The sequence below is a fragment of the Mesorhizobium qingshengii genome (assembly GCF_900103325.1).
Taxonomy (GTDB): Bacteria; Pseudomonadota; Alphaproteobacteria; order Rhizobiales; family Rhizobiaceae; genus Mesorhizobium; species Mesorhizobium qingshengii.
The window spans coordinates 1-112,721 of sequence record NZ_FMXM01000018.1; the positions used below are offsets into that span (position 1 = coordinate 1).

The 112,721-nt window shown below is 63.4% G+C and carries 108 protein-coding genes (1 of these 108 running past the window's edge); 53 read left to right on the forward strand and 55 right to left on the reverse strand.

The window, feature by feature from the left end; all coding sequences use genetic code 11:
• The coding region (locus BLS48_RS24300) for an ISAs1 family transposase (protein WP_143019501.1) at positions 1-297 on the forward strand (297 nt) is incomplete at its 5' end.
• 29 nt (positions 298-326) lie between these two features.
• Here BLS48_RS24300 and BLS48_RS24305 read toward each other — a convergent pair.
• A complete protein-coding gene (locus BLS48_RS24305; RefSeq protein ID WP_091583218.1) occupies positions 327-1,268 on the reverse strand; it encodes a nucleoside hydrolase in 942 nt (313 codons plus the stop codon).
• A 315-nt stretch (positions 1,269-1,583) separates the two neighbouring features.
• Here BLS48_RS24305 and BLS48_RS24310 point away from each other — a divergent pair, with 315 nt between their 5' ends.
• Positions 1,584-2,009 carry an Hsp20 family protein gene (locus BLS48_RS24310; protein ID WP_023760739.1) on the forward strand — a complete coding sequence of 142 codons (426 nt, stop codon included), beginning with the start codon at positions 1,584-1,586 and terminating at the stop codon, positions 2,007-2,009.
• A gap of 63 nt (positions 2,010-2,072) precedes the next feature.
• Entirely contained in the window at positions 2,073-2,327 is a 255-nt protein-coding gene (locus BLS48_RS24315) for a BQ00720 family protein (protein ID WP_013529590.1), read from the forward strand.
• Positions 2,328-2,392: 65 nt separating this feature from the next.
• On the opposite strand, the gene ptsN is transcribed toward BLS48_RS24315, so the two are convergent.
• The 6 genes from ptsN to lptC form a co-directional block, all read right to left on the reverse strand.
• On the reverse strand, positions 2,393-2,857 hold the full coding sequence (gene ptsN, locus BLS48_RS24320; RefSeq protein WP_091583220.1) for a PTS IIA-like nitrogen regulatory protein PtsN: 465 nt from the start codon (positions 2,855-2,857) through the stop codon (positions 2,393-2,395).
• A gap of 60 nt (positions 2,858-2,917) precedes the next feature.
• Positions 2,918-3,502 (reverse strand): ribosome hibernation-promoting factor, HPF/YfiA family, encoded by a 585-nt coding sequence (gene hpf / locus BLS48_RS24325; protein ID WP_091583223.1) that lies wholly within the window; start codon positions 3,500-3,502, stop codon positions 2,918-2,920.
• Positions 3,503-3,770: 268 nt separating this feature from the next.
• Positions 3,771-5,297 (reverse strand): RNA polymerase factor sigma-54, encoded by a 1,527-nt coding sequence (rpoN, locus tag BLS48_RS24330; protein ID WP_091583225.1) that lies wholly within the window; start codon positions 5,295-5,297, stop codon positions 3,771-3,773.
• A 300-nt stretch (positions 5,298-5,597) separates the two neighbouring features.
• Positions 5,598-6,416, reverse strand: a complete 819-nt coding sequence (lptB, locus tag BLS48_RS24335) for an LPS export ABC transporter ATP-binding protein (protein ID WP_091583228.1) — start codon at positions 6,414-6,416, stop codon at positions 5,598-5,600.
• Positions 6,416-6,997, reverse strand: coding sequence for an LptA/OstA family protein (locus tag BLS48_RS24340; protein WP_091583230.1), 582 nt, complete (start codon positions 6,995-6,997; stop codon positions 6,416-6,418). Before BLS48_RS24340 ends, lptB begins: the two co-directional genes overlap by 1 nt.
• On the reverse strand, positions 6,984-7,697 hold the full coding sequence (lptC, locus tag BLS48_RS24345; protein ID WP_091583233.1) for an LPS export ABC transporter periplasmic protein LptC: 714 nt from the start codon (positions 7,695-7,697) through the stop codon (positions 6,984-6,986). Before lptC ends, BLS48_RS24340 begins: the two co-directional genes overlap by 14 nt.
• A gap of 399 nt (positions 7,698-8,096) precedes the next feature.
• On the opposite strand from lptC, the gene sppA reads away from it, so the two are divergent.
• The 4 genes from sppA (at position 8,097) to lhpI (ending at position 10,828) form a co-directional block, all read left to right on the forward strand.
• Positions 8,097-9,053, forward strand: coding sequence for a signal peptide peptidase SppA (gene sppA, locus BLS48_RS24350; protein ID WP_091583236.1), 957 nt, complete (start codon positions 8,097-8,099; stop codon positions 9,051-9,053).
• A 72-nt stretch (positions 9,054-9,125) separates the two neighbouring features.
• The gene (locus tag BLS48_RS24355) at positions 9,126-9,410 is read left to right on the forward strand and encodes an integration host factor subunit beta (protein WP_006200394.1); all 285 of its coding nucleotides are present in this window, start codon (positions 9,126-9,128) and stop codon (positions 9,408-9,410) included.
• A gap of 58 nt (positions 9,411-9,468) precedes the next feature.
• Complete coding sequence (locus tag BLS48_RS24360) at positions 9,469-9,825, forward strand: LapA family protein (protein WP_091583238.1); 357 nt, start codon at positions 9,469-9,471, stop codon at positions 9,823-9,825.
• A 37-nt stretch (positions 9,826-9,862) separates the two neighbouring features.
• Positions 9,863-10,828: a bifunctional Delta(1)-pyrroline-2-carboxylate/Delta(1)-piperideine-2-carboxylate reductase gene (lhpI, locus tag BLS48_RS24365; RefSeq protein WP_091583241.1), complete on the forward strand. Its 966-nt coding sequence runs from the start codon at positions 9,863-9,865 to the stop codon at positions 10,826-10,828.
• Here lhpI and BLS48_RS24370 read toward each other — a convergent pair.
• The 3 genes from BLS48_RS24370 to BLS48_RS24380 form a co-directional block, all read right to left on the reverse strand.
• A complete protein-coding gene (locus BLS48_RS24370) occupies positions 10,825-11,262 on the reverse strand; it encodes an EVE domain-containing protein (RefSeq protein ID WP_091583243.1) in 438 nt (145 codons plus the stop codon). The two genes, lhpI and BLS48_RS24370, sit on opposite strands and share 4 nt — an antisense overlap.
• Entirely contained in the window at positions 11,259-11,654 is a 396-nt protein-coding gene (locus tag BLS48_RS24375; protein WP_091583245.1) for a VOC family protein, read from the reverse strand. The genes BLS48_RS24370 and BLS48_RS24375 overlap by 4 nt, the downstream gene beginning before the upstream one ends.
• A 75-nt stretch (positions 11,655-11,729) precedes the next feature.
• Positions 11,730-12,419, reverse strand: coding sequence for a helix-turn-helix transcriptional regulator (locus tag BLS48_RS24380; protein ID WP_091583247.1), 690 nt, complete (start codon positions 12,417-12,419; stop codon positions 11,730-11,732).
• Positions 12,420-12,555: 136 nt separating this feature from the next.
• Here BLS48_RS24380 and BLS48_RS24385 point away from each other — a divergent pair, with 136 nt between their 5' ends.
• The 6 genes from BLS48_RS24385 (at position 12,556) to olsB (ending at position 19,531) form a co-directional block, all read left to right on the forward strand.
• Complete coding sequence (locus BLS48_RS24385; protein ID WP_091583250.1) at positions 12,556-13,638, forward strand: RsmD family RNA methyltransferase; 1,083 nt, start codon at positions 12,556-12,558, stop codon at positions 13,636-13,638.
• Complete coding sequence (locus BLS48_RS24390; protein WP_091583252.1) at positions 13,639-14,496, forward strand: TrmH family RNA methyltransferase; 858 nt, start codon at positions 13,639-13,641, stop codon at positions 14,494-14,496.
• A 13-nt stretch (positions 14,497-14,509) separates the two neighbouring features.
• A complete protein-coding gene (lspA, locus tag BLS48_RS24395) occupies positions 14,510-14,992 on the forward strand; it encodes a signal peptidase II (protein WP_091583255.1) in 483 nt (160 codons plus the stop codon).
• Between the two features lie 56 nt (positions 14,993-15,048).
• Complete coding sequence (gene acuI / locus BLS48_RS24400; RefSeq protein ID WP_091583562.1) at positions 15,049-16,038, forward strand: acrylyl-CoA reductase (NADPH); 990 nt, start codon at positions 15,049-15,051, stop codon at positions 16,036-16,038.
• Between the two features lie 143 nt (positions 16,039-16,181).
• Complete coding sequence (locus BLS48_RS24405; protein ID WP_091583258.1) at positions 16,182-18,470, forward strand: hybrid sensor histidine kinase/response regulator; 2,289 nt, start codon at positions 16,182-16,184, stop codon at positions 18,468-18,470.
• A 185-nt stretch (positions 18,471-18,655) separates the two neighbouring features.
• Positions 18,656-19,531, forward strand: a complete 876-nt coding sequence (gene olsB, locus BLS48_RS24410; protein ID WP_167365238.1) for a l-ornithine N(alpha)-acyltransferase — start codon at positions 18,656-18,658, stop codon at positions 19,529-19,531.
• A gap of 85 nt (positions 19,532-19,616) precedes the next feature.
• On the opposite strand, the gene BLS48_RS24415 is transcribed toward olsB, so the two are convergent.
• The gene (locus tag BLS48_RS24415) at positions 19,617-20,249 is read right to left on the reverse strand and encodes a trimeric intracellular cation channel family protein (RefSeq protein ID WP_091583262.1); all 633 of its coding nucleotides are present in this window, start codon (positions 20,247-20,249) and stop codon (positions 19,617-19,619) included.
• Between the two features lie 103 nt (positions 20,250-20,352).
• Complete coding sequence (grpE, locus tag BLS48_RS24420) at positions 20,353-20,988, reverse strand: nucleotide exchange factor GrpE (RefSeq protein ID WP_091583265.1); 636 nt, start codon at positions 20,986-20,988, stop codon at positions 20,353-20,355.
• Between the two features lie 239 nt (positions 20,989-21,227).
• Between grpE and BLS48_RS24425 the strand changes: the two genes are divergently transcribed.
• The 3 genes from BLS48_RS24425 to BLS48_RS24435 all read left to right on the forward strand — a co-directional run bounded on the left by BLS48_RS24425 (position 21,228) and on the right by BLS48_RS24435 (position 23,609).
• Positions 21,228-21,425, forward strand: a complete 198-nt coding sequence (locus tag BLS48_RS24425; RefSeq protein WP_091583268.1) for a hypothetical protein — start codon at positions 21,228-21,230, stop codon at positions 21,423-21,425.
• A 132-nt stretch (positions 21,426-21,557) separates the two neighbouring features.
• Positions 21,558-22,580, forward strand: coding sequence for a fatty acid desaturase (locus BLS48_RS24430; protein ID WP_091583271.1), 1,023 nt, complete (start codon positions 21,558-21,560; stop codon positions 22,578-22,580).
• A gap of 75 nt (positions 22,581-22,655) precedes the next feature.
• Complete coding sequence (locus tag BLS48_RS24435) at positions 22,656-23,609, forward strand: phosphoribosylaminoimidazolesuccinocarboxamide synthase (RefSeq protein WP_091583273.1); 954 nt, start codon at positions 22,656-22,658, stop codon at positions 23,607-23,609.
• A 45-nt stretch (positions 23,610-23,654) separates the two neighbouring features.
• Here BLS48_RS24435 and BLS48_RS24440 read toward each other — a convergent pair whose 3' ends face one another.
• The 7 genes from BLS48_RS24440 to cysG all read right to left on the reverse strand — a co-directional run bounded on the left by BLS48_RS24440 (position 23,655) and on the right by cysG (position 31,095).
• Positions 23,655-24,275, reverse strand: coding sequence for a DJ-1/PfpI family protein (locus BLS48_RS24440; RefSeq protein ID WP_091583276.1), 621 nt, complete (start codon positions 24,273-24,275; stop codon positions 23,655-23,657).
• Between the two features lie 192 nt (positions 24,276-24,467).
• Positions 24,468-26,075, reverse strand: a complete 1,608-nt coding sequence (locus tag BLS48_RS24445) for a GMC family oxidoreductase (protein ID WP_091583279.1) — start codon at positions 26,073-26,075, stop codon at positions 24,468-24,470.
• A gap of 117 nt (positions 26,076-26,192) precedes the next feature.
• Positions 26,193-26,726 (reverse strand): DUF934 domain-containing protein, encoded by a 534-nt coding sequence (locus BLS48_RS24450; RefSeq protein ID WP_091583281.1) that lies wholly within the window; start codon positions 26,724-26,726, stop codon positions 26,193-26,195.
• Between the two features lie 170 nt (positions 26,727-26,896).
• Positions 26,897-27,661, reverse strand: coding sequence for a phosphoadenylyl-sulfate reductase (locus BLS48_RS24455; protein ID WP_091583284.1), 765 nt, complete (start codon positions 27,659-27,661; stop codon positions 26,897-26,899).
• Positions 27,636-29,306 (reverse strand): nitrite/sulfite reductase, encoded by a 1,671-nt coding sequence (locus BLS48_RS24460; protein WP_091583286.1) that lies wholly within the window; start codon positions 29,304-29,306, stop codon positions 27,636-27,638. Before BLS48_RS24460 ends, BLS48_RS24455 begins: the two co-directional genes overlap by 26 nt.
• A gap of 47 nt (positions 29,307-29,353) precedes the next feature.
• On the reverse strand, positions 29,354-29,647 hold the full coding sequence (locus BLS48_RS24465) for a DUF2849 domain-containing protein (protein ID WP_091583289.1): 294 nt from the start codon (positions 29,645-29,647) through the stop codon (positions 29,354-29,356).
• Positions 29,644-31,095 carry a siroheme synthase CysG gene (gene cysG / locus BLS48_RS24470; RefSeq protein WP_091583292.1) on the reverse strand — a complete coding sequence of 484 codons (1,452 nt, stop codon included), beginning with the start codon at positions 31,093-31,095 and terminating at the stop codon, positions 29,644-29,646. Before cysG ends, BLS48_RS24465 begins: the two co-directional genes overlap by 4 nt.
• A 428-nt stretch (positions 31,096-31,523) precedes the next feature.
• On the opposite strand from cysG, the gene BLS48_RS24475 reads away from it, so the two are divergent.
• Both BLS48_RS24475 and BLS48_RS24480 read left to right on the forward strand, forming a co-directional pair.
• Positions 31,524-31,973 carry a baeRF12 domain-containing protein gene (locus BLS48_RS24475; RefSeq protein WP_091583295.1) on the forward strand — a complete coding sequence of 150 codons (450 nt, stop codon included), beginning with the start codon at positions 31,524-31,526 and terminating at the stop codon, positions 31,971-31,973.
• Positions 31,974-32,164: 191 nt separating this feature from the next.
• Positions 32,165-33,961 carry a cation:proton antiporter domain-containing protein gene (locus tag BLS48_RS24480; protein ID WP_091583297.1) on the forward strand — a complete coding sequence of 599 codons (1,797 nt, stop codon included), beginning with the start codon at positions 32,165-32,167 and terminating at the stop codon, positions 33,959-33,961.
• Positions 33,962-34,027: 66 nt separating this feature from the next.
• On the opposite strand, the gene BLS48_RS24485 is transcribed toward BLS48_RS24480, so the two are convergent.
• Positions 34,028-34,837, reverse strand: a complete 810-nt coding sequence (locus BLS48_RS24485; RefSeq protein ID WP_091583300.1) for an AraC family transcriptional regulator — start codon at positions 34,835-34,837, stop codon at positions 34,028-34,030.
• A 92-nt stretch (positions 34,838-34,929) separates the two neighbouring features.
• Between BLS48_RS24485 and BLS48_RS24490 the strand changes: the two genes are divergently transcribed.
• A complete protein-coding gene (locus BLS48_RS24490) occupies positions 34,930-35,850 on the forward strand; it encodes a zinc-binding dehydrogenase (RefSeq protein WP_091583304.1) in 921 nt (306 codons plus the stop codon).
• An 87-nt stretch (positions 35,851-35,937) separates the two neighbouring features.
• On the forward strand, positions 35,938-37,122 hold the full coding sequence (locus BLS48_RS24495; RefSeq protein WP_091583307.1) for an MFS transporter: 1,185 nt from the start codon (positions 35,938-35,940) through the stop codon (positions 37,120-37,122).
• An 87-nt stretch (positions 37,123-37,209) separates the two neighbouring features.
• Here BLS48_RS24495 and BLS48_RS24500 read toward each other — a convergent pair whose 3' ends face one another.
• The 11 genes from BLS48_RS24500 to BLS48_RS24550 form a co-directional block, all read right to left on the reverse strand.
• Positions 37,210-37,962 carry an SDR family NAD(P)-dependent oxidoreductase gene (locus tag BLS48_RS24500; RefSeq protein WP_091583310.1) on the reverse strand — a complete coding sequence of 251 codons (753 nt, stop codon included), beginning with the start codon at positions 37,960-37,962 and terminating at the stop codon, positions 37,210-37,212.
• A 56-nt stretch (positions 37,963-38,018) separates the two neighbouring features.
• Positions 38,019-40,286 (reverse strand): transglycosylase domain-containing protein, encoded by a 2,268-nt coding sequence (locus BLS48_RS24505; protein ID WP_091583313.1) that lies wholly within the window; start codon positions 40,284-40,286, stop codon positions 38,019-38,021.
• Positions 40,287-40,661: 375 nt separating this feature from the next.
• Complete coding sequence (locus BLS48_RS24510; RefSeq protein ID WP_091583316.1) at positions 40,662-41,045, reverse strand: hypothetical protein; 384 nt, start codon at positions 41,043-41,045, stop codon at positions 40,662-40,664.
• A gap of 115 nt (positions 41,046-41,160) precedes the next feature.
• Positions 41,161-42,174 (reverse strand): SMP-30/gluconolactonase/LRE family protein, encoded by a 1,014-nt coding sequence (locus BLS48_RS24515; RefSeq protein ID WP_244529843.1) that lies wholly within the window; start codon positions 42,172-42,174, stop codon positions 41,161-41,163.
• Positions 42,175-42,181: 7 nt separating this feature from the next.
• The gene (locus BLS48_RS24520) at positions 42,182-44,143 is read right to left on the reverse strand and encodes an acyltransferase family protein (protein WP_167365234.1); all 1,962 of its coding nucleotides are present in this window, start codon (positions 44,141-44,143) and stop codon (positions 42,182-42,184) included.
• Between the two features lie 72 nt (positions 44,144-44,215).
• Entirely contained in the window at positions 44,216-44,362 is a 147-nt protein-coding gene (locus BLS48_RS24525) for a hypothetical protein (RefSeq protein WP_091583322.1), read from the reverse strand.
• A gap of 25 nt (positions 44,363-44,387) precedes the next feature.
• A complete protein-coding gene (locus tag BLS48_RS24530; RefSeq protein ID WP_091583325.1) occupies positions 44,388-44,642 on the reverse strand; it encodes a GlsB/YeaQ/YmgE family stress response membrane protein in 255 nt (84 codons plus the stop codon).
• A gap of 110 nt (positions 44,643-44,752) precedes the next feature.
• Positions 44,753-44,956, reverse strand: coding sequence for a hypothetical protein (locus BLS48_RS24535; protein WP_091583328.1), 204 nt, complete (start codon positions 44,954-44,956; stop codon positions 44,753-44,755).
• Between the two features lie 84 nt (positions 44,957-45,040).
• A complete protein-coding gene (locus BLS48_RS24540) occupies positions 45,041-45,661 on the reverse strand; it encodes a ribonuclease D (protein WP_091583329.1) in 621 nt (206 codons plus the stop codon).
• A gap of 123 nt (positions 45,662-45,784) precedes the next feature.
• Positions 45,785-47,170 carry a M20/M25/M40 family metallo-hydrolase gene (locus tag BLS48_RS24545; protein WP_091583332.1) on the reverse strand — a complete coding sequence of 462 codons (1,386 nt, stop codon included), beginning with the start codon at positions 47,168-47,170 and terminating at the stop codon, positions 45,785-45,787.
• Positions 47,171-47,499: 329 nt separating this feature from the next.
• Positions 47,500-47,964: a DUF2231 domain-containing protein gene (locus tag BLS48_RS24550; RefSeq protein ID WP_091583334.1), complete on the reverse strand. Its 465-nt coding sequence runs from the start codon at positions 47,962-47,964 to the stop codon at positions 47,500-47,502.
• A gap of 181 nt (positions 47,965-48,145) precedes the next feature.
• Here BLS48_RS24550 and polA point away from each other — a divergent pair, with 181 nt between their 5' ends.
• Complete coding sequence (gene polA / locus BLS48_RS24555) at positions 48,146-51,109, forward strand: DNA polymerase I (RefSeq protein ID WP_091583337.1); 2,964 nt, start codon at positions 48,146-48,148, stop codon at positions 51,107-51,109.
• A 151-nt stretch (positions 51,110-51,260) separates the two neighbouring features.
• Here polA and BLS48_RS24560 read toward each other — a convergent pair whose 3' ends face one another.
• On the reverse strand, positions 51,261-51,665 hold the full coding sequence (locus BLS48_RS24560; RefSeq protein WP_027023631.1) for a Fur family transcriptional regulator: 405 nt from the start codon (positions 51,663-51,665) through the stop codon (positions 51,261-51,263).
• A gap of 75 nt (positions 51,666-51,740) precedes the next feature.
• Positions 51,741-54,008, reverse strand: a complete 2,268-nt coding sequence (locus BLS48_RS24565) for a caspase family protein (protein WP_167365235.1) — start codon at positions 54,006-54,008, stop codon at positions 51,741-51,743.
• A gap of 170 nt (positions 54,009-54,178) precedes the next feature.
• Between BLS48_RS24565 and BLS48_RS24570 the strand changes: the two genes are divergently transcribed.
• The 5 genes from BLS48_RS24570 (at position 54,179) to amrB (ending at position 62,285) form a co-directional block, all read left to right on the forward strand.
• On the forward strand, positions 54,179-56,380 hold the full coding sequence (locus BLS48_RS24570; protein WP_208604668.1) for a caspase family protein: 2,202 nt from the start codon (positions 54,179-54,181) through the stop codon (positions 56,378-56,380).
• A gap of 163 nt (positions 56,381-56,543) precedes the next feature.
• On the forward strand, positions 56,544-56,867 hold the full coding sequence (locus BLS48_RS24575; protein ID WP_244529846.1) for a hypothetical protein: 324 nt from the start codon (positions 56,544-56,546) through the stop codon (positions 56,865-56,867).
• Positions 56,864-57,568: a DUF4760 domain-containing protein gene (locus BLS48_RS24580; protein ID WP_091583345.1), complete on the forward strand. Its 705-nt coding sequence runs from the start codon at positions 56,864-56,866 to the stop codon at positions 57,566-57,568. The genes BLS48_RS24575 and BLS48_RS24580 overlap by 4 nt, the downstream gene beginning before the upstream one ends.
• Positions 57,569-57,570: 2 nt before the next feature.
• Positions 57,571-60,603, forward strand: a complete 3,033-nt coding sequence (locus BLS48_RS24585; protein WP_244529850.1) for a caspase family protein — start codon at positions 57,571-57,573, stop codon at positions 60,601-60,603.
• Positions 60,600-62,285, forward strand: coding sequence for an AmmeMemoRadiSam system protein B (gene amrB, locus BLS48_RS24590; RefSeq protein ID WP_091583347.1), 1,686 nt, complete (start codon positions 60,600-60,602; stop codon positions 62,283-62,285). The genes BLS48_RS24585 and amrB overlap by 4 nt, the downstream gene beginning before the upstream one ends.
• A gap of 35 nt (positions 62,286-62,320) precedes the next feature.
• On the opposite strand, the gene BLS48_RS24595 is transcribed toward amrB, so the two are convergent.
• Positions 62,321-64,153, reverse strand: coding sequence for an MORN repeat-containing protein (locus BLS48_RS24595; RefSeq protein ID WP_091583350.1), 1,833 nt, complete (start codon positions 64,151-64,153; stop codon positions 62,321-62,323).
• A 151-nt stretch (positions 64,154-64,304) separates the two neighbouring features.
• Complete coding sequence (locus tag BLS48_RS24600) at positions 64,305-65,399, reverse strand: trypsin-like serine peptidase (protein WP_091583574.1); 1,095 nt, start codon at positions 65,397-65,399, stop codon at positions 64,305-64,307.
• 399 nt (positions 65,400-65,798) lie between these two features.
• On the opposite strand from BLS48_RS24600, the gene BLS48_RS24605 reads away from it, so the two are divergent.
• Positions 65,799-66,893 (forward strand): S1 family serine peptidase, encoded by a 1,095-nt coding sequence (locus BLS48_RS24605; protein ID WP_091583352.1) that lies wholly within the window; start codon positions 65,799-65,801, stop codon positions 66,891-66,893.
• A gap of 80 nt (positions 66,894-66,973) precedes the next feature.
• Here the strand turns inward: BLS48_RS24605 and mgrA are convergent, their stop codons facing one another.
• From mgrA to BLS48_RS24640, 7 genes are all read right to left on the reverse strand, one after another.
• Positions 66,974-68,020 (reverse strand): L-glyceraldehyde 3-phosphate reductase, encoded by a 1,047-nt coding sequence (gene mgrA, locus BLS48_RS24610; RefSeq protein WP_091583355.1) that lies wholly within the window; start codon positions 68,018-68,020, stop codon positions 66,974-66,976.
• Positions 68,021-68,140: 120 nt separating this feature from the next.
• Positions 68,141-69,283, reverse strand: coding sequence for a Gfo/Idh/MocA family protein (locus BLS48_RS24615; protein WP_091583357.1), 1,143 nt, complete (start codon positions 69,281-69,283; stop codon positions 68,141-68,143).
• An 11-nt stretch (positions 69,284-69,294) separates the two neighbouring features.
• A complete protein-coding gene (locus BLS48_RS24620) occupies positions 69,295-70,041 on the reverse strand; it encodes a sugar phosphate isomerase/epimerase family protein (protein WP_091583360.1) in 747 nt (248 codons plus the stop codon).
• 40 nt (positions 70,042-70,081) lie between these two features.
• Positions 70,082-71,176: an ABC transporter ATP-binding protein gene (locus BLS48_RS24625; protein ID WP_091583577.1), complete on the reverse strand. Its 1,095-nt coding sequence runs from the start codon at positions 71,174-71,176 to the stop codon at positions 70,082-70,084.
• Between the two features lie 5 nt (positions 71,177-71,181).
• The gene (locus BLS48_RS24630) at positions 71,182-72,114 is read right to left on the reverse strand and encodes a carbohydrate ABC transporter permease (RefSeq protein WP_091583362.1); all 933 of its coding nucleotides are present in this window, start codon (positions 72,112-72,114) and stop codon (positions 71,182-71,184) included.
• Positions 72,111-72,998, reverse strand: coding sequence for a carbohydrate ABC transporter permease (locus BLS48_RS24635; RefSeq protein WP_091583365.1), 888 nt, complete (start codon positions 72,996-72,998; stop codon positions 72,111-72,113). Before BLS48_RS24635 ends, BLS48_RS24630 begins: the two co-directional genes overlap by 4 nt.
• A gap of 81 nt (positions 72,999-73,079) precedes the next feature.
• Positions 73,080-74,318: an ABC transporter substrate-binding protein gene (locus BLS48_RS24640; RefSeq protein WP_091583368.1), complete on the reverse strand. Its 1,239-nt coding sequence runs from the start codon at positions 74,316-74,318 to the stop codon at positions 73,080-73,082.
• A gap of 394 nt (positions 74,319-74,712) precedes the next feature.
• On the opposite strand from BLS48_RS24640, the gene BLS48_RS24645 reads away from it, so the two are divergent.
• Complete coding sequence (locus tag BLS48_RS24645; RefSeq protein ID WP_091583371.1) at positions 74,713-75,765, forward strand: LacI family transcriptional regulator; 1,053 nt, start codon at positions 74,713-74,715, stop codon at positions 75,763-75,765.
• Between the two features lie 18 nt (positions 75,766-75,783).
• Here the strand turns inward: BLS48_RS24645 and gndA are convergent, their stop codons facing one another.
• From gndA to BLS48_RS24680, 7 genes are all read right to left on the reverse strand, one after another.
• Complete coding sequence (gene gndA, locus BLS48_RS24650; protein ID WP_091583580.1) at positions 75,784-77,211, reverse strand: NADP-dependent phosphogluconate dehydrogenase; 1,428 nt, start codon at positions 77,209-77,211, stop codon at positions 75,784-75,786.
• 166 nt (positions 77,212-77,377) lie between these two features.
• Entirely contained in the window at positions 77,378-79,015 is a 1,638-nt protein-coding gene (locus BLS48_RS24655; protein WP_091583583.1) for a copper resistance CopC/CopD family protein, read from the reverse strand.
• 53 nt (positions 79,016-79,068) lie between these two features.
• Entirely contained in the window at positions 79,069-79,587 is a 519-nt protein-coding gene (locus tag BLS48_RS24660) for a YcnI family copper-binding membrane protein (protein WP_091583374.1), read from the reverse strand.
• Between the two features lie 29 nt (positions 79,588-79,616).
• Entirely contained in the window at positions 79,617-80,168 is a 552-nt protein-coding gene (locus BLS48_RS24665) for a copper chaperone PCu(A)C (RefSeq protein WP_091583377.1), read from the reverse strand.
• A gap of 97 nt (positions 80,169-80,265) precedes the next feature.
• Positions 80,266-80,622 carry a hypothetical protein gene (locus tag BLS48_RS24670; protein WP_091583380.1) on the reverse strand — a complete coding sequence of 119 codons (357 nt, stop codon included), beginning with the start codon at positions 80,620-80,622 and terminating at the stop codon, positions 80,266-80,268.
• Positions 80,623-80,739: 117 nt separating this feature from the next.
• Positions 80,740-81,642 (reverse strand): GntR family transcriptional regulator, encoded by a 903-nt coding sequence (locus BLS48_RS24675; RefSeq protein ID WP_091583383.1) that lies wholly within the window; start codon positions 81,640-81,642, stop codon positions 80,740-80,742.
• 59 nt (positions 81,643-81,701) lie between these two features.
• Positions 81,702-81,929 carry a hypothetical protein gene (locus tag BLS48_RS24680; protein WP_091583385.1) on the reverse strand — a complete coding sequence of 76 codons (228 nt, stop codon included), beginning with the start codon at positions 81,927-81,929 and terminating at the stop codon, positions 81,702-81,704.
• On the opposite strand from BLS48_RS24680, the gene BLS48_RS24685 reads away from it, so the two are divergent.
• From BLS48_RS24685 to BLS48_RS24710, 6 genes are all read left to right on the forward strand, one after another.
• Complete coding sequence (locus tag BLS48_RS24685) at positions 81,910-83,415, forward strand: UxaA family hydrolase (protein WP_091583388.1); 1,506 nt, start codon at positions 81,910-81,912, stop codon at positions 83,413-83,415. The genes BLS48_RS24680 and BLS48_RS24685 overlap by 20 nt on opposite strands.
• 59 nt (positions 83,416-83,474) lie before the next feature.
• Positions 83,475-84,473, forward strand: coding sequence for an aldo/keto reductase (locus BLS48_RS24690; RefSeq protein WP_091583391.1), 999 nt, complete (start codon positions 83,475-83,477; stop codon positions 84,471-84,473).
• Between the two features lie 351 nt (positions 84,474-84,824).
• On the forward strand, positions 84,825-85,817 hold the full coding sequence (locus tag BLS48_RS24695; protein ID WP_091583393.1) for an ABC transporter substrate-binding protein: 993 nt from the start codon (positions 84,825-84,827) through the stop codon (positions 85,815-85,817).
• A gap of 157 nt (positions 85,818-85,974) precedes the next feature.
• Positions 85,975-87,528, forward strand: a complete 1,554-nt coding sequence (locus BLS48_RS24700; protein WP_091583396.1) for a sugar ABC transporter ATP-binding protein — start codon at positions 85,975-85,977, stop codon at positions 87,526-87,528.
• Positions 87,525-88,490 (forward strand): ABC transporter permease, encoded by a 966-nt coding sequence (locus tag BLS48_RS24705; protein ID WP_091583398.1) that lies wholly within the window; start codon positions 87,525-87,527, stop codon positions 88,488-88,490. Before BLS48_RS24700 ends, BLS48_RS24705 begins: the two co-directional genes overlap by 4 nt.
• A gap of 71 nt (positions 88,491-88,561) precedes the next feature.
• Positions 88,562-89,581, forward strand: coding sequence for a zinc-binding alcohol dehydrogenase family protein (locus BLS48_RS24710; protein WP_091583401.1), 1,020 nt, complete (start codon positions 88,562-88,564; stop codon positions 89,579-89,581).
• A gap of 155 nt (positions 89,582-89,736) precedes the next feature.
• On the opposite strand, the gene phnF is transcribed toward BLS48_RS24710, so the two are convergent.
• The gene (gene phnF / locus BLS48_RS24715) at positions 89,737-90,486 is read right to left on the reverse strand and encodes a phosphonate metabolism transcriptional regulator PhnF (protein WP_167365239.1); all 750 of its coding nucleotides are present in this window, start codon (positions 90,484-90,486) and stop codon (positions 89,737-89,739) included.
• A gap of 121 nt (positions 90,487-90,607) precedes the next feature.
• On the opposite strand from phnF, the gene phnG reads away from it, so the two are divergent.
• The 13 genes from phnG to phnE (BLS48_RS24780) all read left to right on the forward strand — a co-directional run bounded on the left by phnG (position 90,608) and on the right by phnE (BLS48_RS24780) (position 101,439).
• The gene (phnG, locus tag BLS48_RS24720; RefSeq protein ID WP_091583586.1) at positions 90,608-91,069 is read left to right on the forward strand and encodes a phosphonate C-P lyase system protein PhnG; all 462 of its coding nucleotides are present in this window, start codon (positions 90,608-90,610) and stop codon (positions 91,067-91,069) included.
• Positions 91,069-91,680 carry a phosphonate C-P lyase system protein PhnH gene (phnH, locus tag BLS48_RS24725; protein WP_091583406.1) on the forward strand — a complete coding sequence of 204 codons (612 nt, stop codon included), beginning with the start codon at positions 91,069-91,071 and terminating at the stop codon, positions 91,678-91,680. Before phnG ends, phnH begins: the two co-directional genes overlap by 1 nt.
• Position 91,681: 1 nt before the next feature.
• Positions 91,682-92,794, forward strand: coding sequence for a carbon-phosphorus lyase complex subunit (locus BLS48_RS24730; RefSeq protein ID WP_091583408.1), 1,113 nt, complete (start codon positions 91,682-91,684; stop codon positions 92,792-92,794).
• Between the two features lie 5 nt (positions 92,795-92,799).
• Positions 92,800-93,033, forward strand: a complete 234-nt coding sequence (locus BLS48_RS24735) for a hypothetical protein (protein WP_091583411.1) — start codon at positions 92,800-92,802, stop codon at positions 93,031-93,033.
• A 5-nt stretch (positions 93,034-93,038) separates the two neighbouring features.
• Positions 93,039-93,938, forward strand: coding sequence for an alpha-D-ribose 1-methylphosphonate 5-phosphate C-P-lyase PhnJ (locus BLS48_RS24740; protein ID WP_091583589.1), 900 nt, complete (start codon positions 93,039-93,041; stop codon positions 93,936-93,938).
• Entirely contained in the window at positions 93,935-94,711 is a 777-nt protein-coding gene (phnK, locus tag BLS48_RS24745) for a phosphonate C-P lyase system protein PhnK (protein WP_091583414.1), read from the forward strand. Before BLS48_RS24740 ends, phnK begins: the two co-directional genes overlap by 4 nt.
• Before the next feature lie 68 nt (positions 94,712-94,779).
• Complete coding sequence (phnL, locus tag BLS48_RS24750; protein WP_091583416.1) at positions 94,780-95,487, forward strand: phosphonate C-P lyase system protein PhnL; 708 nt, start codon at positions 94,780-94,782, stop codon at positions 95,485-95,487.
• On the forward strand, positions 95,484-96,101 hold the full coding sequence (locus BLS48_RS24755) for a DapH/DapD/GlmU-related protein (RefSeq protein ID WP_091583419.1): 618 nt from the start codon (positions 95,484-95,486) through the stop codon (positions 96,099-96,101). The genes phnL and BLS48_RS24755 overlap by 4 nt, the downstream gene beginning before the upstream one ends.
• An 87-nt stretch (positions 96,102-96,188) precedes the next feature.
• A complete protein-coding gene (locus BLS48_RS24760) occupies positions 96,189-96,905 on the forward strand; it encodes a DUF1868 domain-containing protein (protein ID WP_091583421.1) in 717 nt (238 codons plus the stop codon).
• A 111-nt stretch (positions 96,906-97,016) separates the two neighbouring features.
• Positions 97,017-97,874, forward strand: coding sequence for a phosphonate ABC transporter ATP-binding protein (phnC, locus tag BLS48_RS24765; RefSeq protein ID WP_091583424.1), 858 nt, complete (start codon positions 97,017-97,019; stop codon positions 97,872-97,874).
• Positions 97,875-98,043: 169 nt separating this feature from the next.
• Positions 98,044-98,952: a phosphonate ABC transporter substrate-binding protein gene (gene phnD, locus BLS48_RS24770; protein WP_091583426.1), complete on the forward strand. Its 909-nt coding sequence runs from the start codon at positions 98,044-98,046 to the stop codon at positions 98,950-98,952.
• Between the two features lie 159 nt (positions 98,953-99,111).
• Positions 99,112-100,068 carry a phosphonate ABC transporter, permease protein PhnE gene (phnE, locus tag BLS48_RS24775; protein ID WP_091583429.1) on the forward strand — a complete coding sequence of 319 codons (957 nt, stop codon included), beginning with the start codon at positions 99,112-99,114 and terminating at the stop codon, positions 100,066-100,068.
• 3 nt (positions 100,069-100,071) lie between these two features.
• Complete coding sequence (gene phnE / locus BLS48_RS24780; RefSeq protein ID WP_091583432.1) at positions 100,072-101,439, forward strand: phosphonate ABC transporter, permease protein PhnE; 1,368 nt, start codon at positions 100,072-100,074, stop codon at positions 101,437-101,439.
• Between the two features lie 115 nt (positions 101,440-101,554).
• Here phnE (BLS48_RS24780) and BLS48_RS24785 read toward each other — a convergent pair whose 3' ends face one another.
• From BLS48_RS24785 to BLS48_RS24795, 3 genes are all read right to left on the reverse strand, one after another.
• On the reverse strand, positions 101,555-102,406 hold the full coding sequence (locus BLS48_RS24785; RefSeq protein WP_091583435.1) for a sugar phosphate isomerase/epimerase family protein: 852 nt from the start codon (positions 102,404-102,406) through the stop codon (positions 101,555-101,557).
• Between the two features lie 175 nt (positions 102,407-102,581).
• On the reverse strand, positions 102,582-103,769 hold the full coding sequence (locus BLS48_RS24790) for a Gfo/Idh/MocA family protein (RefSeq protein WP_091583438.1): 1,188 nt from the start codon (positions 103,767-103,769) through the stop codon (positions 102,582-102,584).
• Between the two features lie 158 nt (positions 103,770-103,927).
• Positions 103,928-104,983: a sugar phosphate isomerase/epimerase family protein gene (locus tag BLS48_RS24795; protein ID WP_091583592.1), complete on the reverse strand. Its 1,056-nt coding sequence runs from the start codon at positions 104,981-104,983 to the stop codon at positions 103,928-103,930.
• 401 nt (positions 104,984-105,384) lie between these two features.
• On the opposite strand from BLS48_RS24795, the gene BLS48_RS24800 reads away from it, so the two are divergent.
• The 5 genes from BLS48_RS24800 (at position 105,385) to BLS48_RS24820 (ending at position 109,638) form a co-directional block, all read left to right on the forward strand.
• Complete coding sequence (locus BLS48_RS24800; RefSeq protein WP_091583440.1) at positions 105,385-106,272, forward strand: sugar phosphate isomerase/epimerase family protein; 888 nt, start codon at positions 105,385-105,387, stop codon at positions 106,270-106,272.
• Between the two features lie 60 nt (positions 106,273-106,332).
• Positions 106,333-107,502, forward strand: a complete 1,170-nt coding sequence (locus BLS48_RS24805; protein ID WP_091583443.1) for a mandelate racemase/muconate lactonizing enzyme family protein — start codon at positions 106,333-106,335, stop codon at positions 107,500-107,502.
• A 2-nt stretch (positions 107,503-107,504) separates the two neighbouring features.
• Positions 107,505-108,224: a FadR/GntR family transcriptional regulator gene (locus BLS48_RS24810; RefSeq protein ID WP_091583445.1), complete on the forward strand. Its 720-nt coding sequence runs from the start codon at positions 107,505-107,507 to the stop codon at positions 108,222-108,224.
• A gap of 2 nt (positions 108,225-108,226) precedes the next feature.
• Positions 108,227-109,207: a hydroxyacid dehydrogenase gene (locus tag BLS48_RS24815; RefSeq protein ID WP_091583448.1), complete on the forward strand. Its 981-nt coding sequence runs from the start codon at positions 108,227-108,229 to the stop codon at positions 109,205-109,207.
• Positions 109,208-109,293: 86 nt separating this feature from the next.
• Positions 109,294-109,638 carry a hypothetical protein gene (locus BLS48_RS24820; protein ID WP_244529851.1) on the forward strand — a complete coding sequence of 115 codons (345 nt, stop codon included), beginning with the start codon at positions 109,294-109,296 and terminating at the stop codon, positions 109,636-109,638.
• A 25-nt stretch (positions 109,639-109,663) separates the two neighbouring features.
• On the opposite strand, the gene BLS48_RS24825 is transcribed toward BLS48_RS24820, so the two are convergent.
• Entirely contained in the window at positions 109,664-110,959 is a 1,296-nt protein-coding gene (locus tag BLS48_RS24825) for an amidase (protein ID WP_091583453.1), read from the reverse strand.
• Positions 110,960-111,079: 120 nt separating this feature from the next.
• Here BLS48_RS24825 and BLS48_RS24830 point away from each other — a divergent pair, with 120 nt between their 5' ends.
• A complete protein-coding gene (locus tag BLS48_RS24830; protein WP_091583456.1) occupies positions 111,080-111,427 on the forward strand; it encodes a GFA family protein in 348 nt (115 codons plus the stop codon).
• 93 nt (positions 111,428-111,520) lie between these two features.
• On the opposite strand, the gene BLS48_RS24835 is transcribed toward BLS48_RS24830, so the two are convergent.
• A protein-coding gene (locus BLS48_RS24835) for an MFS transporter (protein WP_091583459.1) crosses the window boundary here: on the reverse strand, positions 111,521-112,721 show its 3' portion. 14 nt of this gene lie beyond the right edge of the window; only the last 1,201 of its 1,215 coding nucleotides appear in the window; its start codon lies off the right edge, out of view; the stop codon is at positions 111,521-111,523.

Sequence of the window (112,721 nt, forward strand, 5' to 3'; positions counted from 1 at the left end):
CCGCTGACGCGCCTGTTCATGGCCTCAACGCTGCTGTCGCCGCAGCAGGCGATCGACTTCACCAGGGCCCATTGGCAGATCGAGAACGGACTGCACTGGATGCTCGACGTTCATCTGCGCGAGGACCTCAGCCGTGCCCGCAAGGACAACGCCCCCGCAAACACCGCGCTCCTAAACCGCCTCGCCAGAAATATCCTTCAGGCCGCCGACACCGACAAAGTCCCCATTAGCCACCGCATCAAGAAATGCGCTTGGAATGATGACTATCTCATCCAGGCTATCGCTCATATGCGATAGCCCTGCCATGAGCGGGGAGAAGAGAGTTTTCACAGCCGTCCCAGCCGCTCCACCAGCAGGGCGAAGAAGCCATCATGGTCGATATCGCGCATCACCATGGCGTTCTTCGGCCGCTTGGTCACGCCCCACCAGTCGATCACGGTCATGCCCATGGTGAGTTCCGAGGCGGTTTCCACGCTGACGTTGCAGTTGCGGCCCTTGAACAGCTTCGGCTTCAACAGATAGGCGATGACGCAGGGGTCGTGCAGCGGCCCGCCGTCGGTGCCGTATTTCTCCTCGTCGAAGCGCTCGAAGAATTCCAGCATCTCGGCGGTCGCGGTGCCAACCTTGGTGCCAAGTGCTCGGAAGGCCTGCGTGCGCTTGGCGGTGGTCAGCGCCTTGTGGGTGACATCCAGCGGCATCATCACGATCGGAATGCCGGATTTGAGCACGATATCGGCGGCATGCGGATCGACATAGATGTTGAATTCGGCCGCCGGCGTCACATTGCCGCCCTCGAAGAAGCCGCCGCCCATCAGCACGATTTCCTTGATACGCGGCGCGATGCGCGGTTCGCGGATCAGCGCCAGCGCGATGTTGGTCAGCGGGCCGAGCGGGCAAAGCGTGATGGTGCCGCTCTCTTCCTTCATCAGCGTCTCGACGATGAAATCGACCGCGTACTGGTCTTGCAGCTTCATCGTCGGTTCGGGCAATTGCGGCCCGTTGAGGCCGGTCTTGCCATGCACTTCCTCGGCGGTGACCAGTTCGCGCAGCAACGGCCGGATGGCGCCGGCATAGACCTTGACGTCCGGCCGGCCAGCCAGCTCGCAGACCTTGCGGGCATTCTTTTCGGTAAGCTTCAGCGGCACGTTGCCGGCAACGGCGGTGATGCCGACGATCTCCAGCTCGGAGCTGCCGAGCGCCAGCAAAATGGCGACGGCATCATCCTGGCCGGGATCCGTGTCGATGATGATCTTTCGTGATTGCGGCATTTCAATTCCTTGTTTGGCTAGGCCATGCACTTGAATGAATCCGGTCGAAACATCCGAAGGGCGCCGCAGCGACCGCGAGCTGCCACGTCGAACCGCTCGACCGGGGGAGATAATCCCGACCGTCGCGCTTCTCGTTGCATCTGCTTGCCGTTTCAAGCGCCATGTCGATCATTCTTGTGAGTCCACGACGTGGTCTTTTTGGGCGGGCTTTTTGATGGCTTGAACTTGGCCCCGGGGCGGACCATATCAAGACCATCGGGAAAAATGCCATCCGGGTTTTTCCACTTTATGTCGCTCTTGAGAGGACAGTGTAACATGAGCCGAATGACGCCTTTTTCCAGCCCGCTTCTCCTTGGCTTCGATGCCATGGAAAAGACGCTGGAACGCCTGGCGAAATCCGGTGACAGCTACCCTCCCTACAACATCGAACGCCTCAGCGGCGCCGACGGCAAGACCGAGAGGTTGCGTATCACATTGGCCGTCGCCGGTTTCGCCGAAAGCGATCTCGATGTCACAACGGAGGAAAACCAGCTGGTCGTGCGCGGCCGTCAGACCGACGACACCGAGCGCGAATTCCTTCATCGCGGCATCGCCGCGCGCCAGTTCCAGCGTTGTTTCGTGCTGGCCGACGGCATGCGGGTTATCGCGGCGGAGCTGAAGAACGGCCTTTTGTCGATCGATCTCGATCGGCCGGAGTCCGAACGGCTGGTACGGAAAATAAACATATCGGTGAAAGACTGATCTTTACCGATGGCTCTCATGCGGGATGGCCTTGAGCGGCGTCTCGCGCCAAGGAGGCTTGAAATGACCAGAACTGAAACTATCACCATGACCAATGGCGAATTCGCCCATCTCGGCGAGGGCTCGGTCGCTTATCTGCGCAAGGTCTCGAGCGACGAATTGCTCGGCCGCTTCCCGAATCTCGGCGAAATCGCACCCGGCATGGAACTGTGGGCGCTGTTTGCCGCCAATGGCCAGCCGATCCTGCTTTCGGATGCGCGTGACCGTGCTTTGGCCGGCGCGATGGAAAACGACCTGACCACGGTCGCCATTCACTGAAAGCAGCCTGCTGAAACGGACAGGGCCGCCCATGGCGGCCCGTATGGCGGTTTCTTCCGGAAAGTTCAGGCCGCGTGGGAGGCCTGGGTGTCCGACAACAGCGCGTGGATCGCAACAGCGTCGCGCGTGCCTCTGATCTTGGCCACCGTATCGGCGTCGCGCAGCACCCGCGCGATGCGCGACAACGCCTTGAGATGGTCGGCGCCCGCGCCTTCAGGCGCCAGCAGCAGAAACACCAGATCGACGGGCTGATCGTCCAGTGCCTCGAAATCGACCGGGGTCTCCAGCCGCGCGAAAACCCCGGCGATGCGCTTCACGCCGGCCAGCTTGCCGTGCGGAATGGCGATGCCGTTGCCGACTCCGGTCGAGCCCAGCCGCTCACGCTGCAAGATGGTGTCGAACACTTCCCGCTCCGGAATGCCCGAAATCGCCGCTGCCCGCTCGGATAGCAACTGCAGAAGCTGCTTCTTGGAGTTCGCCTTCAACGCCGGCATTATCGCCGGAACGTTGATAAGATCGCTCAGACCCATGCTTGAAAATCCCTTGTTCGCCTGCCGTCACCAGTCCCCACCCCTCGTGCGGCCGGCTTTTTATTCCTGTGCGACCTTGGTCGTGGACGGGTCGATCCAGCCGATGTTTCCGTCGGGCCGGCGATAGACGATGTTGAGATGGTCGTTTCCGGCGTTACGGAAGACGAAGACCGGGGTGTCCTTGGTATCGAGTTCGATAACCGCCGACGCCACCGACATGGTCTTCAGCGTCATGGTCGATTCGGCGACGATGGCCGGCGCGAAATTCTCCGGGATGTCCTCGTCATCATCGGCAAGCGGCGCCATCACAGTGTAGGCAATGTCGGTCGGTTCGCCGTTGGCGGCGCCCGAATTGTGCGATTTCAGCCGGCGCTTGTAGCGCCGCAGACGGGTTTCGAGACGATCCGCCGCCGCCTCGAAGGCGAGCGTCGGGTCCTGGGCATCGCCCGTGGCCTGCAGCGAAGCGCCGGAATCCAGCCGGATCATGCAATCCGCCGAGTAGCGCGAGCCCGATTTGATGACTGTGACGTGTCCGGCAAAGCCGCGGTCGAAATATTTTCCGATCGCCTCACCGACGCGATCGTTGATGCGTGTCCGGAACGCATCGCCGATATCCATATGTTTTCCCGATATGCGCAGATTCATCTGAAAACTGACCTTCCTTGCTCAGGCTTCAAACTGGCCCGAGTTTATACTCGTGGTCCGCGCGCACAAGCTTTGCGGCGTCACTCGCGCCGATTTTAAATCCGAACTTTCCGATTGATCACGAGCCGCCCTTTTGGGCCGTCCCGAGGCCAACGTCGTGACGGACCATCCGCATGCGGGCATCTAGCCCGTCTCATGCGGGCGGGCTTCTAGCCACTTCGCCGCGGCTTGTCAATGAAGCTCAGAAGCTGTGGAAAATCGGGCGACCCTAACGCCCGGCGCTGGCGAGTGCGCGTTTTTCACGCCGGCGCTGCACCGACGAAGGAATATTCATACCCTCCCGGTACTTGGCGACCGTGCGCCTGGCAATATCGACACCGTTCTCGCGTAGCATGTCGACGATCGCGTCGTCGGAAAGCACATCGACGGGTTTTTCCTCATCGATCAGTTGCTTGATGCGGTCACGCACCGCTTCCGAGGAATGTGCGTCGCCGCCGCCCGACGCGGCGATAGACGCCGTGAAAAAGTACCGAAGCTCGAACACGCCGCGCGGCGTCAGCATGTACTTGTTCGCGGTGACCCGGCTGACCGTCGATTCGTGCATGCCGATGGCGTCGGCCACCGTGCGCAGGTTGAGCGGCCTCAGCTGGCGCACGCCATGGACCAGGAAGGCGTCCTGCTGGCGAACGATCTCCGAGGCGACCTTGAGGATGGTCTTTGCCCGCTGGTCGAGGCTTCGCGTCAGCCAGTTGGCGTTTTGCAGGCATTCGGCCAGGAAATCCTTTTCCGCCTGGTTTTTCGCGTGCGGCGAGACCTGGGCGAAATAGACATGGTCGACCAGAACGCGCGGCAGCGTTTCGGCGTTGAGCTCGACCGTCCAGCTGCCATCATTGGCCGCGCGCACCTCGACATCGGCAACGATGGCGTCGCTGGCGCCACCTGAAAACACCATGCCCGGTCGAGGATCGAGTGCCCGGATCTCGGCCAGCATGTCGAGCAGGTCCTCGTCGTCGACGCCGCAGATCCGCTTCAGCGCATGGAAATCGCGCCGCGCCAGGAGCTCAAGATTGGCGACCAGGGCCTTCATCGCCGGATCGAGCCGGTCGCGCACGGCCAGTTGCAGCGACAGGCATTCGGCAAGGTCGCGTGCAAAAAGGCCGGTCGGCTCGAAGGTCTGGCACACCGCCAGGACCTTGCCCACGGTGGCGGCGTCCGTGCCGAGGCGCGCGGCGATCTCGGCCATGTCGGCGCGCAGGTAGCCGGTTTCGTCGAGGCCATCCGCCAGGTCGCGGGCGATCAGCCGCTCCGCCGGGTCGGCGAAGGCGAGCGCGATCTGCTCGCCGACATGGTCGCGCAACGTAATCGCCGCGGCGGCCATATCGCCGGCGTCAAAACCTTCGGACAAGGAGCCGCCGCCATTGCTCGAAGCCGACTTCCATTGCGCCGTCAGGTCGGGGCCGAGCCGCTCGCTCGTCCCTGGATCGTCGGGAAACAGGTTTTCCAGCGATGTATCGAGCTTTTCCGAGATCGCCTCGGCGCTCCACTGCGTCTCGTTCTCGAACCAGTCGCCATCGGCGGCCGCTTCGGGCACGGCCTCGATCTTCTGCGCCTGGTCGCCGGTCGCGTCGTCCTGCGGCTCGGCGCGCTCCAGCAGCGGATTACGCTCGATCTCCTCGTCGATGAAGTGCTCGAGCTCGACATGGGTGAACTGCAGCAGCCGAATCGACTGCATCAGCTGCGGCGTCATCACCAGCGACTGCGATTGTCGTAGCTGTAATTTAGCCGCCAACGCCATGGTTCGGATTCAAACGCCTCGTCTACGCATCCGGACTTCCGGAAGAAATTTCAGAGCCGACCATAGAAACTGGCCCGGCTTTTGCTTGTCAAGGCAAAGGCTAGCAAAACTCGCTTACCGGAGCGTTATTCGGCGACAAAATCGAAGAAAAAGGCCCCGCGAGGCGCCAAAAATCGTGTCAGGAAACAAATTTCACGCCTAAGAGCAATTCCAGGAAAAGGGTGAGACGGTTTTACGTCCGGAATTGCGTGAAGACAAAAAGATAGAGCGGTTTGGCGTTTCCGTGAAACGGTGAACCGCTCAGAGCGTGAATCCCTCGCCGAGATAAAGCCGCCGCACGTCAGGGTTTGCCACCACTTCGTCGGCCCTGCCATGAGTTAGCACCTGGCCGGCATGGATGATGTAGGCGCGGTCGATCAGGCCGAGCGTTTCGCGCACATTGTGGTCGGTGATGAGGACGCCGATGCCGCGCGCCGTCAGGTGGCGCACCAGTTGCTGGATATCGGCGACGGCGATCGGATCGATGCCGGCAAAAGGCTCGTCGAGCAGCATGTAGGCCGGGCGCGTCGCCAGCGCGCGTGCGATTTCCAGGCGCCGTCGCTCACCGCCGGAAAGCGACATGGACGGCGCCTTGCGCAAATGGCTGATGTGGAATTCCTCGAGCAGTTCGTCGAGAATGCGGTCGCGTTCCTTGCGGCTCTTTTCGACCACTTCCAGCACCGCGCGGATGTTCTGCTCGACGCTCAAGCCGCGAAAGATCGAGGCCTCCTGCGGCAGATAGCCGATGCCGAGGCGCGCACGACGATACATCGGCATCGAGGTGACGTCGAAGCCGTCGATTTCGATCGTGCCTTCATCCACCGGCACCAGGCCGGTGACCATGTAGAAGCAGGTCGTCTTGCCGGCGCCATTGGGGCCGAGCAGTCCGACCGCCTCGCCGGCGCGCACGCCGATGGTGACGCCGCTGACGACCTTGCGGCCCTTGTAGCTCTTGGTCAGCCCCTTGGCGATCAGGGTTCCCTTGAACTTTCCCGCATCGACGGTCACCGTGGACGGCGCCGAAATCTTGCCAGCGGCCCGCCCCGGAAGACGCGCCGTCAGCGACGACAGGCTGGCCATCAGGGGTTCGTCGCTCCCGATTTCGGCGGCGGGGTGATCGACATCTGGACGCGCTGGCCGGCGCATGGATCAACCTGAGCCAGCCCGCTTTTCATCTGCACGGTGAGCTTGCAGCCCACCAGGACGTTGTCGTTTTGCGACAGAACGACCTTTTTGCCCGACAGCACCAGCACCTGGCTCTTCATATCGAAGCTGCCTTGATCGCCGGTCGCGATCTGCGCATCGGACTTGATGTAAACCTTGTCGGAAATCTCCAGGTGATCGATGTTGGCCGAGCCGGTCATCGCCGCTCCGGTGGCTTCCGTGCCCTTGGCCGCGGCATTGGGATCCTTCACGTAATACACCGTCATCTTGCCGGCCTTGAGCAGGGTCGGCCCCTGCACGACGCTGACATTGCCCGTGAACACGGCGACACTCTCCGCCTGCCGGACCTCGAGCTTGTCGCTCTCGATCTGTATGGGCTTGTCGCCGGACAGTTTGAGACCTGACTGGCTGGTGGACTGCGCCGATGACGGCACCAGCCCGAGCAGCAGCAACGCCGAAGTTGCAGCCGCAAGCCGCGTCGAACTACTGAGCCGCATTGGTTTCTCCGCTGTTTCCCTCTGCCGTCTTCAAGGCGGCGGAATCGATGTTGACGCGCACTTTGTTCTCGAACACCAGAACCCTGCCATTGTCCCGGACCGACATCGAATCCGCCGTGATCCGCGACCCGCCACGGCTGACATCGACAGGATCTGCGGTCTTCATAGTGCCTTTGCCCATGTCGAGGAAGACCGATTTGAACTTGGCCTGCATGCCGTCGGTTGTGGTGATGGTCACGTCGCTGGTCAGGTTCATCGTATTGCCGTCGCGATCATAGGTGCCGTGCGAGGCCTTGACCGCGGCCACATTGTCAGGCGCGATCGGCACCTTGGCGTCGATGCCCTCGAGTTCGATGATGCCTTGCGTGCTGACGTCCTGAATGGCGCGGAGCGCCGTCATCGAATAGGGCTGCTTCTGCTTGGTGAAACCGTTGAGCTTGGGGTTGGCCATCACCAGCTTGCCGTTGGAAAAAGCGGTGCCTTCCGCCTGGACCGAGACGGAGACGGGCGCGGCGAGATAGGAATAGATCGGGAAAGCGACGGCGATCAACGCCGCTGCCAGCGGCACGGCGAACTTGAGAACGCGCACGCGGCGCGAATGACGCTGCGCGAGGTCGAACGCATCGCCCCGCGTCCGGCCGTCCGCCGGGGGAGCCAACTCCGTCTCGGCGCTGGTCGGTTCAATCGGTCGCGCTAACATGACTGCTTTCTTCTAAACCCTGCCCGCCGGGCAGCACCGCCTATAGGTGGGACGCTGGCGCCTTCAAGCAAGCACAAGCCGACGAAAACTGCAAAAATGTGACAGCCGCATTTGTACAGACGAAAACCCGATCAGCACAACTGCCCGTGCTTCATAGCAGAAACACACGCACAACGTAAAATTATCGGCTGTCGGTCTCGCCACCCGAGCGCGTATCGATCGCACGAATTCGTGAGGAGAGATGGTCGGACTCCGATCAATCGGGGAACGGGATGGCTATCTGATGGCCATATATTGATCCTCGGCGCGGCTTGCCTCGTCCAACAGAAAAGAGATTTGCTTCCAGATGGGAGGATCATGGTCTAAAAGCGTCTCCTCCCGCCGACTGAAAGGCTGACCATGGCACTGAGAGCCGACGACCTCATCGACCGCCGCCGCTTGCGGCGCAAAGTGACATTCTGGCGCGTTGTCGCCATCGGCATCGTAGCACTCGGGGTGATTGCGCTTTCATCCTGGTTCTACGGCAACGATTTCAGCGGCTCGGCCGTCAATCATATTGCCAAGGTCAGGATCGAAGGCACCATCACCGAGGACGAGGAACTGATCAAGCGGCTGGAAACCATCCGCCTGTCGTCGAAGGTGAAGGGCGTGATCCTGTCCATCGATTCGCCTGGCGGCACCACGGTCGGCGGTGAATCGATCTATGACGAGGTGCGCAAGCTGGCCGCCGACAAGCCGGTGGTGGCGGAAGTCGGCACGCTCGCCGCATCGGCGGGCTACATGATCGCCAGCGCCGCCGATCACATCGTTGCCCGCAAGACCTCGATTGTCGGCTCGATCGGCGTGCTGATCCAGTATCCCGACGTCAGCGGCCTGATGGACAAGCTCGGCGTCAAGCTGGAGGAGGTGAAATCCTCGCCGCTGAAAGCCTCGCCCTCGCCTTTCAAGCCGACCAATGACGACGAGCGCGCCATGGTCCGCAAGCTCATCCTCGACAGCTATGACTGGTTTGTCGGCATCGTCGCCGAGCGCCGCAAGATGACCCGCGAGCAGGCGCTGGCGCTTGCCGACGGTTCGATCTTCACCGGCCGCCAGGGCGTCGCCAACGGGCTGATCGACGCTGTCGGAGGCGAGACCGAGGCGATCGACTGGCTGGCGACCAAGGGCGTCGATGCCAAGCTCAAGGTGGTCGAATGGAAGAATACGGAACGGCGAGGCGGTTTCCTGTTCTCGAAGGCGATGGCGCAAACGATCGGCAGCGCACTCGGTCTGCCTGCCTTCAGCGGCGACGTCATTCGCGAACTCGGCGCCGACCGCTTGTTTCTTGACGGTCTCGTTTCCGTCTGGCACCCTTGAGATGCGAGTGAAAAAAGCAAATAAAATCATCCTCATAATTTTGACCGCACTGCTTTCACGGGGACACGTCTCATGATCAAGTCCGAACTTGTGCAGATTATTGCCACGCGCAATCCGCATCTTTTCCTGCGCGACGTCGAAAACATCGTCGGCGCGATCTTCGACGAGATCACCGACGCTCTCGCCGAGGGCAACCGGGTCGAGTTGCGTGGCTTCGGCGCTTTTTCGGTGAAAAACCGCCCCGCCCGCACCGGCCGCAATCCGCGCACCGGCGAATCCGTCGAGGTCGAGGAGAAATGGGTGCCGTTCTTCAAGACCGGCAAGGAGTTGCGTGAAAGGCTGAACGGCGGCAAGTAGGCGCGGCGTCAGCGCCAGACGGCCTTATCGGACAGGCCAGCTTCCGACGGAAAACATCATGTTCAATCGCTTCATGCTCATCGTGGTCTTCGTGCCCCTGGCGATCATCCTGATCGCGCTCGCCGTCGCCAACCGCGACCTGGTCGCCTTCACCCTGGACCCGTTCAATCCCGGCAATCCGAAGCTGACGCTGACCCTGCCGCTGTTCATCTTCCTGTTCCTGGCTCTCGCCATCGGCATGATCGTCGGCAGCCTGGCGACCTGGGTCAAGCAGGGCCGCTACCGCAAGCTGGCGCGCCAGCGCGGCGTCGAAGCCGAAAACCTGCGTCAGGCGGTCAGCCGCACGCCCTCGGCACCGCAAGGCCCGGCCCCGGGATCGGCCCAAGGACCCGCATTGCCGAAGCCGACCACTTGAACCGCTGGTCGGCGGTTTTCTTTCCACGGAGTTTTCCATGCTGACCATTTCGGCCGCCGAGGTCGATCATGCGCTGACCTTTCCCGGACTGGTCGAGACGCTGCGCACGGCGTTTCGCGAGGGTGCGGTGCAGCCGGTCAGGCATCATCATACGGTAGAGCGGCCCGACGGCGCCGCCTCGACCTTGCTCCTGATGCCAGCCTGGACCGATTTCCACGCGGCCGGCAGTTCGGCCGGTGGTCACGTCGGCGTCAAGATCGTCACCGTCTCGCCCGACAACAACGCCATCGGCAAGCCGGCGGTGATGGGACTCTACCTCTTGCTCAATGGCGCCACCGGCGAACCCGAAGCCTTGATCGACGGACAACGGCTGACACAGTGGCGCACGGCATGTGCCTCGGCGCTCGCGGCGTCGTATCTCGCCCGCGACGATGCCTCGCGGCTGCTTGTGGTCGGCGCAGGCGCGCTGTCGCCGTTCCTCGCCAAGGCGCATTGCGCCGTGCGGCCGATCAAGACCGTCCGCATCTGGAACCGCACCCAGGCCAATGCCGAGAAGGTCGCGGCCGACCTGCGCGCCGAGGGCTTCGCGGCCAGCGCCGCGAGTGACCTCGATGCCGAACTTGGGCAGGCCGACATCGTCTCCTCGGCGACGATCACGACGACGCCATTGATCAAGGGCGCGCTGTTGCGCCCGGGAACCCATGTCGACCTAGTCGGCGGCTTTACCCCGACGATGCGCGAAAGCGATGACGACGCGATCAGGCGCGCGCGCGTCTATGTCGACACCCGCGCCGGCGCCACCAAGGAAGCCGGCGACATCGTCCAGCCGCTGGCCTCCGGCGTGCTGAAGCCGGAAGCCATCGTCGCCGACCTGCATGAACTGGCGCGCGGCCAGAAGAAGGGCCGTGAGAGCACAAGTGAGATCACGCTGTTCAAGTCGGTCGGCGCGGCGCTCGAGGACCTTGCCGCCGGCATTGCCGTCTACAAGGCGCTCAAGGCCTAGTTCACCGCCGCAACCTTTTGGGCGCCCATCGCCTCTGCGGTCAGGGCGAAATCAGCCGCGCTGATCGAAAACAGGCCAAAGCGAAGCTGATACCCCCAGTTCGACCGGCCGGCGGTGAATTCCAGCCTGTCAAGCAGCGGCTTGATCGATGTTTCCTCAGCCCTCGCCCACTCGACATCACGGCGGAACGGCGTGAAGCCGCCGCCCATGTCGCCCTCATAGGGCTCGCCTTCCCGCACGGTGCCGATTGCCGTGAAGGCCTGCAGGCCGTCTTTCTCGCCCATAATGGTGGTTGGCGAATAATAGATGATGCCATCGCCGGGCTTGACGCGACGCAGGGGTGCCGCCTTGCCGTGATTGACCTGCATGAAGCCGGCGGCGCGGCCGCGCCGGACATGTTCGGCCGACGCCACCGCGATCCAGTAGGCGCTCATTTCTGCTCCCCATCGGCCTGTGCCCCATCGGACAGCCAGTAGACGCGCAGGCGGTGGTTGTCGGGATCGAGCGCAACGAAAGTACGGCCGAAATCCAGGTTGGTCGGGGTCTGCAGGATCTTCAGCCCGCGCCCGGCCCAATCGGCATGGGCGGCATCGACCGCGTCAGGCGTATTCACCGCAAACACGATCTCGGCGCCGCCACCCGCGGCCGACGCTGCCGGCTCCACCGTGTGGCGCGACCAAAGGCCGAGCTTGAAGCCGTTGTCGAGCACGAACAGGACGAAGGTGGCTGAGCTTTCGACCGGCTCACGACCGAGCAGCCCGCCGTAGAAGGCGCCGCTCCGCTGCGGCTGGTCGACATAGAGGATGACGAAATTCGGGGATGTCATGAATTGCTCTCCAAGGTTCAACGTTTCGACTTGGCGAACTTAGGACAGGCTACTGTCAGATTCTGGCAGTAGCCATCATGAGCCGCGCGGCTTGTCGAGCGTTGCCCGCCATTCCTTGAGCAGCGCCTGGCGACGGCGCGGATAGCGCATGTCGGTGGCTTCGAGTTGCGCGATGCGGTCGGCGCGAAAATGGCGAAAATCCTGCCGCATCTCGCACCACGCCACCACCACCCGCACCTTGTCGAAGAAGGCCAGTGCGAACGGCCAGACCACGCGTTCGGAGGCGGCGCCGCCGGCATCGCGGTAGAGAAAGCCAAGCTTGCGTTCCTTGCGGATAGCCTGCCGCACCAGGCCGAGATCGATGCCTTCGACAGCCTTGGCGGGCGGCCCGACCAGCAGCGTCGATGCATCGAGGTCCTCGCGCAGATCGTCCGGCAGCACGGCGGCAATCTTGGCCAGCGCGTTGGTGGCGGCGGCCGAAAGACGCTGGTCCGGTTGCTTGGCGACCCAGCGCGAGCCGAGCACGATGGCTTCGATCTCCTCGTCGCTGAACATCAGCGGCGGCAGCATGAAGCCGGGCTTGAGCACATAGCCCAGCCCCGGCTCACCCTCGATCGGCGCGCCCTGTCCCTGCAGCGTGGCGATGTCGCGGTAGAGCGTCCTGATCGAAATCCCGAGCTCATCGGCCAGCGCCTGCCCGCTCACCGGCCGGCGGTGCCGGCGCAGGCACTGGATCAGGTCGAGCAGGCGTTCTGAGCGGGACATCTGGTAGATTTGCCTGTTTCTTTGACATTGGTCCATCACCAGACGACATGAACCGGAGAGGCTGGCGCGGCGGACTTGGTTGCGAAGCCGGTTGCCCTATGCCAAAAGCGGCCACGCCGCTCGGAGATGGTCCTGCTTGAAGTCTTTTCGCGACAAACGCCGCGACAATCGCCCGCCCGCCAAGGGCGGAGCCGGAGAGGTGCGTCCGCATGAAGAGCGCGCAACGGCACGGCCGGACACCAGGCCGCGCGAACGGGAGGCCAGAGCCGATGACCGCTCCGAGCCGAAATCCGCACCGCGCATCCTTGCCCGCCGCGACGGCGCCCTGCCTGCCGAACACCTTCCGCTGATCCTCGAAGTGGCGCCGAATGCCGACTATGCGCTGCTCGACAGCGGCGCCGGGCAGAAACTCGAGCAGTACGGCCCCTACCGCATCGTGCGGCCCGAGGGCCAGGCGATCTGGCAAAAGGCCTTGCCGGCAAGGGACTGGGAGCGCGCCGACGCGATCTTCACCGGCGACACCGACGAGGAAGGAATCGGCCGCTGGCGCTTCCCCCGGACGCCGTTGGGCGAGACCTGGCCGATGAGGCATGACGGCATCGACTATCTCGGCCGTTTCACCTCGTTTCGCCATGTCGGCGTGTTTCCCGAGCAGGCCTCGCACTGGGACCACATGGCCGGGCTGATCGCGGCGGCGAAGCGGCCGGTCAAGGTCCTGAACCTGTTCGGCTACACCGGTCTTGCCTCGCTGGTGGCGGCTCGCGCCGGCGCCGAGGTCACCCATGTCGATGCTTCGAAGAAGGCGATCGGCTGGGCCCGTGAAAACCAGGAAATGGCCGGGCTCGGCAGCAAGCCGATCCGCTGGATCGTCGACGACGCGGTGAAATTCGCCGAGCGCGAGGAGCGCCGCGGCAGCCGCTACGACATCATCCTGTTCGATCCGCCGGCTTATGGCCGCGGTCCCAAGGGCGAGGTCTGGCAACTGTTCGAGGACCTGCCGGGGCTGACCGACCTTTGCCGCTCGATCCTGACGCCGAAGCCGCTTGCCGTGGTGCTGACCGCCTATTCGATCCGCGCCTCGTTCTTCGCCATCCATGCCTTGATGCGCGACACCTTTGCCGGCATGGGCGGCAAGGTCGAATCGGGAGAGTTGATCATTCGCGAGAAATCCGCCGGCCGCGCGCTTTCCACGTCGCTTTTCTCGCGCTGGGTGGCCTGAATGAACGAGCGGCACGCAGGCGCACCCGGCCAGGTGAAGGAAGTCACCAGCCTCGCCAACCCCCTGGTCAAGGACATCAAGGCGCTGGCGCTGAAGAAATTCCGCGACCAGCAGAACGCCTTCATGGCCGAGGGACTGAAGCTGGTCATCGACGCGCTCGATCTCGGCTGGCAGATCAGAACATTGGTTTTCGCCAAGGCCGGACGCGGCAACGCGGCGGTTGAGAAGGTCGCGGCGCGCACCGTTGCCGCCGGCGGCACGGTGCTCGAAGTGTCGGAAAAAGTGCTTGTCGCCATCACGCGCCGCGACAATCCGCAAATGGTGGTCGGCGTCTTTTCGCAAAAGTTCTTGGCCCTGAAGGACATCCGTGCCCAGAGCGACGATGTCTGGGTGGCGCTCGACCGGGTGCGCGATCCCGGTAATCTCGGCACCGTCATCCGCACCGTCGATGCCGTCGGCGCCAGGGGCGTCATCCTGGTCGGCGACACCACCGATCCTTTTTCCGTGGAGACGGTGCGCGCCACCATGGGTTCGATCTTTGCCGTGCCGGTGGTCAAGGCGACGACCGAGGCTTTCCTTGCCTGGCGAGGGGGGTTTTCAGGGCTCGTCGCCGGCACTCACCTCAAAGGCGCCGTCGACTACCGCTCGGTCGATTTTTCCCGCGGCCCAGTGCTGCTGATGATGGGCAACGAGCAGCAGGGACTGCCCGAAAGCCTGGCGGCAAGTTGCGATAGGCTGCTGCGGATTCCGCAAGCGGGCCGCGCCGATTCGCTCAATCTTGCGGTCGCCACCGGCATCATGCTGTTCGAGATCCGGCGCGCCGCGCTGAAGCTCGAACCCATCGTGGACCAGCAATGAAGGTTACCCGCCCGTGAGATCATGGTCCCCCTACGCCCTGCTCGTCGTCGCGGCCATAGCGCTCGACCAGTGGGTAAAACACCTGGTCGAGACCGGTCTGCCCTTTCAGGAAAAGCTCGATCTCGTGCCATTCCTGGCATTGTTTCGCACCTACAACACCGGCATCGCCTTCTCGATGTTTTCCTCCTTCGGCGACATCGGGCTGATCGTCATCTCGCTTGCGGTCGTTGCCTTCGTGCTGTTCCTGGCAACGCGGATAGCGCCGTCCCAGATCCTTGCCCGCACCGGCTTTGCGCTGATCGTCGGCGGCGCGCTCGGCAATCTGATCGACCGTGCCATCTACGGCCACGTCATCGACTACATCCTGTTCCACACGCCGGTCTGGTCCTTCGCCGTATTCAACCTCGCTGACGCCTTCATCTCGGTGGGTGCGGTGCTGGTCGTCTTCGACGAACTCTTCGGTTGGCGGCGCGAGCCCAGACCTTCGAATGATTGACCCCGCGCGGCCATCGCCGCACAGTCATGTCGTCAGCCAAGATCGCGGAGAAAAAAGTGCCCGAAACCTTCAAAGCCATCCTCGTTTCGCGTGACGCCGAGAAAAAGCAGTCGGTAGCAGTGACGGACCTCACCGAAGCCGACCTGATGGAAGGCGATGTCACCGTCGCGGTCGAGGCGACGACGGTGAACTACAAGGATGGCCTGGCGATCACAGGCAAGGCGCCGGTGATCCGCCGCTGGCCGCTGGTGCCGGGCATCGACTTCTCCGGGACCGTCATCTCGTCTTCCAATCCAGGCTGGAGCAAGGGCGACAAGGTGATCTTGAATGGCTGGGGCGTTGGCGAAACCCATTTCGGCGCCTATGCCGGGCGCGCGCGCGTCAAGGGCGACTGGTTGGTGCCGCTGCCGCAGGGCATGAGCCCGCATGATGCGATGGCGGTCGGCACCGCGGGCTATACCGCCATGCTCTGCGTCATGGCGCTGGAGCGGCACGGCATCCTGCCCGATCGCGGCCCGGTGGTGGTGACGGGGGCGGCCGGCGGCGTCGGCTCGGTCGCGGTCTCGATCCTGTCCAGCCTCGGCTACCATGTCATTGCCGCCACCGGCCGCAATGCCGAAAGCCCCTATTTGATCAACCTTGGCGCCGCCGAAGTGATATCGCGCGACGAGCTTGCCCAGCCGGCCAAGCCGCTGGCCAAGGAGCGCTGGGCCGGCGGCGTCGACGCGGTCGGCAGCCACACGCTGGCCAATGTCCTGTCGATGACCTCCTATGGCGGCGCGGTTGCCGCCTGCGGCCTGGCCGGCGGCATGGACCTGCCGACGAGCGTCGCCCCCTTCATCTTGCGCGGCGTCTCACTGCTCGGCATCGATTCGGTGATGGCGCCGAAGGCGGTCCGCCTCGAAGCCTGGCGGCGCATCGGCACCGACCTCGATCTGCGGAAGCTCGCCAGCCTGTCGACGACCATCGGTTTCGACGGCATCATCGATGCCGCGCGCGACATCGTCGACGGCAAGATCCGCGGACGCGTCGTCGTCGATATGTGAAGCCGTTCGACGACCTGCGGAACGTGGATGGAACCGCCACTTCGACGGCAAATCCGCGGCCGCCGCGGCGGAAAACGCTCATCCGCTAAAATTCGAACGATCCGCCGCAATCTTCCATAATCTCTGTCTGGCTAGGGTTTCGCATGATCGCGGAATCCGGCAGCCAACAGGCGGACACGGGCGAAGACGTCGATGCGGCGACCCCGCCGGCGCCGACGCGCCGCTTTGTTGCCGCGCCGCCGCTGGTGCCCGAGTCGGAACCCGCCAGGCACGAAGGCCTGCAGTTCCTGACCTTCGTCGCCATCGTCGTGCTGGCCGGCCTGACGCATCTGACCGGGGCACCGATCTTCATCAGCGTCGGATTGCTGGCAACCGGCCTAGCCGGCCTCGCCATGTACCTGCGCACGAGGCGGAGTGAACACCGCACCGCGGCACTTCTCGACGAAACCACCGCCCGCAGCCGCGCCGAGATCGAGACGCTGGCCGACCGCATGTGGGAAATGCAGGAGAGCGAGGAACGCTTTCGCGGCCTGATCGACGCACTTGGCGACCTCGTCATTCATCGCGATCGCGACGGCTACATCGTCTATGCCAACAAGGTCTTCGCGGATCTCGTCGAAACCGATCAACGCCTCCTTGCCGGCAAGACCTTGGCGGAACTCGGCATCGATGTCGGCATCGTTCCCGATGCCGCTTTTTCCGATCATGAATGCCTGAGTTCCACGGATGTCGTCATCCGCACGCCAAGCGGACCGCGCTGGTTTTCATGGATCGAACTGTCGGTGCGCGACAAGGACAGCGGCGCCGTCTCGCATCGCGCCATCGCGCGCGACATCACCGCCCGCAAACGTGCCGAATCCTCGCTGATCACTGCTCGTGAACGGGCCGAATACGCCAGCCAGGCCAAATCGCGCTTCCTCGCCACCGTCAGCCATGAAATCCGCACGCCGATGAACGGCATCATGGGCATGGCAAGGTTGCTGGCCGACACCAGCCTGTCGCCGGAGCAGCAGACCTATGTCGGCGCCATCTCGACCTCGGCCAGCGCCTTGCTCGCCCTGATCGAGGATCTGCTCGACTACTCCAAGATCGAGGCAGGGCGCTTCGACCCGGAGCCGCAGCCGATGTCGGTGCGCGAGATCGCCGACAACATCATCGAGTTACTGGCGGCGCGAGCCTTCGCCAAGAATATCGGCCTCGGCTGCCATGTCGAACCCGACGTGCCGCAATTGATCACCGCCGATCCGGGCAAGGTCAGGCAGGTGCTGCTCAACCTCATCGGCAACGCCATCAAGTTCACCGACAGCGGCGGCGTATTGGTGAGCATCGCGCGCGCCCGCACCCAGACCACCGATCGCATCTGCTTCACCATCGCGGACACCGGTCCGGGTCTGCGCGACGAGGACATGGAGCGCATTTTCGAGGAGTTCGAGCAGGCCGACGGCACGTCGACGCGCGCACATGGCGGAGCCGGGCTCGGTCTTGCCATCTCCAAGCGCCTGGTGATTGCCATGGGCGGTGCGATCTCGGTGTCCAGCCGGCTTGGCCAGGGATCCGAATTCGTCTTCGAAATTCCGGCGATATCAGCCACCGAAGCGCCGCAGAACCGGCAGAACGCGCTCTCGGGCAGGCGTGCGGTGATCCTCTCGAAAAACGCCGTCGAGGCCGATGCCATCGCCCGCACCATCCGTGCCAATGGCGGCGCGGTCGATGTCGCGACCACGGCGGCACAGGCCGCGCCCTTCGCCGCCGGCTGCGACGTGCTTCTGGTCGATGCCGCGATGGAGGAGAGCGATGGAAGGCTGCTCAAGCGCCTGCGCCAGAGCGGCTTCGCCGACTGCGAGGCCATCACGCTGATCGCGCCGACCGACCGCGGCATGCTTGGCGAGTTCCGCGCCAGCGGCTACGCAACCTTTCTTGCCAGGCCAGTGCGCGGCGGAACACTTCTGCGTGTGCTGTTGAGCAGCAATGCCGCTGCCCTCGCCCAGCCACAGCCGGAAACGCACCGCACGCCGGCGCTTCGTGCCGTCGGCAACCGCCAGCAGGGCCTGTCGGTGCTGATCGCCGAGGACAATGACATCAACGCCATGCTGGCCCGCGCCACGCTGCTGAAGGCCGGGCATCGCGTCAAGGTCGTCGGCAACGGCAAGGCCGCCGTGGAGGCTGTCACCGGTGCCGGACGCAAGCACCGCTTCGACGTCGTGCTGATGGATCTGCACATGCCAGTCATGGACGGGCTGGACGCGATTGCCGCCATCCGCCGCCATGAGGAGGAGACCTCCGCGCCGCCTGTGCCGATCATGGTGTTGTCGGCCGACAGCCAAGAAAAGACGCGCCATGCGGTGCTCGCCCATGGTGCCAGCGGCTTCGTCACCAAGCCGCTCGACCCCGATGCGCTGGTCACCGCCGTCGAGGGACAGGTCGCCGCCTGAGCCTCTTTTCCTTCCGCCGCTTCGACCCGTATCCTCACATAACGTAGCCGGTTGACCACCTTCGCCAGCCGACGAAGTATTGCCCGCGACCTCGTATCACGGTACTGTCACAATCCTGTTGCACCTACACCGTATCCCCGTGCCAAGAGGGATGGCTCGAAGGAGAATCACTCGTGCATACAGTTATGCCGGAATGTGACACTCGGCCGAACGCCAGCAGCGCATTGCTTGCCGGCCGTAACGTCGATTCCGTCATAAAAGGCGCGGCACTCGGCCGTATCGGCAATCTCGAAGTGCGGCTCGCCCGCAACGAGGCCGAGATCGCGGCCGCGCAGGAAGTGCGCTACCGCGTGTTCTACGACGAGCTCGGCGCCAGGAAGGAGCTGTTCCAGGCGCATGACCGCCGAGACGCCGACCGGTTCGATCCGCTCTGCGACCATCTGCTTGTCTTCGATACTTCGCTTTCGGGCCCCGAACATCGCCGTATCGTCGGCACCTATCGCCTGCTGCGGCAAGAAATCGCGGCCGCGGCCGGCGGCTTCTATTCCGAAGGCGAATTCGAGCTGACCCAGCTCATCGCCCGTCACCCCGGCCAGCGTTTCCTCGAGCTCGGCCGTTCCTGCGTCTTGCCCGAATACCGCTCGAAGCGCACCATCGAGGCGCTGTGGCAAGGCATCTGGGCCTACATCAACCATTACGAAATCGGTGTGATGACCGGCTGCGCTTCTTTCCACGGCACGGTGCCGGCAGCGCATGCCGAGGCGTTCACCTACCTCGCCCATCACTGCCGGACGAACTCGGCCTGGGACGTGCGCGCGGTCTCCGGGCGCTACTGCTCGATGGATTTGATGCCCATAGAGGCGGTGAACGCCAAGGCGGCGATCGCGGCAATGCCGCCGTTGGTCAAGGGCTATCTGCGCGTCGGCGCGCGCATCGGCGACGGCTGCGTCATCGACCGCGAGTTCTCGACGGTCGACGTGTTCGTGGTGATGCCGGTCAAGGAAATCGGCGCCCGCTACGTCAACTACTACGGTGGGGAAGCCCAGCGCTTCGCTGCCTGACGTTAGCGAATAGCGAAAGCTACGCCGCAATCCTGCGGACCGACATCCCCTATTCGCTACTCCCTACTGGCTATTCACTTCACCTTCACGGAATATCTTCCGGCCGCCGGCCGGGCCGGCTCTTGTAGGACGGAAACGCCCAGCCGAAACGGAGTGCGCCGCCGCGCACGGCGAACGCCGCGGCGAAGCCGGCCAGTCCTGAAACAATCTGCGGCAGGCCGGCGACATCGCCTACGGTAAAGACAGCTGCCCCGACCAGAGCGGCCGTCACATAGATTTCCGGCTTCAGCAGCACCGAAGGCTCCCCCGCCAGGAGATCACGCAGGATGCCGCCGAATGTGGCGGTCAGCATGCCGGTGATCACAGACACCGCCGGCGAGCCGGTGATGGCAAGTCCCTTGGCCGCGCCCATCACTGAAAAGGCGGCAAGGCCGATGGCGTCGAGCCACAAAAGCAGCTTGTAACGGGATTCGACGCGATGTGCGGTGAAGAACACCACCACCGCCACCACCGCGCAGATCAGCACGTAGTCGCGGTTTCCCACCCAGAAGACGGGCACATTGAGGATGAGATCGCGGAAGGTGCCGCCACCGATGCCGGTGACACTGGCCAGGAACAGGAAACCGATAATGTCGAGCTGCTTGCGCGAAGCGGCAAGCGCCCCGGTCGCGGCGAAGACGGCGACACCGGCATAATCGAGAAGGGCGATCGGGTTCATGAAACGGACAATGCAAAGAGTAAGTAGCGAATAGCGAATAGCACGAAGCTGCTATTGCGTATTTCCCTATTCGCTACTCGCTATTCGCTATTCGCTTGTCCGTTCAGGCATCCTTCTCGGCCTCGTCATTGACCGGACCCGGCTCGACCTGCGCTTCGCCGGCGGCAAGCTTCGGACCGCCCTTGGCGACGCCGACCATGGCCGGGCGCAACACCCGCTCGCCGATAGAATAACCCGGCTGCACGACCTGGACCACGGTATTGGCCGGGACATCCGGATTGGGCACTTCGAACATCGCCTGGTGGAAATTGGGATCGAACCTCTCGCCTTCCGGTGTGAGTTTCTTGACCCCGTGCCGTTCCAGCGCCGACAGCATGGCGCGCTCGGTAAGGTCTACGCCTTCGATCAGCGCCTTGAAGCCGGCGTCGCCGGATGCCTTGGCCTCGGCGGGAATCGCGTCCAGCGCGCGGCGCAGATTGTCCGACACCGACAGCATGTCGCGAGCGAAATTGGCAACCGCATAGGTGCGCGCGTCGTGCACGTCGCGCGCGGTGCGGCGGCGCAGGTTTTCCATCTCGGCCGCGACGCGCAGCGCGCGGTCCTTCAGCTCTTCATTTTCCTTCAGCAGCCGCACAAGCGCTTCATAATCGCCGTCGATGCTGCCTTCCGTGCGCTCGGCATTGGCCTCGGTCGCCTCGGCTTCGTCGGGCGCGCGTTCGTCTTTTGCCTGGTCGCTCATCGCCGTTTCCCGTCATCTGGAATGGTGTGGATTTTGTGCCCGATATCGAGGTTTGGCGGTCAAAAATCAAGGGGTAAGCAAGAGTCGAGGCTGTCGGCAGGGTCGAGCGAGGAACGGCAAGACAGTTCAATTTTAATTCAAACTTTACCGTAACCGCCAGCTTGGCTTGCCACAAAGGTGTGATCGGGGAACCATTCCCTTGCTGGAGGAGTTTCGAAGCCGACACAGGATTTTGACAGATGACCCGCAACAAGGGTGAAAAGACAGAAAGATTGGCTGCCGAAGTCAAACGCCAATTCGGCGCCGAGGCGACGACGCGCTTTCTGCGAACCTTGCCGGCCTTCCGTACCGAAGCCGACATTCCCGACCGCTTCAGGAAATTGCTTGACCGCCTGGACGGCGTGGAAAGCAGCCCCGCCGGCGGCGGGCGCCGGTAGCCAGAACCTCCGGAATTTCAACGTTCCAGCACCAGAAGGCCGGCCTCACATGGCTGTCGCGCGACAATTACGCGCAGTAATTTCACGTGAACATCGCCTTGCGGCGCCACCCTCCGGCGTCTATATTCCCTGATGAACATGATTTCCCCTGAGACGGCGGCCAGCAGCAAACGTGCGTGGCTGAAGATTTTGGCGCGCTACAAGAAGCCAGACAGGCGTCGCAGCGCCCTCGAACTCGCCATCACCCTCATTCCTTTCGCCCTGCTCTGGGGCCTCTCCTCCGCAGCCTATGCCTATGGCCATTGGTGGGGGCTGATCCTCATCCTTCCCGCGGCCGGGTTCCTGGTGCGGATATTCATGATCCAGCACGATTGCGGCCATGGCTCTTTCTTCGCCAATCGCTATGCCGACGACTGGATCGGCCGCGCGCTCGGCGTCCTGACGCTGACTCCGTACGACTGCTGGCGGCGCGCCCACGCGACGCATCACGCCAGCGCCGGTAACCTTGACGAGCGCGGCATGGGCGACATCAGGACGCTGACCGTTGCCGAATACCGGCAAATGTCTTGGCGGGGCCGCCTTGCCTATCGTCTCTATCGCCACCCGCTTGTGATGTTCGGCCTTGGACCGATCTGGCTGTTCATCTTCGAGCAAAGGCTGCCAATCGGCATGATGCGGGGCGGCCTGACGCCCTGGCTGTCGTCAATGACCACCAATCTCGCTATCGCGGTTGCGGCGGCCGTTCTCATCTGGTTTGTCGGCCCCGGCGCGTTCCTGGTGGTCCATCTGCCGATCGTCATCCTCGCCGGCTCGGCCGGCATCTGGCTGTTCTACGTCCAGCACCAGTTCGAGGAGACCGAATGGGCAAAGGATTCCGAATGGGAATTCCAGCATGCCGCCCTGCATGGATCATCTTACTACGACCTGCCGCCGGTGCTGAACTGGTTCACTGGCAATATCGGCGTCCACCATGTCCACCACCTCTCCGCCAGGGTACCGGGCTACCGGTTGCAGGAAGTGCTGCGGGATTATCCGGAACTGCGCGGCATCGGACGCGTCACGCTTGTCGAAAGCCTGCGCTGCGTCAAACTGGCGTTGTGGGACGAAAACCGCCGGAAGCTGGTGTCGTTCCGCGAGGCACGGGCGGCGATCTAAAACCAATCGACATTCATCGGTCTAGCATCGAGCTTCGGGCAATTTGCGGCGACCATCGGCAAACGACATGCACCAATGAGCGATCCGCGCGTACTTTCAGATGCCTTCATCCCCGAACTTCCGAACCGCTACAGCGGCAAGGTACGGGAAAATTACGACCTGCCGGACGGGCGGCGCATCATTATCGCCACCGACCGCATCAGTGCCTTCGACACCATCCTGACCTCAATCCCGTTCAAGGGAGAGATCCTGACTCAGATCGCCAGGTACTGGTTTGAAGAGACTGCCGATATCTGCCCGAACCATGTTCTTGAATATCCCGACCCGAACGTCGTCGTGGGGACCCGGCTCGAGATCCTGCCTGTCGAAATTGTTGTTCGTGGCTATCTGGCGGGAACCACCAGCACGTCAATCCTGACCAAATACAAGAATGGCGAGCGGGATATGTATGGAACTGTCCTGCCGGACGGGTTGCGTGCAAACGAAAAGCTTCGCGAGGCGATCATCACCCCGACGAGCAAGGCTTTTGATGGCGGTCATGATGAACCTCTGACCGAAGCCGAAATAATCGAACGAGGCCTTCTCACACCGGCGCAATGGCATATCGTGTCAAGCTACGCCTTGCGGTTGTTCGCCCGGGGCCAGGCGCGCGCCGCCGAACGCGGCCTGATCCTCGCCGACACGAAATACGAGTTCGGCGTCGACAAGGATGGGACGATCGTGCTCGCCGACGAGATCCACACGCCTGACAGCAGTCGGTACTGGATCGCGAAGACGTACGAGCAGGCACTCGAAAACGGCACGAGGCCAGACAGTTTCGACAAGGATTTCATCCGGTCGTGGGTCTCGGCCCGATGCGACCCGTACAAGGAGCCGATCCCGAAGATTCCTGACGAGATCGTCAATCAGGCCTCACGGATCTATGCCCAGGCTTATGAAGCGATCACAGGCAAGGAGTTCTTGCCCGACCTCTCAGGAGACACCGTACTGGATCGCATCCGCGGCAATCTCAAGCGTTACTTCCAATGAATGCCGCCGCACCATGCGGCGCGGCGGCATTGGCAAACTCCCTGATCAAGCCGCCTGGCGCTCATCGCGCATCAGGATCTCGCCATGGCGGATTTCCGTGCCCAGCACCTTCAGGCATTCACGGATGAAGTTGGACAGGCCGGGCCAGCCCTTGGCTGAAACGAGATTGCCGTCGACATGCGCGCCGGTGGGCGCGACGTCGATATAGATGCCGCCGGCGAGCGTCACTTCCGGCTCGCAATAATGCAGCGCCGCGACTTCCCTTCCCCGCACCACGCCGTCGACGGCAATCAGGATCTGCACGCCATGGCAGATGGTGAAGATCGGCTTGCCGGCCTCATGGAAATGCCGCACCAGCGCCTGTACGCGCTTGTCGATGCGGATGTATTCCGGCCCGCGCCCGCCAGCCGCATAGACGGCGTCGTATTTGGCCGGGTCCACTTCGGAAAACGTCTTGTTGAGGATGTAGTCGTGGCCTGGCTTTTCCGTATAGGTCTGGTGGCCTTCGAAGTCGTGCAGCGACGTCTTCAATATATCGCCCGCCTTCTTGTCCGGGCAGACAACATGCACCGTGTGGCCGACGGCGTGCATGGCCTGTTCAAAGACGAAAATCTCGTACTCCTCGCTGAACTCGCCAACGAGCATCAATATCTTCTTGCCAGCCATTCCCGGTTCCTCCCTTGTGGCCATATTTATTTCGGGTCGCGAAATAATAGCTCTATCCTAAGAGCAGGAGGACAAAAGGGAAAGCGAAAATCGCATTGTGGTAAGACCAGATCGAACAAGTTGCGGTCGGCCTTCCAAAAAGGCTCATCACAACAACAACAAATGACGCCACTGGTTCGACCAGAAATCCGGTCAGGCGGCCGTCTTGATCATGTCCGCCGCCTTTTCGGCGATCATGATGGTCGGTGCATTGGTGTTGCCGCCGATCAGCGTCGGCATCACCGAAGCGTCGACGACCCGCAAGGCCTGGATGCCGCGCACACGCAGTTGCGGATCGACCACCGCCATATCGTCGGTACCCATCTTGCAGGTGCCCGCCGGGTGATAGATCGTATCGGCTCGGGCGCGGATATGCGCCATCAACTCCGCGTCGCTCGAAACCCCGGCGGTGTAGATCTCCTTGTCGCGATATTTGGCCAGAGCTGGCGCCTCCAGTATGCCGCGCATCATTCTGACGCCCTTGAGCAACAGGTCGGCGTCGCGTTCGTCGGACAGGAAACGCGGATCGATGCGGGGTGGCGCCAGCGGATTTGGCGTCGACAGACCGACCTCGCCGCGCGAATGCGGCCGAAGCACGCAAACATGGCAGGAAAAGCCATAACCCATATGCAGCTTGCGGCCATGATCATCGACGATGGCGATGCAGAAGTGCAGTTGCAGGTCGGGCCGGTCTATCGCCGGGTCGGATTTGAGAAAGGCGCCACCCTCCGCGTAAGGCGTCGCGATCATGCCGCCGCCGTCCTTGCGCCAGCGCCGCAGATGCCGCAGCAGGCCAGGCAGGCCGCGCAGGCCGATGCCCATCATGTCGGCATCCCTTGACGTCCAGCCCATGATGAAATCGAGATGATCCTGCAGGTTCTTGCCGACGCCGGGCAGTTCATGAACGATCGGAATTCCGTGCGCCGCAAGCTCGACAGCCGGGCCGATCCCCGAAAGCAACAAGAGTTGCGGTGAGCCGAAAGCACCACCGCAGACAATGACCTCACGCCTGGCTTTCACAACGACTTCGTCCTTGCCCGCGCGGTAGCGCACGCCGGTGGCCCGCTTGCCGTCAAGGACGATGCCCGTGGCATGCGCTCCGGTGATCACGGTCAGGTTCGGCCGGTTCATGGCCGGATGCAGATAGGCGGCGGCCGCCGAGCAGCGCTCGCCATTGCGGCGTTCGCCCCAGAATTGCGTCACCTGATAAAGCCCCGCCCCTTCCTGCTCTGGTCCATTGAAATCATCGTTGCGACGGATCTGGTTTTCGCCGCAGGCCTCGACAAACGCCCGGGACAGCGCACGCGGCTCCTGCTGCTCGGCGACCCGCAGCGGCCCGTCGCCGCCGTGCAGGGCGCTGGTGCCGCGCTGGTTGCCTTCCGCGCGCCGGAAATAGGGCAACACCTCGTTCCATGACCAGCCGTCGCAGCCGAGATCGGCCCATTCGTCATAGTCGCCACTGTGCCCGCGTGTGTAGAGCATGGCATTGATGGCGCTGGAGCCGCCCAGCGCCTTGCCGCGCGGCTGGTAGCCCTTGCGGCCGCCAAGCCCCTGCTGCGGCACCGTCTCGAATGCCCAGTTGTTGATCTTCGGCCTGCCTGGCAGCAGGGCAATGATGCCCGCCGGGGCGCGAATGAGCAGGTTCCTGCCCTCGCCGCCGGCTTCGATCAGGCAGACTGTTTTCGATGGATCTTCGGAGAGCCGCGCGGCAAGCGTGCAGCCAGCGGACCCGCCGCCGGCGATGACATAGTCGAAATCCATGGTCTCCTCCTGGCACCCGGCGGATGTTTCCGTCCGGACGACCAAGAGAAGGCCTGATCACCGCTGATGTAAAGGCGCCCGGAACTACCGCTGCGTCAACCCAAGCAGCATTGAGATTCAGCCGGCCCGCACCCGTCGCCAGGAATACTTTGGGCCCTTGGGCTCCGGCACGGCGGCCGGCTGGTAGTATAGCCCCAACCCGCCGGTGCGTCCCTCTTCCAGGCGCTTCAACAGCACCGGATTCGAAATCTCGAACTCATCGAAGCCAAGCCGCAGCATATGCGGCAACTGGTCGACGAGAACCTGCCCGGTGGCGCGCACCGCGCCTTCGAAATGATAGCGCCCGCGCAGCAGTTCACCCTTGGAGAAGGAGCGGCCGTCGCTGAAGGCCGGGAAGGCCAGTGCCACCAGCGACAGCTGGTCGAGCAGGTCGGCTATCTTCTCGAGCTGATCGCCTGGCTGCAGCACGACGCCGAGCCGCTCCTTGGCGGAGCGGCGCACTTGCGGGTCAAGGTCTAGGAACGCCTGCAGCGGCAGGATGAAGCGGCCATTGCCGGCAAGCGCCTCGGCGCTTTCGGCATGAGCCCACTCATCCTCACGAAAACCCGTCGGGGTCCACAGGCGGGTCTCCGGTGTCGTCGGTTCAGTCATCAAAAGTTCCTAAATATTCAAACGGCCAAGGATGTGTTGAGATTCAGGTCAGGCTGCGCCGAAAATGGCGGCTTCCGAGAACCGGAGCGGAGCGTACCTGAAGTACGTGAGCACCGGAAGCGCAGGAAGCTGCCGTTTGCAGGCCAGCCTCACCTGAATATCAGCACATCCTAAAGGGATGCATCGGTCAGCGACACCTCCAACCCCGAAAGGTGGATGCCGCACTCGGTCTTGGCATGGCCTGCCCAGCGGCCGCTGCGCGCGTCCTCGCCCGGCTGCACAGGCTGCGTGCACGGGAAGCAGCCGATCGACAGATAGCCATAGGCGACCAGCGGATTTTCGCGCAGCGCATGCGCGCGCATGTAGTCGGCCTGGTCCGATGTCGTCCAATGCGCCAATGGATTGATGCGCATACGCGCGCCGACCGCCTCGAACACCGGAATCGCCGCCCGCGTCGCGGCCTGGAAGCGCTTGCGCCCGGTGAGCCAGGCACGAAACGGCGCGACACCACGCGCCAGTGGCTCGACCTTGCGCACGTCGCAGCAGGCGTCGGTGTCGCTCTGGTGCAGATTGCCCGTCGGATCGATCCGTTCGAGCGCAGCCTCCTCGGGCTTGATTACCCGGATATTGGTCAGCCCGAAATCGGCGACAAGCGCGTCGCGATAGCCGAGCGTCTCCTCGAAATGCTTGCCGGTGTCGAGGAAGATGACCGGCAGCGTGCGGTCGATCTTGGCGATCATGTGCAGCAGCACCGCCGAATCCGCTCCGAAAGACGACACCGCGGCGATCTCGTCGTGGAACAGTTCACGGGCCGACCGTTCGATGATCTCGAGCGGATTCAGATGACCGTAAAGCGCATCGAGTCCCGCCGCCCTGGCGGCGATGCCGTCATCGACGTCGACGATACGGTCAAGCGGCCTTGGCTTCGCCAGCATAGAGCGCCTCCTTGAACGGCGCGGGACCGACACGGCGGTAGGCGTCGATGAATTTCTCTTGGGGGTTGAGCCGAAGGCCGAGATAGGTCTCGACGATCTGCTCGATGGCGTCGGTGATCTCTTCCGACGAGAAGCCGCGGCCGATGATCTCGCCGACCGACGTGTTCTCGTCGGCCGAGCCGCCAAGCGTCACCTGATAGAGCTCCGAGCCCTTCTTCTCGACACCCAGTATGCCGATATGTCCTACATGGTGATGGCCGCAGGCATTGATGCAGCCGGAGATCTTCAGCTTCAGTTCGCCGATCTCGCGCTGCCGCTCCAGCGAGGCGAAGCGGCGCGAGATTTCCTGCGCGATCGGGATCGAGCGCGCCGTCGCCAGCGCGCAGTAATCGAGGCCCGGGCACGAGATGATGTCCGATATCAGGTTGGAATTGGCCGTCGCCAGCCCGATGTCGACCAGCGCGTCATAGACCGCCTTGAGGTCGGCGCGCGCCACGTGCGGCAGGATCAGGTTCTGCTCATGGCTGACGCGAAGTTCGTCGAAGGCGTATTTCTCGGCGATGTCGGCGACCGCTTCCATCTGGCTGTCCGAGGCGTCGCCCGGAACCTCGCCGATGCCCTTCAGGGAGATGGTCACCGCCGCGTAGTCGGGATGGCGGTGCGTCACCACGTTCTGGTCGAGCCACTGCGAGAAGCCCTTCGAATCCAGCCGTGCAAGCTTGACTGCCTGGTCGCCTTCCGGCCGGTCGGTCAGCGCCGGCGGCGCGAAATAGGCCTCGATAGCGCGGATGTCGGCCGCCGGCAGCTTCAGCTCGGCGTCCTTCAACTCCTGCCACTCGGCCTCGACCTGGCGGGTGATTTCGTCGACGCCGGTTTCGTGGACCAGGATCTTGATGCGCGCCTTGTACTTGTTGTCGCGGCGGCCATAGAGGTTGTAAACGCGCAGGATCGCCGTGCAGTAGGACAGGAGGTCGGCTTCCGGCAGGAAGTCGCGGATCTTTCTGGCCACCATCGGCGTGCGGCCCTGGCCGCCGCCGACATAGACGGCAAAGCCAAGCTCGCCGGCGGCGTTCTTCTTCAGGTGCAGGCCGATGTCATGCGTCTGGATGGCGGCACGGTCGCGCTCGGCACCGGTCACCGCGATCTTGAACTTGCGCGGCAGGAACGAGAATTCCGGATGCACCGACGACCACTGGCGCAGGATTTCCGCATAGGGCCGCGGATCGGCGACTTCGTCGGCGGCCGCGCCGGCGAAATGGTCGGCGGTGACGTTGCGGATGCAATTGCCGCTGGTCTGGATGGCGTGCATCTCGACGCTGGCCAGATCGGCCAGGATCGCCGGAATGTCCGACAACGCCGGCCAGTTGAACTGGATGTTCTGGCGCGTGGTGAAGTGTCCATAGCCCTTGTCGTATTTGCGGGCGATGTGGCCGAGCATGCGCAACTGCTTGCCGTTCAGCGTGCCATAGGGCACCGCGATGCGCAGCATGTAGGCGTGCAGCTGAAGATAGACGCCGTTCATCAGCCGGAGCGGCCGGAACTGGTCCTCGGTGATCTCGCCGGCAAGCCGGCGCTGGACCTGGTCGCTGAACTCGGCGACGCGGGCCTGGACAAAATCGTGGTCGAACTCATCGTAACGGTACATGCTTGGTCTTTCCGGGCGCGTCCGCCAGTGTTCACTAATGGCTTGACTTACGCCGCGTGGGCAGCCTGCTTGCCGAGGTCGTTGCGGATGGTGGGGCCGGCGGCGCGGATCTTCTCGCGCAGCCGCACCGGCTCGACAGCGCCGTTGACGACATCCGCGTCGATCAGATTGACGTCGACCACTTCATTGTCGGCATAGGCCTTGGCGCCGATCGCCTCCAGGCGGTCCTCGGCTGCCTTGTCATGGGCAAGGTCGGCATGGTCCACCGTCTCGGCCCAGCCGCCATCGGCATACCAGACTGCAATGCCGTCGGTCAGGCGGTTGGCGGTCAGTATCTTCATTGTTCAACTCCTACGGCAGCGGCAGTTGCCGCGCTTTCATGCCTGTGTGCCCCGAGCGGCTCGGAACGTTCAAAGTTGGCGCCGGCGACCGCGTCGCCAATGATGGTCATGACCGGGCCGGTCAGATCGGCACGCGCTTCGAGCGACGGCAGGTCGGCAAGCGTGCCGTGGAAACGGCGACGATTGGCAAGGCTGGCATTCTCGACCACGGCCACAGCCGTATCCGGCGACAGGCCCGCTTCGATCAACCGGCCGGCAACCTCGGCTGCCACCGAACGGCCCATATAGACGGCGACGGTGGCGCCGGAAATCGCGAGCTTGGCCCAGTCGGGCAACGAATTGCCCTTGAGGTCGTGGCCAGTGGTGAACACCATCGACGACGACACGCCGCGCAAGGTCAGCGGCAGTTCGAAATCGGCGGCGGCGGCGAAGGCCGCGGTGACACCTGGAACCACCTCATAGGCGATGCCGGCGTCCCGAAGGGCCGCCATCTCCTCGCCGGCCCGGCCGAACACCAGCGGGTCGCCCGACTTCAGCCGCACGACGCGCTTGCCTTCGCGGCCGAGTTCGACCAGCAGCGCATTGATTTCGGCCTGGCTCTTGGTGTGGCAGCCCTTGCGTTTGCCCACCGGCAGGCGCTCGGCATCGCGGCGGCCCATGGCGACGATCGCCTCCGGCACCAGCGCGTCATGAACGATGACATCGGCCTCCGTCAGCAGGCGGTGCGCGCGCAGCGTCAGAAGATCCTCGGCGCCGGGGCCGGCGCCGACCAGAGCGATGTGGCCCGAGGCGGGCGCATTCGACAGCAACAGGTCGGTGGCGGCGTCATGCGCCTGCGACAGCTCGCCGGCTTCGACAGCCCGCGCCGGAGCGCCCTGGAAGAAGCCGCTCCAGAAGCGACGGCGGACATTGCCCTTCGGCAGCAGCTTCTCGGCGGCACTACGAAACGAAGCGGCCAGCACTGCCAGCGATCCAAGCGACGGCGACAGCATCTGGTCGATGCGAGCGCGCAGCATCTGGGCAAGCACCGGGCCGGCGCCTTCCGTGCCGATGGCAATCGCGACCGGTGCACGGTTGACCAGCGCCGGGGTGAAGAAATCGCAGAGCTCCGGCCGGTCGACGGCATTGACCGGAATGCCCAGCCGGTGCGCATCCGCTGCAACGCGGCGGTCAAGCGCCTCGTCGCCGCTGGCCGCAAACACCAGGACCACGCCTTCGAGATGGCTGGCGTCATAGGATACGGCGACGCGCGTCAGATTGTTCTGGGCGATGAAGGTCAAAAGGTCCGGCTCGGCGTTTTCGGCGATAATGCGCAAGACCGCGCTCGACTGTCCTATCAGCCGCGCCTTGGCCAGCGCTTCTTCGCCGCCGCCGACAATGGCCACGGCTTTGCCCTCGACCCGCATGAAGACGGGAAAGGCATTGAGCTTGGCATTGGCCTGCGGCATGACGAAAGCAATCCGGGAACAGTTTGGCAGTTTTACGCCTGGGCGCGAAAAACCAGAAGCAAAGCACTCGCGCATCCGGTGATGGCAGGCAATCGCTTTTTCGCAACTGCGAAAGGCAGGAGAAAAATATTCCACATCCGCGCACAGGGCGGAATCAAGTCGCTAGAGCAGGCCTTGATTTAAGCTCTTTTTAGCCGTCAGCGCCCTATCGCGCAAAACAGTTTTTTCTAATTTCTACCAATTCTGTAGATTAAAGTCGCCGGCCGACGGGCCTCGCCTCCGGCGTCGGACGGACGGCGTTCGGCTGGGCCTTCGCGGTGGGAACATTACCGGTTCGAAACGCGTTGCCAGAACGTCCATCACCCGAAATCGAAACCTGTCTGGAGCGTGGCAAGGCTTCCCGGCAGCGGAGAAAGGAACCTGTCATCATGAACACAATCAACCTGAAGCACGGCATCTGGGTCATGGTGGCAGATGGCGAGAAGGCGCTTTTCCTCAGGAATGCCGGCGACAACAAATATCCGAATCTCGAGGTCGTGCAGGAAATGGAGCAGGACAACCCACCCACCCGCGAGCAAGGCAGTGACAGCCCGGGCCGATACAATGATGGTCCCTCGGTGCACCGCAGCGCGGTCGAGGATACGGACTGGCATCGGATCGGCAAGGAGCGTTTCGCCGATGAGATCGCCGCCAGGCTCTACAAGCTCGCGCATAGTGGCGAGTTCAGCGAGATCGTGCTTGTCGCACCGCCGATGGTGCTGGGGACCATGCGCAAGAAGCTTCATAAGGAAGTCGAGGATAAAGTGACCGCCGAAATTCCCAAGACGCTCACCAACCACGCCCTATTCGAAATCGAGGCCCTGTTGCAGGCAGCCTGATCGTTGACCATCGCGGGAACTCAAAACCGATCGGCGTCTTGTTCGGCCGCCGGTCGAGTATTTGCGGGTTCACCGTCGATTTCATGCCCTCGCGGGTTGCATCGCCGTCATCCCGTCCACCATATTGAACAGGCGGCGGCTTTGGGCGGCGCACATCCGACATCTCAGATTTGAAAGGCGCTCCATAGACAATGCCGCATGACACGCCCCTTATCGCCACTATCGTCGCCGGTCTGGGGCTGGCTTTCGTCTTCGGCGCTCTCGCCAACCGCTTCCGCATTCCGCCGCTGGTCGGCTATCTCGTAGCCGGCGTGCTGGTCGGGCCGAACACGCCGGGCTTCGTCGCCGATGCCGGGCTTGCCAACGAGTTGGCCGAAATCGGCGTCATCCTCCTGATGTTCGGCGTCGGCCTGCATTTCTCGCTGAAGGATCTGCTGTCGGTGCGCGCCATCGCCGTGCCCGGCGCCATCGTCCAGATCGGCTTTGCCACCGCGCTCGGCGCCGGGCTTGCCTGGATGCTCGGCTGGTCGATGGGAGCCGGGCTGGTCTTTGGCCTGGCGCTCTCGGTCGCCTCGACCGTGGTGCTGCTGCGCGCCTTGCAGGAACGCCGCCTGATCGAAAGCGAACGCGGTCGCATCGCGGTCGGCTGGCTGATCGTCGAGGACCTGGCCATGGTGCTGGCGCTGGTACTGCTGCCGGCACTTGCCGGCGTGCTCGGCGGCCAGGAACAGACTGACGCCCACGCCAGCGGCTTGCTGTCGCTGCCGGCCAGCTACGGCATCTGGGGCGTCGTCGGCATCACGCTGGCCAAGGTCGCCGCTTTCGTCGTCGTCATGCTGGTCGTCGGGCGCCGGGTCATTCCCTGGATCCTGCATTATGTCGCCCATACCGGCTCGCGCGAACTGTTCCGGCTGGCCGTGCTCGCCATCGCGCTCGGCGTCGCCTTCGGCGCGGCAAAACTGTTCGGGGTCTCGCTGGCGCTGGGCGCCTTCTTCGCCGGCATGATCATGAGCGAGTCCGAGCTCAGCCATCGCGCGGCGGAAGAATCGCTACCGCTGCGCGATGCCTTCTCGGTGCTGTTCTTCGTCTCGGTCGGCATGCTGTTCGATCCGTTCAGCCTCATCAGCAATGGCTGGCCGATCCTGGCGACGCTCGCCATCATCGTCATCGGCAAGTCGTTGGCGGCGTTCGTCATCGTCATTGCCTTCGGCCATCCGCTGGCCACCGCGCTGATGATTTCGGCGAGCCTTGCCCAGATCGGCGAATTCTCTTTCATCCTGGCCGAACTCGGCGTCGGGCTGAAGCTTCTCCCCGAACAGGGCCGCGACCTCATCCTGGCTGGCGCCATCCTGTCGATCGTCCTCAACCCGCTGATGTTCCTGGCCATCGACTGGATGAAGCCGTGGCTTGAAACCCGCGCCGCCAGGACGGCGCCGCCGGTCGAGGCAAAGCCGGTCGGTCCGGCGACGGAGCCGGGCCAAGTTGCCTCGGTCGTGGCAACAACGAACGGGGAAGACGGGCCGCCGCCGAGGACAAGCCTCACCAACCACGCCATCCTGATCGGCTATGGTCGTGTCGGCAGCCTCGTCGGTGCATCGCTTAAAGAGGCAACCCTGCCCTTTCTCGTCATCGAGGACGCCGACAAGACACTGGCCAGGCTGAAGGCCGACGGCATCGAGACCGTCTCCGGCAACGCGGCCAACGCCGAAGTGTTCGCCGCCGCCAATCCTGAAGGCGCCAAGCGCCTGATCCTCGCCATTCCCAATGCCTTCGAGGCCGGACAGATCGTGATGCGGGCGCGCGCCGCCAATCCCGGCATCAACGTCATTGCCCGCGCCCATTCCGACGCCGAGGTCGAGCATCTCAAGGGCCTCGGCGCCGACACCGTCATCATGGGCGAGCGCGAGATCGCGCGGGGCATTGTCGAAGAGGTGTTCGGGCAAAAGCCGATGCTGCGGCCGGAGGCTGGCGAGCCCTCAGCGGCCTAAACCAATCTCGGCTCGCCCACACGTGCTGGCAATGTGATCGCCTCGGCGGTGCGCAAGCGAGAGCAATCACGCGACGAATGCAGAGCCGCCATTTTGCGCGACACTGCTGAGATATTTTGCCGGGGGCTTCCCAAGCGCCTTCTTGAACATGGTGATGAATGCCGTGACGGAGTCATAGCCGAGATCGCCCGAAACTTGTTGCACGCTCGCGCCGGAGGCCAGCTCCCGTATTGCGACGATCAAGTGCAATTGCTGGCGCCAACGGCCGAAGCTTAAGCCAGTCTCCTTCACGACGAGACGGGCGAGACTGCTCTCGCTGAGCGCAACGCGATTGGCCCACTCCGCCAGCGTGCTGCGGTCGGCAGGATCTTGCGCCAACGCTTCGGCGATCCGCTTCAGGCGCGGCTCGGACGATATCGGCAGATGGAGCCGCTGGACGGGCATGCGCGGCAGTTCGGTGAGCAGCATCCTGGTCAAGAGTTCGCCCCTCGCCTCATCATCCTCCACGCGATCGGCCAGCTCGATGATCAGTTCGCGCAGCAGCGGCGAGATCGAAAGCGTGCAGCACCGGTCCGGCAGATCGGCGGCTCCCGGCTCAATGTAGACGAAGAAAATCCGGGCATTGGCGGTCGCGATGTTGCTGTGCTCCATGCCGCCGGGAATCCACACCCCGCAATGCGGCGGCACCATCCACAAGCCACTGGGAACGCGACAGGTGACCCCGCCGCCCAGCGCGAAGACGAGTTGCCCCTTGCGATGCCAATGGTCGGGCACCTCCGCCCTGGTTTCGGGGACATCAACGCGCACCGCAATCGCCGGCGCGGAAAGCTCATCCACATCGAAATTGAGCCAAGGATAGCGGAGAGGTTGTCTCATGATAGACGGTTTTTAGCGACCAAATGCCATAATAGCTAAATTAACCGAACGGGAAAGTCGATAGGCTTGGGCTTCCAATGAGAGGCCGAACCATGCTCGCCTTAGTCATCTCTCCCGAAAGCGCTGCCGGGCTGAGGCTCGCGGAGCTCGCCGAGCCTCAGCCGGCCTATAGCGAAGCGCTAATCTCGGTCCGCGCGACCTCATTGAACCGCGGTGAACTGCGCCTGCTCGCCATACGTCCGAACGGCTGGGTACCAGGCCAGGACATCGTTGGGGTTGTCGAACACGCGGCAGCGGATGGCTCCGGGCCGGCCGTTGGCGCTCGGGTTGCTGCATTGGTCGACCAAGCCGGCTGGGCCGAACGTGTCGCCGTTCCAACTGACCGCCTCGCCGTCCTGCCTGACAACGTCAGCTTCGTTTCCGCAGCCACGCTTCCGGTCGCGGGCACGACGGCGCTACGGACCCTGCGCCTTGGCGGCGACCTCGCCGGCCAGCGGGTCCTGATCACCGGTGCAAGCGGCGCGGTCGGTCGTTTCCAGGTCCAGATCGCCCGCGAGCAGGGCGCCTCGGTGACCGCGATCGCCGCCGCCCGGCACGCCGAGGACCTCCGCGGCCTTGGCGCCGAGCAGGTTGTCGAGTCGATCGAGCTGGCCGAGGGGCCGTTCTCGCTGATCACCGAGTCGGTCGGTGGCCAAAGCCTCGCCCACGCGATCGAACGCGTCGCACCGGGCGGGACCATAGTCATGTTCGGTTCGAGCAGCGGCGAACTCACGCCCATCGGGTTCCGCCAGTTCGTTCCGGGTCACGAGGGCGCGAGGCTTCAGACTTTTGCGTACTACACGTCCGGTCTTGGCATTGGCGCGGACATCGCCTCGCTGCTCGCTCTGGTCGCCGCTGGCCGGCTGGAAACCCGCGTGGCCTTGACCCTGCCGTGGACAGACATCGCCCAGGCCCTGGACGCACTGCGAGAGCGCAGCTTCAGCGGCAAGGCCGTTCTCACCGTAACCGAATGAGCTGACCGTTTCGGTCAATGACGCCGCGCTCCAGCGCGAGCTGGATACGGCTGACGATATTTAGCGATCATTTTCAGGAGAGCTCCCATGACAGCAAGAGAAATTGTCAGGACAACCGGCGGCCAGGGACTTCTCCTGGTAGGCATCATGCTGATCGCTTCGACGCTTCGCGCGCCCATCACCAGCGTGGCGCCGATGCTCGGCATGATCCGCGAAACCACCGGCATCAGCGCCGCCGAAGCAGGGGGGCTCACAACCCTTCCCTTGCTGGCGTTCGCGGCGATCTCACCCTTCGCGGCCGGACTGGCGCGCCGATACGGCATCGAAAGGTCCTTGTTCGGCGCGCTGCCTGTTGTTGCGACCGGTACTGCCCTGCGCTCGACCGGCCCTCTCTGGGCGCTGTTCGTCGGCACCGGTACGCTTGGGGCCGGGATCGCCGTTGCTAATGTCCTGTTACCGGGCCTGCTGAAACGCGATTTTCCCAACCGGGTAGCCGGCCTGACCGGCGGCTATGCTATCGTGTCCGGACTTTCGCAAGCATTGGCATCGACAGCGGCGATCCCGCTTGCTCAATTGCCGGGATCAAGTTGGCACCTGTCGCTTGCCTGCACACTGATCTTTCCATTCGCGGCCCTGATCGCCTGGGCTCCTCAGCTTCAGATGCCGGCCGCCCCGGAGCGAGCGGTATCGTCCACGGATGACCGTGGACACCTCTGGCGCTCGGCCCTTGCCTGGCAGGTGACGGGCTTTCTTGGCCTCACCTCGCTGGTCTTCTACGTGATCGTCGGATGGTTGCCCTCGATCCTGGCGGAGGCAGGTTATCCGGCGGCGACCGCGGGTTCGCTGCATGGGCTGTGTCAACTGGCAATCGCGATCCCCGGTCTGCTGCTCGGCACCGCCGTCAAGCGTATGAAGGACCAGCGAGCCATGGCCATTGGCGTGGCGCTGATCACCTGCCTTTCACTGCTGGGCCTGTGGCAGATTCCGGCCCTTGCGGCACTTTGGGTAGCGCTGTTTGGCTTTGGCGCGGGTGCCGCCTTCGTGCTTGGCCTCTCGTTCGTCAGCCTGAGGGTCTCGCACAGCCAGGAGGCAGCCGCGCTGTCGGGAATGGCGCAATGCCTTGGCTATTCGCTGGCGGCCGCGGGCCCGCCGCTAGCCGGTCTTGCCCATGACGCGACCGGGAATTGGAGCTTGGCTCTGGGCGCCTGCGCCATCGACACCTTGCTGATGGCGGTCCTGGGAAGCCTCGCGGGACGCGCCAAGACGATCTGACAGCAATTCAAGGAAAAATGTGAAACGGTTTTCCCGGGAAAAGCGCATAACGCTTTCCCTTGGGAATTGCGTCAAAACAAAGAACGCCTAAACGTGCTGGCCGCCATTGATGTGGATTTCCGAGCCCGTCACGTAGGACGCCTGCTGCGAGCACAGGAAGAAGATGATGTCGGCGACCTCGGCCGTAGTGCCGAGTCGCCGCAGCGGAATCGTCTCGACGATCTTGTCCGTGCCTGGCGACAGGATCGCGGTGTCGATCTCGCCCGGCGCGATGGCGTTGACGCGAATGCCATGCGGACCAAAATCATGCGCCATTTCGCGTGTCAGCGAGCCAAGTGCGGCCTTCGATGTGGCATAGGCGGTGCCGGCGAAGGGATGCACGCGGGTGCCGGCGATCGAGGTGACATTGACGATCGAACCCTTGGCTGCCGCCAATTCCTTGAACAGCCCGCGCGCCAGCATGATCGGCGCGAAGAAATTGACCTGGAAGACATCGCGCCAGACATGCATCGGCGTGTTGATCGAGTCCATGCGGCTGTTGCCGTCCTTGAGCTTCGGCGAGATGCCGGCATTGTTGACCAGCGCGTGCAGCTGGCCGCCATGCGCCTCGAGCCGATGGCGGATTTCCGAGACGGCGATACCGACATCTTCCTGGTCGGCGAGATCGACCTTGATGTGGTCCTCGGGGCCGGCCGGCCACGGGCAGTCCTCGGCAAAGGCCTGGCGCGAACAGGTGATGACGCGCCAGCCCTCACGCGAAAAGCGCTTGACGGTGGCATGGCCAATGCCCCGGCTGGCGCCGGTCAGCACGATGGTCTTTCTGGTGTCGAGTTCAGCCATGTCGCGGTCTCCGGGCGGAGGTGTAGCCGAACGACGCCGCGCTGGCGAGAGGCGGATCAACCGCCGCCGAGGATATCCAGAATCGAAGTCTGCCGCTTCTTGAGCGGACCACCGACGCTGCCCGGTGGCACCGGGTGCTTGATCGACGCGGTGGCGCCGCCGTCCTCCGGCATGCCGAGGCCCTCGGCATCGACGGTCTGGGCCGGGCGCGCCACGCGAACTGGCGCGGGTGGCCGCGCCGCGGAAACCGCGGGCGCCTGCTGCCCGACGGACGCAGCCGGCACCGGTGCCGGCTGCGAGTTGTCTGCCGACGGTATCTCGTCTGGCACGATGGTGTCGGCCGGCGTCGATTTCCAGGTGCCGGGCAGCGGCCGCACCGGCACGCCCTCATGCGCGGCAACCATGAACTCGTGCCAGGCCTGCGCCGGCAGCGCGCCGCCGGTGACTTTCTTCATCGGCGTGCCGTCGTCGTTGCCGAACCAGACGCCGGTGGTGAGATTTGCGGTATAACCGACAAACCAGGCGTCGCGCGAATTCTGGCTGGTGCCGGTCTTGCCGGCCGACGGCCAGGCGAAAGCCGCCTTCTTCGCCGTACCGGTCTCGACCGTGCCCGTCATCATCGAGTTCATCATGCCGACGATCTCGGGCTTGACGACACGCGGCGCGCTGCCGCCACCGCTGTCGTAGAGCACCTTGCCCCCGGTGGTGGTCACGCGGCGGATGAAATGGATGTCCGGCTTGTAGCCGCCATTGGCGAACGGCACATAGGCCGAGGTCAGTTCCAGCGGCGTCACCTCCGAAGTACCGAGCGCGATCGAGGTGTTGGCCAGCAGGTCGGACTGGATGCCCATGCGGTGCGCCGCCTCGACCACCGCGTTCGGCCCGACCTCCATGGTCAACTGGGCAGCGACCGAGTTCAGCGATTTGGCCAGCGCGGTGGCCAGCGTCACCTTGCCGAAATACTTGCCGCCGTAATTGTCGGGCGTCCAGTTGCCGATCTTGATCGGCGCGTCGTTGCGCACGCTGTCCGGCGTGCGGCCGGCCTCGAGGGCGGCCATGTAGACGAACGGCTTGAACGCCGAACCCGGCTGGCGTCGCGCTTCCGAGGCACGGTCGAACTGGCTGGTCGAATAGTCATAGCCGCCGACCATGGCGCGCACCGCGCCGGAATCATCGATCGACACCAGGGCGCCCTGGGTGACGTTGAGCTTCTTGCCGCTTTCGTCAATCAGCCTGCGGATCGACTGTTCGGCCAGCTTCTGCAGCGTCAGGTCGACGGTGCTGTCGACAACGATGTCGCCGCGCACGTCGCCGATCAGGTCGGGCAGTTCTTCCATGATGGTGTCGGCGACATAGTTTTCCGAGCCGGTCCAGTAAGACGGCGAGCGCGTCGCCGGCGCGCTGAGCGCGGTCTTCAGCTCCTTGTCGCTGATCTTGCCCTCGTCGCGCATGGCGGCAAGCACCAGCTGTGAGCGCTCCTCGGCAGCCTTCGGATCGCGCGCCGGCGACAGCCGCGACGGTGCCTTCAACAGGCCGGCAAGCAATGCGGCTTCCGACAGGGTGACGTCGCGCGCGCTCTTGCCAAAATAGCGGCGCGAAGCCGCTTCGACGCCATAGGCGCCGGAACCGAAATAGACCCGGTTGAGGTACATTTCGAGGATCTGGTCCTTGGTGTGCTTGTGCTCCAGCCACAGCGCCAAAAGCACCTCCTGGACCTTGCGCTCCAGCGTGCGGTCGGGCGTCAGGAACAGGTTCTTGGCCAATTGCTGCGTCAGCGTCGAACCGCCTTGCGAGAAATGCCCGCCAACCAGGTTGGTTACCATCGCGCGCGACAGGCCGATCGGGTCGATGCCGAAATGCGAGTAGAAGCGGCGGTCCTCGATGGCGATGACAGCCTCGGGGATATAGGGCGACATTTCGTGCAGGCCGACGGCCTCGCCGCCGCTCATGCCGCGATTGGCCAGCAACTGGCCATCGACCGAGACGATCTTGATGTTGGGCGCGCGGTCGGGGATCGACCAGGTCGTCGCCGCCGGCATCTTGGCGCCGTAATAGACGACGATGCCGGCTACCGCGATGCCGCCCCAGATGGCGAGCACGAAGCACCAGTAGAACAGTCGCCCGAGCACGCCAAACAGGCCGCGCCGGCTCCTGCCGCGCCCGCCGCGCGACGATTTCCCTTTGGCCGGCTTGCGTTTTGCGGGGGCTTTGCGGTTGCTTGGCACGACGCGATCCTCCTCGCTCACCGAAAGACCTGTCGAGGATCCCGTTCGCGGCGGTCCCTCGAAACTGGGTTCTATGCGGCTGTCCCTGCGGTTCGCCATGCGCTGTGCTGTCTGTCCCGGTGACTATGGCGTCGGGTTGAAGAGTAGATGCGGCGATTTAAGGGCGGGTTAAGTCGGAAAAATTCAAAGCGATTGATAATCAAATGCTTCGCAGGCCACCCGTTACCGCTCTGTTCGTGGCCCCGATTTTTTGGCGCCAGCAAGCGGTCGCACCCTCCGCGACGGAACGATCAGAAACCGTAGCATTCTTGTCCGGGCGCCAAGCCCGGACCCACTGCCAGCCGCTGGACAGACCTTTGGCAGGCAGTCGCAAACTTGTTCCTCGTTAGAGCGCGATCGCAAATGGGTTGCAGCTCCACGTTCGACCGCGCCCTAATTCATCTCGGCACCAGGTGATCACCTGATGGACATGCGTCAGCCAATCGCCGCACGAACGGAAAGCGCTGCCCTGGACGATTGCATCACCTCGCCGACATGGCAGTAGCAGACGATCTCGTGCAGTTGGTGGTCAGTCAGTTCGAAGAAGCGCTTGGCTTCGCCATAACTGTCGTCTTTCAGACCCTCGTCATGCAAAATGGGGTCCGTTAAGGCAACCGCTATCGGCGAACCATCGCCTCGCATGACATCGCGCTCGGGCGGCGAACGGTATTCCGTCCCGGCAAGCGCGGTCAGGAGCCGGCTGGGCTCACGTTCAAGGAGTTCGGCCCAACGTACGAGACGCTGGGTTCGGCTCATTACCGGCTGTTTAGTGTTGATCTCGGCCACTGCATGCAGTTGGTCCAGTGTTTGGTGCTTCATGGCAACCTCCTAATGGTCAGGTTGGTTGGCCCCAAACGCCCTATGTGCACATCATAGCGCCAAAGCGTCGATCCGTCATTCTAATTCCATGCCAGCTTCAGTCTCTCTTGCGTCGCTACGCCGATGCAATGGCCTTGCCTTGCCGGCAATTTTCAAATGCACCGAGCACCGACGCCAGCGCGAAGAAAGCCAGCGTCTGCTCTTCGCAGGTCACCGCCAGGACGCTGTTCGACCGGTCGATATCGAGGCCTTTCGGCCCGCCTTCCTCGGGACTGGCCCTGCCGCGCAGGAAGGTTTCCTCATCGAGCACTGCAACCGAGCGCGCCGGCGCGCGATGGCCTCTCCAGTCACCGTCGCCGGCATAGACATGCACCAGCTGGCTGCCAGCGTCGGCGACGAGGATGTGCCGATCGTCATCGGTAAAGCGCACGCCATGCGGATAGCCGGCGTCCTGCAGGACGCCTGCCGGTTCGGTGTCAGGCCCAAGCGATGGGGACATCCGGTAGAGCTTCACATCCCTGGTGCCGTGGCTGCTGACGGCGATCCATTGGCCATCATGGCTAATCGCGATGCCGTCGGGAATGTCCAGACCATTCCCGAGCAAAGGCCGGTTCCTGCTCGTTCGGTAACCCAGCCAGCGGATAGCCACGTGGCGGGTGACCACATGCGTGTAGTTGTTGCAGACCAGCAGGCTGACGCTGCCGCCCGGCCCGTGCCGGACGACGACCGAGCCGGGTGTGTTGAGTTTGCAAAAAGGCCTGCCGCTGATCCGGCGAAGGGCAGTGATCTCCTGGGCCTGCCCTGCCATGCTTTCCACGGGCAGTGTAAATATCGCAAGCTGCCCGTCGCGATTGGCAACCACCAGGGTCCGGTCATCGATGAAATCGAGGCCATGAACCTCCCCGATGCTGTCCGACCTCAGCTCCATGAAATCATGGATCGTGACTCCCGGACCACTCGATCCCATCTCGACATCGATACGCAGGATCAGGCAGCGTTTGCGCGCAAACGCTGCAATCGCCAACAGCCGGTTGTCCGGCGAAAAGCGCAGGTCCTCGGTCCGTCCGATCGCTGAAAGCGCCGCTCGCACCGCTTCGCTGGCCTTGACGTCGATCGGGGGTATCTTCACGCGCACGCTAGAGACCCGCTGCCTTTGCCAGATATGGCGCCAGCGCCAGTGCGTAGGTTGCCGTCATATGGTGGTGGTCGCGCCAGACAATGATGTTGCCGACGACGGCCGAGCAGCTGTCCTTGGTGCAGAGGGCATCGTCCATGTCGATGACGCGAACCCCCGGCAATGTCGCTGAGGCCAGGGCAAAGACGTCGTTTGCTTCCACTTCCTTTCGGGCGGTGACGCATTTGTCGGGATTGGCGGCCAGACAGTCGCCGGGGTCGAACTTGACGAACGGCGTGTTCCTGATGGCGACGATGTGCACGCCCACCGCATTCAACTCGCTCCAGATGGCGCACAGACCTTCAACCATCGCCGGCTCCGGGGTGCTGGAATAGTTGGACTGGCTGGTGAACATCAGGTCCGGCCGCAGCTTGCCGATCTCGGCCAGCACATTGTCGCGCCACTTCGCGCAGGCTTCATACGGCTTGCCGTCGTCCGTCACCATCACACGGGTGAAAGGGCAAGCCGCCTTGGTGAAGGTGACCAGTTTCCATTTGCGGTCGCGGGCAATCTTGTCGATGGCCGGGATCCATTGCGCGGCATGCGAATCGCCAATGACGACCACGGTCCTGGCGCCATTCGGGTCGCCGAGCTGGCAGCCGACGGCCTGCGTGCTGTCCTGCTGCTGATGACATTTCCAGCGGTAGACGATCGGCACGTCACTGCTGAGTTTGCCGAGTGGCGGCAGCAGTTCCACGCCGGGCGGAACGACGGCGTTGGCAAGCAGCGCGGCCGGCCCCGGGTAGTTGCGGGTTCCGATCAGGCTGATATCGACGCCTTGACGGTCGAGCGCGTAGCCGAGGCCGCCGGACACCATCACGCAGACGGCAATGGCGGCCGAACCGTAGATCAGCGGGCGCCATTCCACGCCGGACCGAGGCCGGCGGTATCGCTGTTCGACGTATCGGTAGGACAGGTGCGAGATCGCAAGCGTCAGCGCGACCAGCCCGAGGCCTGCAAAGAGACCGACTTCAGGGTGGTGTGCCGAATAGAAAACGATCAACGGCCAGTGCAACAGATAGATCGAATAGGAGCGGTCACCGATATAGCGAAGCAAGGCGACGTCGAGTCCACGAAACCGGCCGACCTGGATATCGCCGGCCGCAATGGCCAGCACCGTCCCGAGCGTCGGCAGCAACGCGTATGCGCCCGGAAATGGCGTCGAAGCGGAAAAGAAAAGCGCTGAAGCCACGATGGCGCCAATGCCAATCATCATCATCGCCGCGCGCAGTGGCAACGCTGCCGTGAAACGATCGACCGTCAGCGCCAAGAGCCCGCCGAGCGCCAGTTCCCAGAGGCGGGTGTGGGTAACGAAATATGCTTCGGCCGGATCGGTCCGGGTGATCAGCACCGAGGCGAGCAGTGATCCAATGAAAACGAGGAAGAGCGCCGCGAGCCAAGCGCCTTTCGTGGACAGTCGCAGGCGCCGAGCCAGCCAGATGGTTGCCGCCATCAGCAACGGCCAGACGATGTAGAACTGCTCCTCGATCGAAAGCGACCAGTAGTGCTGCACCGGGCTCGCCGCTTCCTCCGCGCCGAGATAATCGACCGCCTGCCACGCAAGCCGCCAGTTCTGCACATAGAGCGCGCTGGCCGCGACCTGGATTGCCGTTTCTTCCCATCGCGCCCTGGACAGGAAGACCAGCGTTCCCGCCAGCGTCGCGAGAAGGGCCAGCAGCGCCGCCGGCAGCAGTCGCCGCACCCGCCGTGAATAGAATGCGATCAGCCAGGCATGGCCATCGGCGATCGCCATGCGGGCAAGCAGGCCGGTGATGAGGAAGCCCGAGATGACGAAGAAAACGTCGACCCCTACATAGCCGCCGGGAAGAGCCGCGGGCCAGAGGTGGAAAATCACCACGAGAGCGACGGCAACGCCGCGCAGCCCTTGAATCTCGGGCCGAAATCCGTGTTTTTCCACAGGCACGGGGACGTCTGGAGTGATCAGGTGAGAACCCCTGTCGAGACCCTCGGCGCCATAGCGGCGCCGGCCATGCCGTCAGTTCTGCTGGATGGAAATGCCTTTGTCGTCGATCTTCAGCTCAACCCCCTTGGGCTTGCTTTCCTCGCGATAGACATAGATGCCAAGCGCGATGACCGCGACAATGAGCGCGCCAATGACGAGATAGAGTGTGTTCTGCTTCACGGCGCGCTCTTTTCTTTGTCGAGCCTCACGCTCGTTTCAGGACCTTGACCAGCACCAGCAGGATGATGGCGCCGATCGTTGCGTGGATGATGGAGGCGAGAATGCCGCCGCCGATGGAGAAGCCGATCCGCGGGAAAAGCCAGCCGGCGATGAACGCTCCGACAATGCCGACAATGATGTTACCGATCAGGCCGAAGCCGAAACCCGAGACGATGAGACCGGCGAGCCAGCCGGCGATGGCACCGATGATGATGAACACGAGAAGGCTTTCGACAGCCATAACGATTTCCTCCGAGCTAGAGGGCGACGGCAGAGCGGAAAGCTCCGAATCGGCCTCGATATCAACGGTCTCAGGCTATTCGAAAGCAGTCCGCCTCGCCAGCGGTGCGCTCATTGATCATCATCGGCGCTTGCGGCAGGGCGCCAGCTGGTCGGCTCGACCTTCTTCTGCGTGTGGCTGTCGGTGTAGACCCACCAGCCGCCGTCGCGGTATTGCGCGATGGATTCGTTGATGACGCCGTCGCCATCCTTCCAGGTGACGGTGACCTTGGAGCCGTCGGTCGGCGCGGTCGCTATCGGTTTTCTGTCCGCCATGTCATCCCCTTTTGAGCCGACAGAACGCGGCGGCTCGCATCTGGTTCCAAACCGTCCGTCGGCCGCGGAAGGCCGCCAGGGCCGTCAGCTGTGGGCGAAGATATCCTCTTCGTCCCAGCCCATCAGATCGAGTTTGGCACGCGTCGGCAGGAAGCGGAAGCAGGCATCGGCCTCCTTTGTCCGCCCCTCTCGCGCCAGCCGCCCGGCCAGCACATCGCGCAGCCGGTGCAGATAGAGCACATCGGACGCCGCGTATTCGAGCTGTTCGGGCGACAGTGTTTCGGCCGCCCAGTCCGACGATTGCTGCGCCTTGGAGAGGCCGACGCCGAGAAGTTCGAAGCAGATGTCCTTCAACCCGTGGCGGTCGGTGTAGGTGCGGGTCAGCCGCGAGGCGATCTTGGTGCAGAACACCGGCTGGGGCATCACCCCGAACGCGTTGTAGAGCACCGCGAGGTCGAACCGGCCGAAATGGAAAAGCTTGGTTATGCCGCGGTTTCTCAGCAGGCTGACCAGGTTCGGCGCCTTCTTCTGGCCGGGCGCGATCTGGATGACGTCGGCTGTGCCGTCGCCCGGCGAGATCTGCACCACGCACAGCCGGTCGCGGTGCGGGTTCAGCCCGAGCGTCTCGGTGTCGATGGCCACCGCCCCGACATCGTAGTGCGAAAGGTCGGGCAGGTCATTCTTGTGGAAACGGATGTCGGCCATTGTCTTCTCCGGTCGAGCCTTGGGCGTCCCTGCCATGCAAGAGACGCCGGAACGCTTTGATCTTGTGGCCCGTCCTCGCCGTGATCCGCCGAAAAATCAACAGGAAAACGAGGATCCCGCGCTTCAACGCGTCAGTGCGTCGAGAATGCGCGCCCAGGAGCGCTGGCCCTTGTGGAAGGAGTTGAGCTCGTACTTCTCGTTGGGCGAATGGATGCGGTCGTCGTCGAGGCCGAACCCGACCAGCAGCGATTCCATGCCGAGATAGGTCTGGAAGTCGCCCACCACGGGAATAGAGCCGCCGCTGCCCGTCGTCACCGCCGGCTTCGGCCATTCGTCGGACAGCGCGTTCTTGGCCTTGGCCAGGAACGGAGAGTCGTAGGAAAGCTGGATTGCCGGCGAGCCGCCATGGGGATGGAATTCGACCGAACAGTCGGCCGGAATGCGCTCCTTGACGAATTTCTGGAAGGCGGCGCGGATCTTCTTCGGATCCTGCTTGTGGACGAGGCGGAAGGACACCTTCGCCGAGGCTTCCGCAGCGATCACCGTCTTGAAACCCTTGCCGGTGTAACCGCCGATGATGCCGTTGAACTCGGCCGTCGGCCGCGCCCAGGTCAGTTCCAGCACAGAACGGCCCTTTTCACCGGACGGGATGGACAGACCGACAGGCCCGAGAAACGTCTCGGCCGTCTCGCCCAGCGTCTCCCAGGATTTCAGGATCTGCGACGGCGTTTCCTCGACACCGTCGTAGAAGCCGGGGATGGTGATATGGCCATCCTTGTCATGGATATCGGCCAGCACCCTGGTCAGGATACGGATCGGGTTGGCGGCCGCCCCACCGTAGAGCCCGGAATGCAGGTCGCGGTCGGCGGCTTTCACAGTGATCTCCTCACCGACCAGCCCGCGCAGGCCGACGCAGATCGATGGCGTGTCGCGGTCCCACATGCCGGTATCGCAGACCAGCGCGAAGTCGGCCTTGAGTTCGTCGGCATTGGCCTCGAGGAACGGCTTGAGCGACGGTGAGCCGGATTCCTCTTCGCCCTCGAACAGGATGGTGACGCGGCACGGCAAATTTCCATGCACCTGCTTCCAGGCGCGGCAAGCCTCGACGAAGGTCATCAACTGGCCCTTGTCATCGGCCGAGCCGCGGCCGGTGATCACCTTGTGGCCGGGCTCGACCTCCTTGATCGCCGGTGCGAACGGATCGCTTTCCCACAATTCGATCGGATCCACCGGCTGTACGTCGTAGTGGCCGTAGAACAGCACATGCGGCGAACCGGCTGGTCCGTCATGATGCGCAACGACCATCGGATGGCCTGGCGTGTCGCGCACGCTGGCGTCGAAGCCGATCAGCTTGAGTTCGGCAACCAGCCATTCGGCGGCCTTGCGGCAGTCGGCGGCATAGGCCGGGTCGGTGGAGATCGACTTGATCCTGAGCAGGCCGAACAGCCGTTCGAGGCTCTGGTCGAGGTTCTTGTCGAGGCGGTCGAGGACGGGGGAAACTGCGGACATTTGCGAAGCCTTTCGATTCAGTGCCGGAACCGTAAAGGCAGACCGGGAAAACGAAAAGCCCAGGACCATTGGACCACGATCCGCAACGCCTGTCGAAAGACAAAAAAAGACCGCCGTGGTGGAGGGGGAACCACGGCGGCCTCTACTCGAAACGATGCGGCAGCCCGGAGAGGGGGATAGGCTGCCGCAATTGCCCGGGATAGGCGGGGGACGGGCCTTACTCCGGACTTCGGCGAAAACTGCCGATGACGTGTATTTGTGTCTTCGAACGTGGCGATTCAAGGGCGCCAAAATTACACTTTTGTAACATGGCCGTGAACGCTGCAGGGTTAGCCAGCGGCGTGGGCGACATTGACCCCAAGTTCATAAACCAGCTGGCCGCCATAGTAGGCGGTGGTCATGACCAGTGCCGCGCCCAGAAATTCCAAGGCGGGCACTGCCGCGGCAAGCCGGCCGCTCAAGCGAATGTCGCGCCACCACAGAAAGGCACGCACAGCGGCCCAGATGACAAATGCAGTCGCGGTGGCCATGCCGAGACTTTCGTGAATCTCGGCGATCTCGCTCGAGAACCCTCCATTTTCGGCAATTGTGAGTGCCAGATCGCCGAAGAAGTACGTGATGATGGCGGAAAGCCCGGCCAGGAGGGCCAACCCGGTCGAGGCATTTGCCGCGGATGAACGCCCGGTCACCGCTTTGCCGCGAAGTGCGGCGACCATGTCGAACGCAGCGAGCGTGAGGAAGAAGACGATGGGAAAGTGGACGAGAACAGGATGAACATGCTGCAGTGAAATCATATTTTAACCTCGGGTTCCGGTTGTCTACCGGTTCCGTCCGCAGGACCGGCTACGGGCCCCACTAGCAACGCGGACCTGTCAACTCGCTGTCAGTCGCGACTGCCATGCGCGAAGCCGGATGGCAGCAAAAAACCAGCCTTGTCAGTGGACGCGATGCCGGCCCCGCGCTATCCCTGCCGACATGAAAAAAGGCGATCATCTCTTCCTTGTCGACGGCTCCGGCTACATCTTCCGTGCCTATCATGCGCTGCCGCCGCTGACCCGCAAATCCGACGGTTTGCCGGTCGGTGCCGTTTCCGGCTTCTGCAACATGTTGTGGAAGCTGATGCTGGATGCCCGCAACACCGATGTCGGTATCGTGCCGACGCATTTCGCGGTGATTTTCGACTATTCGTCAAAAACCTTCCGCAACGATCTCTACCCCGAATACAAGGCCAACCGTTCGGCGCCGCCGGAAGACCTGATCCCGCAATTCGGCCTGATCCGCCAGGCGACCAGGGCGTTCAACCTGCCATGCGTCGAGATCGAGGGCTACGAGGCCGACGATCTCATCGCCACCTATGCCAGGCTTGCCTGCGAAGCGGGCGGCGACACCACCATCATCTCCTCCGACAAGGACCTGATGCAGCTGGTCGGCGCGACGGTCGGCATGTACGACCCGATGAAGGACCGCCAGATCAGCATTCCCGAGGTCATCGAGAAATGGGGCGTGCCGCCGGAAAAGATGGTCGACCTGCAGGCGCTGACCGGCGACTCCGTCGATAACGTGCCCGGTGTGCCCGGCATCGGGCCAAAGACGGCGGCACAACTGCTCGAACAGTTCGGCGACCTCGACACGCTGCTGGCCCGCGCCGGCGAGATCAAGCAGGACAAACGACGGGAATCGATCATCGCCAACGCCGACAAGGCGCGCATTTCGCGCCAGTTGGTGACGCTCAAGAACGACGTGCCGGTGGCCGAGGGGCTGGACGACTTCGTCCTGCACGCGCCTGACGGACCGAAGCTGATCGGCTTCCTCAAGACCATGGAATTCACCTCGCTGACCCGCCGCGTGGCGGAAGCGACAGGAACCGAGGCTGGCGATGTCCAGGCTGTCGCCGTCACCGTCGAACGCGCGGACTCGGCGCATGGGCCGGATGTCGGCGCGGGAACGTCCACTGCCGCCGAGACGCGACCTGACCGGGCCGGTGAAAACGGCATGGCTGACCAGGCACCGACGGCTGAAAAACCCAAGGTCGGCGATACCCCTTCCCTGCTCGCCGCGCTCCGGCTCGAGGCCGCGACTGCCCGCAAGATCGACACCAGCGCCTATGTCGCCATCCGCGACGCGGCAACGCTGAAGGCGTGGATCGGCGAAGCAAGGGAAGTCGGCATCGTCGCTTTCAACGCCGAAACCACGTCTTCCGATCCGATGCAGGCCGAACTCATCGGCTTCTCGATGGCCACCGCACCCGGCCGCGCCGCCTATGTGCCGCTGACCCACAAGAGCGGACACGGCGACCTGCTCGGCGGCGGCGCGCTCGAGAACCAGATCCCGGTCCGCGAGGCTCTCGCACTGCTGAAGCCGCTGCTGGAGGACAAATCGGTTCTCAAGATCGCGCAGGAGCTGAAATCCAGCCTCGTCGTCATGAGCCGCCACGGCATCGACGTCGCACCTTTCGACGACACCATGCTGATCTCCTACGTGCTCGACGCCGGCACGTCAGGCGGGCACAGCCTGGCGGCGCTGTCGGAAAAATGGCTTGGCCACGCGACGACGCCGCTCAAGGAGCTGGCGGGATCCGGAAAAAGCTTCGTCGGCTTCGAACAGGTCGATATCGACAAGGCAACCGCCTACGCCGCCGGCCATGCCGATGTGGCGCTGCGGCTCTGGCTGGTGCTGAAGCCCCGGCTCGCCGCAAAGGGGCTGGTGTCGGTCTATGAGCGGCTGGAACGGCCGCTGGTGCCGGTGCTGGCACGCATGGAGCAGCGTGGCATCTCGGTCGACCGGCAGATCCTGTCGCGGCTCTCGGGCGAACTGGCGCAGGGCGCGGCCCGCCTCGAAGAGGAAATCTACCAGCTCGTCGGCGAGCGTATCAACATCGGCTCGCCCAAGCAGCTCGGCGATATATTGTTCGGCCGCATGGGCTTGCCCGGCGGCTCGAAAACCAAGACCGGCCAGTGGTCGACCTCGGCGCAGCTTCTGGAAGACCTCGCCGCCGAGGGCCACGAACTGCCGCGCAAGATCGTCGACTGGCGCCAGCTGACCAAGCTGAAATCGACCTATACCGATGCTCTCCCCGGCTTCATCCATCCCGACACCAAGCGCGTCCACACCTCCTATGCACTTGCCGCGACGACGACGGGCCGGCTGTCATCCTCCGACCCGAACCTGCAGAACATTCCGGTGCGCACGGCAGAGGGCCGCAAGATCAGGACGGCCTTCATCGCCGACAAGGGCAACCGGCTGGTCTCTGCCGACTACAGCCAGATCGAGTTGCGGGTGCTCGCCCATGTCGCCGAGATCCCGCAACTGCGGCAGGCCTTCGCCGATGGTGCTGACATCCATGCCATCACCGCGTCGGAAATGTTCAACGTGCCCGTGGAGGGCATGCCTTCGGAGATACGCCGGCGGGCCAAGGCCATCAATTTCGGCATCATCTACGGCATTTCCGCCTTTGGCCTCGCCAACCAGCTGTCGATCCCGCGCGAGGAGGCCGGCAACTACATCAAGAAGTATTTCGAGCGCTTCCCCGGTATCCGTGACTACATCGAGGAGACCAAGGCCTATGCCCGCGAGCACGGCTTCGTCGAGACGATCTTTGGCCGCCGCATCCACTATCCAGAGATAAGATCGTCAAACCCCTCGGTCCGCGCGTTCAACGAGCGCGCCTCCATCAACGCCCGGCTGCAAGGCACGGCGGCCGACATCATCCGCCGCGCCATGGTGCGCATGGACGAGGCGCTGGAAAAAGCAAAGCTTTCCGCTCGCATGCTGCTGCAGGTGCATGACGAACTGATCTTCGAGACGGTCGAGGCCGAAGTCGAAGCTACGATCCCGGTCGTGCGCCATGTCATGGAGAACGCGGCGATGCCGGCTGTATCGATGTCGGTGCCCCTGCATGTCGACGCCCGCGCCGCCAACAACTGGGACGAGGCGCATTAGCGCCAACACAGGTGTGTTGAGATTCAGATCAGGCCGAGTCGAAAATGATGGGTTCCGAGAACCGGAGCGGAGCGTACGTTTGGGTACGTGAGCACCGGAAGCGCAGGAAACCGCCATTTGCAGGCCGGCATCATCTGAATATCAACGCACCTTAGGCCGCCTCGGCCAGGCACTTCGCACACGTCCCGCGAAATTCGATCACCGCCTTCTTGGCGGCGAAGCCCGTCGAATTGACCCATTCGTTCAGCCGATGGTCGACATCGTGGTCGGACATTTCGGTCACTTGCCCGCAGGTGTCGCAGATGGCGAAGGCGGTCATCGAATGGCTGTGGTCATGCGGCTCGGCGCAGGCGACGAAGGAATTGATGCTTTCCAACCGGTGCACGAAGCCGGACTTCACCAGCGTGTCGAGCGCCCGATAGACCTGCAATGGCGCGCGAAAACCCCGCTCACGAAGCTGGTCGAGCAAAGTATAGGCGCTGAGCGGCCCGCTGGCGGTTTCGAGTTTCTCGAGCACGCACAGCTGGTTCTTCGTCAGCACATCCCTTGCCGCCATGATCCGGTTCCAACTTGTCTTTGCGTCGCTTTACGCAATCCCTGTTCTCCAGATAGCGACGAACAGCCTTTTTTGCTACTGTTTCTGCCTGACAAAGACGATATCTCCGCCTTCATGGCCCGATCGCTCGATCGGGCGGTACTGGGGCTCCTGGTCGGCATTGCCGACAACCAGCGGCAGAATGTAGCCGTCATACAGTTCACGCGCCGAAAAGGCGTCGTGGTTCATGTCCTTCAGCCCGGTCAAAAGCGCCTTGGCGAAGATCGAATGGCCGGCGCCGCCAGTGTCCTCGACGGGCTCATTGTTGCCCGACGAAATCAGAATGCGTGTGCGCCGCTGCGCGAGCCTGAGCAGCGTCCGTTGACGGTCGTCGTCGCTGATCCTGGGTGCCGTTTCGCCACCCCCACGCAGCAGCGCGCCTGAAAAGCAGGAATCGGAGATGATCACCACCTTGTTGGCCTGCATCCGCTGAATGGCTTCCGAAATCGTCGATGCCGACAGATAGCTGATCGGCACGCCGGCCTCGGCGTCGACCGGAACCCAGAAGGCGATCGTAGTCTTCTCCTCGTAGATACCATGGCCGGCAAAGTAGATCAGCACCGTGTCCTTCTCTCCGGCGACGAGGCCGATCTTGTAGAGCAGCGTCTCGATGTCATGCCGGGTCGCGTCTTTCAGGAACAACGGAAAGGTGGCGCCGCCCGGCAGCCTGGCTTCGGTGACGAACCCATAGGTGCCGGTCAGTATCGCGACAATCGCATCGGCATCGGCAAACGGCGTACGCAACGTGTCGAAGCCGGTGCGCGTGCGGTCATAATCCTGGTTGGCAATGATGACGGCATAGCGCTTGCCCTCGCCTTCGAGCGCCTGTTTGTCGCCCTCGAACAGGAACTCCAGCTGCCTCTCATGGGTACGCCCGTCTGCCGTCAGGGCGACGATTTCGACGGTGTTGAGCCCGGCCTTCAACTTGGACGTATAGGCAAAGCGGCCGCCGGACCTGAGCTCGGCAACCTTGCCATCAACCAGCACCGCTTTGACCGGCGATGACCAGTTGACCTGGCCTTCGATCTCGACCTCAGCCTTTTCCATCGCCGCCGCACCCCGCTTCGGCACCGGCTTGGTGATGACGATGGGATCAACCGGCGGCAGACTGAGAGAGCGGTCCGAGAACAGCGAGAATTCCGGATCGGTGGATTCGACGCGGTATTGCTGCCGTGTGTTGGCTTCGGCTTCCGGCAATTTCTTCAGGCTTTCCGCCATCGCCCGAACCGTCACGCTATCCTGGTTCTGGATGACATTGGCCAGACGAAAGGTGAAGACGCCATAGGTAGTCTTGGCGCCCTGTTCGCCGAAGGTAAACTCCACCGATTGCGAGTCACCGATGCTGGCATAGAAAACCGCCAGTTGGCCGTGGTTCGGCTGCAGCGGGGTAGAGGCCATGTAGTCGGCCGCCTGCAAGGAAGGCCCCTCGCTGCCGGTATCGAGGCTCCATACCGTGCTGCCGCCCGCCTTCTCCTGCTGACCGGTGATATCGGCCTCAGAGGCGTAGCTCGTATCGATGGTCACCGCGACGTCGACCTGCCGGTTGCGCAGATTGGTGATGAAATCCGAAAGATCATGCGCCGAGATGAGTTCGATGACGCCGTCCTGCTGTTTGTTCAAGGCAAGGAACAGGCCGGCGCCCTCGATCCAGCCGATCGCGCGGGCCGATTTGCGCCCCTGATTGACCAGATCGGCCTGCCAGATGTCCTGTATCGAGACGTCCTTGAAGGGGTCGCGCACCTCCTTGGGGACGAGCCCTTCGATCAGGTCGCGCGCACGAACGGAATTGCCGCCATAGTGAAGCAGAAGGCGGTCGCCGCAATTGACGCGCTCCAGCGTCTCCTTGAACATCTTGGCGATCTCGGCCCTGCTGGCATAGCGACCAACCATCAGGGCAATGTCGTCGTCGGCGACGCCACGCGCGACAAGGGAGGTGTAGAGCAGCTTGACGTCGTTGTCCGGCCCCCGCAGCAGCGGAAACGGGTCGCCCGAATTGGTGGCGCCGATCAGCACGGCATGCATCTTCGACGTAACCGCCCGATCGCATTTTGGCGCGGCGATCTTTTCAGCGGCGTAGTCGACCAGCGGCGTTGTCGCGCCCGGCACATGCTCGGCAAGATAGTCGTAATAGGTGTCCGTCGCGGTGACCGCCGGGGAGTCTGCTTCCTGCAACTCCTTGCCGACGGACAGCCCGGCCTCCGCCGGGATCACGATAGCGATTGTGGCGAGCATCGCCATAAACAGCCATGCGATCAACCATTGTGCGCCTGTCGCGCATTTCCGCGGCACCCGCCGATCCGGCATGGCCATCTCCGCCCAAAACCCAGCCCATGACGATATTGTCGATTGGGCATGATGGAAATGAGGCAAATGCCGATTGTGGGTTGATCGCCATCGCGACATTCAAAATACTGACAAAATCCTCGACGAGGGTGGCCTCGCTTGGGAAATTCGATCGGGCTTGGGGAAGCAATATGATCAAATTGACACGCCGGACGCTGCTTGTCGGCACGTCGGCGCTGATGGCGGCCGGCACGGTTTCGTTTCGGGCGCTGGCCGCATCGCGCACCTACCATGCGCTGCTGGTCGCCTGCACCGAATATCCGAACCTGCCGCAGAGGAACTGGCTGATCGGGCCGAAGAACGATGCCGGCCTCGTCCACGAATATCTCTTGAAGAACGTGCCCGATCCGGTGCGCTTCGCACCCGAAAATGTCACGCTGCTCGCCAAGGATGTGCCCGGCGCTAGTGGCTTGCCGACCCATACGGCGATCAAGGCGGCACTCGCCGACCTCGCCGCCAAGGTGCAGCGTGACGATTTCGTCTATCTGCACCTGTCCGGCCACGGCGCCCAGCAGCCGGAGAGGGTCAAGGGCGACGAGACCGACGGGCTCGACGAGATTTTCCTGCCCGTCGACATCGACAAATGGATCAACCGCGATGCTGGCGTGCCGAATGCGCTGGTCGACAACGAGATCGGCGCCGCGCTCGACGCCATCCGCGACAAGGGCGCCTTCGTCTGGGCTGTGTTCGACTGCTGCCATTCCGGCACCGCGACACGCGCCGTCGAGGTCGACGACGAGATGGAGCGCAAAGTCGAGTTCGCCGACCTGGTCGGCGGCGACGAAGCCGCCAGGGCGGCAGCAATCAAGACTTATGAGGACACGGTCGCAAGCGCATCGCGTGGCCTCGACGAGAATGGCGCGCGCAAGCCCGCCTTCAACCTGACCCCGACCGGCGGCGAGCCGATCACCAAGGGCAAGCTGGTCGCCTTCTATGCCGCGCAGACGGTGGAGACGACACCGGAGATGCCGCTGCCCAAGGGTACGGCCGACGCACCACGGTTCGGCCTGTTCACCTTCACCATCCTGTCGAAGCTGGCCGAGAACCCCAACGTCACCTATCGCCAGCTTGGCCAGGCCGTTCTGCAGCAATATTCGGCCGACAGCCGCACGCGGCCGACCCCCTTGTTCGAAGGCGAACTGGATGCGCGCGTGTTCGGCACCGACAAGACGGACGCCGTCATGCAGTGGCCTGTCGTCATCAAGGACGGCGAGGCGACGATCGGCGCCGGCCTGCTGCATCGCCTCACCCCTGGCAGCAAGCTCGCCATCCTGCCATCGGCGCTGTCGTCGCTTTCCGACGCGGTCGGCTTTCTCGAGGTGCAATCGGCGAAGAACCTCGAGAGCCGTGTCAAGCCGGTGGAATTCGACAACAAGCCGGCGCTGAAGCTCACCGACATTCCCGCCAATGCCTATGCGCGGGTGGCCGAAATCGCCGTCGACTTCAAGCTCGTCGTGGCGCGGCCGGCGGCGACCAAGGGACTTGAGAAGGAAACCGCTCTCGTCAATTCGGTTCTCGACGAACTGGCAGCAGCCAAGGAGACCGGCTTCAACATCGAACTGGTCGACGCGGGCAAGAGCGCCGCGCTTCGCTTTGCGGTGATGCGCGAGAATGCCATTGCCGGCGCAGCCAAGGACGCGACCGACAAGCCGGCGCTGTGGTTTCTGCCGGCGTCTGGCGACGTGACCTTGAAGGATGGCGGCAAGCCGCCGCTGATCATCATCCACATGGATGACCGACAGAAGCTGGTCGATGCCACGACCAGGAACCTGCGCACCATCTTCCGCGCCACCGGGCTCTCGCGGCTGGCCGCGGCCTCCGACTACAAGCCCGAGGACGTCGACGTCCAGTTCCAGGTCAAGCGTCGTGACAAGGATGGTCTCGAACCCTTGCAGGCTTCGGTGGTGCCGCGCGTCTCGCCGGGCGACGAGGTGCATGTGCTGGCGAAAAACGGCTCGGACCAGTTGGTCGACATCAACGTGCTCTATGTCGGCAGCGACTATTCGATCACCCACATCGTTGCCGAGCGCCTCGCCCCGCAGGCCACGCTCGAGGAAGGGCTGCTGGCCTTCACCGACACCAGCTTCGGCATGGAAAGGATGATCGCGGTACTGACCGAGGCGCCACCCGAGAGCGAGAAGGAGGATCTGAGCTTCCTGGCGCAGGATGGCGTCGCATCGAAGACGCGCGGGCTGGGGCCCGCCAGCTTCTCCGACATGCTGACCGATATCGGCATGGCGCCGCCGACCCGGTCGGTGATGCGGCTTGCCGACAAGAGCGGCCCGAAGGGCGCGGTGATGATCTTCCCGATGGAGACGGTGCCGCGCGCCTGAGCGGATGCCGGCAAAAGGGCCGGCTCTTGCGCGATTGGCGCGATATGAGAACATCCCCGCCGCGGCCATGGCGCACAGCGGCTTGATGAAGCAGATAGGATCGGTCTTGAAGAACACTGTTTTTTCCTGGCGCGGAGCGGTTGCCGGACTCGCGGGAGGCCTGTTGCTGATCGCCAATGCCTCGGCGGAGGACGCCTGTGGCCTGTGCGCCAAGCAGATCGTCACCAACTCGGAACTGGCGAGTTGCTTTCTCGATCAGTACGACCAGATCGCCAAAAGCAGCAGCGACGCTGTGGTGGTCGACCTCAGCAGCTGCGCCTCGCGCGGCGTGGTCGAGGCGCTGCCGTCACCGAACAAGGCGGTGCAGCAGCCGGACGTGCAGTTCATGATTTCGCGACCGCAGCTCGACTGCCTGAAAAAGCAGCTGGAAGCACCCGGCATCGTGCTTGATCCCTCGGCGACTATCAAACTGGACAGCTGCCAATGAAGAAGCCGGCGGGCACTACCAGGCAAGCAGCACCGGCCGCGACCGCAAAGGCACCAGCGAAGGCGGCGTTGCCGGAGACCACCGAGGGCTTTCCGTGGCCGAGCAGCCACGAGATCAAGAAGGAGAGCAACCCCTTCACCGACCGCGACTGGCGCATGCTGGTCTATGCCTGGTCGGGCATGGCAGTGCGGTTCGCCATCATCTTCACCTTGATGTTCTCGGTCTACCAGTTCCTGGCCAACCAGGAACAGAAGCGCGTCGAGCAGACCATGTCGCTGGTCGAGCTCTGGGAGACCAAGGACTACCAGCAGGCGCAGCGCGCCCTGAAGGATCGTCTTGCGGCGCTCAACGCCAAGTATGACAATCTGCTCAGCTCCAACCCGTCGCCGACCGAGGAACAGGTCTTCCGGCAGCGCATCGGCATCGAGGCGATGACCGCTTCCGGCGGCGACATGCCGCTCGCCGATTTCAGCGACAATTTCGACCGCATCGTCTATTTCCTCAATCGCCTGTCCTTCTGCGTCGACGGCAATCTCTGTTCGCGCAAAGTGAGCGATGCCTATTTCCGCGACTATGCCGTCTCGTTCTGGAGCTATTTTGCCGGCTATGTCGACAAGCAGCGCAAGGCAGGTTCCCCCACTTTCGCCCTGCCGATCGAGAGCTATGTGCGCAATGGCGCGCCCGCGGCCGAAGCCAAATAGCGATGGGAAAAGCCGGGATCAGTGTCCGCCTTGTGCGTGCCTGCCGCTGGCTGGCCATGGCGGGGTCGCTTGTTGTCGCATTCGCTGTCCGCGCCGAAGAGGCGCCTGACTTCCATCTGGACCTTGACACCGGCGGCCACAGCGCTCAGGTCACCGATCTCGCCTTCACGCCCGATGGCGAGGATCTCGTCTCGGCATCCGATGACAAGACCATCCGCATATGGGACTGGCAGAGCGGGGTGACGCTGCGCACCATCCGCGGCTATCTCGGCAATGGCAGCGACGGCAAGATCTTCGCGGTCGCCGTCTCGCCGGATGGCAAGACGATCGCCGCCGGCGGTTATTTCGGCGCCAGTCTCGGCGACAAGCCGCCCTATGGTGACATCAGGCTGTTCGACTTCGCCACCGGCAAGATGAAGGCCGTGCTCAAGGCCGCCGACTACGCCACCTACGACCTTGCCTTCTCGCCCGATGGAAAGACCCTGGCTGCCGGTGGTGCCGACGGCTTCGTCTATCTCTGGCGGCTGGACGACAAATCAGCAACCGGCTGGACCCTGGACAAGAAACTCGACGCCGATTCCTGGCACATCGACAAGCTTGCCTTCGCCGCCGCGGGAACCCGGCTGGCGGTGACAACCACCGACAACGGCATCCGGCTCTGGGATGTGGTGAAGGGCGAGGAGATCGCGCTGCCTGCCGAAGCCGAGCCACTGAGGGATATCAGCGTCATGGCGCTCTCCGCTTCGCAGGACGGCAGCCTGTTTGCCACCGGCGACAAGGACGGGCTTGTCCAGCTCTGGCACGCGGCGGACGGTTCGCTGGTGCGCGCGCTGCCGAAGCAGGATTTTCTCGTCGGCTCGCTGACCTTCGCCAAGGGGTCGCGGCTGGTCGTTTCCTGCGGCTATCGCTGCGCCGACAAGCATCGCTCGACCGTCTGGAACACCGATACCGGCGAAAAGGCACTCGACTACTCCGGCCATGACGGCACAGTCCGTGCCAGCGCCGCCAACGCCGATGGCTCGCTGGTGGCGACGGCGGGCGGCACCCGCAACGCCATCCAGGTCTGGGATCCAGCGACCGGCGAGCGCAAGGCTCTGCTGCAGGGATTGGGCGAGCCGGTGACCTCGGTCGGCTTCGACGCGGCGAACGGCATCATCGCCTGGGGCAACGCCAACACTTGTCCCGATCGTGTGGCCTGTCCTGAACAACAGGGCGCGCTGGACAAAAAGCTCGAATTGCCAACCACCGAGCGTTTCTTCGATGATCCGCAGCCGCTGGCGGAGTCGGGCCCGTTCGCCCGCGCCGCGCTTGCCGACGCCCAGTGGTCGCTGCACGCCACGACGGGCGGCAAGGATGCGCTGGAGAACGCGGTGCTGGAGATCGCCAATGGCGGCAAGGTGGTGCGCAGCATCGAAAACGACGCCACCAACGGCTTTGTCCATTCGGCCTATACGCTGATCGACAACGGCCTTGGCGTGATCACCGGCGGCAATGACGGCACGCTGCTCGAATACCGGACGGCGACCGCGAAAGTGTCGGGCGAGTTCACCGGCCATACCGGCGAAATCAACGCCATGGTTGCCGCGGAGAAAGCCGGCCTGCTGGTCACCGGCAGCGCCGACCAGACGCTCAGGCTGTGGAACCTGAAAACACACGAACTGATCGTGTCGATGTTCTTTGCCGGCTCGCAATGGATCGCCTGGATGCCGCAGGGCTATTATTATTCCTCGGATGAAGGCGACAAGCTGATCGGCTGGCAGGTCAACCAGGGTCGTGATCATGAAGGCCGCTTCATCCGCGCCGGCCAGCTGAAGAAATATCTCTGGAGCCCGGAAATGGTGCGCCGGGCGATCATCTTGCGCAGCGCCAGACAGGCGGTCAAGGAGATGCGGCCAGGCGTCGACAACGAATTGCAGAAGCTGCTGCAGCGCAAGCCGCCGGAGTTCGGCATTCGCCTTGCCGACGACCAGAGCAAGGTCCGCGATGGTTATGTCGCCGTCGAGATATCAGGTGCCAAGGAAGCCGGGACCGATGTCGCCGGCTTCTCGATCCTGTCGAACAGCCGCAATGTCGGCGACGTCACCGCCCGCTCGGTGGACGGCAACAGCGCCATCGTCGAGGTACCGGTCGAGAATGGCCAGAACACCATCCGCATCACCGGCACCAACGAATATGGCTATCTGACCGAACGCAGCGTGACGGCGCTGGCAAGGAAAACCGAGAAGGCCGAGGCCAAGGGCAAGCTCTATGTCGCGGTCATCGGTGTCGACAAATATCCGTTCCTGACCGACGCCTGTTCCGGCCACGCCTGTGACCTGCGTTACCCCGTCGACGACGCCACCGAGTTCCTCAAGGTGATTGCACAGAAATCGGCGCCGCTGTTCTCCTCGATGGAATCGCTGGTGCTGGTCAACCGCGAGGCGCTCGACGAGGCCCCCGACAAGGCCAAACAGACCTACACTATCGCCAGTGCCGACGGCGTCATGGAGCCTGACTCGCACACGATCGACGACCAGCTCGCCGATTTCCTCGACAGACCGGGCGAGCACGACACCACCATCATCTTCGTCGCCGGCCACGGCATCAACATCGACGAGGACTACTATTTCATTCCGACCGATGGCCGCAAACAGGATGCCGAGCGCTGGAAGCGCTCCTCCCTTGTCGACTGGTCGGACATCCAGAAATCGGTCGAGCGGGCCAAGGGCATGCGCTTCATGCTGCTCGACACCTGCCACGCCGCCAACGCCTTCAATCCGCGCCTGGAAAAGGATGCGCAGGACGCGCGCATCGTCGTGTTTTCCGCCACCGCCGCCAACAACACCGCCGCCGAACTGCCGGAACTCGGCCACGGCGTCTTCACCTATTCGATCCTCGAAGGCCTGCGCGGAAAAGCCAGGACCTCAGATGGCGGCGTCACGCTGTTCGGGCTTGCCGATTTCATTTCGCGCGAAGTGGTGCGGCTGACGTCGTCGCGGCAAAAGCCGTTCTACTATGTCGGCGGCGTGGAGAACATCGTCCTGGCCGAGCCATGATCGCCCGCCTGCTGACGATCGCCGTCTTTTCCTTGATCGTTAGCGGCGCGGCATACGCCGCATCTGTCGCCTGTCCCTCCGGCACTGAAAACTTCCCGCCCTTCTACGACGACGCCACGCTGTTCAAGGATGCCATCGCCAGCGTTGCCAATGTCGAGCCCTCCAATCAGCGCTTGACCGGCATCACGGTGCCGCATCATCTGCTGGCCGCCGACCTGGTGGCGCTGGGGTTCCGGGCAGCGTCCGGCTTCCGCTACAAGCGCATCGTCATCCTGTCGCCAGACCATTTCCACAAGACGCACAAACTGTACGCAACGACGCTGCGTGGTTTCGATACCGTGCTTGGCCCGGCCGCCGCCGACACTAACGCCGTGCGCCTTCTGGAAACAAACAGCGACATGGTCGAGGAGTCCTGCCTGTTCGACAAGGAGCATGGCGTGCGCGCCATGCTGCCTTTCTTGCACCACTATTTCCCCGAGGCGAAAATCCTGCCCGTCGCGATGTCGGTCAAGGCGCGGCGTGGCGACTGGGACAGGCTGGCCGAGGCTCTGAAGCCAATTGTCGACCAGGACACGCTGATCGTCGAATCGACCGACTTCTCGCACTATCTGCCGCAGCACGATGCACGCCGCTTCGACCAGCAGACGCTGAACATGCTGGCCGCCGGGTCGCTCGACGGCATCGCCGCGCTGCGCCAGCCTGATCATGCCGATTCCGTCGGCGCGCTTTATATCCAGACCAGGCTGCAGCGCGAATTGTTCGGCGCCCAGCCGCTCGTCGTCGCCAACGAGAATTCGCAGGAACATACGTCGGACTATGTCGAGCGGACCACCAGCTATGTGGTGGCGCTGTTCGGCGCCTTCGGTCCCGGCTTCAACAACCCGGCACGGCCGAAGGACCGGATCTACTATCTCGCCGGGGACGTGAATTTCGGCCGCGCCATGAAGAAGATCCTGCTACGCGACGGTGTTGCCGACCGGATCGTCGACAGCGTGCTGGCCCTGACCGGATCACGGCCGCTGATCGTCAATCTCGAAGGCGTGGTCCTGCCCAACGTGCCGGAAGCGATCGACGACATGACGCTGGCAATGCCGGAAGGCCTAGCCATCGACATGCTGAAGAGGCTGCATGTCGCCGGTGTCGGCCTTGCCAACAATCACGCTTATGATCTCGGCCCGTCAGGCTATGCGGAGACGCTGCGCGCCCTGGGCGAAGCCGGTATCCCGCATTTCGGCCAGGGTGACACGCTGGCGCTTGCCGATCTCGACCTTGTCGGCCTGACCGACATCGACACCAACGGCTCGAAGAACACCGACCTGCTCACCCCTGCCTTGCTCGACCGGCTGCTGCACGAGAACGCCGAGCGACCGGTGGTCGCCTTCGTCCACTGGGGCCGCGAATACAAGACCGAACCATCGGCGCGCGAAGACATGCTTGCCGACCAGATGCGGCTGCGTGGCGTATCAGTCGTCGCCGGCGACCATCCGCATGTGTCGAGCGAAGCGATCGTCCCGCTTGCCGGCGGTGACGTGGCGGAAGTCTATTCGCTCGGCAATTTCCTGTTCGACCAAAGTGCGGAACGGTCATCAGGATCGATGCTGGAACTGCGCGTCTTCGCCCAGGGGACGATCTTCGCCCGGCTCATTCCGTTGCCCAACTATTTCGAGATGGGCCGGAAATAGTTACCCTTTGCGGTCCGGCCAAATCTCAACACACCCTAGCCGCAACCCGCCATCTCCCGCGGCAGATAGCAGACCGCCGGTTCGGTCCTGGTTTCGAACAGCGACTGCTTCGGCCGGAAATAGAAGAAAGTCACCGGCTTGCTTTCGCGCACGCTGCCGTCGGCGAAATGCGCGGCGATGCTGAAGCGGTGGATCGACGACATCGATGACCACATCTTCAGCCGCGCCGTGTAGGCGCTGACATTCTTGTTGCCACGCACCGGCATGGCGATCGTATAGTCGTGCTTGCCGATCGGGAACTCGATGTTCTGGTAACGCATCGCTTCGGGAGTACCACCCCCGCCATCGCCGCATTCGGCCATCGATTCCGGCGTCTCGAAAACCGCCATGGTCACGGAGGTGCGGAACGGCTCGCTCTGCTGGTAGACATGACCTTCGTCATCCGCCCAGGAATAATCGAACTTGCCGATCGCATTCAGTGTCATCGCCTGTTGCATATTGCCGAGATAGTCGGCGACCTCGCCGAACTTGATCTTGTTGGTCAGCTGGCTGCGGCAGACATTGAGACTGTCCACCGAAGGACAGGGAAAGCGCCCAGTCTCCAGGCTGGCAGTGTCGACCCCGGCCTCGGTAAGCACGCTCTTGATCGATACATCGACGCCCTCGCCGAAACTGCCGATGTCCTTGCTGAACATGCGGCTCGGGTCGCCGGTCGGGTTGCCTTCCTCGTCTACCGCTGTGAACTGGATCGACATCTTCATGTCCTTGGCGTCGCCCCAGCCATTGTTGATGACCGAGAAATCCGGCCGGAAGCCGACGCAGCCAAAATGCTCCGATATCGACAGCATCGGCTTGCGGTAGGCGTCGCTGGCGGCAACCTTCATTTCAAGGCTGTCGAGCTTGACCCTGGATTGGTCTGATGTCTTCAGATCGACCTCGGCGAAGGCCGGCGTGTCCTCCCAGTCCGTGCTGCCATAGACATTGTTGGTGGTGACCTGTCCGATGCCGTTCCAGCTGTCATTGTACTCATCCGACAGCGGATAGATCGCGATGTCCTCGTCGCGCACCAGATGCTGGTACTGCGTGTCGGACTGCTGGGTCATGCGCTGGTCGACGACGACGCCGATCTCGACCTTGTCGGCATCGCCACCACCGGCCTGCGCCTTCAGCAGCCCGCCAACCCTGGCATCGGCCAGCACGTCGGGACGCGAGCCGCCGACCTCCTTGCCCATCACCCACTGCGACTCGTAAACCGTGCCGCCGGCTAGCCGGGTACGACCCTTGCCGTTCTTCAGGCCCTCGACGAATGAGCCTACGAATATTTCACCAGTGGTCGACAGCAGCCGACCCTCGCCATTCGGGATGCCGTTGACGAACCGACCCTCATAGCGGTTGCCATCGGCATCGACATGGGTACCGGTTCCATCAAGCACGCCGGCGAGCCAGTGCCCATCGAAAACCTCGCCCGAACGCAGCTCCAACCGGCCTTGCCCGTCGGGCCGGCCATTCCTGACCTCACCGAAGTAGCTGGAATAGATGGTCTTCGGATCGTAGTTCGCCGAGCCGCGCACACGCCAGACCAGCCGGCCCTTGCCGTCGATGGTGCCGTCCTCGGCGATCGTCCGGTCGGGCGACTGGCCCGCCGCCGGCTCCCAGACGAAGTCGAGATTCCTTTCCGGATGGAAGTCCCATACCCGGACCGTCTTGCGCAGCACCGAGCGCGTCTCTGCCTGGTAGAGTATCTGCACCCGTTCCGCCCACGCACCGCCGGCAGGTACGGCGGCCGGATCGGCGAAGGCTGGTGAAAGCATCAGCGCGGCCAGCATCGATGCGGCCGCGATCCCCAACACTGCCCTTGCCCGCGTCATCCCTTGAGCCCCTTCGGATGCCAACCCCTTGGCCGGTAAAGCGTAGTCGGCGGGCCAGCCTCATGCAAGAGACGCAGCAAAGGAAGCGCTGGTATGAAAAAGGCGGCGGAACTGATCCGCCGCCCTTGTCTCCGCTGCGAATGCGCAAGGCCTATTTATACAGGCTGTTGATCCACTGGACGTTGGCGGCGTTCAGGCGCACGGCCGTATTCGCTTCCGGGCTTTCCGCCACGTTGACGCCAGTGATGATGCGCTGCTTGGAGTTGTTGTCGTAGGCATAGACCGAACTGCCACTCGATCCCGGGAACGTATCGCAGTCATACTGGAAATACTCCGGAGCGATGTTCTCGGCATGAACCTCGCAATTCGCTTTCCACATCGTGCCCATCGGCTTGTCACCGGGATAGCCGATCAGGTTGGCGGTAAAGTCGCCAAGATCGTCATAATTGGCATAGCCCAGCCAGCCGAGGTTGGTGCCGACATCTTCCTTCAGCGTTATGATGCCGAGATCCCACGGGATGACCGAACCATAATAGCCCTGGTAGTTGTCGATGAAACCTTGCAGCACATAGGCGCTTTCATAGGTAAAGGCGCCGAACGGCGCGTCATCGGCGGTGCTGCCATTGAGGCCTGGAACGAACAGATATTCGGAGAGCCAGTCCTTGTCCTCATGGCTGTAGAGGCAGTGCGCCGCGGTGAGCACCGTGCGGGGGCCGATCAGCGTTGCCGAGCAGCTGCCGTAGCTGCCCGTCTTCGCCGATTTGGCTTCGAGATAGCCGATCGCCGAGAACGGATAGGTCTTGGTGTTCCTGACCTGCTCGCGATCGTCGGTGCCGAAAACCTGACGGCCGGCTTCCCCTTCGCCGAGCCCCGGATCCTCGGTCTTGCGCGGACCACCTTCAGCTCCATTGGCCGGCGCATTCAGTTCCTTGATAATAAGATCCCGCAGCGCTTCGCTCGGTTCGATCTTGATCTCCTTGCCATCGGCGGAACGTCCGACGATGCCATAGGATTTGACAGCCGTTGCCTCGTCGGCAAGCGGCGCAGCGCGGCTGTCTTCGTCAGTCAGCTTCGGCGGCGCGATTGGTTTTGCCCGCCCGGGCTTGTAGTCGCCTGCAGTCGCGTCCCGCATACTTTCGCCGTTGCCGGCACTGGCGGAGCCAGGGTCGGCGGCGAATACAGGGGCCGTCCACATTGCCGTGGAAAGCAATGCGGACGCAATGAGTGCGTTTGTCAGTTTTGTCATGGTGAGACTCTCCCAAAAGTCAGCAAGGACTGGATCAAAATACAGAAATATTGTCGAGATCGTGGTGACGCCGATAAATGAGTTTCCCCGCCGGCGTTCGGCCCGATCGTTGTTCTGCACGGTCATTTGAAGGCCCCCGCCAAAAAACGCCCGCGGCGATATACTGCCTAAAATAATCCAACATTGGCAATGACAAATCACTTCCACGTAGCCCGTGGGGGGCTATAGGGTTGTGCGGGTTCTGCTCGCGGGCACGGTTAGCAAAAGTGGGATTCGGTTTTGTGACCGATCGCGCGCCAATTGAACGTGGCACGCGTCCGGATCTCGAAACCGGCACCGCCTCATTGCATCATGTCCCGGCATCGGCCTGCACGGGAAAATGGTCTCAGGAGGTTTCAGGTGCACATCACAAGTCGGTTCGGGCCAATCGTTGCCGCTTCGCTGCTTGGCATCGCCGCTGCCGTTATGTCAATCAACACCAGCCAGGCGGATGACATCGCCAGGCCCGAAGCGGCGGTCTCGCCGATGAAACGCGTCGCGGATGCCAGGGCCAAGGCTGCCGCGGAGAATCCCGAAGGCACCGATCGCGTCTATGGTGGCAACCAGGCCGAAAAGGGCGCCTACCCGTTCCAGGTCGCGCTGCTTACCACCGACAGGCTGGACGAGAACCCGGCCTCACAGGCCAATGCACAATTCTGCGGCGGCAGCCTGATCGCGCCGCAATGGGTGCTGACCGCGGCGCACTGCCTCAACGACAAGGGCCAGCCGATTTCGCCAGACTCCGTCACCGTGCTGACCGGCGCCACCGATCTGAGCGAGGGCAAGCGCCACAAGGTGGTGGAGGTCATCGTCAACGAAGGCTACAGCGAGCAGACGCTCGACAACGATCTCGGCCTGCTCCGGCTTGCCGAGCCGGCCGAAGCGCCGACCATCAAGCTTACCCACGAGGCTACCCCCGATACCGGCAAGACGACCGTCACCGGCTGGGGCAAGATGCAGGACGGGACCTTTCCCACCACACTGATGGTTGCCGACCTGGACCTCCAGCCGAACAGCGCCTGCAACAGCGGCATCAAGGCCATCTACGCGCATGATCTGAAGGCAGCACTGGGCGATCTGTCCCATCGCATGCGCTACTCGGAAAAGGGCATCGAAGCCGCCGCCAACGCGATCGCCGCCGACATGACCGACCCGCTGACCAACAACATGATCTGCGCCGGCACCACCAGCGGCGTGCGCGACGCCTGCAATGGCGACAGCGGCGGCCCGCTGTTCATGACCGGCGCCGACGGCCCGGTCCAGGTCGGCGTCGTCAGCTGGGGCGAAGGCCCGGCGGACGGAAGTGCTGCCTGCGGCCACAAGGACGCCTATGGCATCTACACGCGGCTGGCCAACTACAGCGGCTGGATCGAGGCGAAGATGAAGACCCCTGCGCCCGCGCCGGAAAAGCCCAAGGTCGGACTTGGCACCGCCCAGAAGCCGGCGACGCCCTGACATATGGCCATCTCGCTTTTGCACGAAAAACGGCGGGAGGGGTTCCCGCCGTTTCTAGTTCGCCGGCCTGTAAAGCAAGCCTATTTCCTCGGCGGGCCTTTGCGTTCGGCCGAAGCAGCCCACAGATTGATGTCGGACTCACGTGCGTAGGTATCGATCTCGGCCAGTTCGGCATCGCTGAAGTCGAGCACCTTGAGCGCGCCGAAGCAGTCCTCGACCTGCTCCGGCCGGCTGGCGCCGATCAGCGCTGAGGTCACCTTGCCCTTGCGCAGCACCCAGGCCAGCGCCATCTGCGCCAGCGTCTGGCCGCGCTTGCCGGCAATGGCGTCGAGCGCCTTGATGTTGGCGATGGTCCTGTCATTGATGAACGCCGTCTTAAGCGACTTGCCCTGGGAGGCGCGGCTGCCTTGCGGGATGCCGCCGAGATATTTGTCGGTCAGCATGCCTTGCGCCAGCGGCGAGAACACGATGGAGCCGACGCCGAGCCCTTCAAGCGTATCGAGCAGGCCGTCCTCCTCGACCCAGCGGTTCAGCATCGAATAGCTCGGCTGGTGGATGACACAGGGCGTGCCGAGTTGCTTCAGGATATCGGCGGCCTCGCGGGTGCGTTGCGAATTGTAGGACGAGATGCCGGCATAGAGCGCCTTGCCCGAGCGCACGGCATGATCGAGCGCTCCCATGGTTTCTTCCAGCGGCGTATCGGGATCGAAGCGGTGCGAATAGAAGATATCGACATAGTCGAGCCCCATCCGCTTCAGGCTCTGGTCGAGGCTGGCCAGCATATATTTGCGTCCGCCCCATTCGCCATAAGGGCCGGCCCACATCTCGTAGCCAGCCTTGGTCGAGATGATCATCTCATCGCGATAGCCGGCGAAATCGGTGCGCAGGATTTCGCCGAAAGCGGTCTCTGCCGAACCGGGCGGCGGACCGTAATTGTTGGCGAGGTCGAAATGCGTGATGCCGAGGTCGAAGGCCTTGCGGGCGATCGCCTGCTTGGTCTTGTGCGGCGTATCATTGCCAAAATTGTGCCACAGCCCAAGCGAGATCGCCGGCAGCTTCAGGCCAGAGCGACCACAACGGTTGTAGACCATGTTCTCGTAGCGGTTTTCTGCGGGGGTGTAGGGCATGGGAAATCCTCAGATGGAAGCGAGCCCGTCGGCTGCCACCGCGACAACGCGGCGAGTCGGCTCAGCCCCTCTCCCTTACCCTCTCCCCGCAGGAACGGGGAGAGGGAGGCGGCGCGTGGCCTATTTCTTCTTTGCCAGGAGCTCCTTGGCTTCCTTGACGCCAAGTGCAGTTGGCCGCTCGCATGTCGTCTGCATGGCGACGAACTTGCCGGTCTCGCCGGAGCGCAGCAGGCCGGTCATCACGTCGACGGCATGCAGCGCCAGTTCCATCGAGCAGCGGTGCGGCCGGCCCTCGGTAATCGCGAGCGCCATGTCGGCGAGGCCGGCGGTGCGGTAGTTGGCCATCATGCCTTGCGAATGCATCTCGTTGGGCACGCCGAACGGATGCTTCCATTTCGGCAGCTTCTTGACCGGCTTGCTGTCCTCGGTGAAGCGCACATCGCCACCGAAGAAGTTCGGATCCGGCACAAACACCGTGCCAGCCTCGCCATAGAGTTCCATCGGCGCATGGCCGTGGGCCCAGACATCCCAGCTTGTGTTCAGCGTCACCACGGCGCCGTTCTCGAATTCCAGCAGGCCATGGATAGTCGTCGGCGTGTTGACCGGGATCTTTTCACCCGCGCGCGGCTTTGAACTGATGGTGCGCTCCTTGGCCGGCGTCGTCGCAAAGGCCGCGACCTGTTTCACCGGTCCGATCAGCTGGATCAGATTGGTGATGTAATACGGTCCGATATCGAGCACCGGTCCCGCGCCAGGCTGGAAGAAGAAGTCGGGATTGGGGTGCCAGTGCTCCATGCCGTGGCCCATGACGTGGCACGTGCCGCTGGTGATCTTGCCGAGTTTTCCCTCGTCGATCAGCTCGCGGACCAGCTGATGCGCGCCGCCGAGGAAGGTGTCGGGCGCCGAGCCGATGCGCAGCCCCTTCTTCTCCGCACGCGCCTTGAGGTCCTGGCCTTCCTTGACCGACAGTACGAAGGGCTTTTCCGAATAGACGTGCTTGCCGGCGTCGAGCACTTGCTTCGACACCTCGTAATGCACCGCCGGGATGGTCAGGTTGACGATGATGTCGATGTCGTCGGCCTTCAACAATCCGTCGACTGTTTCGGCGCGCAGCTTGAACTCCTTTGCCCGCGCCCTGGCGGCATCCATGTTGATGTCGGCGCAGGCGCGCATCTCGATGCCGCGAAACAGCGGCGCCAGCGAGAAATACGCTTTCGAGATGTTGCCGCAGCCGATGACGCCGATACCCAGTTTCTTTGCCATGCTGATTGTTCCTAGTAGTTTTTTACGGTTGCGATCGAACGGCGGGCGAAGCGCTCGATGTCGTTCGGGTTGTCCTGTTCCATGACAAAGTACTTGGCGGCGCTCTTGGCGCGCAGCACCTTGATCAGGCCTGCCCAGTCGATGGTGCCGTGGCCGACATCCGACCAGCCATCCTCGTCCAGCCCCTCGCCGGGCTTGGCGATGTCCTTGACGTGAACGGCGCCGATGCGCTTGCCGTGTTTCTCGATCCAGGGCAGCGGATCGTCGCCGCCGCGCACCACCCAGGCGACGTCCATCTCCCAGCCGATGTCAGGCGCGGAGGACAGGATATGGTCCTGCGGCACCGATCCGTCGGCAAGTTTCTTGAACTCGAAATCATGGTTGTGCCAGGCAAAGCCGTAGCCGGCCTTTTTCGCGGTGGCGCCGACCTTGGCCAAGCGTTCGCCAAAGCCGCGCCAGCCGGCGACGTCGGATGGCCGCTGGTCAGGCATCAGAAAGGGACAGATGAGCAGCGTGATGCCAAGCGCGTCGGCGGTTTTGCGCACGCCGTCGAAATCCTTCTCGAGCGCATCGATCGAGAAATGTCCGGTCGGCATGGCGAGGCCATTCTTGTCGAGTTCGGCGCGGAAGGCCTTGGGATCGTCATAGACGCCGCCGAAGCCTTCAACCTCGGTGTAGCCGAGCTTGCCGAGCGTGTTGAGCACGCCTTCCCAGGGCTGGAAATTGCGGGCGCTGTACAGTTGGAATGACCAGTTCATCGTCTCTGTCCGTTCTGCTTGGGGATGGTGGGTCTTGGGGCTACATGCGGTTGCCGGATTGGCTGTCGAACAGCGAGGCGCGGGCGGGATCGAAGCCGATCCGGATTGGCTCGCCATTGCGCAGCGTCTTTTCCGCCTCGACGCGGAAGGAGAAATTGTGGCCGCCGAGCTTCGTCCACACCAGCGTGTCGGAGCCCATCGGCTCGACGATCTCGACGGCGGCATCGGTGGCAAAGGGCATGGTGTTCGCGGCCTCGCCAAAGGCGACGTGCTCGGGTCGGATACCGAAAACGCAAGGCCCGCCGCCGTTGCCCGCCGCGTCGAAAGCATAGCGGTCGAGCGGTATCGAGACATCTCCGGTCTTGAAAGCAGTGCCTGCCGACACCTGCCCGTCGATGAAATTCATCGCCGGCGAGCCGAGGAAGCCAGCGACGAAGCGGTTGACCGGGCGGTTGTAGATGGTCTGCGGCGCATCGAGTTGCTGGATGACGCCGCCTTTCATGACTGCAATACGGTCGGCCAGCGTCATCGCTTCGATCTGGTCGTGGGTGACATAGATCATCGTGTTCTGCAGCTTGCGGTGCAGCAGCTTTATCTCGACACGCAGCTCGGCGCGCAGCTTGGCGTCGAGATTGGAGAGCGGCTCGTCGAACAGAAACACGTCGACATCGCGCACCAGCGCGCGCCCGATCGCCACGCGCTGGCGCTGGCCGCCGGAGAGCGCCGCCGGCTTGCGTTGCAGCAGCGGCTCGATCTGCAGGATTTCGGCGGCCCGCGCGATTCGCTTGGCGATCTCGTCCTTCGGTGTGCCGGCGACGCGCAGGCCGAAGGACAGGTTCTTCTCCACTGTCATCTGCGGATAGAGCGCATAAGACTGGAACACCATACCGATGCCGCGGTCCTTGGGCTCTTCCCAGGTGACGTTCTTGCCCTTGATGAAGATGCGGCCTTCCGAGACGTCGAGCAGGCCGGCGATGCAGTTGAGCAAGGTCGACTTGCCGCAGCCGGAGGGCCCGAGCAGCACTATGAATTCGCCATTGGCGACATCGAGATTGAGCGTCTCCAGGACGGTCACCGCACCGAAATTCAGCGACAGGTCCTGGATCGAAACGCTGGTGCCGTTGGCTGCCGTCATCGCCATCACCCTTTCACCGCGCCGGCGGCGATGCCGCGGACGAAAAGCTTGCCGGAAATGAAATAGACGATAAGCGGCACAAGCCCGGTCAGGATAGTGGCGGCCATGTTGACGTTGTACTCCTTCACGCCTTGCACCGAGTTGACGATGTTGTTGAGCTGCACCGTCATCGGATAGGTGTCGGGGCGGGTGTAGACGACGCCGAACAGGAAGTCGTTCCAGATACCCGTCACCTGCAGGATGATGGCGACGACGAAGATCGGCAGCGACATCGGCAGCATGATGCGCAGGAAGATGCCCCAGAAGCCGGCGCCGTCGACGCGCGCCGCCCTGAACAGCTCTTCGGGCATGGAGGAAAAATAGTTGCGGAACAGCAACGTCAGGATCGGCATGCCGAAAATGGAATGGACGATCACCAGCCCGCTGAGGCTACCGTAGAGGCCGATCTCGCGCAGGATGATGACAATCGGATAGATCATCACCTGGTAGGGAATGAAGGCTCCGACGATCAGGATAATGAAAAAGGTGTCGGCCCCCTTGAAGCGCCAATTGGCCAGCGCGTAGCCGTTCACCGAGGCAATGGCGATCGACAGCAGCACCGACGGCACGGTGATGCGCACCGAATTCCAGAAGCCGCGCGAAAGCCCGTCGCAGTTTAATCCGGTGCAGGCCGTCGACCAGGCCTTGACCCACGGCTCGAAGGTGATTTCGAGGGGCGGGGAGAAGATGTTCCCAAGCCGGATTTCCGGCATGCCCTTGAGCGAAGTGACGACCATCACGTAGAGCGGCAACAGGTAGTAGGCCGCGATGACAAAGAGTGTGCCGTAGAGGAAGATGTTGCGGCGCGAAAACATGCGGCGGGGTTTCGGGCCGTAGGGTCCGGCGATGTCCTGGCTGGCGGCAGCGATTGCTGGAGCAGCGGTGTTTGCCATACTCATTTGCGCCGCCCGAATTCGAGATAGGCCCATGGCACGATGACGATCACCACCGAGAGCAGCATCATGGTCGAGGCGGCGAAACCCTGGCCGAGATTCTGGGCGAAGAACATGTAGTCATACACGTACTTGGCCGGCACCTCGGAGGCGATGCCCGGGCCGCCGCTGGTCTGGGCCACGACGAGATCATAGACCTTGACGATACCGGAGGCGATGATGACGAGCGTGGTGATGAAGACCGGCCTCATCATCGGGATGACGATGAACAGATAGGTCTTCCACATCGGTATCCCGTCCACCCGCGCGGCCTTCCAGATGTCCTCGTCGATGCCGCGCAGGCCGGCCAGCATCAGGCACATGATGAGCCCGGTGCCCTGCCACAGTGCCGCGATCGATATGCCGTAGATGACGATGCTGGAATTGTAGAGCGGGTCGAAGCTGAAGCTGTCCCAACCCAGCCCCCGCACCACATGCTGGATGCCGAAATCCGGATTGAGCAGCCACTGCCAGACAAGGCCGGTGACGATAAAAGAGAGCGCAAAGGGATAGAGGAAGATGGTCCGGAACGTGTCCTCGAAGCGTATCTTCTGGTCGAGCAGCGCGGCAAGGAGGAAGCCGATGACCAATGAAAAAACCAGCGAGATGGCGCCGTAGATCAGAAGGTTCTCGATCGAGATCAGCCAGCGCGGCGTCACCCACAACCTGTAATACTGGTCGAGCCCGACGAAATTCAGCCGCGGCAAGAGCTTCGAATTGGTGAAGGAATAGAGCACCGTCCAAAGCGTGCCGCCGACGAAAACCACCCCTGCGGTGAGGATCATCGGGATCGAGGCGACCTTCGCATTGAGGTTGCGGAACAGCGGGTTGGGGCGTTCGCTCTTGCTCATCTCGTCAGCCGGCTGGGTAAGGGCGGTGCGGTCCCGGCCTTGCGTTCGCAAGGCCGGGACCGAGGTGGGTTGGCTCCAACGTCAGTCTGCCGACGCGATGAGGTCGGCGAAGCGCTTCTGCGCGTCTTCCACTGTCAGCTCCGGCTTGGCGAAGAATTCGGAGAAAAGATCTTCCTTCTGCTTCTGGGTGTCCTGCGAGAGCAACTGGTCCGTCCACGGTATGACGGCGCCCTTGGCGAGGATGGCGAGGCCCTTCTTCATGCAGTCGTTCGCCGCATTGACATCCACATCGCCACGCACCGGCAGCGAGCCCTTCTTCAGGTTGAAGGCGACCTGCGTCTTGGGATCGAGCAGCGTCTCGGCCAGCACCTCCTGCGCCTTGGCCTTGTCGGCATCCTTGAGCAGCGGGAAGTAGAAGGCGTCGCCGCCAGTGGCGATGACTTCGTTCAGCCCAAGGCCCGGCAGGCAGGTATAATCCTTGCCGGCGGTCTTGCCGGCAACCTGAAACTCGCCTTGCGCCCAGTCACCCATGATCTGGCCACCGGCCTTGCCGGTAATGACCATGTTGGTGGCCTGGTTCCAGTCCTGCACATTGGTGTTCTTTGCCATCTTGCGGGCATCGTCCGCAGCCTTGAAAACCTTGGCGACTTCGGGTCCGGCGGCGAATTTGGCGTCCTTGTCCTTGTAGACCTTGAGGAAGGCATCCGAGCCGCCAACCGCGGCAAGCAGCACATCGAAGGCGCCGGAGGATTGCCATGCCTGCCCGCCGACGGCGAGCGGGACGATACCTACCTTCTCCAGCGCGGGGGCGGCGGCCACGAATTCATTCCAATTCTTCGGCACCGGCACGCCGGCCTTCTCGAAAGCCTCGTTCGACAGCCATAGCCACTGCCAGGAATGGATGTTGACGGGCACGCAATAAATCTTGCCGTCGATGGTGCAGCTGTCGAGCAGGCTCTTCGGTCGTACGATCTCGGTCCACTTGCCCTTGGTGGCGACGTCGGTGAGGTCGCGCATCAGGCCGGCCTGCACCAGCTCTTCCGCCTGGCGGCCGTGGTTGAACTGGGTGGCGCCCATCGGATCGCCGCCGGTGATGCGGCTGATCATGATCGGCCGCGCCGTGCCGCCGGAACCGGCGATGGCGCCATCCACCCAGTGATTGCCGGTTGCGTCGAAAGCCTTGGCGAGTTCCGCGACCGCCGCCGCCTCGCCACCCGAAGTCCACCAATGGGTGACTTCCAGATCGGTCGCGGCGGCCGGACCGGCGAACTGCAGGGCAGCCGTCGCGGCCAGCGCAGCGGTCAAAAGTTTATATCGCATTTCGGTTCCTCCCAGAATCTGAAACGTTACAGATTTTCGATACGGCAATTGCGTGGGCTGCGCAACCCCATGAACGAAACGAGCTCGACATTTTTTCGGGCCGCGAACAAATTCGCGCGAACGGCAATCACTATGTGCACCGCAACATGCTCGCTGCAGTGCAAAACGCCGGAATGGCGCGTGAAATCCGGGAAGGAGCGTGATTTCTTCTGGAATCCCAATGGGTTTCGCACAGGAGCCGTCCCTTCGCGACAGGCGGTCGGCACCTCGATATTGGCAATCTGTAACGTTTCAGTATATCTAGATTCTACCAGGGCTGGAGCGCATGTCGTATCGCAGGGGCAGTGATTGCGGACCTGCACGGCGGCTGCTATGCGCCTGACGGGCGGGACGAATGGACAAACAGCGCAGGGACAAGAAGGAAGGGGCCTCGGCGCAGGGGCGACCGACGCTGAAGACGCTTGCCTTCATGACAGGGCTCGGCGTCACCACCGTGTCGCGCGCCTTGAAGGATGCTCCGGAAATCGGCGCCGAAACCCGGCGACGCGTGCAACTGGTGGCCAAGCAGATCGGTTACCGGCCGAACCGGGCCGGCGTGCGCCTGCGCACCGGTAGGACCAACGTCATCAGCCTCGTGCTCAACACCGATCGCGAGATCATGAGCTTCGTTTCGGACATCATCTATGGCGTTTCGGAAGTGCTTGCCGAAACGCCCTATCATCTGATCGTCACGCCCTATTCCCGCTCCCAGGACCCGATGGAGCCAATCCGCTATCTCGTCGAGACTGGTTCTGCCGACGGCGTCATCATCTCACGCACCCAACCGAACGATCCGCGCGCCCGCTACATGCTGGAGCACGGCATGCCTTTTGCCACGCATGGCCGCACTGACATGGGTGTCGTCCACCCCTACCACGACTTCGACAACCATGCTTTCGCGATCGAGGCCGTGCGCCGGTTGGCGAGCATGGGCCGGCGCAAGCTCGCGCTTCTGTCACCGCCGCCCGGGCTGACCTATTACAGCCACACGCTGAACGGGTTTGCCGATGCGCTGAGCGAGGTCGGCGCCAGCGAAATCCCGTTCAACACCGTTTCGATCGATCATTCGATCGAGCAGATAAGGAGCCGGACCGCACAACTGATGCGCCGTGAAAACCGGCCGGACGGTTTTGTCAGCAGCGCCGCCGCCGCGACACTCGCTATCGTCGCCGGCATCGAGGATGCCGGCCTCAAGCTCGGCCGCGACGTCGATGTGGTGTCCAAGCAGTCATCGGACCTCCTGCACCTGTTCCGGCCGGAACTGCTCGTCGTCAACGAGAACTTCCGGCTGGCGGGCTCCGAACTCGCACGCTCCGTGCTCGGTTGGATCGGCGGCGCCGCGCCCGGCTCGCTGCAGTCGCTCAGCTTGCCAGGCGAGGTGCTGGCCTATCGGCATCCGGCCGGCTGATTTGGTCCGATGCCCTGATCAGCCAGCCGCGACGCTGCCCCAAGGACCATGGAAAGCGCCCGGCCCGTCGATGCGCTCGAAGCCATGCGCGCCGAAGAAATCACGCTGCGCCTGGATCAGGTTGGAGGTGCCGCGGCCCTGGCGGTAGCTGTCGAAATAGGCAAGTGCCGAAGACAGTGCCGGCACCGGTGCACCGGCCTCGGATGCTCTTGCCACGACGCGCCGCAGCGACGGATGCGCTTCCTGCATCATGGCGATGAAGGCTGGGGCCATCAAGAGATTGGTCGAAGCGCTGCCCTTGCCGAAGGCCTCGGCCATGGTGTCGAGCAGTTGCGAACGAATGATGCAGCCGGCTCGCCAGATCTTGGCGATGGTTGGCATCGGCAGGTTCCAGTTGAACTCCTTCGATGCGCCGCTCATAACCGCGAAACCCTGCGCATAGGCGGCGATCTTGCCGGCGAACAGCGCCAGTTCGAGGTCTTTCAGCAGCGCGTCCTTGTCGCCCGAAATCTTCGCCACGCCGACATTGCCATAGGCTTTTTCCGCCGCCAGCCGCTCGTCCTTGATCGACGACAGAACGCGTGCCGCCACCGCCGCCTCGATCGCCGTCGCCGGAATGCCGAGTTGCTGCGCCTCGATAACCGACCATTTGCCGGTGCCTTTCTGGCCGGCGCGGTCGAGGATGATGTCGACCACCGGCTTGCCGGTCTTCGGATCGTCGGCGGCCAGCACCTTGGCGGTGATTTCGATCAGGTAGGAGTTGAGCCGGCCTTTGTTCCAGTTGGAAAACACCGTGCCGATCTCCTTCGGCCCCATGCCGAGTCCGTCGCGCAGGATGCCGTAGATTTCGGCGATCATTTGCATGTCGGCATATTCGATGCCGTTGTGGATGGTCTTGACGAAATGCCCGGCGCCGTCGGTGCCGAGCCATGCCGCGCAGGGTTCGTCCTTGAACTTGGCGGAAATGGCGGTCAGCACTTTCTCGACGCGCTTCCAGCTCTCTTCGGTGCCGCCGACCATGATCGACGGTCCGTGGCGCGCGCCCTCCTCGCCGCCGGAAACGCCCATGCCGATAAAGGTGAGGCCTGAACCGGAAAGTTCGGAGAAGCGCCGCATCGTGTCGCGGAAATTGGCGTTGCCGGCGTCGATGACGATGTCGTTGGCCGACAGCACGCCACGCAAGGCCGCGATCTGCTCGTCGACCGGCTTGCCGGCCAGCACCATGATGATGATCGGGCGCGGCGGCCGGATCGCCGCGGCGAGCTCTTCCAGGCTGTAGCAGGGCACCACCATGTCCTTGAGCGCGCCGGCATTTTCGACGAAAGCGTCGGTGCGTGCCCTGGTGCGGTTGAAGACGGCGATGCGGTGGCCGTGCTCGGCGATGTTGAGCGCCAGGTTGGAGCCCATCGTGCCAAGGCCGATCAGGCCGATTTCGGCTTTTTCCATCGTTTCTTCCCTGCTTTCGGATCTTGTTGGTTCGAGCTCGCGATTTGCGCGGATGCCCACTATCGGCGAGATGATTGACGGGCCTTTCGGGTCACGTCAACCGCCTCGCCGAATTGTGTTGCCCGGATTGTCGGGCCGGCTCGTGCCGGCGCCTGGCAGTCCGGTCTTACGGCCTGATGTCGATTGGCGCTTCGATCTTCACCATCTCGAAGTCCGAAACCAGGATGTCGATGCGGACCGTCCACTTGCCGGGAACCGGGATGACGAGGTTGTCGACACGCCAGCTGCCGTCGCCGGGCTTGGTCGCGGCGCGCTTCAGCGGCTCGATGCCGGAATCGGGCTTTGACAGCACCAGTGTCACCTCCTTGGCGTCGAGCGGCCCGAAATCGCCGGTCATGATGATCATCGAGACGACGACCGGCCCGGCGTGGCCGGGCGTGACGCTGAGATCGGCCATCGCCTTCAGCGCGTGAATGTGGACCGAGGCTGGTTGCGCCGCCGCGATCGCCAGTGCCCGTGGCGGCGGCGTGAAGCGCCATCCCGCGGCAACGCCGAAGATCACCAGCACGATCAGCATTTCGACGCCGATCGAGCGAGAGAGCCTGCGTTGCACTTCCGTCGCTCCCGCCTCGGCCGGCGCGGTGAGTTTCCAGCGGTTTACGGCGGCGAGCGTGAACAGGAAGACCAGCAGCCCGAGCTTGATCAGCAGCAGCCGGCCATAGGCGGTATTGACCAGTGCTGTGGGGGTCTGCACCTGGATGACGGCAAGCACGATGCCGGCGGCGGCCAGCACGGCGACCACAGGCAGGATCAGCCAAGAAAACCGGCGAAGGAATGGCGCGGCCTCCGCCGATTGACCCTTCAGCGCCAGGCAGAGCGGCATCAACGCGCCAGCCCAGAAAGCGATGCCGACGCCATGCAGGAACACCATCGGTCGCGTCAGCCATTGTGGTTCGGCGGCACTGGCGTGACCGCTGGCGGCAAGCGCGGCACCCACCCCGGCCAGTCCTGCCAGGGCGAATGGCTTGGCAGTCGCGCGCGGCCCGACCAGCGACAGCAGGCCGAGGCCCAGCGCCATCAGGGCAATGAGCACCGTCCAGCCGAAACTGGTGCCGAGCCCGGTCCGCCAGATGACTGGCTGCGCCAGATGAGAGAGCGGCGCCCCGAGTGCATCCAGCCCCTGCAAGCCGAGCGACAAGGATGCCGCGACCAGCCCGCACGGGATTGCAGCGATGACGAAACGCCGACCGGCCTGTCCGCCCCGGGCCAACCAGGCAGAGGTGAAGGCGCCACCGACGCCAAGGAAAAGGCCAATGTAGAGAAAGACCTTGCCGACCCAGATTGCCGAGCGCAACTGCCAGTCGACAACTTCGGACAGGGCGGGCGGCGCGCTTGGCGCGCCCATGGAAAACAGCAGCGAACCGCCGACCGGATGACCGTCGGCGGAAATGACCCGCCAGCTCAGCACATGCGTGCCGGACCCAAGGGTCTGCGGATTGTCGATCTCGACCGTCTGGTCGCTGAGACGAAAGGATGTCAGTGCAACCGGCGTGCCGTCGGGCTTCACCAGCGTCAGCACCAGCGGCGACACCGGCTCGCTGAAGGTCAATGAGAACCGCCCCGGGGCCTGTGCCAGCACCGCGCCGTCGGCCGGATCGGTCTTGATCAGGGCGGCATGGGCAAAGGCCCGGTCCGGCATCAGTGTCGCGGCAAGCAACAGAAATCCAAGCAGCAGGCCAGCAGCCAGCCGGCCAACGCTACGGCCAGTGGTGCAGGCCTGCTCCAGGACAAATGCCGCGTTCATGTCATCACCGCTGAGAGAGCGGCGCGCTCCGATCCGAAGCGCGCCGCTAAAAATCATTTCTTGGGCAACAGCTTGATGCCGGGTGCCGGGTTCTCCAGGGCATCTTCATCCTGGCCGGCCGCCGGGACCTCTATCCAGCGATCGGTAACGCCGTCGCATTCCTGCACCACCGGGAAATAGAGTTTTTCACCCGCCGGCAGATCCGCGGTCAACTGTGCACGGAAGACGAACTCGTCATAGAATTCATCCGGCAGGCTGCCGCCGCTCCAGTCGACTTCCTTGACCCCATCGGTCACCGCCTGGCCGTAGAGCTGGTAGGATTTTTCGTATTTGCCCTTCTTGGTCTGCAATGTCCAACCCGGCTTCGGCATCGGCTTCACCGCGATCACCCCTTCCGGGATCTGTACGCGCACCGCGGTCGTCGCCTTGCCGTCGCAGCCATGCGGCACGCGCAGAATTGCCTTGTAGGTCGAACCGACCGCCGCTTCCTGGGTTTCGAGCGTTATGTGCGCGAAGGCGGCACTTGTCCCCAGTACGAAAAGCGCGCCGGCCGACAAAAGATACTTGTTCATGATGGTCCCTCTGAAACTTGCTGGCGCGATCAATCGGCGTGGTCGTCCATGCCCCCCATCTCGCCCATGCCTTCGACGGCGAAATCGACGCTGACCGTGCCAGCCTTCTCGAAAGTCAGCGTGGCGGAAAATTCCTCGCCTTGCTTGGGTTGCCGCTTCAGCCCGATGAACATCAGGTGATAGCCGCCGGGCGCGAGGGCCACCTTGCCGCCAGCCGGGATTTCCAGGCCGCCGGCAACCGGCCGCATGGTCATGACGCCGTCCTTCACCGCCATCTCATGCAGTTCGGCCTTGTCCGAAACATCGGAGGAAATCGACAGCAGCCGGTCCGGCGCACTGCCTTTGTTGGTGATGGTGAAATAGCCGCCGGCCACCTTGGCGCCCGCCGGCGTGGCGCGCGACCAGGGATGCCCGATCTCGAGAACGCCGACCTTGAACTCATGCGCCAGGACAGTCTGGGCACCGGCGAACAACAGGGCAAAAGCCAGCACGGCAATGCCGAGACGCTCCTCAAAGCTACGCAGGAAGGATTTGTTGCGGCTGAGCGTAGGACGCGCGGCGGTAAGGAAAAAATAGGACATGGTTGCTCCATGAAGTGATGATCGCGCCGGTACCGGTCGCGAGCAGTTCTGATCTTTGGATGGGTACGCCGGCGAAAGGTTCCGCCGGCAAGCAGGCTCAGGCCGTCAGCGGCGGCGCACGCGGGTTCGACGGCGAGCGCTCACGCGCGAAGTCCAGATGCGTCGTCGCCGGGAAAACAAAAGCGACCGTTTCAAAGGAAAGGCCGCCCAGCGCAAGGCCGGTGTCGGGCGGCGGCCCGAAGGCCGTCGAAACCATGCTGCAGCCAAGCACGCAGCATGCCGGCATATGGGATGGTTGCGGATTGCCGCCCGGAAGCTGGGCCGCGCCCTCATGGGTACAGATGACGTTGCCGAAAGCGTCGAGCTGCGCTGCATTCGGCCCGGCACCGAAGGCGAACGCGCCGAGCGTCGACTGGAGCAACAGCAGATAGGCCGCGACAAGCGCGACCGGCATGCTCCACCGTCTTCTCGATACGCTCAAAGCCCTGCCTCTTCGCAGCAATGCTACAAACCTAGCACGCGGCTGGCGGGTGGAAAATCGGCAATTCGATGCTGCGGCAACGCGGCACGATCAGGATTTTTGTAGTGGCCGACTTTCAGGGATCGAGGTCAGCAGGGTGTGACGCGCCGACTTCAGGTGCTTGCGGCAGGCTGCGTCGACCTTGCCGAGGTCGCGCGACTTGAGCGCCTCGATGTAGGCAAGATGCTCACCGACAGCCACTTCGTTGCGCTCACGCTCCTGCGCCTTGTTCCACTGGTAGTGATAGTGGAAGATCATGGCGATGACGTCATAGAAATCGACGATGAAGCGGTTGCGCGATGCGCGATGGATGAGCCGGTGAAAGCGCTCGTCCAGCTCCGAGAATTCGTTGAAGCGGGTGGCGATCTCGCGCGCGAGCAGGCGATGCTCATCTTCCAGACGGTCGAGATCGACCCATACCGTACTGTCCTGCGGCAAGGCGGCGAAGGCGGCCGCCGAGCGCAGTTCGAACATCTCGCGGATTTCGGTCAGCTCCAGCGCGAAGGCCCGGGTGAAGCCCTTCAGCACCCAATGGCTGTTGCGGCGCTTCTCGATCAGGCCGAAGCGGGAGAAGCGGATCAGGAATTCCCGCACGCTGGTGGTGCCGACCCCGATCTCGCGCGCCAGTTCGAGCTCGTTGATCTGCATGCCGGCTTCGGCGCCACCGGCGAGCAGCCTTCGCATGAACGACCGCTCGATGATCTCCGCCAGCGTGTCGGTCTCTTCCTCCGGGAAGAAATCATCTGGACGCGGTTCGCGCAGCACCGTCTTGGCACGCTTGTTCCAGGTGATAAGCCCGGTCTCTTCCATGCGTGCCAGGATGCTGCGGACGGTCGTACGGCTGACGCCAAGCAAGGTACCCAGCTCCGGCTCCGACGGGAGGCTGCGCGTTTCGTCGAGCAGCCTGAGGCAGCGGTTGTAGGCATCCTTGTAGACGTTGTTGCTCTTCGACATCCCTGACCCGTTGCACGCCGGCGCTTGCGGTGGCCGGCTTGAAGCGCAATATGACGTTCCTAGCGCATGGCCCCGAAAAGCGGAATCGCTTTTCGGCAATCCATGGTCTGGCTCAGTGCTTGAAGCATCCCCCTCACCCAGAGCCATGCGGAGCTGCAGCGAAAAAACAATTGACGCAAAATTGTTTTTTCACGATAAAAGACATTATCTCTTAACAGGCGCGTGTCAATCCGTCCGCGCATCCCAGGATCACCCAGGAAACCGCCCGTGAACGCCTCGAACAGCATTCTTCTCTCCGCCGCCGACAATGTCGCCGTCGCCAACGGCCGCATCGATATCGGCACCACGCTGCCGGGCGGCGCGCTTGCCACCGCCGTCATCGAACCCGGCCACAAGGTGGCGATCAAGCCCATTCCCGCCGGCTCGGCCGTGGTCAAATACGCCCAGGCGATCGGCCGCGCCACGCAGGACATCGCGCCCGGCGAGCATGTCCATTCGCACAATCTGGTTTTCGAAGCCGGTCGTTTGCCGGTGGTGCCGCCGAGCGAGGCGGAGCACGCAACGGAGGCGGACCGCGCCCGCACCTTCATGGGTTATCGCCGCGCCGACGGTCGCGCCGGCACGCGCAACTTCATCGGCATCATCGCCAGCGTCAATTGCTCGGCCACCGTCTGCCGTAGCATCGCCGATCAGGCCAACCGCACGCTGCTGCCGAAATATCCCGGCATCGACGGCTTTGTTCCCATCGTCCACGGCCAGGGCTGCGGCATGAGCGCCACCGGCGACGGCATGATGGTGCTGCACCGCACGCTCGCCGGCTATGCCCGCCACCCCAATTTCGGCGGCGTGCTGATGGTCGGGCTCGGCTGCGAGGTCAATCAGTTGACCCTTTACGGCCAGAAGGGCGCCGCCGCCGGCAAACGCCATTTCAACATCCAGGACGCCGGCGGTTCGCGCAAATCGGTCGAAAAGGCGATGGGCGTGCTGGCCGAGATCGCCGAGGAAGTCGGCCAGTTGAAGCGTGAGCCGATCCCGGTCAGCGAGATCGTAGTCGGCCTGCAATGCGGCGGCTCCGACGGCATGTCGGGCATTACGGCCAATCCGGCGCTGGGTGCGGCTGTCGATATCCTGGCCGGCGTCGGCGGCATCGGCATCCTCTCCGAGACCACGGAAATCTACGGCGCCGAACATCTGCTCGCCTACCGCGCGGCAACCCCGGAGGTCGCGCAGAAGCTCGACGGGTTCGTGAAATGGTGGGAGGATCACGTCGCCAAGCACGGCGCCTCGATCGACAACAACCCCTCGCCCGGCAACAAGCGGGGCGGCCTGACCACCATCCTGGAAAAGTCGCTCGGCGCGGTCGCCAAGGGCGGCCAGACGCCGCTCAACGGCGTGTTCGGCTATGCCGAAAAGGTCACCGGGCACGGCCTGGTGTTCATGGACACGCCCGGCTACGATCCTGTCTCGGCCACCGGCCAGGTGGCCGGCGGCGCCAACGTCATCGTCTTCACCACCGGCCGCGGCTCCTGCTTCGGCTGCCGGCCGACGCCGTCGATCAAGGTCGCCACCAATTCGACCATGTATCACCAGATGGAAGAGGACATGGACGTCAACTGCGGCGTCATCGCCTCCGGCGAAAAGACCATCGCCGGCATGGGCCGCGAGATCTTCGAACTGATCGTCGAGACGGCTTCCGGCCGCAAGACCAAGAGCGAGGACTTCGGCTACGGCGACAACGAGTTCGTGCCCTGGCATCTTGGCGCAACGCTCTAGATTTCACCGACATCCGAAGACTGCCAGGCCGGACAACGGTCGGGAACGGGAGGTTGTGCATGGAAAAACGCCGCATCGGTCAGACTGCGCTCGAGGTCACCGAGGTCAGCTTTGGCGGCGCCGCGATCGGCGGCCTCTACCGCGCCTGTTCGCGCGAGGCGGCGATGGAGACGCTGCAAGGCGCCTGGGAAGCCGGCTTGCGCTACTTCGATACCGCGCCCTTCTACGGTTTCGGCCTGTCGGAACGACGCTTCGGCGACTTCCTGCGCTACAAGCCACGCGATTCCTATGTGTTGTCGACCAAGGTCGGCCGCCTGTTCCACCCGGTGCCGGACGACCAGGTTCCCGATCATTCCTATGTCGATCCGCTGCCCTTCGCGCTGGACTACGACTACTCCTATGACGGCATCATGCGCTCGGTCGAGTTCAGCTACGCGCGGCTTGGCCTCAACAAGATCGACATCCTGTTCGTGCATGACATCGGCGCCTACACGCATGGCGTCGAGAAGAACAAACTGTACTTTCGCCAGCTGATGGATGGCGGTCTCAAGGCGCTGGAGGAACTGAAATCCTCTGGCGTCATTTCTGCCTATGGACTCGGCGTCAATGAAGTCCAAATCTGCCTCGACGTCATGCGCCGGGCGCCGCTCGACTGCATCCTGCTCGCCAGCCGCTATTCCTTGCTCGACCGCAGCGCGGAAGCGGAGCTGCTGCCGCTTTGCCGGGCGCAACAGACGTCACTGGTCATCGGCGGCGTGTTCAACTCCGGCATATTGGCGACCGGGCCGGTGCAGGGCGCGCATTTCGACTATCAGCCGGCCAGCCACGATGTGCTCGACCGCGTCGGAGCGATGGAAAGGATCGCCGCCGAAGGCGGCTACCCCCTCGCCGCTGCCGCGTTCCAGTTCCCACTGCATGAACCGGCGGTTGCCACCGTGCTGACCGGCACCGCCAAGTTGGCGAACCTGACGCGCAACCTCGAACTGCTCGATATCGAAGTGCCGGACACGGAATATGCCAGATACCGTCCCTATACCGTGGTGCAGGAGTTGGGATGAAGCTGGTGCCCGTTCGCCGCTGAAACGCCCATTCTGGCAGGTCCCGGCTTCACAAACTTGCGATCCCGGAAAAGAACGGACATTCCATGTTGACTATGGTATGGAATTAATATTCCATACCTTTCAGGGAACGAAACGGGAGCGTTTGACCGCGGCAAGGGAGAAGCGGTGCGGTCGATGTGTCTCCGCCAGGCCTCGGGAGGACTGGCGCGAAACAACCGCTTGCATCGACAGGATCGATGCACTATCAAAACACTGCAAATGTTTTTTATTGATAAAGTTCTGTTTGGGCCGCGCCTATCCGGACGGAGCTACCGTAACGTTCACCGGGCGACTTAGGGAGGAATCCTAATGAAATTCGTGACCAGCATTCTCAACCGCCGCGCCGTGATGGCGCTGGCAGCAGCTTCGATGCTCGCCGGCGTCATGCATTCGGCGCCGGTTTCGGCGGCGGACGTGACCATTCCGATCATCGTCAAGGACACCACGTCGTTCTACTGGCAGATCGTTCTGGCCGGCGCCCGCAAGGCCGGCAAGGATCTCGGCGTCAACGTGCCCGAGCTCGGCGCCCAGGCCGAAACCGATGTCAACGGCCAGGTGTCGATCCTCGAGAACGCCGTTGCTAGCAACCCGGCGGCCATCGTGATAGCCCCCACCGAATTCAAGGCGCTTGGCAAGCCGATCGATGAAGCCGCTGCCAAGGTCAAGGTTATCGGCATCGACTCCGGCGCCGACTCGAAGGCCTTCACCTCGTTCCTGACCACCGACAACGTGCAGGGCGGCCGCGTCGCCGCCGACGGCCTCGCAGCCGCCATCGGCGCCGCCAACGGCGGCAAGATCGAGGGCGACGTCGCCCTGATCACCAACGCTCCTGGCGCCGGCTCGCTCGAACAGCGCAAGCAGGGCTTCACCGAACAGCTCAAGGCAAAATATCCGGGCCTGAAGCTGGTCGCCGACAAATATGCCGACGGCCAGGCCACCACCGGCCTCAACATCGCCACCGACCTGATCACCGCCAACCCGAACCTCAAGGGCATCTTCGCCTCCAACCTGATCATGGCGCAGGGCGTCGGTCAGGCTGTCGCCGAAAACAACCTCGGCGGCAAGCTGGCGCTGGTCGGTTTTGACAGCGACGAGAAGCTGATCAAGTTCCTCAACGACGGCGTCATTTCCGCCCTCGTCGTCCAGGATCCCTACCGGATGGGCTATGACGGCATCAAGACCGCGCTCGCCGCCTCGAAGGGCGAGAAGGTCGAGGCCAATGTCGATACCGGAGCCAATCTGGTGACCAAGGACAACATGAAGGACCCCAAGATCGACGCGCTGCTCAACCCGAAGCTCTGAGCATCGCATCCGCAATGGTTTCCGGGGCCCAGGCCCCGGAAACATCCACCGCCGGCACAAGCGGCTTGGAAATCCGCAAGCTTAGGCTAGGCTGTTTTTCGGGGCATATCATTGCCTTGCCGCATGCCAACCGTGAGGCCAGTCTGGGAGGATTGTCATGACGTCGACGGCGCAGGAACTGCATCCGGCACCGGTGCTGGCACCAGGGCGAACCATCCTCGAATTGCGGGGGCTGGAGAAGCGCTATCCCGGCACTCACGCGCTGAAGCCGGTCAACCTCGCCTTCAAGTCCGGCGAGATCCACGCCATCGTCGGCGAGAATGGCGCTGGCAAATCGACCCTCATCAAGCTTTTGACCGGCGTCATGCCGCGCACTTCCGGAGAGGTCATCTGGGAAGGCCAGCCGGCAGCCCTGGCGACGCCGCATGAGGCGATGGCGCTCGGCATCAATGCCGTGCATCAGGAAGTGGTGCTCTGCCGCCACCTGACGGTCGCCGCCAACATGTTCCTCGGCGAGGAGAATTCCCGCTTCGGCATCCTGCAACAACGGGCCATGGTCAAGGACGCGCAGAAGATCATCGACGATCTCGGCTTCGACCTGCCGGCGCATGTCACGCTGGGCGACCTCACCATCGGCCAGCAGCAGCTCATCGCGGCGGCCCGCGCCACCGTGCGCGGAACCAAGTTCCTGATCTTCGACGAACCCACAGCCTACCTGACCCGCAAGGAGGCCGACCAGTTGTTCACCCTGATCCGCCGGCTCAAGGGCGAAGGCGTGACGATCATCTATATCAGCCATCGCATGGAAGAGGTGTTCGAGCTCGCCGACCGCGTTTCCGTGCTGCGCGACGGCACCCTCGTCGGCACCCGCAACATCGCCGAGACCAACGATGCCGAGTTGGTCAAGATGATGATCAACCGCTCGATCGAGCAGGTCTACCACAAGGAGCATTTCACGCCCGGTGCCCCGATCCTCGAGGCGAGGAACCTGTCCGGCAAGGGCTTCGAGGATGTGTCGATGACGGTTCGCGCCGGCGAGATCGTCGGGCTCTACGGTCTGATCGGCGCCGGGCGCAGCGAGTTCGTCACCACGCTTTACGGCCGCCACCGCAAATCAGCGGGCCAGATTCTCTGGGAAGGCAAGGAGGTCCAGATCAATTCCGAGCATGATGCGATCAAGCTCGGCATGGCGCTGGCGCCGGAAAGCCGCCGCGACCAGGGCCTCTGTCTCAACCTGTCGGTCGGCCTCAATCTCAACTTGCCGATCTACAAGCGCATTTCGAACAATCTGCTGATTTCGAGCGCGCAGGAAAAGACCCAAGCCGACCGCCAGATCGCCGATCTCCGCATCAAGACGCCGACGCGCGGTGCGTTGGCCTCCAGCCTGTCGGGTGGCAACCAGCAGAAAATTGTCATCGGCAAATGGCTGGCCCACGGCGCCAAGCTGTTCATCTTCGACGAGCCGACGGTCGGCGTCGATGTCGGTACCAAGGCCGAGATCTACCGCCTGTTCGGCGCACTGTTGTCGAAAGGCGCCGGCATCATCCTGATCTCGTCCTATCTGCCGGAAGTCTACGAGCTCGCCGACACGCTGCACGTTTTCCGGCGCGGCAAACTGGTGGCGACGCACGGTTTTCGCGCCGCCAGCCACGAGGACATTCTCACGCAGGCGCTCGCCGAGAAACAAGAAAAGCTGGGAGGACAGATATGAGCACCGAGGCGATCGCTGTCGAAAAACCGAAGCGCAACTACAACGTCCTGTTTGGGCTGACGCTCTTGGCGCTCCTGGTTCTGCTGTGGATCGTGCTTTCCGTGGCGACGCCAAGCTTCGCCTCGGGCAACAACCTGGCCAATCTTTTGCGGCAGGGCTCGATGATCGCCATCATGGCGGTTGGCCAGACCTTCGTCATCATCACCGGTGGCATCGACCTGTCCGTCGGCGCCGTGGTCGGTTTCGCCACCGTCGTCGTCGCCATGATGATCAATGCCGGTTTCCCCATCTGGCTCGCCATTCTGGTGACGCTGCTGGTCGGCGTTGCCATCGGCATGTTTCACGGCTTCGGCATCGTCAAGATGGGCCTGCCGCCCTTCATCATCACGCTGGCGACATTGACCTCGCTGCGCGGCATTGGCTTGCTGATGACCAATGGCAACTCGATCAACATCAACAGCGACACCTTCACCGCGTTCTCGCGCAACTCCTTCATCGGCATCCCCAATCTGTTCTGGATGGTCATCCTGGTCGGCATTCCGGCCTATGTTTTCCTTCACCACAGCCGCTGGGGCCGGTATCTGTTCTCGGTCGGATCCAACGCCGAGGCCTCGCGCCTTTCCGGCGTCAACGTCCAGCGCACCATCTACATGGCCTACACGTTGTCGGGCCTCTGCGCGGCCTTCGTCGGCGTGCTGCTTGCCGCCCGCATCGGCATCGGCAATCCGACCCAGGCCGAAGGCTGGGAACTGCAGGCCATCGCCTCGTCGGTGATCGGCGGCACCTCGCTGTTCGGCGCCGTCGGCTCCGTCCATGGCCCGTTGCTCGGCGCCTTCATCCTCGCCACCATCAACAACGGCGCCAATCTGCTCAACGTCAATTCGTTCTGGCAGCGCATCATCACCGGCGCGCTGATCATCATCATCGTCTACTTCGACGGGCTGCGCCGCCGCGGCAAGTAGACCGCCCTCAATCAATCGTCGGCCCGACGTGACTGCCGGGCCGGCGATTTCATGACAGACTGGATTGAAGCATGAAAGCCGTCGTCTGCCGCTCGCCCGGCGATCTTGTCCTGGAAGATCGTCCCGCACCCGGCGCGCCACTACCCGGCTGGGCGCTGGTGGCGGTCAGCCATGTCGGCATCTGCGGCACCGACTACCATATCTTCGAGGGCAAGCACCCGTTCCTCGCCTATCCCCGCATCATGGGCCATGAGGTGTCGGGAACCGTGGTCGAGGCCGGTGAAGGTGTCGATCTTGCCGTTGGCGAGCCAGTCGTCATCAACCCCTATCTTTCCTGCGGCAAGTGCATCGCTTGCCGGCACGGCAAGCCGAACTGCTGCGTCAGGATCGAGGTGCTCGGCGTCCATCGCGACGGTGCCATGTGCGAACGGATCCTCGTGCCGGCGCAAAATCTTTATCCGGCAAACGGTCTGTCGCTGGCGGACGCCGCCGCCGTCGAGTTCCTCGCCATCGGTGCGCATGCCGTGCGGCGCTCACGCGCCGATCCCGGCGCCCGCACGCTGGTTATCGGCGCCGGCCCGATCGGGCTCGGCACGGCCATCTTCGCCCGCATCGCCGGGCTCGGCGTGACGCTGCTCGACATGAGCAGCGAAAGGCTCGCCTTCGCCGCGAACGAGCTCGGCTTCCAGACCCTCGACGGCTCGCGCGGCGCGGCACCAGATCTGGTCAGGGAAGCGACCGGCGGCGAAGGTTTCGAAATGGTTTTCGACGCCACCGGCAACACCCAGTCGGTGCAGTCGGCGTTCGCCCATGTCGCGCATGGCGGAACACTGGTGCTGGTCAGCGTCGTCAAGGACGACATCGTCTTTTCCGATCCGGAATTCCACAAGCGTGAGATGACGCTGATCGGCAGCCGCAATGCGCTGCGCGCCGACTTCGATCACGTCGCGGCCTCGATCCGCAACGGCGCGGTGCCATTGGCCAAGCTTGTCACCCACCGCACATCGCTTGCCGAAACGCCGCGCGATCTCGCCCGCTGGGCACACGAGAAATCCGGCCTGATCAAGGCTGTGATCGAGGTCGGGTCATAACATGGCAGGCGGTGAACCCGGCCCGAATTGACGACGCCCCGCGCAGGTCGAAGGCGGTCCTCAAACGCCAAGCCGCTGAAAAGTGAGCGGGGCCGAGCTGGTCTGATGTCAGCGTGAGTCAGATAAATCGCGGTCTCGTATAAGGCCGGCACTCCCTACAGCGCCGACAGCTTCAGCTCCACCCGCTCGGCCGGGAAGCGCGATTCGGAAAACTGGATCGGCTGGCCGTCGGGCGTAACGTTGACGGCGACCGTGACCAGCACGATGGCGCCCGGCTGCAGGTCGAGGTCGGCTAAATCGGCGGCATCGGCATGGCGCGCCGACAGCACGGTCGATTGCCGCAGATAATCGTCTATGCCGAAACGCGCCAGCGATGCGGTGATCGAACCGGTTTCCGCCATCGCGGCATCGATGCCGGCAAAGCGCTTGGCTTCGAACCAGCCGGCAGCGCGCGACACCGCCCGCCCATCGGCTTCGCCGCGCGTTTCCAGCCTTATCACATCGGCCCCCTTGGCAAGGCCAAGGCCCTCGGCAACGCGCTGGCTGGCCGGCTCGACCGACGAGGCGAGCAGGACGATGTGCCTTTCCGACGTCTGCTCTTGCAGACCCGTCGAAAAACGTGTGCGCGCACCGATCGGATAGGACAGCCGCTTGCGCGACAGCACGAAGGTGCCGCGCCCCTGCTCAGCCCGCAGTACTCCTTCCTGCACAAGGGCGGATATGGCGCTGCGCACGGTGTGACGGTTGACGCCGTAGCGCTCGGCCAGCGCCACCTCCGGCGGCAGCGCGGCATTCTCGACAAAATCGCCAACGGCGATCGCGTGCAGGATCTTGTCGGCAATCTGCCGCCAGAGCGAGACGCCACTGCGCCGCTCGATTCTGTCAGCTGCCAGCCGCCCGATCATCATTTGCCCGCGGCCTTCTATCGCTTGTCATCCACCCGTCATGGACTCGCGTTAGATAATGGGTATAATTTGTATAGATGTCTATATCAATAGACAAATTTAGACAAGAGGAATGTGGCTTATGCGAGGACAGGAAGCCCGCGACCAGGCCGAGCGCAAGGCCGCCATGGCAACACTGGCGCAATCCAGCGGCGATGACATCGTCCGGCTCTGGAACGAGGCCGGCTTGCCCTCGGAAGCCGAACTGCTGCGCGGCCCCGAGACCGGCCTGGTGACCATGCGCGGCCGTATCGGCGGTGGCGGCGCGCCCTTCAATGTCGGCGAGGCGACCGTTACCCGCGCCACCGTCAGGCTGCCGTCCGGGCAGGTCGGCCATTGCTATGCGCTTGGCCGCGACAAGCAGAAGGCAAGGCTGGCGGCCATCGCCGACGCGCTGTGGCAGGACCCGGCCCGCCGCAACGAGGTCGAGACCAAAATCATCGCGCCCCTGCAGGCGGCGCTGACCACAGCGCATGAAAAACGTCGCGCCGAGACGGCGGCAACGAAGGTGGATTTCTTCACAATGGTTCGCGGAGAAGATTGATGGACGCAGCTGTGCAATCGATCGAGGGCGGTTTCGCCGATCCGGTCTTCAACGCCCAGACCGTATTCCGCGCCGTCATGGACGCGATGGCGCGGCCGGGCAGCGTGCAGCCGCTGCCGGCCTTCGCCCGTCCGCCGGCGCCGCTCTCGGCAACCGCCGGTGCCATAGCACTGGCGCTTTGCGACAATGACACCCCGCTCTGGCTCGACCCGATGCTGCAAACCTCCGCCGCGATCAGATCCTGGCTTGGTTTCCACTCTGGCGCACCACTGGCCAACACGCCGGCCGATGCGCATTTCGCATTTGTCGCCATGCCGGCCGAGATGATGGCGCTCGACGGCTTTTCGCAAGGCACGCAGGACTATCCTGATCGCTCGACCACGCTGATCCTGCAAGTCGGGGACCTCGTGTTAGGTACGCCGCTGCTGCTCGAAGGCCCCGGCATCGAGACGAGCGCCAAGATCGCACCGGCCCGGATGCCGCGTCATTTCGTCGAGCAGTGGAAGCAGAATACCAAGCGCTTTCCGCGCGGCGTCGACATCATCCTCGCCACCGCTGACGGCATCGCCTGCCTGCCGCGCACGACGCGCATCAAGACGATGGAGGCCTAGGATGTATGTCGCGGTAAAAGGTGGCGAAGCCGCAATTGCCAACGCCCACGGCCTGCTTGCCGACCGCCGGCGCGGCGACCGTTCGGTGCCTGCACTTCGGCTCGATCAGATCGTCGAGCAGCTGGCGCTCGGCGTCGACCGGGTGATGAGCGAAGGCTCGCTCTACGATAGGGAATTGGCGGCACTGGCCATCGTCCAGGCGCGCGGCGACATGATCGAGGCGATCTTCCTGGTGCGCGCTTATCGCACCACGCTGCCGCGCTTCGGCTACACAAAGCCGATCGACACCGCCAACATGCTGGTCGAGCGGCGCGTGTCGGCAACCTACAAGGACCTGCCCGGCGGGCAGTTGCTCGGCCCGACCTTCGACTATACCCACCGGCTGCTCGATCCCGAGCTTGCCGCCGGCGCCGATGTTGCCGAGCCCTTGCGGCGCGAGACGGAAGCGCAGGCCATGCCGCGCGTCTCGGCGATCCTCGCCCGCGAAGGCCTGATCGAACCGGATGGCGAGATGCCACAGGACCATGTTCCCGGCGACATCACCCGCGAGCCGCTGGAGTTCCCGATGGCGCGCGACATCCGCCTGCAGGCGCTGTCACGCGGCGACGAAGGTTTTCTGCTGGCGCTCGGCTATTCCACCCAGCGCGGCTATGCCCGCAACCATCCCTTCGTCGGCGAGATCCGCATCGGCGAGGTCGAGCTGGAACTGGATGTGCCCGAACTGCCCTTCGCCGTGCCGCTCGGAAGCGTGCAGGTCACCGAATGCCAGATGGTCAACCAGTTCAAGGGTTCCGCCAAGGCGCCACCGCAATTCACCCGCGGCTACGGTATGGTCTTCGGCCAGAGCGAGCGCAAGGCGATGGCGATGGCGCTCTGCGACCGGGCTTTGCGCGCCAGCGAGTTGGGCGAGGATGTCGTCGCCGCCGCCCAGGACGAGGAGTTTGTCATCTCGCATTCCGACAATGTCCAGGCGACCGGTTTCGTCGAGCATTTGAAGCTGCCGCACTATGTCGACTTCCAAGCCGAGCTCGATCTCGTGCGCCGCATGCGGGCCGAATATGAAGCACGCGAAAATCCCACAAAGGTCGAAGAAAAGCGGGAGGCAGCGGAGTGATGCTAATGGCCGCCGCCATCAACCAAGCCGCCGCCGTAACCACCACTTGCGCCGGCAACAGTCTCGCCCTGCGCGCCATCTTTCGGCGCGGGAAGAACCATTCTTCGAAGGACAAAGCCAACCACGCCGACGAAAACCAGCAGCAGGATTCCGATGTGTATCCATCCGGTTTGGGTCATCTGAACTTGGCCCTGTTTCCGCGCATTGGAAGTCAATTCAATAGCATAGAGCGGATGTGATCGCCATGACCGACATCGCCACCTACAACTTCGCCTATCTCGACGAGCAGACCAAGAGGATGATCCGCCGCGCGATCCTCAAGGGCATCGCCATCCCCGGTTATCAGGTGCCGTTCGCTTCGCGAGAAATGCCGATGCCCTATGGCTGGGGCACTGGCGGCGTCCAGGTTACCGCTTCGATCATCGGCCCCGACGATGTGCTGAAGGTTATCGACCAGGGTGCCGACGACACCACCAACGCAGTCTCCATTCGTGCCTTCTTCAAGAAGGTCGCCAATGTCGCGGTGACGACCGATACCGGCAGCGCCACCATCATCCAGACCCGCCACCGCATCCCCGAGCACCCGCTGACGGCGGGCCAGGTGCTGGTCTACCAGGTGCCGATCCCCGAGCCACTGCGCTTCCTCGAACCGCGCGAGACCGAAACGCGCAAGATGCACGCGCTGGAGGAATACGGCCTCATGCATGTGAAGCTCTACGAGGACATCGCCAGGCACGGCCGCATCGCCACCACCTATGCCTATCCAGTCAAGGTCGAGGGCCGCTATGTGATGGACCCGTCGCCGACGCCGAAATTCGACAATCCCAAGATGCACCGCTCGCCGGCCCTGCAGCTGTTCGGCGCCGGCCGCGAAAAGCGCATCTACGCGGTGCCGCCCTTCACCAGCGTGGTCAGCCTCGACTTCGAGGATCATCCGTTCGAGGTGCAGACCTTCGACCAACCCTGCGCGTTGTGCGCGGCCGAGAATGTCTATCTCGACGAGGTCATTCTCGATGACCATGGCGGCCACATGTTCGTCTGCTCCGACACCGATCACTGCGAGAAGCGGCGTGAAGAGGGTCATCGCGGCCATCTTGCCTCGGAAACCCACCTTGCCCCAGGAAACATGGAGCCGGCGCAATGACCGACGAACCACTGCTGCGCGTCTCGGCGCTTTCCAAATTCTACGGCTCGCGCGTCGGCTGCGATAACGTCTCCTTCGATCTGTGGCCGGGCGAAGTTCTGGCGGTGGTCGGCGAATCCGGCTCCGGCAAGACGACGCTGCTCAACTGCCTGTCGACGCGTCTGCTGCCCAGCTCCGGCACCGCCAGCTACCGCATGCGCGACGGCCAGTTCCGCGAGCTTTACCGCATGAGCGAGGCCGAGCGCCGCTTTTTGATGCGCACCGACTGGGGTTTCGTCCACCAGAACCCGGCGGATGGCCTGCGCATGACGGTGTCGGCCGGTGCCAATGTCGGCGAACGGCTGATGGCTGTGGGTGATCGCCATTACGGCAAGATCCGCGCCACGGCCGTCGACTGGCTGTCGCGCGTCGAGATCGACGAGGACCGCATCGACGACGAGCCACGCGCCTTTTCCGGCGGCATGCGCCAGCGCCTGCAGATTGCCCGCAACCTCGTCACCGGGCCACGCCTGGTGTTCATGGACGAACCGACCGGCGGCCTCGATGTCTCGGTGCAGGCCCGCCTGCTCGACCTGTTGCGCGGCCTGGTCACCGATCTTGGCCTCGCCGCTATCGTCGTCACCCACGACCTCGCCGTGGCACGCCTTCTGTCGCAGCGCATGATGGTGATGAAGGACGGCCGCGTCATCGAAAGCGGCCTCACCGACCGCGTGCTTGATGACCCGCGCGCGCCCTACACCCAGCTTCTCGTTTCTTCCATCTTGCAGGTCTAGCCGCGTGATCCCGAAAAGTGGAAAGCGGTTTTCGGACCAGATCATGCGGCAAAACAAAGGACACTGACATGGCAACCCCGCTCGTCGTCTCCGACGTCGCCAAGAGCTTCACCATGCATCTGCGCGACGGCATCAAATTGCCTGTCGTCGCCGGTGTCTCGTTCTCGATCAGGGCTGGCGAATGCACCGTGCTTGGCGGCCCGTCCGGTGCCGGCAAGAGCTCGATCCTCAAGATGCTCTACGGCAACTACGCCGTTGACGAAGGTCAGATCATCGTCAGCCATGACGACGGCTTGATCGACCTTGCCACCGCCAGCCCGCGCACCGTGCTTGCGGTGCGCCGCCAGACTATCGGCTATGTCAGCCAGTTCCTGCGCACCGTGCCGCGCGTCCCGGCGCTGGATGTCGTCGCCGAGCCGCTGGTCGAGCGCGGCGAGGACCGCGAGGGCGCGCGCGACAAGGCGCGCGCCTTGCTGGCGCAACTCAACCTGCCGGAGAAACTCTGGGCTCTGCCGCCGGCGACCTTCTCCGGCGGCGAGCAGCAGCGCGTCAACATCGCGCGCGGCTTCATCACCGAGCACCCGATCCTGCTGCTCGACGAGCCGACCGCCTCGCTCGATGCCAGGAACCGCGACGTGGTGATCGAACTCATCGCTGGCAAGAAAACGGCGGGCGTCGCCTTCCTCGGTATCTTCCACGACCATGACGTGCGCGAGGCGGTTGCCGACCGCATCATTGACGTTACCGTTTTTGCCCCGGGAAAAATCGCCGCATGACCAGGAAATTGTCGGAAGCGCCGCTGGTCCACCCGACGGCTGAGGTACAGAATTCGACGCTTGGCCGCTGGACCGAGATCGCCGACCGCAGCCGGGTTTCCGAAAGCGAACTCGGCGATTACTCCTACATGATGCAGGACTGCGCCGTCTGGTGTGCGACGATCGGCAAGTTTGCCAACATCGCAGCAAGCGTGCGCATCAACGCCACCAACCACCCGACCTGGCGGCCGACGCTGCACCATTTCACCTATCGCGCCTCCGACTATTGGGACGATGCCGAGCACGAGAGCGAATTCTTCGCCCAGCGCCGCGCCAAGCGCGTCACCATTGGCCATGACACCTGGCTCGGTCACGGCTCGACCATCCTGCCCGGCGTCACTGTCGGCGATGGCGCGGCGGTCGGCGCCGGAGCGGTCGTCTCGAAGGATGTCGCGCCCTACACCATCGTCGGCGGAGTGCCGGCCAGGCCGATCCGCGAGCGCTTCGACCGCCGCACCGCCGAGCGCTACCAGGCGCTTGCCTGGTGGGACTGGGACCACGCAAGGCTGCGCGCCTCGCTCGATGATTTCCGGTCGCTTGAGGCCGAAGCCTTCCTGGAAAAATACGGCGGATAAGCCATCACATCATCGTCATGGGCGAGCCTGTTTCATATCCCTGACACATCGCCGGGGCAGGACGCGGTCTTTCCCTTGGAGATCGCAATGCCTGTTTCTGTCAGACCGTCGCTCGCCGCATTCTTTGCCGGCTCCAATCCGACCCCTCCGTTGCATCTCGGCACCCGCTACGACACATCGGGCAATTTCCTGATCGAACCCGGCAACACGGTTGTCAGCCACCTGGTCAGCGGTTCACCATCCGAGGCCGTGGTGCTTGCCGTACGCGACCGGATGCTGGCGATGCCCGACGCCGACCGGCTGGCCTTCACGCCCGTCTCCAGCCTGCACATGACGCTTTTCCAGGGCATCATCGAATACCGTCGCCGGTTGCCCTACTGGCCGGGTGACGTACCGCTCGACACCAGCATCGACGCGATGACTCGCCTCTATCTGGAGCGGCTGAAGAGTTTCGAAGGCTCTGGCCCGTTCAACATCAAGGTGGTCGAAGTCGTACCGACGGGACTAACCGTTGCTGGCGCGACGGACGACGACGTGCGCATCATGCGTGCCTGGCGCGATGCCTTGGCCGTGCCATTCGGATACCGGCACCCCGATCACGACGCTTACGTCTTCCACATCACCTTCGCCTATCAGATCCAGCGGCTGGCGGACGACAGGGTGGCTGAATGGCAAGCGCTGTTCGATGAGTCTCTCGCGCTTTTCGCGCGGCAGGCGCCGGTGATCGAGATCAAGACGCCTGCCTTCTGTGCATTCCGCGACATGAAGCACTTCGAGGAGTTGCTGGTCCTGGGCAGGCCGTAAGCTACGCGTCAGTGGAGCGTAACAAAACTGACATCCCCGCGACATGGCAGGTTCATGCGGCTGCGCTAGCGAGAACCAGACGATCAATATGGTCCGCACTGGAACTCGCCAATGTCAGCCACCTCTGCCACGCTCGAAATCCGCGGCGTCTCTCGCCGATTTGGCAAGAATATCGCCGTCAGCAATGTCGACATTTCCATCCCGCAAGGTCAGATGGTCGGCATTATCGGCCGTTCCGGCGCTGGCAAATCGACCCTTTTGCGCATGATCAACCGTCTCATCGATCCCAGTCAGGGGTCGATTTTTTTTGACGGCGCCGAGGTTTCCCAGTTGCGCGGTTCGCCGCTCCGACGCTGGCAGCGCGACTGCGCCATGATCTTCCAGCAGTTCAACCTGGTGCCGCGCCTCGACGTGCTGACCAACGTGCTGCTCGGCAAGCTGAACCACCGTTCGACCATCACCAATCTGTTCGGCATGTTCTCGCGCTCCGAGTGCGCTGAGGCGGTTGCGGCGCTGGAGCGGCTCGATATCGCCCGCACGGCACTGCAGCCCGCCGGCACCTTGTCGGGCGGCCAGCAGCAGCGCGTCGCCATCGCGCGCGCCATGATGCAGCAGCCCAGGGTTATCCTCGCCGACGAGCCGATCGCTTCGCTCGATCCGCTCAACGCCAAGGTGGTGATGGATTCGCTGCAGGACATCAATCTGCGCGAAGGCATCACCGTCGTCACCAATCTTCACACGCTGGATACCGCCCGCACCTATTGCAACCGCATCATCGGCATGGCTGCCGGCAAGGTCGTCTTCGATGGCCCGCCGGAAGAGCTCAACCGCGAGGCCGTGCGTCTCGTCTATGGCGCCGACAGCAATGGCGGCGAAATCTCCGAGGCCATCACCTCGACCAGCGTTGCCATCAAGCAAAAGATCGCCGCATCCGCCGGACCGCTCGAGCCCGCATTCCCGGGCTACTGAGCCCATGATCCCGAACCGAAGGACCGCGCCAGCGAAAGGTGGAATCCGGTTTTCGGGAAAGACCATGGGCCAGGAAAGAGCGGTTGGGATCGCCAGCCCGCGTCAAGGGCACCTGTCGAAATCAAGAACGCTGCCGGCGCGGGGCCGGAACCTACAGGAGAGATATCAGATGTTCAGGAAGATGGTTTTTGGCGCCGTTTCGGTGCTCGCGATGGCGACCAGCATGGCCCATGCCGCCGATATGAAGGAATTTCGCGTCGGCATTCTCGGCGGTGAAAACGAGACCGACCGGCTGCGCAACTACCAGTGCCTCGCCGACCACCTGAAAGCCGAATTCGGCTTCGAGAAAGTGTCGCTGTTCCCGGCCGCCGACTATGACGGCGTCATCCAGGGCCTGCTTGGTGGCACGCTCGACTTCGCCGAGCTCGGCGCTTCCGGCTACGCCAGCGTTGTCCTGAAGGACCCGAAGGCCGTCACCCCGATCCTCACCACCCAGCAGACCGACGGCGCGACCGGCTACTATTCGATCGGCCTGGCGCTGAAGTCCTCCGGCATCACCGACATCAAGTCGGCCAAGGGCAAGAAGCTTGGCTACGCCGATCCGGATTCGACCTCCGGCTATCTGATCCCGCTGACCCAGATTCCGAAGGACACCGGTGCCTCCAACGAGACTTTCTTCGCTTCGACCCAGTTCAATGGTGGCCACGAGAACAACGTTCTGGCCGTGCGTGACGGTAAGGTCGACGTGGCGGTGGACGATTCCTCCGGCATCGGCGACTTCAAGGATGGCTACACCTCCGGCACCTTCCACAAGGAAGTCGCCAAGGGCGCCGTCGACCCCAACGACTTCGTCGAAGTCTGGCGCTCGGGCCTGATCCCGAACGGTCCGCTGGTCGTGCGCACCGCGCTCGGCGACGACATGAGCGCCAAGCTTGCCGACTTTTTCACGCAGCTCCCCAAGAAGGACAAGGCCTGCTTCGAAGGCATCGAAGGTGGCGATTTTACCGGCTACGTCCCGGTGAAAGCAGACTTCTACAACGTCATCGTCGAAGCCCGAAAGGCAGCCATTGGCGGCTAACGGAACAATCAGCAAGGGCGGTGTTACTAAAGCGACGTGCGTCCACTTGGACGCACAAAGTACGCTTTAGCACTTTAGATTGCCGCATCGGGCTTTCCGAAAATCGGACTTCGATTTTCGGACCGATGTGGCGGCACCGCCCTTTTTGCATCTCCGATCATGACCCTTTCCGTGACCGCTCATTCAGACGCGACGCACCAGGCAGCCGATGCCTGGCGACGCCAGACATCCTTGCGCCGGCTTTATACGGCTATCGGTGTCGGCCTGCTCATTGTCGCGCTCTGCGGCTCCATGTGGTTCGCCGACGAAGCCAATGCCGGGCATTTCTTCGACCGGCTGCCGCACATACTGGACTTCCTGAGCTGGCTCGTCCCCAAGGACTGGAACGATGTCTGGCGGGCGATGTTCGACGTCGCTTCCCCACATGACACCGGCACGCAGGAATTCAACTTCCCGCTCGGCCGCGCCTATGTCTGGGGCAGCTTCTACATCCCCGAATATTTCGAGTTGATGCTGACCACGCTGAACGTGGCGCTGGTCTCGACCTTCGTCGGTTTCGTCTTTGCCGTGCCGTTCTCCTTCATCGCGGCGCGCAACCTGACGCCGCATCCGGTGCTTCGGCTGATCGTCAAGCGCTTCATGGAACTGCTGCGCGCTTTTCCCGAGATCGTCATCGCCGGTCTGTTCGCGGCCATTGTCTCGATCGGCCCGATCGCCGCCATCATCGCCATCGGCCTGCATTCGATCGGCGCGCTGGGCAAGCTGTTCTACGAGATCAACGAGAACATCGACATGCGCGCCGAGGAAGGCCTGCGAGCGGTCGGCGCCAATTGGTTCGAGCGGGTACGCTTTGCCGGCCTGCCGCAGGTGCTGCCCAACTTCATGTCCTACACACTGCTGCGAATCGAGATCAACGTGCGCATCTCCACCATCATGGGTGCGGTCGGCGGCGGCGGTATCGGCGAAGAGCTGAAGCTGTCCATCTCCCGCGGCTTCGGCGCCAAGACGATAGCCTTGGTGCTGCTCCTGTTCACCACGATCTTCATTGTCGACCAGTTCTCCGCCTGGCTGCGCCGCAAGCTTGTCGGCGAGCAAGCGTTCGTGATGGGAGCTTAACCGATGGCTGCCATGACCGCCGATCAGATCCAGTCGATCGAGGAGCGCTTCCCGCACGTGTTCCGGCGCCCGTTCCACCAGCGCTTCGGGCCGCTGCTGTTGCTTGGAGGCACCCTTGTCTATCTCCTCTACGCCCTGTGGTTCTTCAACCTGCCGCAGGTGATGCGGGAATCGCACTGGGAGCGCCTGCCGCTGTTCCTGACCCAATGGATCAGCTACGACGTGCAGCCAATCTTCCGCCTTGATGAACCTCAGATCACTGCCAAATATCCACGCTTCTCGGTGCTCGGCCCGGACCCGCATCCGGACTGGGTCAAGGCCAATGCCGACGGTTCGGTGACGATCCTGATCGATGGCGCCGCCAAGTCGGTCACCTTCAACAAGATGCAAGCGACGATCATTGCCAACGGTGAGACCGTGCCGGTCGCGCTGGACACTGGCAAGCCGCTGATCTCCGGCCCGGTTCCCGACTGGATCACCGCGCATGAGGACGAGGTCGTCGCCGACATGGGCTTTGCCGGCGAGGTCCGCGTCGCCGCCGACCGCGTCAAGATACGCAAGCGCTTCCTCGGCTGGGCGAATTTTGTCTTCGATACCCGCTCGCCGTTCTTCGGCAAGTCGGCGGGCGAAGTGGCCTCGCTCATCGTTTCCGGGCCCGACCTGAAGGCGGGCACGTCCAATCTGGCGCTGGCCGGCGACAACATCTGGAACAACGCCCAGTGGCAGCATGGCGATGTCTGGACCAAGCTCCTGCAGACCATCGTCATGGCCTTTCTCGGCACCGCGCTTGGCGGCATCGTCGCCTTCCCGCTCGCTTTCTTCGCCGCCCGCAACATCACGCCCAGCCGGCTGGTCAACCAGGTGCTCAAGCGCTTCTTCGACTTCATGCGCTCGATCGACATGCTGATCTGGGCACTGTTCTTCACCCGCGCCTTCGGACCGGGTCCCCTGGCGGGCAGCGCCGCGATCTTCTTCACCGAGATCGGCACGCTCGGCAAAACCTATTCCGAGGCGCTCGAAAACATCGACGACAAGCCGCGCGAAGGTGTCGTCTCGACCGGCGCCAACGGCCTTCTGGTGCAGCGCTACGGCGTGCTGCCGGAAGTGATCCCGGTGTTCATCAGCCAGACGCTCTACCAGTGGGAATCCAACACCAGGGGCGCGACCATCATCGGTGCCGTCGGCGCCGGCGGCATCGGCCTGAAGCTGTGGGAAGCGATGCGCACCAACTCCAACTGGGCCAACGTCTTCTACATGGTGCTGCTGACGCTGGTCGTCGTCTTCGTCTTCGACAACATATCGAATTTCCTGCGCCGCAGGCTGAGCCGGACCATCCACGACTACAACCGGCTCCAGGCCGAGCAGGATTAACTCGCCCCGGGGTGCGGAGAGGCGAGAGGTCGGGGGTGTTGGACCACTTCGGCGAATGTCGCGGCATGGACGCTCGGGTCTCCGCATCCGCTTCGCCTGTGACGAAGTGAGGGGCTTAAGCGGCTTTCTTCCACCCGTTCCTGATATGCTTGTAGCCCTCGCGATAAACCGCTTCAGGGCTCTCGAAAAAATCGCGCCACACCTTGGTCGCCGCCGCCAGGTCCTTGAGTGAGCGGCCGAACGCCTCGATCGTCAGCCAGTCGTCATAGCCGCTCTCGCGGATGGCGGAAAAAGTCTCCGTCCACGGAATATTGCCGCGCCCCGGCACGCCGCGGTCATTCTCCGAAATATGGATATGCACGACATTCCCGCAGTGCTTTGTATAGGCGCCGATCGGGTCGGCCTCCTCGATATTGGCATGGAAGGTGTCGTACATCGCCTTGATGTGCGGCCGGTCGATGGCGTCGATATGCTCCGACAGATCCGCCATCGTGTTGAGGAGGTAGCATTCGAAGCGGTTGAGCGCTTCCAGCCCTATTGTGACGTTCCTGTTGCCGGCATGGTCGCCGATGGCGCGTTGCGAGGCAACCGAGCGCTTCTTCTCGGCTGCCGTCGGCCCGGAGCCGGAAAAGGCACCGAGCGTCGAATGCAGCGGGCCGCTCAGCGTGCTCGCACCGAGCGCATTGGCGCAATCAATCGCCCATTTCATGTAGTCGATGCCGGCCTTGCGCGTTGCCGCATCGGCCGAGATCAGGTTCATCGCCGGATCGCCCATGGCTGAAACCGCGGTCCGCTCGAGCCCGATGCGGTCGAGCAATTCGCCGAGTTTCCTGTAGTCGTCTGGCGTACCGGCAAAGATCGGTATCTCGACGCCATCGAAGCCGGTCGCCTTGATGTCGCGAAGCAGCGGCTCGTGTTTCTTCGACACCGCCGTCGTCCACAAGAACATGCACATGCCGATTTTCATCGACGCCCCTCCCCATCTGACGTCCCTGCCGGGGTGTTGAGCTTCAGGTCAGGCCGAGTCGAAAACGGCGGGTTCCGAGAACCGGAGCGGAGCGTACCTTAGAGTACGTGAGCACCGGAAGCGCAAGAAGCTGTCATTTGCAGGCCCGCATCACTGAATATCGCCACTCCTTGGATTAAAGCTTCGTCCACGCTCCATTCTTCTTCGACGACTTCACGCAAGCCTCGATGAAAGCCATGCCTTCGACGCCATCCTGTATGGTAGGGAAGACTACATCCTTTGCCGGCTTGCCGCCTTTACGCCGCGCCGCGCGGATCGCCCGCGCCGCCTCCTGGTAAATGTTGGCGAAGCCTTCGAGATATCCTTCCGGATGGCCCGACGGAACGCGGCTGACACGACCCGCTACCGGCAGCGCGCCGGCGCCATTTCGCGTGATCAGCTGCTTCGGCTGCCCGAACGGCGTGTACCAGAGATAGTTCGGGTCGGCCTGCACCCATTCCAGCCCGCCCTTCGAGCCGTAGATGCGCAGCTTCAGCCCGTTCTCATGGCCAGGCGCCACCTGGCTTGCCCAGATCATGCCCTTGGCCGGATGCGTCTTGCCGGCCGGTTTGAAGCGCAGCATGACATTGACGTTGTCGTCGAGCAGCCGGCCCGGCACGAAGGCGTCGAGATCGGCCGACAATGAATCGAGCTCCAACCCGGAGACGAAACGGGCGAGGTTATAGGCGTGCGTGCCGATGTCGCCGAGCGCACCGCCGGCGCCCGCCTGCTTCGGGTCGCCGCGCCACGACGCCTGCTTCTGGCCGGTGGCGGCAAGGTCCTCGGTCAGCCAGTCCTGCGGATACTCCGACTGCACGATGCGGATGTCGCCGAGCACACCCTTGGCCACCATCTCGCGCGCCTGCCGTACCATTGGATAGGCGGTGTAGTTGTGGGTGAGCACGAACACCTTGCCGGTCTTCTCGACTATCGCCGCGAGCTTCTTGGCCTCGGCAAGCGTCGTTGCCAGCGGCTTGTCGCAGATGACGTGGATGCCAGCCTCGAGGAAGGCCTTGGCCGCCGGCACATGCACATTGTTGGGCGTGACGATGGCCACCGCCTCGATGCCGTCGGGCCGCTTGGCCTCGGCCTTCGCCATTTCGGCGTACGAGGCATAGCTGCGATCCGGATCGAGGCCGAGTTCGGCGGCCGATGCCTTGGCCCGCTCAGGATTCGCCGACAGCGCACCGGCCACCAGCACGAAATCATTGTCCATGCGCGCCGCGATCCGGTGCACCGCGCCGATGAAGGCGCCCTGCCCCCCGCCGACCATGCCGTAGCGGATCGGGCCGCCTCCCGTTTCCGACTTCGATGCGCCGACCATCTTTTTCTCCTGTATTGGCTGAGGTACCCCTCCCTTTACGGGGAGGGTGGCCCGAGGGGCAGGGAGGGATCGGTTCATGCCGAGCTCTACGCCCGGCGACCCCACCCCGATCCGCTATGCGGATCTACCCTCCCCCTCGAGGAGGAGGGAAGACCGCTTCAAATTCCCATCATGGCGCGCAGCACCTTCTTGTCGGTAGCGCCGCCGGCAAAATCGTCGAATGCCTTTTCCGTCACCCGGATGATGTGGTGCTGGATGAAGGGCGCGCCTTCGGCCGCGCCGTCCTCAGGATGCTTCAGGCAGCACTCCCACTCCAGCACCGCCCAGGAATCATAATTGTATTGGGTGAGCTTGGAAAAGATACCGCCGAAATCCACTTGCCCGTCGCCAAGCGAGCGGAAGCGGCCGGCGCGGTTGGTCCAGCTCTGGTAGCCGGAATAGACGCCTTGCCGGCCGGTCGGGTTGAACTCTGCGTCCTTGACGTGGAAGGCCTTGATGCGCTCGTGATAGATGTCGATGAATTCGAGATAGTCGAGCTGCTGCAACAGGAAGTGCGACGGATCATAATTGATGTTGCAGCGCTTGTGGCCGCCAACCGCGTCGAGGAACATCTCGAAGGTCGCGCCGTCGAACACGTCCTCGCCGGGATGGATCTCGTAGCCGACATCGACGCCATTATCCTCATAGACATCCAGGATCGGCTTCCATCGCTTGCCGAGTTCGGCGAACGCCTCCTCGATCAGGCCGGCCGGCCGTTGCGGCCAGGGATAAAGGTAAGGGAAGGCTAACGCGCCGGAAAAGGATACCGAGGCCTTGAGGCCGAGATTCTTCGAGGCCTTGGCGCCGAACTTCATCTGTTCGACCGCCCATTTCTGCCGCGCCTTGGGATTGTTGTGCACAGAAGCCGGTGCGAAACCATCGAACTGCGCGTCATAAGCCGGATGCACGGCCACCAATTGCCCCTGCAGGTGCGTCGACAGTTCGGTGATCTCGACGCCGGCCTCGGCGCAGATGCCCTTGACCTCGTCGCAATAGGCCTTTGAAGAGGCCGCCTTCTCGAGATCGAACAGCCGCCCGTCCCAGGTCGGGATCTGCACGCCCTTGTAGCCGAGGCCGGCTGCCCATTTGGTGATCGAGGCCAGTGAATTGAACGGCGCGGCATCGCCCGCAAACTGCGCCAGAAACAGCCCGGGGCCCTTCATCGTTGTCGGCATCGGCATCCTCCCTCGTTTTTGTCGCGACCAAGCATAGCGCCGATTGGAAGCAGGGCCAGCCACTTTGGTCTTTTCGCACTGGGCGCTTGTACACGCCGCCATTCTGGTATTACCAAATATGGCGACTTGGTCAAGCCTCGCGATGCATCACGGAAGCCCTCCGCGCGCGGGAAAAGACGCGATATATTCCAATACAATCAATGAAGTAACCCAGACCAAAAGTTGCCTTCTTGCACTTCTTGCCGTCCCGAAGAATTTGCTGTAGACCTCGGTTGAGGCTCAATTGGTCGAACCAGTTTGCGAGAAAAGGCTGGGGATGCCTTGGGGAGGAACCCTTGCGCCGCCTTTCGGCGATGCATGTCGCAGGCGAACCATACAGGCGAATTTGGGAAGGACAGACCATGCATCTTTCGACGCACAACTGGATGCGCGCGGAACCCCTGGAGACGACGCTCAAGCGCATCAAGAAGTTCGGCTATGAGTCGATCGAGATTTCCGGCGAGCCCGAGCAGTACAAGACCAAGGAGACGCGCGCGCTACTCAAGGAACACGGCATTCGTTGCTGGGGGGCGGTGACGCTGATGCTGGGCGAGCGCAACCTCGCCGCCAAGAACCAGGGCCAGCGCGAACGCTCGGTTCAGTACGTCAAGGACGTGCTGACCATGGTCAGCGAACTCGACGGCGAGATCATCACGCTGGTTCCGGCCACCGTCGGCAAGGTGGTGCCGGATGGCACCGAGGAAGAAGAATGGAAGTGGGTCGTCGATGCGACCCGCGAATGCTTCACCCACGCCAAGAAGGTCGGCGTCAAGATCGCCGTCGAACCGCTGAACCGCTTCGAGACCTATCTGTTCAACCGCGGTGCCCAGGCCCTGGCGCTGGCCGACGCGGTCAGCCCGGAATGCGGCGTCTGCCTCGACGCCTACCATATCCATATGGAAGAATTTAACGTCTACGACGCGATCCGTCAGGTCGGAAAGCGCCTGTTCGACTTCCATGTCGCCGACAACAACCGCTTTGCCGCCGGCCTCGGCCAGATCGACTGGCCAAAGATCGTCGCCACGTTGAAGGAGATCGGCTACGACGGTGCGCTGACCAACGAGTTCGTAGCACCGGTCGACCGCACGCCGGCGGCGCCCTATCCCGACATGGTCGAGCGCCATCCGGTCGACATCTCGCCCGAACAGCTGAAGTTCATCCAGGATCACGGCTCGAGCGTGCTGACGGAGAAATTCTACACCGACCAGATGCGCATCACCGCCGAAACATTGCTGCCGCTGATCAAGTAGTCGACTGCTGTTGGGGAATTCGCTCTTCCGCCCCGACCGGCGGCAGGGCTGGGGAAGACCATGCGTATCAAGACCGTCCAAGCCTGGTGGGTCCGCATCCCGATCGAAGCCGCACGGCAACACCGCAGCGATTTCGGTCAGGTGACGACCTTTGACGCCGCCATCCTGCGAATCGAGACCGATGACGGGCTGGTCGGCTGGGGCGAAGGCAAGAACGCCGCCGGCAGCGCCGGCAGCTACGGCGCCCTCGTCCACATGCTCAACCATGAGGTCGGACCGCAGCTGATCGGCCGCGATCCGGCCGATATCGGCGTCATCTGGGAGATGCTCTACAATGGCGTGCGCCACGACAGTGCCGCGCGCGCCGGCCACGCCATGCCGCAGCTGGCGCGGCGCGGCATGAGCGTCGCCGCGATCAGCGCGGTCGACATCGCGCTGTGGGACATTCTGGGCAAATCGCTTGGGATTCCGGTCTGGCGACTGCTCGGCGGCCGCAAGCTCGATCGCATGCCGGCCTACGCGTCCGGCGGCTGGGCGCCCGCCGAGGCCATCGGCGAGCAATTGAAGTCCTATATCGCCAGGGGCGGCTTCAAGGCGCTGAAGATGCGGGTCGGCGCCATGGATGGCGCCGCGCATGTTTCCGCCACGCGTGTCCGCGCCGCGAGAAAGGCGCTGGGTCCCGATGTCGAATTGATGGTCGACGCGCATGGCACCTACACGGTGGCGGAGGCCAAGCGCTTCATCCATCTCGTCAACGATTTGGATCTGGCCTGGTTCGAGGAGCCGATCATCGCCGACGACAAGCCGGGCATGGCTGAAGTGCGCGCGTCCGGCCCCATTCCGATCGCCACCGGCGAAAGCGAAGCGACGCGCTATGCCTTCCGCGACCTCGCCATGCTCAAGGCCGCCGACATCTTCCAGCCGGATCCCGCCTTCTGCGGCGGCATCAGCGAGGCGATGAAGATCGGCACCATCGCCAGCGCCTTCAACCTGCGTTTTGCCCCGCATCTGTGGGCCGGCGCGCCCTGCTTTTTCGCCGGGCTGCACGTTTGTGCCGCGTCGCCGTCGAGTTTCACCGTTGAATATTCGCTCGGCGCCAACCCGATGATCCATGATCTGATCGAAGAGACTGTCGAAGCAAGGGACGGTATGGTAGCGATCCCGGAAAAGCCGGGTCTGGGATTCACCATTTCGGAGCGGTTCCTGGAGGCGCACGCGCAACGCGATTGACAATGAAAGAAAAGAACCTTCTCGCGGAACTCGCCGCCTACCTGTTCTCCCATTCGGACAACGAGACCGGCCGAACGCCGTCGGAGCGTGAACTGGCGGAGCATTTTGGCGTCAGCCGCGGCCAGATCCGCGAGGCGCTCGCCATTCTCGAAGCCATGCGCATCGTCGAGCGCCGCGCCAAATCCGGCATCTACATCGACACCAAGCAGGCCAGCGTCGAAGCGATGGCGCTGTTCGCGCGCGCCGGCCTGCCGCTCGACCCGATCCAGATCTACGAGACGGTCGAATTGCGCAAGATCCACGAAATCAAGGCCGCCGAGCTTGCCTGCTCACGTGCCACCGAGGAGAATTTCGAACGGCTGCGGGAAATCCTGAAAGCTTCCGAAGACCGCATCGCCGCAGGCGAAGGTCTTGCCCGGGAAGACCGCGAGTTTCACCTCGAGATCGTACGCGCCACCAAGAACAGCGTGTTCCACAACGTCTGCAGCGTCTATTACATGATGGGCGAACAGCGCCTGCCGATCTATTTCAACGACCCCGAGCGCAGCGTGCGCTCGCATGCCGAGCACATCCAGATCTATGAGGCGCTGCTGCGTCGCGACGGCAACCTCGCCCAGGCGCTGATGAGCGCCCATCTGCAAGGCGCGGAGAGCTACTGGAAGGGCCTTATCGAGGGCGGCAAGGCGGTTGCGCCCGCAAGCCCTACGCTCGAAAAGGCCTGACCGTGCCAAGGATCCTGTCGACTCATCCGCTGCATCTGCGCGCCTCGGCGATGCTGGCCGGCGCCGGTGAGCTTGTGGTTGCTTCCGCCCTCGATCCTGGCACGCTTGCCGCCGAGGCGAAGAATGCCGACATCGTCATCGTGCGCGCACCCCTGCCGCCGGCATTGTTCGAGGGTGCAGTGAAGCTGCGGGCCGCGATCCGCCATGGCGCCGGGCTCGACATGATCCCGATGGAAGCAGCTTTCGCGGCCGGCGTGCTGGTAGCCAATGTGCCGGCGGTCAATGCCCGCTCGGTTGCCGAACACGTCATGTTTGCGGCCCTTGCCTTACTGCGCAACTTCCGCGTCGTCGACCGCGACCTGCGCACGAAAGGCTGGCTCGCAGGCCGCGAGCACGCCAATTCCAACAGCGAGCTTGCCGGCAAGACCATCGGCATTGTCGGCCTTGGCGCCGTCGGACAGGCCGTCGGCCATATCGCGGCGCACGGCTTCGACCTGAAGGTGGTGGCAACGACGCGCAGCATGCAGCCGGCGCCTGAGAAGGTCGGCTTCCTGTCGATCGATGCGCTGGTCGAACAAAGCGACATCATCGTCCTGTGTTGCCCGCTGACGCCGGAGACTCGCGGCCTGATCAGCCGCGAACGCATCGCGCGTATGAAACCCAACGCGCTGCTGATCAACGTTTCGCGCGGACCGGTCGTCGATGACGACGCGCTGATCGAGGCACTGCGGAAACGCCGCATCGGCGGCGCCGCCCTCGACGTGTTTTCGACGCAGCCGCTGCCGTCAAATCATCCCTATTTCGGCTTCGACAATGTCATCATCACCCCGCATATGGCGGGGATCACCGAGGAATCGATGATGCGCATGGGCGTCGGCGCGGCGGGCGAGGCCTTGCTCGTGCTGGCCAATAAACTGCCGGTCAATCTGCGCAATCCGGAAGTGGTCGATCATTACCGGCGGCGGTTCCCGGCCAACAGATAGTGCATCGCGGTTTCGCCCCAATTCTCCGCGACGTTGCAGCCATGTCCGGTCTTCGCCTCGCATTTCTGATTGCCGCAGCTTCGTCTATGAGCACCTTGCCGGCATTCGCCGTGGCCGAGAGCAGCTATGTCTATTGCGACAATGGGCTGCGTTGCTTCAAGGCGCCCTGCCCGTCGAACAGCGCGCTTGATCTCGCCACCGGCACGGTCATCAAGGGTGTTTCTATCGACATCAGCGGATTGCCGCAGGCCGACAAGGCTATAACCGATCAGTCCGACGTGCTTTATGCCGGAAAGATCGTCGTCAGGGGCTCGATCGAGCAGCGCACCCAGACCATCACCGGCAAGGATTACAGCCTGCCCTGGCTGGTCGCGACCCGCATCGTGCGCACCGCCATGGACAGCGAACGCAAGCACTGTTCGTCGCACTGATCCGCAGTTCGCGGTTCACTGCCGATCAACCGCCCAGCAGCCTCTCCACTTCTGCGGCAATCCGCATCAAACGCCGGTCATGGCCGTTGCGCCCGACCAGCATCAATCCGACCGGCAGCGCCATATCAGGCATCGGCAGCGAGATCGCGCAGAGATCGAACTGGTTGGCGACCTGAGTGTTGCGCAAGAGCAGGCCTTCGGTGCGATCACGCAGTTCGGTATCCTCGGCCATGGAAACGATGGTCGGCGCCGTCACCGGCGTGGTTGGCAGCGCCAGCACATCGACCGATGCCAGCCTCTCATCCATGGCGGCGGCGAGCGCGGCACGGCGCCGCATTGCCCTGATATAGACCGGCGCCGACAGCATGGCCGCCCGCGACAAAGGTCCGCTGACATGCGGGTCGACCGGCACTGATGCCCCTGTCGCCAGCCAGTCGGCATGCACTTCGGCCCCTTCCATGGCGGCGATCGAGCCACGCTTGGTCGCCGCGCGCATATCGGCAAGCAGATCGTCTATCGACAGGTCCGTGACCCGAGCACCGGCCAGTTCGACCTTGCCGAGACAGCGCTCGAATGCTGCCGCAACCTCGCCTTCCGTGTCTCCGAAAAGAACGCCCCGCGGAATGCCGACGCGAAATCCGGCAAGCGGAATCGGCGCCAGCGCGGTCGGCACCTCGCCGGCCATCACTGCGTCGGCGACAGCACACTGGGCGACGGTTCGGGCAAGCGGACCGATCGAGTCCAGTGTGGCGGACAACGGGAAGGCGCCGGTAAGCGGCACCCGCCGCGCCGTCGGCTTGAAGCCGACCACACCGTTGAGCGACGCCGGGATACGCACCGAACCGCCGGTGTCGGAACCGATGGATATTTCGCTCGTCCCCTCGCCCACTGAAACGCCGGCGCCCGAGGAGGAACCGCCCGGAACGCGGCTGGCATCCGCCGCGTTGCCGGGCGTGCCGTAATGCTGGTTGTCGCCGATCGCGGTGAAGGCGAATTCGGTCATGTTGGTCTTGCCGATGATCACCGCGCCGGCCCGCCGCAGCCGGTTGACGATGGCGGCGTCGCGCAGCACGGACGTCGCGGTCCTGAGCATCAGCGAGCCGGCCGTGGTTGGTTCGCCGGCGACATCGAACAGATCCTTGATCGAAACAATGGTCCCGTCGAGCGGCCCGAGCGTCACACCTGCCCGCTTGCGGGCATCGCTGGCGTCAGCCGCCGCCCGCGCGGGCTCCGCGTAGATTTTGGTGAACACGCGCTCTTCCCCGGCGCGGGCGGCGAGGCGCGCGAGGATGATTTCCAGATGATCACGGACGGGTTGCATTGTCGGTGTCGGACTCCGGACGTGTTGAACGTCTTAAGGGTGGAAGCCACTGCATGGCTTGCCGAGACTTAACCCGGCGCAGGCGGTTTTGCACCCCTGCCGGATGGAGGGAATAACCCGATGCTCTACAAAGGCAGCTGTCACTGCGGCAAGGTCGCCTTCGAGTTCAAGGCTGAGCTGACCGGCACCGTGCGCTGCAATTGCTCGATCTGCTCGCGCAAGGGCGCGCTGTTGTGTGCCATCCCGCACCACACGCTGCGGGTTCTGGCCTGGGGCGATGATTTGGGCATCTACACATTTGGCGGTCACGCCATCGCACACCGCTTCTGCCGGACCTGCGGAATCCATCCCTTCGCCGAGGATGTCCGCGAAGGCGGCGAGCGCAGTGCCTATGTCAACATCCACTGCGTCGCCGATCTCGACCCTTCCACCTTGCAGGTCTTCGACTTCGACGGCCGCGCGGTTTGAGTTCGCTCGTCGCTGCCATCACAACGGCAGCGACCCGAAGGCCGTGATGGTTCTCGGGCCGCTGCGCAAGTCAGGGATGGCTGTTGGCGGAGACTATTCAGCCTGCTTCGGACCGCGCAGGAACACCACGATCGCCGCCAGTAAGGTCGCAGTGCCGCAATAGGCAAACGCGCTGGCCACACCGGCATGGTCGACCAGCAGGCCGCCGAACACGGCGCCGAGCGCAATCGCCACCTGGAAGGTCGCCACCATCAGTCCGCCGGCGCTTTCGGCCTGGTCGGGCGCGGCCCGCACCAGCCAGCTCTGCAGCCCGACCGGCACTGCGCCGAAGGCAAAGCCCCAGGCCGCGACAGCAGCGGCCGCGATCGTCGGCGAGGCGCCGAAGACCAGCATCGAGGCGGCCGCAAGGCTAATCAGCAACGGTGCCAGCGCAACGGCTGCCTTGAGGTTGCGCTCGGCCAGGATGCCGCCGGCGACGTTGCCGAAGAAGCCACCAATGCCGTAGGCCAGCAGCACGAGCGAGATCGTCTCGATATCGAGCACGGGGACCTTCTCGAGGAACGGACGGACATAGGTGAAGCCGGCAAAGTGTCCCGAGGCAACCAGCAGCACGACCAGCAGCGCCACCCTGATCGACGGGCGCTCGAGCACATCGAGCAAGGTGCGGAAGCTCGCCACGCCCACGGGCGGCAGCTTCGGAATGGTGGCCAGTTGCACCAGCAGCGCCAGCGCACCGACGACGGTGGCGATCATGAACGCCGTGCGCCAGCCCCAGATGTCGCCGACATAGGCACCGATCGGCGCCGCGCAGACGGTGGCCACAGAAACACCGGTCAGGATGATCGACATGGCGCGCGGCATCAGCCGCATCGGCACCAGCCGCAACGCCATCGCCGCCGACATCGCCCAGAAGCCGCCGAGCGCCACGCCGAGCACGACGCGGGCAAGCAGAAGCATGGCGAGCGACGAGGCAAAGGTGGCCAGGAGGTTCGACAGGATCAGGAACACCGTCAGCATCCACATCACCAGCCTGCGGTCCATCCGCCTGGTGATGATGGCCATGGTGGGCGCGGCAATGGCGCCGACGATCGCGGTTGCCGTCACCGCTTGTCCGGCCACGCCCTCAGTGACGCCGAGATCGCGCGCCATCGGCGTCAGCAGGCTGGCGGGCAGGAATTCCGCCGTGACGAGGCCGAAAACACCAAGTGCAAGAGATACAACCGCACCCCATGCCGGCTCGGTTCGTTCGTCTGGTTCCGCAGGGTTCAGAAGTGTGGCGTCGATGACGCCTGTC

Bases quoted from the DNA above. Each gene is read 5' to 3' on its own strand.
- BLS48_RS24490 (WP_091583304.1), top strand. From the start codon at position 34,930: ATGCTCGCCTTAGTCATCTCTCCCGAAAGCGCTGCCGGGCTGAGGCTC.
- BLS48_RS24495 (WP_091583307.1), top strand. From the start codon at position 35,938: ATGACAGCAAGAGAAATTGTCAGGACAACCGGCGGCCAGGGACTTCTC.
- sppA (WP_091583236.1), top strand. From the start codon at position 8,097: ATGGCACTGAGAGCCGACGACCTCATCGACCGCCGCCGCTTGCGGCGC.
- BLS48_RS24805 (WP_091583443.1), top strand. From the start codon at position 106,333: ATGCGTATCAAGACCGTCCAAGCCTGGTGGGTCCGCATCCCGATCGAA.
- BLS48_RS24305 (WP_091583218.1), bottom strand. From the start codon at position 1,268: ATGCCGCAATCACGAAAGATCATCATCGACACGGATCCCGGCCAGGAT.
- BLS48_RS24445 (WP_091583279.1), bottom strand. From the start codon at position 26,075: ATGGATTTCGACTATGTCATCGCCGGCGGCGGGTCCGCTGGCTGCACG.
- BLS48_RS24415 (WP_091583262.1), bottom strand. From the start codon at position 20,249: ATGAACCCGATCGCCCTTCTCGATTATGCCGGTGTCGCCGTCTTCGCC.
- BLS48_RS24530 (WP_091583325.1), bottom strand. From the start codon at position 44,642: ATGGCTGTCGAAAGCCTTCTCGTGTTCATCATCATCGGTGCCATCGCC.
- amrB (WP_091583347.1), top strand. From the start codon at position 60,600: ATGATCGCCCGCCTGCTGACGATCGCCGTCTTTTCCTTGATCGTTAGC.
- BLS48_RS24355 (WP_006200394.1), top strand. From the start codon at position 9,126: ATGATCAAGTCCGAACTTGTGCAGATTATTGCCACGCGCAATCCGCAT.
- BLS48_RS24735 (WP_091583411.1), top strand. From the start codon at position 92,800: ATGGCCGCCGCCATCAACCAAGCCGCCGCCGTAACCACCACTTGCGCC.
- grpE (WP_091583265.1), bottom strand. From the start codon at position 20,988: ATGAGCGACCAGGCAAAAGACGAACGCGCGCCCGACGAAGCCGAGGCG.
- BLS48_RS24430 (WP_091583271.1), top strand. From the start codon at position 21,558: ATGAACATGATTTCCCCTGAGACGGCGGCCAGCAGCAAACGTGCGTGG.
- BLS48_RS24730 (WP_091583408.1), top strand. From the start codon at position 91,682: ATGTATGTCGCGGTAAAAGGTGGCGAAGCCGCAATTGCCAACGCCCAC.
- BLS48_RS24435 (WP_091583273.1), top strand. From the start codon at position 22,656: ATGAGCGATCCGCGCGTACTTTCAGATGCCTTCATCCCCGAACTTCCG.
- BLS48_RS24485 (WP_091583300.1), bottom strand. From the start codon at position 34,837: ATGAGACAACCTCTCCGCTATCCTTGGCTCAATTTCGATGTGGATGAG.
- lhpI (WP_091583241.1), top strand. From the start codon at position 9,863: ATGCTGACCATTTCGGCCGCCGAGGTCGATCATGCGCTGACCTTTCCC.
- BLS48_RS24625 (WP_091583577.1), bottom strand. From the start codon at position 71,176: ATGACGGCAGCCAACGGCACCAGCGTTTCGATCCAGGACCTGTCGCTG.
- BLS48_RS24475 (WP_091583295.1), top strand. From the start codon at position 31,524: ATGAACACAATCAACCTGAAGCACGGCATCTGGGTCATGGTGGCAGAT.
- BLS48_RS24440 (WP_091583276.1), bottom strand. From the start codon at position 24,275: ATGGCTGGCAAGAAGATATTGATGCTCGTTGGCGAGTTCAGCGAGGAG.
- BLS48_RS24480 (WP_091583297.1), top strand. From the start codon at position 32,165: ATGCCGCATGACACGCCCCTTATCGCCACTATCGTCGCCGGTCTGGGG.
- BLS48_RS24705 (WP_091583398.1), top strand. From the start codon at position 87,525: ATGAGCACCGAGGCGATCGCTGTCGAAAAACCGAAGCGCAACTACAAC.
- BLS48_RS24795 (WP_091583592.1), bottom strand. From the start codon at position 104,983: ATGCCGACAACGATGAAGGGCCCCGGGCTGTTTCTGGCGCAGTTTGCG.
- BLS48_RS24510 (WP_091583316.1), bottom strand. From the start codon at position 41,045: ATGAAGCACCAAACACTGGACCAACTGCATGCAGTGGCCGAGATCAAC.
- phnL (WP_091583416.1), top strand. From the start codon at position 94,780: ATGGCAACCCCGCTCGTCGTCTCCGACGTCGCCAAGAGCTTCACCATG.
- rpoN (WP_091583225.1), bottom strand. From the start codon at position 5,297: ATGGCGTTGGCGGCTAAATTACAGCTACGACAATCGCAGTCGCTGGTG.
- BLS48_RS24565 (WP_167365235.1), bottom strand. From the start codon at position 54,008: ATGCCGGATCGGCGGGTGCCGCGGAAATGCGCGACAGGCGCACAATGG.
- BLS48_RS24450 (WP_091583281.1), bottom strand. From the start codon at position 26,726: ATGACTGAACCGACGACACCGGAGACCCGCCTGTGGACCCCGACGGGT.
- BLS48_RS24620 (WP_091583360.1), bottom strand. From the start codon at position 70,041: ATGAACTGGTCATTCCAACTGTACAGCGCCCGCAATTTCCAGCCCTGG.
- BLS48_RS24760 (WP_091583421.1), top strand. From the start codon at position 96,189: ATGCCTGTTTCTGTCAGACCGTCGCTCGCCGCATTCTTTGCCGGCTCC.
- phnD (WP_091583426.1), top strand. From the start codon at position 98,044: ATGTTCAGGAAGATGGTTTTTGGCGCCGTTTCGGTGCTCGCGATGGCG.
- BLS48_RS24360 (WP_091583238.1), top strand. From the start codon at position 9,469: ATGTTCAATCGCTTCATGCTCATCGTGGTCTTCGTGCCCCTGGCGATC.
- BLS48_RS24690 (WP_091583391.1), top strand. From the start codon at position 83,475: ATGGAAAAACGCCGCATCGGTCAGACTGCGCTCGAGGTCACCGAGGTC.
- BLS48_RS24820 (WP_244529851.1), top strand. From the start codon at position 109,294: ATGAGCACCTTGCCGGCATTCGCCGTGGCCGAGAGCAGCTATGTCTAT.
- polA (WP_091583337.1), top strand. From the start codon at position 48,146: ATGAAAAAAGGCGATCATCTCTTCCTTGTCGACGGCTCCGGCTACATC.
- BLS48_RS24545 (WP_091583332.1), bottom strand. From the start codon at position 47,170: ATGTCCGCAGTTTCCCCCGTCCTCGACCGCCTCGACAAGAACCTCGAC.
- BLS48_RS24425 (WP_091583268.1), top strand. From the start codon at position 21,228: ATGACCCGCAACAAGGGTGAAAAGACAGAAAGATTGGCTGCCGAAGTC.
- BLS48_RS24660 (WP_091583374.1), bottom strand. From the start codon at position 79,587: ATGAACAAGTATCTTTTGTCGGCCGGCGCGCTTTTCGTACTGGGGACA.
- BLS48_RS24340 (WP_091583230.1), bottom strand. From the start codon at position 6,997: ATGCGGCTCAGTAGTTCGACGCGGCTTGCGGCTGCAACTTCGGCGTTG.
- BLS48_RS24740 (WP_091583589.1), top strand. From the start codon at position 93,039: ATGACCGACATCGCCACCTACAACTTCGCCTATCTCGACGAGCAGACC.
- BLS48_RS24640 (WP_091583368.1), bottom strand. From the start codon at position 74,318: ATGCGATATAAACTTTTGACCGCTGCGCTGGCCGCGACGGCTGCCCTG.
- BLS48_RS24460 (WP_091583286.1), bottom strand. From the start codon at position 29,306: ATGTACCGTTACGATGAGTTCGACCACGATTTTGTCCAGGCCCGCGTC.
- BLS48_RS24315 (WP_013529590.1), top strand. From the start codon at position 2,073: ATGACCAGAACTGAAACTATCACCATGACCAATGGCGAATTCGCCCAT.
- BLS48_RS24455 (WP_091583284.1), bottom strand. From the start codon at position 27,661: ATGCTGGCGAAGCCAAGGCCGCTTGACCGTATCGTCGACGTCGATGAC.
- BLS48_RS24755 (WP_091583419.1), top strand. From the start codon at position 95,484: ATGACCAGGAAATTGTCGGAAGCGCCGCTGGTCCACCCGACGGCTGAG.
- BLS48_RS24680 (WP_091583385.1), bottom strand. From the start codon at position 81,929: ATGCTGTTCGAGGCGTTCACGGGCGGTTTCCTGGGTGATCCTGGGATG.
- phnE (WP_091583432.1), top strand. From the start codon at position 100,072: ATGGCTGCCATGACCGCCGATCAGATCCAGTCGATCGAGGAGCGCTTC.
- BLS48_RS24550 (WP_091583334.1), bottom strand. From the start codon at position 47,964: ATGATTTCACTGCAGCATGTTCATCCTGTTCTCGTCCACTTTCCCATC.
- BLS48_RS24675 (WP_091583383.1), bottom strand. From the start codon at position 81,642: ATGTCGAAGAGCAACAACGTCTACAAGGATGCCTACAACCGCTGCCTC.
- lptC (WP_091583233.1), bottom strand. From the start codon at position 7,697: ATGTTAGCGCGACCGATTGAACCGACCAGCGCCGAGACGGAGTTGGCT.
- lptB (WP_091583228.1), bottom strand. From the start codon at position 6,416: ATGGCCAGCCTGTCGTCGCTGACGGCGCGTCTTCCGGGGCGGGCCGCT.
- BLS48_RS24585 (WP_244529850.1), top strand. From the start codon at position 57,571: ATGGGAAAAGCCGGGATCAGTGTCCGCCTTGTGCGTGCCTGCCGCTGG.
- BLS48_RS24505 (WP_091583313.1), bottom strand. From the start codon at position 40,286: ATGGCGAACCGCAGGGACAGCCGCATAGAACCCAGTTTCGAGGGACCG.
- BLS48_RS24800 (WP_091583440.1), top strand. From the start codon at position 105,385: ATGCATCTTTCGACGCACAACTGGATGCGCGCGGAACCCCTGGAGACG.
- BLS48_RS24540 (WP_091583329.1), bottom strand. From the start codon at position 45,661: ATGGCCGACATCCGTTTCCACAAGAATGACCTGCCCGACCTTTCGCAC.
- BLS48_RS24390 (WP_091583252.1), top strand. From the start codon at position 13,639: ATGAACGAGCGGCACGCAGGCGCACCCGGCCAGGTGAAGGAAGTCACC.
- BLS48_RS24535 (WP_091583328.1), bottom strand. From the start codon at position 44,956: ATGGCGGACAGAAAACCGATAGCGACCGCGCCGACCGACGGCTCCAAG.
- BLS48_RS24645 (WP_091583371.1), top strand. From the start codon at position 74,713: ATGGACAAACAGCGCAGGGACAAGAAGGAAGGGGCCTCGGCGCAGGGG.
- BLS48_RS24700 (WP_091583396.1), top strand. From the start codon at position 85,975: ATGACGTCGACGGCGCAGGAACTGCATCCGGCACCGGTGCTGGCACCA.
- hpf (WP_091583223.1), bottom strand. From the start codon at position 3,502: ATGAATCTGCGCATATCGGGAAAACATATGGATATCGGCGATGCGTTC.
- BLS48_RS24670 (WP_091583380.1), bottom strand. From the start codon at position 80,622: ATGCCGGTCGCGCTTGTCGCGGCCTATCTGCTGTTGCTCCAGTCGACG.
- BLS48_RS24615 (WP_091583357.1), bottom strand. From the start codon at position 69,283: ATGGCAAAGAAACTGGGTATCGGCGTCATCGGCTGCGGCAACATCTCG.
- BLS48_RS24790 (WP_091583438.1), bottom strand. From the start codon at position 103,769: ATGGTCGGCGCATCGAAGTCGGAAACGGGAGGCGGCCCGATCCGCTAC.
- cysG (WP_091583292.1), bottom strand. From the start codon at position 31,095: ATGCCGCAGGCCAATGCCAAGCTCAATGCCTTTCCCGTCTTCATGCGG.
- BLS48_RS24405 (WP_091583258.1), top strand. From the start codon at position 16,182: ATGATCGCGGAATCCGGCAGCCAACAGGCGGACACGGGCGAAGACGTC.
- mgrA (WP_091583355.1), bottom strand. From the start codon at position 68,020: ATGCCCTACACCCCCGCAGAAAACCGCTACGAGAACATGGTCTACAAC.
- BLS48_RS24560 (WP_027023631.1), bottom strand. From the start codon at position 51,665: ATGGCGGCAAGGGATGTGCTGACGAAGAACCAGCTGTGCGTGCTCGAG.
- olsB (WP_167365238.1), top strand. From the start codon at position 18,656: ATGCCGGAATGTGACACTCGGCCGAACGCCAGCAGCGCATTGCTTGCC.
- gndA (WP_091583580.1), bottom strand. From the start codon at position 77,211: ATGGAAAAAGCCGAAATCGGCCTGATCGGCCTTGGCACGATGGGCTCC.
- BLS48_RS24375 (WP_091583245.1), bottom strand. From the start codon at position 11,654: ATGACATCCCCGAATTTCGTCATCCTCTATGTCGACCAGCCGCAGCGG.
- BLS48_RS24630 (WP_091583362.1), bottom strand. From the start codon at position 72,114: ATGAGTATGGCAAACACCGCTGCTCCAGCAATCGCTGCCGCCAGCCAG.
- phnE (WP_091583429.1), top strand. From the start codon at position 99,112: ATGACCCTTTCCGTGACCGCTCATTCAGACGCGACGCACCAGGCAGCC.
- BLS48_RS24825 (WP_091583453.1), bottom strand. From the start codon at position 110,959: ATGCAACCCGTCCGTGATCATCTGGAAATCATCCTCGCGCGCCTCGCC.
- BLS48_RS24830 (WP_091583456.1), top strand. From the start codon at position 111,080: ATGCTCTACAAAGGCAGCTGTCACTGCGGCAAGGTCGCCTTCGAGTTC.
- phnH (WP_091583406.1), top strand. From the start codon at position 91,069: ATGGACGCAGCTGTGCAATCGATCGAGGGCGGTTTCGCCGATCCGGTC.
- BLS48_RS24655 (WP_091583583.1), bottom strand. From the start codon at position 79,015: ATGAACGCGGCATTTGTCCTGGAGCAGGCCTGCACCACTGGCCGTAGC.
- BLS48_RS24595 (WP_091583350.1), bottom strand. From the start codon at position 64,153: ATGACGCGGGCAAGGGCAGTGTTGGGGATCGCGGCCGCATCGATGCTG.
- phnG (WP_091583586.1), top strand. From the start codon at position 90,608: ATGCGAGGACAGGAAGCCCGCGACCAGGCCGAGCGCAAGGCCGCCATG.
- BLS48_RS24465 (WP_091583289.1), bottom strand. From the start codon at position 29,647: ATGAAGATACTGACCGCCAACCGCCTGACCGACGGCATTGCAGTCTGG.
- BLS48_RS24380 (WP_091583247.1), bottom strand. From the start codon at position 12,419: ATGTCCCGCTCAGAACGCCTGCTCGACCTGATCCAGTGCCTGCGCCGG.
- BLS48_RS24500 (WP_091583310.1), bottom strand. From the start codon at position 37,962: ATGGCTGAACTCGACACCAGAAAGACCATCGTGCTGACCGGCGCCAGC.
- BLS48_RS24570 (WP_208604668.1), top strand. From the start codon at position 54,179: ATGATCAAATTGACACGCCGGACGCTGCTTGTCGGCACGTCGGCGCTG.
- BLS48_RS24695 (WP_091583393.1), top strand. From the start codon at position 84,825: ATGAAATTCGTGACCAGCATTCTCAACCGCCGCGCCGTGATGGCGCTG.
- BLS48_RS24370 (WP_091583243.1), bottom strand. From the start codon at position 11,262: ATGAGCGCCTACTGGATCGCGGTGGCGTCGGCCGAACATGTCCGGCGC.
- BLS48_RS24810 (WP_091583445.1), top strand. From the start codon at position 107,505: ATGAAAGAAAAGAACCTTCTCGCGGAACTCGCCGCCTACCTGTTCTCC.
- phnC (WP_091583424.1), top strand. From the start codon at position 97,017: ATGTCAGCCACCTCTGCCACGCTCGAAATCCGCGGCGTCTCTCGCCGA.
- BLS48_RS24785 (WP_091583435.1), bottom strand. From the start codon at position 102,406: ATGAAAATCGGCATGTGCATGTTCTTGTGGACGACGGCGGTGTCGAAG.
- BLS48_RS24665 (WP_091583377.1), bottom strand. From the start codon at position 80,168: ATGTCCTATTTTTTCCTTACCGCCGCGCGTCCTACGCTCAGCCGCAAC.
- ptsN (WP_091583220.1), bottom strand. From the start codon at position 2,857: ATGGGTCTGAGCGATCTTATCAACGTTCCGGCGATAATGCCGGCGTTG.
- BLS48_RS24310 (WP_023760739.1), top strand. From the start codon at position 1,584: ATGAGCCGAATGACGCCTTTTTCCAGCCCGCTTCTCCTTGGCTTCGAT.
- BLS48_RS24580 (WP_091583345.1), top strand. From the start codon at position 56,864: ATGAAGAAGCCGGCGGGCACTACCAGGCAAGCAGCACCGGCCGCGACC.
- BLS48_RS24635 (WP_091583365.1), bottom strand. From the start codon at position 72,998: ATGAGCAAGAGCGAACGCCCCAACCCGCTGTTCCGCAACCTCAATGCG.
- BLS48_RS24600 (WP_091583574.1), bottom strand. From the start codon at position 65,399: ATGACAAAACTGACAAACGCACTCATTGCGTCCGCATTGCTTTCCACG.
- BLS48_RS24710 (WP_091583401.1), top strand. From the start codon at position 88,562: ATGAAAGCCGTCGTCTGCCGCTCGCCCGGCGATCTTGTCCTGGAAGAT.
- phnK (WP_091583414.1), top strand. From the start codon at position 93,935: ATGACCGACGAACCACTGCTGCGCGTCTCGGCGCTTTCCAAATTCTAC.
- phnF (WP_167365239.1), bottom strand. From the start codon at position 90,486: ATGATCGGGCGGCTGGCAGCTGACAGAATCGAGCGGCGCAGTGGCGTC.